At 63.5% G+C, this 115,343-nt stretch carries 100 protein-coding genes (2 of these 100 cut by a window edge); 55 read left to right on the forward strand and 45 right to left on the reverse strand.

All coding sequences use genetic code 11. From position 1 onward, the window contains the following. The 3 genes in view from tssM to P0D71_RS12110 are tightly spaced (at most 4 nt apart) and all read left to right on the forward strand, a layout consistent with a single transcriptional unit that may run on beyond the window. On the forward strand, window positions 1–2,907 hold the 3' portion of the coding sequence (gene tssM, locus P0D71_RS12100) for a type VI secretion system membrane subunit TssM (RefSeq protein WP_408480186.1). The gene continues 975 nt to the left of window position 1, outside the view; only the last 2,907 of its 3,882 coding nucleotides appear in the window; its start codon lies beyond the left edge, outside the window; the stop codon is at window positions 2,905–2,907. Continuing rightward, a complete protein-coding gene (gene tagF / locus P0D71_RS12105; RefSeq protein ID WP_091801911.1) occupies window positions 2,904–3,896 on the forward strand; it encodes a type VI secretion system-associated protein TagF in 993 nt (330 codons plus the stop codon). The genes tssM and tagF overlap by 4 nt, the downstream gene beginning before the upstream one ends. Window positions 3,897–3,900: 4 nt before the next feature. Continuing rightward, entirely contained in the window at window positions 3,901–4,857 is a 957-nt protein-coding gene (locus P0D71_RS12110; protein ID WP_408187379.1) for an OmpA family protein, read from the forward strand. 91 nt (window positions 4,858–4,948) lie between these two features. Here the strand turns inward: P0D71_RS12110 and tssA are convergent, their stop codons facing one another. The 9 genes from tssA to P0D71_RS12155 form a co-directional block, all read right to left on the reverse strand. Next, window positions 4,949–6,055 (reverse strand): type VI secretion system protein TssA, encoded by a 1,107-nt coding sequence (gene tssA, locus P0D71_RS12115; protein WP_408301323.1) that lies wholly within the window; start codon window positions 6,053–6,055, stop codon window positions 4,949–4,951. 64 nt (window positions 6,056–6,119) lie between these two features. Further along, entirely contained in the window at window positions 6,120–8,801 is a 2,682-nt protein-coding gene (tssH, locus tag P0D71_RS12120; protein ID WP_408301325.1) for a type VI secretion system ATPase TssH, read from the reverse strand. Window positions 8,802–8,836: 35 nt separating this feature from the next. Beyond that, window positions 8,837–9,931 carry a type VI secretion system baseplate subunit TssG gene (gene tssG, locus P0D71_RS12125; RefSeq protein ID WP_408301327.1) on the reverse strand — a complete coding sequence of 365 codons (1,095 nt, stop codon included), beginning with the start codon at window positions 9,929–9,931 and terminating at the stop codon, window positions 8,837–8,839. Continuing rightward, window positions 9,895–11,733, reverse strand: coding sequence for a type VI secretion system baseplate subunit TssF (gene tssF, locus P0D71_RS12130; protein WP_408301329.1), 1,839 nt, complete (start codon window positions 11,731–11,733; stop codon window positions 9,895–9,897). The genes tssG and tssF overlap by 37 nt, the downstream gene beginning before the upstream one ends. Window positions 11,734–11,871: 138 nt before the next feature. Beyond that, window positions 11,872–12,351: a type VI secretion system baseplate subunit TssE gene (gene tssE, locus P0D71_RS12135; RefSeq protein WP_091801930.1), complete on the reverse strand. Its 480-nt coding sequence runs from the start codon at window positions 12,349–12,351 to the stop codon at window positions 11,872–11,874. Between the two features lie 85 nt (window positions 12,352–12,436). Then, the gene (locus P0D71_RS12140; RefSeq protein ID WP_091801933.1) at window positions 12,437–12,940 is read right to left on the reverse strand and encodes an Hcp family type VI secretion system effector; all 504 of its coding nucleotides are present in this window, start codon (window positions 12,938–12,940) and stop codon (window positions 12,437–12,439) included. Window positions 12,941–13,011: 71 nt separating this feature from the next. Continuing rightward, window positions 13,012–14,502 carry a type VI secretion system contractile sheath large subunit gene (tssC, locus tag P0D71_RS12145; RefSeq protein ID WP_091801935.1) on the reverse strand — a complete coding sequence of 497 codons (1,491 nt, stop codon included), beginning with the start codon at window positions 14,500–14,502 and terminating at the stop codon, window positions 13,012–13,014. Window positions 14,503–14,517: 15 nt separating this feature from the next. Further along, window positions 14,518–15,066 carry a type VI secretion system contractile sheath small subunit gene (tssB, locus tag P0D71_RS12150; protein WP_408187373.1) on the reverse strand — a complete coding sequence of 183 codons (549 nt, stop codon included), beginning with the start codon at window positions 15,064–15,066 and terminating at the stop codon, window positions 14,518–14,520. 35 nt (window positions 15,067–15,101) lie between these two features. Further along, window positions 15,102–15,782, reverse strand: a complete 681-nt coding sequence (locus tag P0D71_RS12155) for a tetratricopeptide repeat protein (RefSeq protein WP_408187372.1) — start codon at window positions 15,780–15,782, stop codon at window positions 15,102–15,104. A 363-nt stretch (window positions 15,783–16,145) separates the two neighbouring features. Between P0D71_RS12155 and tssJ the strand changes: the two genes are divergently transcribed. The 3 genes from tssJ to icmH all read left to right on the forward strand — a co-directional run bounded on the left by tssJ (window position 16,146) and on the right by icmH (window position 19,003). Continuing rightward, the gene (gene tssJ / locus P0D71_RS12160; RefSeq protein ID WP_408480189.1) at window positions 16,146–16,772 is read left to right on the forward strand and encodes a type VI secretion system lipoprotein TssJ; all 627 of its coding nucleotides are present in this window, start codon (window positions 16,146–16,148) and stop codon (window positions 16,770–16,772) included. Window positions 16,773–16,880: 108 nt separating this feature from the next. Next, complete coding sequence (gene tssK / locus P0D71_RS12165; RefSeq protein WP_091801946.1) at window positions 16,881–18,227, forward strand: type VI secretion system baseplate subunit TssK; 1,347 nt, start codon at window positions 16,881–16,883, stop codon at window positions 18,225–18,227. After that, on the forward strand, window positions 18,224–19,003 hold the full coding sequence (gene icmH, locus P0D71_RS12170) for a type IVB secretion system protein IcmH/DotU (protein WP_408480191.1): 780 nt from the start codon (window positions 18,224–18,226) through the stop codon (window positions 19,001–19,003). Before tssK ends, icmH begins: the two co-directional genes overlap by 4 nt. 68 nt (window positions 19,004–19,071) lie before the next feature. Here icmH and zwf read toward each other — a convergent pair whose 3' ends face one another. The 4 genes from zwf to P0D71_RS12190 form a co-directional block, all read right to left on the reverse strand. Next, window positions 19,072–20,559 carry a glucose-6-phosphate dehydrogenase gene (gene zwf, locus P0D71_RS12175; RefSeq protein ID WP_408301336.1) on the reverse strand — a complete coding sequence of 496 codons (1,488 nt, stop codon included), beginning with the start codon at window positions 20,557–20,559 and terminating at the stop codon, window positions 19,072–19,074. A gap of 319 nt (window positions 20,560–20,878) precedes the next feature. Continuing rightward, window positions 20,879–21,817 carry a bifunctional Delta(1)-pyrroline-2-carboxylate/Delta(1)-piperideine-2-carboxylate reductase gene (gene lhpI, locus P0D71_RS12180; RefSeq protein WP_408480193.1) on the reverse strand — a complete coding sequence of 313 codons (939 nt, stop codon included), beginning with the start codon at window positions 21,815–21,817 and terminating at the stop codon, window positions 20,879–20,881. 337 nt (window positions 21,818–22,154) lie between these two features. Then, window positions 22,155–22,406 carry a hypothetical protein gene (locus P0D71_RS12185; RefSeq protein WP_091801959.1) on the reverse strand — a complete coding sequence of 84 codons (252 nt, stop codon included), beginning with the start codon at window positions 22,404–22,406 and terminating at the stop codon, window positions 22,155–22,157. A gap of 177 nt (window positions 22,407–22,583) precedes the next feature. Continuing rightward, window positions 22,584–23,924, reverse strand: a complete 1,341-nt coding sequence (locus tag P0D71_RS12190; protein ID WP_408480196.1) for an NAD(P)/FAD-dependent oxidoreductase — start codon at window positions 23,922–23,924, stop codon at window positions 22,584–22,586. A gap of 272 nt (window positions 23,925–24,196) precedes the next feature. On the opposite strand from P0D71_RS12190, the gene P0D71_RS12195 reads away from it, so the two are divergent. The 3 genes from P0D71_RS12195 to P0D71_RS12205 all read left to right on the forward strand — a co-directional run bounded on the left by P0D71_RS12195 (window position 24,197) and on the right by P0D71_RS12205 (window position 26,942). Beyond that, window positions 24,197–24,451, forward strand: coding sequence for a helix-turn-helix transcriptional regulator (locus P0D71_RS12195; protein ID WP_091801966.1), 255 nt, complete (start codon window positions 24,197–24,199; stop codon window positions 24,449–24,451). 2 nt (window positions 24,452–24,453) lie between these two features. Further along, window positions 24,454–25,794, forward strand: a complete 1,341-nt coding sequence (locus tag P0D71_RS12200) for a type II toxin-antitoxin system HipA family toxin (RefSeq protein WP_408480198.1) — start codon at window positions 24,454–24,456, stop codon at window positions 25,792–25,794. A 293-nt stretch (window positions 25,795–26,087) separates the two neighbouring features. Beyond that, the gene (locus P0D71_RS12205; RefSeq protein ID WP_091801972.1) at window positions 26,088–26,942 is read left to right on the forward strand and encodes a helix-turn-helix domain-containing protein; all 855 of its coding nucleotides are present in this window, start codon (window positions 26,088–26,090) and stop codon (window positions 26,940–26,942) included. Between the two features lie 36 nt (window positions 26,943–26,978). Here the strand turns inward: P0D71_RS12205 and P0D71_RS12210 are convergent, their stop codons facing one another. Together P0D71_RS12210 and P0D71_RS12215 are read right to left on the reverse strand one after the other, a co-directional pair. Beyond that, window positions 26,979–28,817, reverse strand: coding sequence for an ATP-binding response regulator (locus P0D71_RS12210; protein ID WP_408480200.1), 1,839 nt, complete (start codon window positions 28,815–28,817; stop codon window positions 26,979–26,981). Next, window positions 28,787–29,317, reverse strand: a complete 531-nt coding sequence (locus P0D71_RS12215; RefSeq protein WP_408480202.1) for a putative pterin-binding protein — start codon at window positions 29,315–29,317, stop codon at window positions 28,787–28,789. Before P0D71_RS12215 ends, P0D71_RS12210 begins: the two co-directional genes overlap by 31 nt. Window positions 29,318–29,550: 233 nt before the next feature. Here P0D71_RS12215 and P0D71_RS12220 point away from each other — a divergent pair, with 233 nt between their 5' ends. Then, window positions 29,551–30,498, forward strand: a complete 948-nt coding sequence (locus P0D71_RS12220) for a phosphoribosyltransferase (RefSeq protein ID WP_091801981.1) — start codon at window positions 29,551–29,553, stop codon at window positions 30,496–30,498. A gap of 98 nt (window positions 30,499–30,596) precedes the next feature. On the opposite strand, the gene P0D71_RS12225 is transcribed toward P0D71_RS12220, so the two are convergent. Next, the gene (locus tag P0D71_RS12225) at window positions 30,597–32,318 is read right to left on the reverse strand and encodes an ATP-binding domain-containing protein (protein ID WP_408480204.1); all 1,722 of its coding nucleotides are present in this window, start codon (window positions 32,316–32,318) and stop codon (window positions 30,597–30,599) included. 215 nt (window positions 32,319–32,533) lie between these two features. On the opposite strand from P0D71_RS12225, the gene P0D71_RS12230 reads away from it, so the two are divergent. Both P0D71_RS12230 and P0D71_RS12235 read left to right on the forward strand, forming a co-directional pair. After that, window positions 32,534–33,160 carry a glutathione S-transferase family protein gene (locus P0D71_RS12230; RefSeq protein ID WP_408480206.1) on the forward strand — a complete coding sequence of 209 codons (627 nt, stop codon included), beginning with the start codon at window positions 32,534–32,536 and terminating at the stop codon, window positions 33,158–33,160. Between the two features lie 152 nt (window positions 33,161–33,312). Next, window positions 33,313–33,888 (forward strand): Fur family transcriptional regulator, encoded by a 576-nt coding sequence (locus P0D71_RS12235; protein ID WP_091801986.1) that lies wholly within the window; start codon window positions 33,313–33,315, stop codon window positions 33,886–33,888. A gap of 162 nt (window positions 33,889–34,050) precedes the next feature. Here P0D71_RS12235 and P0D71_RS12240 read toward each other — a convergent pair whose 3' ends face one another. After that, window positions 34,051–34,563 carry a response regulator gene (locus P0D71_RS12240; protein ID WP_408349522.1) on the reverse strand — a complete coding sequence of 171 codons (513 nt, stop codon included), beginning with the start codon at window positions 34,561–34,563 and terminating at the stop codon, window positions 34,051–34,053. A 532-nt stretch (window positions 34,564–35,095) separates the two neighbouring features. Between P0D71_RS12240 and P0D71_RS12245 the strand changes: the two genes are divergently transcribed. Further along, window positions 35,096–35,815, forward strand: coding sequence for a ribonuclease activity regulator RraA (locus P0D71_RS12245; protein ID WP_408480209.1), 720 nt, complete (start codon window positions 35,096–35,098; stop codon window positions 35,813–35,815). A gap of 176 nt (window positions 35,816–35,991) precedes the next feature. On the opposite strand, the gene P0D71_RS12250 is transcribed toward P0D71_RS12245, so the two are convergent. Further along, the gene (locus P0D71_RS12250) at window positions 35,992–36,780 is read right to left on the reverse strand and encodes a TetR/AcrR family transcriptional regulator (protein WP_408480211.1); all 789 of its coding nucleotides are present in this window, start codon (window positions 36,778–36,780) and stop codon (window positions 35,992–35,994) included. 75 nt (window positions 36,781–36,855) lie between these two features. On the opposite strand from P0D71_RS12250, the gene P0D71_RS12255 reads away from it, so the two are divergent. The 3 genes from P0D71_RS12255 (at window position 36,856) to P0D71_RS12265 (ending at window position 41,332) form a co-directional block, all read left to right on the forward strand. Then, window positions 36,856–38,391, forward strand: a complete 1,536-nt coding sequence (locus tag P0D71_RS12255; protein WP_408480213.1) for an MDR family MFS transporter — start codon at window positions 36,856–36,858, stop codon at window positions 38,389–38,391. A 395-nt stretch (window positions 38,392–38,786) separates the two neighbouring features. After that, entirely contained in the window at window positions 38,787–40,055 is a 1,269-nt protein-coding gene (locus P0D71_RS12260; protein WP_408480215.1) for a hypothetical protein, read from the forward strand. 203 nt (window positions 40,056–40,258) lie between these two features. Continuing rightward, a complete protein-coding gene (locus P0D71_RS12265; RefSeq protein WP_408480216.1) occupies window positions 40,259–41,332 on the forward strand; it encodes a TAXI family TRAP transporter solute-binding subunit in 1,074 nt (357 codons plus the stop codon). A 49-nt stretch (window positions 41,333–41,381) separates the two neighbouring features. Here the strand turns inward: P0D71_RS12265 and P0D71_RS12270 are convergent, their stop codons facing one another. Beyond that, window positions 41,382–41,909, reverse strand: coding sequence for a hypothetical protein (locus tag P0D71_RS12270; RefSeq protein WP_091802004.1), 528 nt, complete (start codon window positions 41,907–41,909; stop codon window positions 41,382–41,384). A gap of 250 nt (window positions 41,910–42,159) precedes the next feature. Between P0D71_RS12270 and P0D71_RS12275 the strand changes: the two genes are divergently transcribed. The 10 genes from P0D71_RS12275 (at window position 42,160) to P0D71_RS12320 (ending at window position 52,300) form a co-directional block, all read left to right on the forward strand. After that, the gene (locus P0D71_RS12275; protein WP_408480218.1) at window positions 42,160–43,047 is read left to right on the forward strand and encodes a DMT family transporter; all 888 of its coding nucleotides are present in this window, start codon (window positions 42,160–42,162) and stop codon (window positions 43,045–43,047) included. Between the two features lie 124 nt (window positions 43,048–43,171). After that, window positions 43,172–44,068: a sap1 transcriptional regulator SapR gene (gene sapR, locus P0D71_RS12280; protein ID WP_091802010.1), complete on the forward strand. Its 897-nt coding sequence runs from the start codon at window positions 43,172–43,174 to the stop codon at window positions 44,066–44,068. A gap of 151 nt (window positions 44,069–44,219) precedes the next feature. Beyond that, complete coding sequence (locus P0D71_RS12285) at window positions 44,220–44,501, forward strand: hypothetical protein (RefSeq protein ID WP_408184934.1); 282 nt, start codon at window positions 44,220–44,222, stop codon at window positions 44,499–44,501. A gap of 237 nt (window positions 44,502–44,738) precedes the next feature. Then, a complete protein-coding gene (locus P0D71_RS12290; protein WP_408480220.1) occupies window positions 44,739–45,332 on the forward strand; it encodes a GNAT family N-acetyltransferase in 594 nt (197 codons plus the stop codon). Window positions 45,333–45,532: 200 nt separating this feature from the next. Then, entirely contained in the window at window positions 45,533–46,390 is an 858-nt protein-coding gene (locus P0D71_RS12295; protein WP_408480222.1) for a MerR family transcriptional regulator, read from the forward strand. A gap of 274 nt (window positions 46,391–46,664) precedes the next feature. After that, a complete protein-coding gene (locus P0D71_RS12300; RefSeq protein ID WP_408480223.1) occupies window positions 46,665–47,660 on the forward strand; it encodes a sulfonate ABC transporter substrate-binding protein in 996 nt (331 codons plus the stop codon). A 123-nt stretch (window positions 47,661–47,783) separates the two neighbouring features. Further along, on the forward strand, window positions 47,784–49,382 hold the full coding sequence (locus P0D71_RS12305; protein ID WP_408480224.1) for a flavin-containing monooxygenase: 1,599 nt from the start codon (window positions 47,784–47,786) through the stop codon (window positions 49,380–49,382). A gap of 118 nt (window positions 49,383–49,500) precedes the next feature. Continuing rightward, window positions 49,501–50,409 (forward strand): SDR family NAD(P)-dependent oxidoreductase, encoded by a 909-nt coding sequence (locus P0D71_RS12310; protein ID WP_408480226.1) that lies wholly within the window; start codon window positions 49,501–49,503, stop codon window positions 50,407–50,409. Window positions 50,410–50,477: 68 nt separating this feature from the next. Further along, window positions 50,478–51,359 carry a metal-dependent hydrolase gene (locus P0D71_RS12315; protein ID WP_091802032.1) on the forward strand — a complete coding sequence of 294 codons (882 nt, stop codon included), beginning with the start codon at window positions 50,478–50,480 and terminating at the stop codon, window positions 51,357–51,359. Next, complete coding sequence (locus P0D71_RS12320) at window positions 51,356–52,300, forward strand: alpha/beta fold hydrolase (RefSeq protein ID WP_408480227.1); 945 nt, start codon at window positions 51,356–51,358, stop codon at window positions 52,298–52,300. Before P0D71_RS12315 ends, P0D71_RS12320 begins: the two co-directional genes overlap by 4 nt. Here the strand turns inward: P0D71_RS12320 and P0D71_RS12325 are convergent. Next, entirely contained in the window at window positions 52,275–52,829 is a 555-nt protein-coding gene (locus P0D71_RS12325; protein WP_408480228.1) for a putative glycolipid-binding domain-containing protein, read from the reverse strand. The genes P0D71_RS12320 and P0D71_RS12325 overlap by 26 nt on opposite strands. 241 nt (window positions 52,830–53,070) lie before the next feature. Between P0D71_RS12325 and P0D71_RS12330 the strand changes: the two genes are divergently transcribed. The 3 genes from P0D71_RS12330 to P0D71_RS12340 are packed head-to-tail and all read left to right on the forward strand — an operon-like array spanning window position 53,071 to window position 55,082. After that, window positions 53,071–54,015 (forward strand): urea transporter, encoded by a 945-nt coding sequence (locus P0D71_RS12330; RefSeq protein ID WP_408480230.1) that lies wholly within the window; start codon window positions 53,071–53,073, stop codon window positions 54,013–54,015. A gap of 57 nt (window positions 54,016–54,072) precedes the next feature. Next, window positions 54,073–54,849, forward strand: coding sequence for a class II aldolase/adducin family protein (locus P0D71_RS12335; RefSeq protein ID WP_408480232.1), 777 nt, complete (start codon window positions 54,073–54,075; stop codon window positions 54,847–54,849). Between the two features lie 47 nt (window positions 54,850–54,896). Next, entirely contained in the window at window positions 54,897–55,082 is a 186-nt protein-coding gene (locus P0D71_RS12340; RefSeq protein ID WP_408349472.1) for a 4-oxalocrotonate tautomerase, read from the forward strand. 170 nt (window positions 55,083–55,252) lie between these two features. Here P0D71_RS12340 and P0D71_RS12345 read toward each other — a convergent pair whose 3' ends face one another. The 7 genes from P0D71_RS12345 to garD all read right to left on the reverse strand — a co-directional run bounded on the left by P0D71_RS12345 (window position 55,253) and on the right by garD (window position 63,594). After that, a complete protein-coding gene (locus P0D71_RS12345) occupies window positions 55,253–56,452 on the reverse strand; it encodes a porin (RefSeq protein ID WP_091802050.1) in 1,200 nt (399 codons plus the stop codon). A 100-nt stretch (window positions 56,453–56,552) separates the two neighbouring features. Next, entirely contained in the window at window positions 56,553–57,905 is a 1,353-nt protein-coding gene (locus tag P0D71_RS12350; protein WP_091802054.1) for a TRAP transporter large permease, read from the reverse strand. A 7-nt stretch (window positions 57,906–57,912) separates the two neighbouring features. After that, window positions 57,913–58,392 (reverse strand): TRAP transporter small permease, encoded by a 480-nt coding sequence (locus P0D71_RS12355; RefSeq protein WP_091802057.1) that lies wholly within the window; start codon window positions 58,390–58,392, stop codon window positions 57,913–57,915. 146 nt (window positions 58,393–58,538) lie between these two features. Beyond that, complete coding sequence (locus P0D71_RS12360; protein WP_091802060.1) at window positions 58,539–59,531, reverse strand: TRAP transporter substrate-binding protein; 993 nt, start codon at window positions 59,529–59,531, stop codon at window positions 58,539–58,541. 637 nt (window positions 59,532–60,168) lie between these two features. Next, complete coding sequence (locus P0D71_RS12365) at window positions 60,169–61,095, reverse strand: SMP-30/gluconolactonase/LRE family protein (RefSeq protein WP_408480235.1); 927 nt, start codon at window positions 61,093–61,095, stop codon at window positions 60,169–60,171. Then, window positions 61,092–61,934 carry an NAD-dependent epimerase/dehydratase family protein gene (locus P0D71_RS12370; protein ID WP_408301386.1) on the reverse strand — a complete coding sequence of 281 codons (843 nt, stop codon included), beginning with the start codon at window positions 61,932–61,934 and terminating at the stop codon, window positions 61,092–61,094. The genes P0D71_RS12365 and P0D71_RS12370 overlap by 4 nt, the downstream gene beginning before the upstream one ends. A 70-nt stretch (window positions 61,935–62,004) precedes the next feature. Then, entirely contained in the window at window positions 62,005–63,594 is a 1,590-nt protein-coding gene (garD, locus tag P0D71_RS12375; protein WP_091802068.1) for a galactarate dehydratase, read from the reverse strand. 237 nt (window positions 63,595–63,831) lie between these two features. Between garD and kdgD the strand changes: the two genes are divergently transcribed. From kdgD to P0D71_RS12390, 3 genes are all read left to right on the forward strand, one after another. Next, the gene (gene kdgD, locus P0D71_RS12380) at window positions 63,832–64,749 is read left to right on the forward strand and encodes a 5-dehydro-4-deoxyglucarate dehydratase (RefSeq protein WP_408480237.1); all 918 of its coding nucleotides are present in this window, start codon (window positions 63,832–63,834) and stop codon (window positions 64,747–64,749) included. Between the two features lie 200 nt (window positions 64,750–64,949). Continuing rightward, entirely contained in the window at window positions 64,950–66,302 is a 1,353-nt protein-coding gene (locus tag P0D71_RS12385; protein ID WP_408480239.1) for an MFS transporter, read from the forward strand. A gap of 221 nt (window positions 66,303–66,523) precedes the next feature. Further along, the gene (locus P0D71_RS12390) at window positions 66,524–67,267 is read left to right on the forward strand and encodes a FadR/GntR family transcriptional regulator (protein WP_091802078.1); all 744 of its coding nucleotides are present in this window, start codon (window positions 66,524–66,526) and stop codon (window positions 67,265–67,267) included. Window positions 67,268–67,394: 127 nt separating this feature from the next. Here P0D71_RS12390 and P0D71_RS12395 read toward each other — a convergent pair whose 3' ends face one another. After that, window positions 67,395–68,978 carry an aldehyde dehydrogenase (NADP(+)) gene (locus P0D71_RS12395; protein ID WP_408480241.1) on the reverse strand — a complete coding sequence of 528 codons (1,584 nt, stop codon included), beginning with the start codon at window positions 68,976–68,978 and terminating at the stop codon, window positions 67,395–67,397. 223 nt (window positions 68,979–69,201) lie between these two features. Here P0D71_RS12395 and garL point away from each other — a divergent pair, with 223 nt between their 5' ends. The 3 genes from garL to P0D71_RS12410 all read left to right on the forward strand — a co-directional run bounded on the left by garL (window position 69,202) and on the right by P0D71_RS12410 (window position 73,186). Further along, window positions 69,202–70,002 (forward strand): 2-dehydro-3-deoxyglucarate aldolase, encoded by an 801-nt coding sequence (garL, locus tag P0D71_RS12400; protein ID WP_408349449.1) that lies wholly within the window; start codon window positions 69,202–69,204, stop codon window positions 70,000–70,002. A gap of 31 nt (window positions 70,003–70,033) precedes the next feature. Further along, complete coding sequence (locus P0D71_RS12405; protein WP_091802088.1) at window positions 70,034–70,927, forward strand: 2-hydroxy-3-oxopropionate reductase; 894 nt, start codon at window positions 70,034–70,036, stop codon at window positions 70,925–70,927. Window positions 70,928–71,170: 243 nt separating this feature from the next. Then, the gene (locus P0D71_RS12410) at window positions 71,171–73,186 is read left to right on the forward strand and encodes a glycoside hydrolase family 28 protein (RefSeq protein WP_408480242.1); all 2,016 of its coding nucleotides are present in this window, start codon (window positions 71,171–71,173) and stop codon (window positions 73,184–73,186) included. Window positions 73,187–73,356: 170 nt separating this feature from the next. Here P0D71_RS12410 and P0D71_RS12415 read toward each other — a convergent pair whose 3' ends face one another. After that, window positions 73,357–74,649: an MFS transporter gene (locus P0D71_RS12415; protein ID WP_408349443.1), complete on the reverse strand. Its 1,293-nt coding sequence runs from the start codon at window positions 74,647–74,649 to the stop codon at window positions 73,357–73,359. A gap of 29 nt (window positions 74,650–74,678) precedes the next feature. Then, a complete protein-coding gene (locus P0D71_RS12420) occupies window positions 74,679–75,515 on the reverse strand; it encodes an NAD-dependent epimerase/dehydratase family protein (RefSeq protein WP_408480245.1) in 837 nt (278 codons plus the stop codon). A gap of 636 nt (window positions 75,516–76,151) precedes the next feature. Between P0D71_RS12420 and P0D71_RS12425 the strand changes: the two genes are divergently transcribed. From P0D71_RS12425 to P0D71_RS12440, 4 genes are all read left to right on the forward strand, one after another. Beyond that, window positions 76,152–77,567: a cytochrome ubiquinol oxidase subunit I gene (locus tag P0D71_RS12425; RefSeq protein WP_091802099.1), complete on the forward strand. Its 1,416-nt coding sequence runs from the start codon at window positions 76,152–76,154 to the stop codon at window positions 77,565–77,567. Window positions 77,568–77,607: 40 nt separating this feature from the next. After that, window positions 77,608–78,612, forward strand: coding sequence for a cytochrome d ubiquinol oxidase subunit II (gene cydB, locus P0D71_RS12430; protein WP_091802103.1), 1,005 nt, complete (start codon window positions 77,608–77,610; stop codon window positions 78,610–78,612). Continuing rightward, window positions 78,587–78,784 carry a hypothetical protein gene (locus P0D71_RS12435; protein WP_408480246.1) on the forward strand — a complete coding sequence of 66 codons (198 nt, stop codon included), beginning with the start codon at window positions 78,587–78,589 and terminating at the stop codon, window positions 78,782–78,784. Before cydB ends, P0D71_RS12435 begins: the two co-directional genes overlap by 26 nt. Window positions 78,785–79,114: 330 nt before the next feature. Next, entirely contained in the window at window positions 79,115–79,885 is a 771-nt protein-coding gene (locus P0D71_RS12440) for a response regulator (protein ID WP_408184915.1), read from the forward strand. A gap of 56 nt (window positions 79,886–79,941) precedes the next feature. Here the strand turns inward: P0D71_RS12440 and P0D71_RS12445 are convergent, their stop codons facing one another. Beyond that, window positions 79,942–81,993, reverse strand: a complete 2,052-nt coding sequence (locus tag P0D71_RS12445) for an ATP-binding protein (protein WP_408480248.1) — start codon at window positions 81,991–81,993, stop codon at window positions 79,942–79,944. Window positions 81,994–82,435: 442 nt separating this feature from the next. Between P0D71_RS12445 and P0D71_RS12450 the strand changes: the two genes are divergently transcribed. Together P0D71_RS12450 and P0D71_RS12455 are read left to right on the forward strand one after the other, a co-directional pair. Next, window positions 82,436–83,227 carry a hypothetical protein gene (locus tag P0D71_RS12450; RefSeq protein WP_408301406.1) on the forward strand — a complete coding sequence of 264 codons (792 nt, stop codon included), beginning with the start codon at window positions 82,436–82,438 and terminating at the stop codon, window positions 83,225–83,227. Between the two features lie 203 nt (window positions 83,228–83,430). Further along, window positions 83,431–86,889, forward strand: coding sequence for a GMC family oxidoreductase N-terminal domain-containing protein (locus P0D71_RS12455; protein ID WP_408480298.1), 3,459 nt, complete (start codon window positions 83,431–83,433; stop codon window positions 86,887–86,889). Window positions 86,890–86,962: 73 nt separating this feature from the next. On the opposite strand, the gene P0D71_RS12460 is transcribed toward P0D71_RS12455, so the two are convergent. Then, on the reverse strand, window positions 86,963–88,375 hold the full coding sequence (locus P0D71_RS12460) for an FAD-binding oxidoreductase (protein ID WP_408480250.1): 1,413 nt from the start codon (window positions 88,373–88,375) through the stop codon (window positions 86,963–86,965). Beyond that, complete coding sequence (locus P0D71_RS12465; protein ID WP_408480252.1) at window positions 88,372–89,361, reverse strand: isopenicillin N synthase family dioxygenase; 990 nt, start codon at window positions 89,359–89,361, stop codon at window positions 88,372–88,374. The genes P0D71_RS12460 and P0D71_RS12465 overlap by 4 nt, the downstream gene beginning before the upstream one ends. 287 nt (window positions 89,362–89,648) lie before the next feature. On the opposite strand from P0D71_RS12465, the gene P0D71_RS12470 reads away from it, so the two are divergent. The 5 genes from P0D71_RS12470 to hutC (P0D71_RS12490) all read left to right on the forward strand — a co-directional run bounded on the left by P0D71_RS12470 (window position 89,649) and on the right by hutC (P0D71_RS12490) (window position 93,682). Further along, entirely contained in the window at window positions 89,649–90,476 is an 828-nt protein-coding gene (locus tag P0D71_RS12470; protein ID WP_091802126.1) for a transporter substrate-binding domain-containing protein, read from the forward strand. A gap of 116 nt (window positions 90,477–90,592) precedes the next feature. Next, window positions 90,593–91,243 (forward strand): amino acid ABC transporter permease, encoded by a 651-nt coding sequence (locus tag P0D71_RS12475; RefSeq protein WP_091802129.1) that lies wholly within the window; start codon window positions 90,593–90,595, stop codon window positions 91,241–91,243. Window positions 91,244–91,274: 31 nt separating this feature from the next. Then, window positions 91,275–91,937 carry an amino acid ABC transporter permease gene (locus P0D71_RS12480; protein WP_091802132.1) on the forward strand — a complete coding sequence of 221 codons (663 nt, stop codon included), beginning with the start codon at window positions 91,275–91,277 and terminating at the stop codon, window positions 91,935–91,937. Window positions 91,938–91,956: 19 nt separating this feature from the next. Further along, a complete protein-coding gene (locus P0D71_RS12485; protein ID WP_408184911.1) occupies window positions 91,957–92,826 on the forward strand; it encodes an amino acid ABC transporter ATP-binding protein in 870 nt (289 codons plus the stop codon). A gap of 52 nt (window positions 92,827–92,878) precedes the next feature. Next, the gene (gene hutC / locus P0D71_RS12490) at window positions 92,879–93,682 is read left to right on the forward strand and encodes a histidine utilization transcriptional repressor HutC (RefSeq protein WP_408480254.1); all 804 of its coding nucleotides are present in this window, start codon (window positions 92,879–92,881) and stop codon (window positions 93,680–93,682) included. A 24-nt stretch (window positions 93,683–93,706) separates the two neighbouring features. Here hutC (P0D71_RS12490) and hutC (P0D71_RS12495) read toward each other — a convergent pair whose 3' ends face one another. From hutC (P0D71_RS12495) to P0D71_RS12540, 10 genes are all read right to left on the reverse strand, one after another. Next, entirely contained in the window at window positions 93,707–94,468 is a 762-nt protein-coding gene (hutC, locus tag P0D71_RS12495) for a histidine utilization transcriptional repressor HutC (RefSeq protein WP_408480256.1), read from the reverse strand. Window positions 94,469–94,560: 92 nt separating this feature from the next. Next, window positions 94,561–96,210, reverse strand: a complete 1,650-nt coding sequence (locus P0D71_RS12500) for an HAL/PAL/TAL family ammonia-lyase (RefSeq protein WP_408480258.1) — start codon at window positions 96,208–96,210, stop codon at window positions 94,561–94,563. A gap of 37 nt (window positions 96,211–96,247) precedes the next feature. Further along, window positions 96,248–97,039 carry an ABC transporter ATP-binding protein gene (locus P0D71_RS12505; protein ID WP_408480260.1) on the reverse strand — a complete coding sequence of 264 codons (792 nt, stop codon included), beginning with the start codon at window positions 97,037–97,039 and terminating at the stop codon, window positions 96,248–96,250. A gap of 35 nt (window positions 97,040–97,074) precedes the next feature. Beyond that, a complete protein-coding gene (locus tag P0D71_RS12510) occupies window positions 97,075–97,830 on the reverse strand; it encodes an ABC transporter permease (protein WP_091802150.1) in 756 nt (251 codons plus the stop codon). Between the two features lie 14 nt (window positions 97,831–97,844). After that, the gene (locus P0D71_RS12515) at window positions 97,845–98,567 is read right to left on the reverse strand and encodes an ABC transporter permease (RefSeq protein WP_091802154.1); all 723 of its coding nucleotides are present in this window, start codon (window positions 98,565–98,567) and stop codon (window positions 97,845–97,847) included. A gap of 161 nt (window positions 98,568–98,728) precedes the next feature. Next, complete coding sequence (locus P0D71_RS12520) at window positions 98,729–99,589, reverse strand: transporter substrate-binding domain-containing protein (protein ID WP_091802157.1); 861 nt, start codon at window positions 99,587–99,589, stop codon at window positions 98,729–98,731. Window positions 99,590–99,862: 273 nt separating this feature from the next. Next, complete coding sequence (locus tag P0D71_RS12525) at window positions 99,863–100,543, reverse strand: methyltransferase family protein (RefSeq protein ID WP_408184907.1); 681 nt, start codon at window positions 100,541–100,543, stop codon at window positions 99,863–99,865. 12 nt (window positions 100,544–100,555) lie between these two features. After that, window positions 100,556–101,392, reverse strand: a complete 837-nt coding sequence (locus P0D71_RS12530) for an arylamine N-acetyltransferase family protein (RefSeq protein WP_408301423.1) — start codon at window positions 101,390–101,392, stop codon at window positions 100,556–100,558. A gap of 227 nt (window positions 101,393–101,619) precedes the next feature. Further along, on the reverse strand, window positions 101,620–102,303 hold the full coding sequence (locus tag P0D71_RS12535; protein WP_408301425.1) for a hypothetical protein: 684 nt from the start codon (window positions 102,301–102,303) through the stop codon (window positions 101,620–101,622). A gap of 164 nt (window positions 102,304–102,467) precedes the next feature. Further along, window positions 102,468–102,740, reverse strand: coding sequence for a hypothetical protein (locus P0D71_RS12540; RefSeq protein WP_408301485.1), 273 nt, complete (start codon window positions 102,738–102,740; stop codon window positions 102,468–102,470). Between P0D71_RS12540 and P0D71_RS12545 the strand changes: the two genes are divergently transcribed. The 6 genes from P0D71_RS12545 (at window position 102,640) to P0D71_RS12570 (ending at window position 110,569) form a co-directional block, all read left to right on the forward strand. After that, window positions 102,640–104,163: a carbohydrate porin gene (locus P0D71_RS12545; protein WP_408301427.1), complete on the forward strand. Its 1,524-nt coding sequence runs from the start codon at window positions 102,640–102,642 to the stop codon at window positions 104,161–104,163. The genes P0D71_RS12540 and P0D71_RS12545 overlap by 101 nt on opposite strands. A gap of 100 nt (window positions 104,164–104,263) precedes the next feature. Further along, on the forward strand, window positions 104,264–105,439 hold the full coding sequence (locus P0D71_RS12550; RefSeq protein WP_408349402.1) for an NHL repeat-containing protein: 1,176 nt from the start codon (window positions 104,264–104,266) through the stop codon (window positions 105,437–105,439). A 37-nt stretch (window positions 105,440–105,476) separates the two neighbouring features. Continuing rightward, window positions 105,477–106,784, forward strand: coding sequence for an iron uptake transporter deferrochelatase/peroxidase subunit (gene efeB / locus P0D71_RS12555; protein ID WP_408349399.1), 1,308 nt, complete (start codon window positions 105,477–105,479; stop codon window positions 106,782–106,784). Between the two features lie 61 nt (window positions 106,785–106,845). Continuing rightward, window positions 106,846–107,877, forward strand: coding sequence for an iron ABC transporter substrate-binding protein (locus P0D71_RS12560; RefSeq protein WP_408480263.1), 1,032 nt, complete (start codon window positions 106,846–106,848; stop codon window positions 107,875–107,877). After that, a complete protein-coding gene (locus P0D71_RS12565; RefSeq protein ID WP_408480265.1) occupies window positions 107,878–109,482 on the forward strand; it encodes an ABC transporter permease in 1,605 nt (534 codons plus the stop codon). A 28-nt stretch (window positions 109,483–109,510) separates the two neighbouring features. Beyond that, window positions 109,511–110,569, forward strand: a complete 1,059-nt coding sequence (locus P0D71_RS12570) for an ABC transporter ATP-binding protein (protein ID WP_408480267.1) — start codon at window positions 109,511–109,513, stop codon at window positions 110,567–110,569. A 91-nt stretch (window positions 110,570–110,660) separates the two neighbouring features. Here P0D71_RS12570 and P0D71_RS12575 read toward each other — a convergent pair whose 3' ends face one another. After that, window positions 110,661–111,542 (reverse strand): LysR family transcriptional regulator, encoded by an 882-nt coding sequence (locus P0D71_RS12575; protein ID WP_091802188.1) that lies wholly within the window; start codon window positions 111,540–111,542, stop codon window positions 110,661–110,663. Window positions 111,543–111,644: 102 nt separating this feature from the next. On the opposite strand from P0D71_RS12575, the gene P0D71_RS12580 reads away from it, so the two are divergent. After that, the gene (locus tag P0D71_RS12580) at window positions 111,645–112,568 is read left to right on the forward strand and encodes a DMT family transporter (protein WP_408184899.1); all 924 of its coding nucleotides are present in this window, start codon (window positions 111,645–111,647) and stop codon (window positions 112,566–112,568) included. A 169-nt stretch (window positions 112,569–112,737) separates the two neighbouring features. Here P0D71_RS12580 and P0D71_RS12585 read toward each other — a convergent pair whose 3' ends face one another. Beyond that, the gene (locus tag P0D71_RS12585; RefSeq protein ID WP_408480300.1) at window positions 112,738–114,036 is read right to left on the reverse strand and encodes an MFS transporter; all 1,299 of its coding nucleotides are present in this window, start codon (window positions 114,034–114,036) and stop codon (window positions 112,738–112,740) included. Between the two features lie 181 nt (window positions 114,037–114,217). On the opposite strand from P0D71_RS12585, the gene P0D71_RS12590 reads away from it, so the two are divergent. Together P0D71_RS12590 and mdcA are read left to right on the forward strand one after the other, a co-directional pair. Further along, window positions 114,218–114,991 (forward strand): GntR family transcriptional regulator, encoded by a 774-nt coding sequence (locus tag P0D71_RS12590; RefSeq protein ID WP_091802197.1) that lies wholly within the window; start codon window positions 114,218–114,220, stop codon window positions 114,989–114,991. Window positions 114,992–115,000: 9 nt separating this feature from the next. Beyond that, window positions 115,001–115,343, forward strand: partial view of a malonate decarboxylase subunit alpha gene (gene mdcA / locus P0D71_RS12595; RefSeq protein WP_408480270.1) — the 5' end (the start) only. The gene runs 1,340 nt beyond the window's last position; only the first 343 of its 1,683 coding nucleotides appear in the window; its start codon is at window positions 115,001–115,003; the stop codon falls past the right edge of the window.

Raw genomic sequence — 115,343 nt, forward strand, 5'->3', positions numbered from 1 at the left:
CGCGGCAATAAGCTCTCGCCGGGTCAGCTGAGCTTTCCGCTCGAATTTTCCACCATCAAACCTGCGTTGCGCGCGTTTCTCGCCACGCTGTTCGAGACCAACCCGTTCCAGTACAAGCCCATTTTCCGCGGCTTCTACTTCACCAGTGCATTGCAGGAAGGCGAGACCAATAGCGCCGCGGCCACACGCATCGCGAACCGTTTCGGCCTGAGCGCCGATAGCCTGCCCAAGCCGCATAGCGCGTTTTCGAAGAACGGCTTCTTTCTGCGCGACCTGTTCTCCAAGGTGATCTTCGCCGACCGGCAAACGGTCAGGCAATTCGCCAGCCCCGCGAAAACGCGCATGCGTTATGCGACCTTCTTCGGCTTCGTCGCGGTGCTCGCACTGGCGCTCGGCGGCTGGACCTGGTCGACGGTCAACAACCAGCAACTCACGGCGAACGTGCAGGCCGACCTCGACAACGTAGTGCGCCTGCAGCAGAACCGCAATGATCTGCAATCGCGGCTGCAGGCCATGGACGTGCTCGAGGACCGCATCGACCAGCTCGAGCAGTTCCGCCGCGACAAGCCGCTTGCGGTATCGCTCGGCCTCTATCAGGGCGACCGGCTCGAACAGCGTCTGCTCACCGAGTACTACAACGGCGTGCGCCAGATCCTGCTCGATCCGGTCTCGCAGAATCTCGCTTCTTTCCTGAAGGACGTCAACGCACACCCCGACCAACTCGCGCCGTTGAACCGCGCACCGGACGCCGCCGCGATTCCGGTCTCCACGCATTCGGCCATGAGCGCGAACAGCCAGGGTGGACTTTATAGCGACGCCTCGCCGACCAACGTCGAAGATGCGTACAACGCGCTCAAGACCTACCTGATGCTGAGCGACAAGCGTCATGTGGAAACGGCTCACCTCACCGACCAGGTTGCCCGCTTCTGGCGCGGCTGGCTCGAAACGAATCGCGGCAACATGCCGCGTGACGAGATGATCCGCAGCGCCGAACGCATGATCACCTTCTACCTTTCGCGCGTGTCCGACGACGACTGGCCGATGATCGACCAGAACCTCGGTCTCGTCGACCAGACGCGCGAGAACCTGCGCCGCGTGGTGCGCGGCATGCCGGCCCGTCAACGGGTTTATGAGGAAATCAAGGCACGCGCATCGACCCGTTTCGCGCCGATGACGATCGCGCGCATTGTCGGCGAAAGCAATACGGCGCTGGTGGCGGGCAGTTACGCGATTCCCGGCACCTTCACGCGAGAAGCGTGGTTCCAGTACGTGCAGCCCGCCATTCGCGACGCGGCCACCAAGGAACTGCAGGCCAAGGACTGGGTGCTCAACACGTCAGCCCACGACGACCTGACGCTGGAAGGCAGTCCCGAGCAGATCCAGAAAGCGCTCGTCACGATGTACAAGACCGAGTGCGCCATGCACTGGCAAAAGTTCATGCAAGGCATTGCGGTGCAGAGCTTCGGCAGTTTCGGTCAGGCCGTGGATGCGATGAACCGTCTCGGCGACCCACAGGATTCGCCGATCCGCAAGGTGCTCGAAACCGCGTACGACCAGACTTCGTGGGACAACCCCTCGCTCTTCAACGCGAACCTGAAGCGCGCGCAAACCGGCGTGACGAGCTGGTTCAAGAACTGGTTCTCGCGGGCGCCGACCGGCCAGATCAACGCGAATATCGATATCAACGGCAATCCGGTCGAGATGCCAATGGGTCCGATCGGCCAGGAGTTCTCGGCGCTGGGCCGCATCGTGGTAAGCGGCGACAACGGCTCGATGCTCAAGGGCTATATGGACACGCTGTCGAAGGTCCGCACACGCTTTAACGTGATCAAGAATCAGGGCGATCCGGGACCGGGCGCGCGTCAACTGATGCAGCAGACGCTCGACGGCAGCGGCTCCGAGCTTGCCGATTCGCTGAAATACGTCGACGAACAGATGCTCACCGGTCTCACCGACTCGCAACGCAAAGCGCTGCGCCCGCTGCTCGTGCGTCCGTTGATGGCGGCGTATGCGGTGGTGATCCAGCCGGCGAGCGTCGAAGTCAACAAGGTGTGGAATGCGCAGGTTTATCAGAGCTTCCAGGGTTCGCTAGCCAACAAGTATCCGTTTGCGAGCGACGCGAAGGTCGAAGCCGGCGCGGGCGAAATAGCCCAGGTGTTCGGTCCGGACGGCGCGATTGCCAAGTTCGTCGGCACCACGCTCGGGCCGCTCGCGGTGCGCCGTGGCGACACGCTGACGGCGCGCACGTGGGGCGATATGGGCCTCGCGCTCACGCCCGACTTCACCAACGGCTTCGCGCGCTGGGTGGCACCGCTTGCCGGCGGCGCGGCCGGTGCGTCGGGCCAGAGTTCCTCCGAACCGCAGACCGTGTTCCAGATCCTGCCGCAGCCGAGCAGCGGCACGACGGAATACACGCTTGCAATCGACGGCCAGCAGATGCGCTACCGGAACACGCCGCCGCAGTGGACCAACTTCGTGTGGCCGAATCCTTCGGGTTCGCCGGGCGCGACGCTGAACGCCACGACCTTCGACGGCCGCACGCTGCAACTGGTCAACGAACCGGGCCGCTACGGCCTGGAAAAGCTGATCAATTCGGCGCAACGCAAGCGTCGTCCGGACGGCACGTTCGATCTGTCGTGGACGCAAGGCAGCGTGACGGTGGCGGTCAGCATGCGCATCATCAGCACGTCGCAGGCTTCGAGCGGCACGAGCGATGCGCCGCAACAGCAGAGCCTGCGCGGCTTGCGGCTGCCCTCCTCGGTGGCGGATGTGAGCGCGGCGGCGAATTCGGTCAACGCGACCGCCGCGGGTGCACCGGGCGCCGCGCCCGCGATCGCGCCGGCCTCGCAAGCGGCGCGTCCGGCTACGGCCGCCGCCGCGGTTTCGAATACAGGGGGTGCGCAATGACGCAAACCGTGCAGGCGCAAATCGCCTACTTCGGCAAGATCCCGTCGCGCGGCGACTTTGTGAAGAGCGCCCATAATCCGCAGCTGCTCGCCACGCTCGACCGCTGGATCGCGGAAGCCATGGAACTGCTGAGCGACGATCCACGCTGGAAGATCGTCTACGAAAACGCCAAGCCGATGCACTTCGCGTTCCTCGGTTCCCGCAGCAAACTGGCGATTGCCGGGCATATGATGGCCAGCCACGATCAATCCTCGCGGCGTTTTCCGTTTCTTGCCGCGACCGCGCTCGAAGTCGAAAAGCCGCTGACGTTTCTCGCGCACAGCCCGCTTGCCTTCGCGCGGCTGTGGTCGCGCGTCGCGGCGCAGATGAAGCCGCTGCTTGGCGCGAGCGAACCGCCGGGCGCGCTGCAGGCACTCGGCGACATGCAGGTGCCGATCGAGATCGGCGGCGGCCCCGGCAATCCGCACGACGGCACCTTCAACGATTTCGTCGAGCATCAAACGCTCGCGGGCCTCGAACAGATGCTGCTCGCGAGCGGCCATCCGGTGCGTTTGCGCGGCGCGATGCTCGCGCTCGGCTCGCTGCTGCGTCCGGTGATGCAAAGCGGTTCGTCGCATCTCGAACGCGGGCTGACCTTGCCGCTGCCGAACGATCCGTTCTACCGCAGTCTCGTGGCCGCGTTCTGGCTCGAACTGATCGCGCCGTTCGTCGCGCAGGCGGATTTCGAACTGGCGATTTTCATCGGCACGATTGCCGAGCGCGAGCGGCTCATCATCGGCTTTAATGGCGCGTCGGCCAAAACGCTGCACAGCGTGGTCGATCCGCAGTCGTATGCGGCACATAACATCGATATCGACGACCCCGAGTGGATCGACGAACACGCACAGAACGATCATGGCATCAGCAAGCTCGTCAGTTACCTCGACCAACCGCAACTGTCGCTGCGCGTCAGCATCGACACGTTCCGCGAAGCATTCACGGGAGCGTGACACGATGCTGACCCTCTCCACGCGCACGTCCGTGCTGCTTGCGGGCCTTCTGCTCAGCGCCCTCGCGCATGCCGACAACGACGGCCCCGCTCGCGTCACGCCGGTCGACAACAGCGGTATTTCGATTCACACCACGATTTTGCCGCCGGCTGCGTCGGCGCCGGTGGGTAATGCGGGACCCGCAGTGACCACGGCCGGGCTCGCCAGCGGCACGACCGGCGCGGGCACCGGCGCGATCAGCGCGGCGCCGCCGCCCGCCAACGCGACGCCGGGCCAGGTGGTGGTTGGCGGCAAGGTGCCGGACGAAGCGACCAAGGCGGCCGTGCTCGCCCGCCTGCGCGACACATACGGCGCGGCCAACGTGGTCGACCAGATCGAAGTCGCCGACGTGGCGACGCCGCCGAACTGGTCCGCCAACGTGCAAAAGCTGATCGGTCCGCAATTGAAGCAGATCAGCAAAGGCCAGTTGAAAATCGACGGCACGCAGATCGACGTGAAAGGCGAAGTGCACAACGAATCGCAGCGCCAGCAACTCGCGAGCGACATGGCGAATGCGCTGAACCCGACCTATACGATCAAGAACGGCCTGCGCGTGAGCGCATCCGAGCAAGGCCTGCTCGATCAGACGCTCGCGAACCGCACGATCGAATTCGAAACCGGCAGCGCCACGCTCACGCCCCAAGGCCGCGCGATTCTCGATCAGATGGCCGCCGCCATGGGGAAAATGACGACCAAAACGGTTGCGATCATCGGGCACACCGACAACTCGGGTAATCGCACGTCGAATATCGCGCTGAGCCAGGCGCGCGCGGATGCGGTCAAAGGCTATCTGGTCGCGAAGGGCATCCCGCCGCAACAGATGACGACGACCGGCGTCGGCCCGGATCAGCCGATTGCATCGAATGACACGACTGACGGACGGGCACGGAATCGCCGCATCGAGTTTCGTGCGGGGTCTTGATTGGGTGTTTGCGCGGCGCGCATAAAAGAAAGCCTGGCTTCGATAGGGAACCGAAGCCAGGCTTTTTCATTTGCCGCATCGAGATTCTAATCTAGCTGTTCTCTTCCGGCTTCACACCGAGCAACTCGCGAATATGCGCGAGCGATCCGTCGTCTTTCACCACGCTCGAAAGCCATTGATGCAACGGCATATCCGCCGCCTCCGCTGCCTTGTCGGCGAAATACGCCGCAGGGTTATGCGGCTCCGTAGCGCGAAAGAACCTGGCCACCGCGCGCAGTTGCGCGACGGCCTGCGCACGGCTTTGAATTCCTGCAATCGGGCTGGCCGGCATGGTCGTCAACACAGGTTCCTCACGTTGCGGTGAAGTCTTGAAGGCGGGCTCGGCCCGTTCGTACTCGTTCGGCGCAGGTCCTTTCGCGGGTGGCGCCGCTTCGGCGTTCACGCCCACTTCGCGGGCGAAGCGTTCCACCAACCGGTAGACGCTTTCATACGCGTCTTTTGCCTGACGGAAACTCGGCGCGGAATCGCCGGCATGCCGGTCCAGCTCCTGTTCGAGCGCCAGCATAGCCGCTTCAAACGCTTTCAGATCGACGAGCAGCGCGGCGTAGAACGCCGTTGATGTGGCGCGCTTCGACGCCTCGATCTGCTCGATCGACGGTTTGCCACGCGCAATGTCGTCGGCATGATCCGGATCGCGCTTGACGGCCTGCGCAACATGCGTGGCGACATCCCAATCGATCGTGCTGTACGTATTGCCCTGCGACGACGTAATCGGCATGGCGCGTAGCAGATCGCCGGTGCGGCCGACGAGCCACGCGACGTTGCCAAGGCGATACTCGGTGTCGTCGCCGTCCGGCAGCGGATGGACGTGGTCCCAGTAGCGCTCGCAAAGTCCCGTCAACAACCCGTAGCCTTGCGAGAGACCGTTCATGCCTTCGTCGATTGCGAGCGCCTCGGTCAGCCAGACTGCCAGGCGAAGATCCTTGGTCTGCGTTTGTAGCAGACTACTCGAGCGCTCGATGACAAACGACCAATCCGCCTCTTTGATTTCCGTGACCCACTCGCCCTGATCCAGCGACGGGTCTTCGAAACGGCGTGCGTGCTGAATCGCATCGAAATCCGCTGAGAAAAGCAGATCTTCGCCACAAGGCGAGATTTCGCTGAGCGGAGCCAGCAACGTGTTCAGATTAATCGGCATGAAAGAAAGCAATAAGTATCCGGTACGGCATTAAACAGATTGACGCGCGATTCGGCGCGCCCGCTCATACCACCGTGTAGTCGAATTCGCCCGCTTCGCTCGCCCGCACGGCGATGCGTTCGAGCGAAGCGCCGTTGGCCACGCGTTCCAACACGCGCTGCGCAACTTCGGGCAGCAACGTACCGTTCAGAATGTGGTCGACATTGCGTGCGCCTGAATCCACCTCGGTGCACCGCGCGAGCACCGCATCGACCAGCGACTCGTCCCACTCGAACACGGCCTTGTGATTCGATTCAATGCGGCGGCGAATCCGTTCGAGCTTCAGGTCGATGATTTCGGCGAGCACGTCATCGGTAATCGGATAGTACGGCACCACCTTCATGCGGCCGAGAAACGCCGGCTTGAACGCCTTGTACAGTTGCGGGCGCAACGTCTCGGCGAGTTCGCCGGCGTCGGGCAGTTCTTCCTCGCTCTTGTTCAGGCAGGCCTGCATCACGGCCTGCGAACCGACATTCGAAGTCAGAATGATCAGCGTGTTGCGGAAATCGATTTCGCGGCCTTCGGCGTCGTCCATGGTGCCCTTGTCGAACACCTGGAAGAACATTTCGAGCACGTCCGGATGCGCCTTTTCGACTTCGTCGAGCAGTACCACGGAGTACGGATTGCGGCGCACCGCCTCGGTCAATACACCGCCCTCGCCGTAACCGACATAGCCCGGCGGCGAGCCTTTCAGGCCGGACACGCTATGCGCTTCCTGATACTCGCTCATGTTGATCGTGATCATCTTGCGTTCGCCGCCGTACAGCACGTCCGCCAGCGCGAGTGCGGTTTCGGTCTTGCCGACGCCCGACGGCCCGACGAACATGAATACGCCGCGCGGCTTGTTCGGATCTTCGAGATTCGCACTCGCGGTACGCACGCGCTGCGCGATCGCTTCGAGCGCATGATCCTGGCCGATCACGCGCGCGGCCAGCAACGGTTGCAGGTTCAGCACGGTCTGGATTTCATCCTTGACCATGCGGCCGAGCGGAATACCCGTCCATGACGCGACGATCTCGGCGACCACATGAGCGTCGACCTGCAACGGCACCATTGGCTGGCCGCCTTGCAAGGAGTGCAATTCGGCCACACGCGTGGCGAGCGTTTCGCGCGCCTGCTGCACCTTGCCGGCTTGTTCGGGGTCCGCGCTGGCGACGCGCGCCGCGTCGAGGTCCGCGCGCAGCCCGACGATTTCCGTTACCAGAGCGCGCTCCCTGTCGTAGCGCGCTTCGTCTTCGGCGAGGTCCTTGAGGTCTTCCTCACGGAGGGCGCGCAATTCAGCGAGACGCTCGTGGTGCAATGCGCCGCTCGCTACTTCGCGTTCCAGTGCGGCGATTTCAGCGTCGATACGTTCGAGGCGCTTCTTCGTGTCGTCGATTGCAGCCGGCGTGGAGCTGTGCGCGAGCGCCACTTTTGCGCAAGCCGTGTCGAGCACACTGATCGCCTTGTCCGGCAGTTGCCGGCCGCTAATGTAGCGATGCGACAAACGCACCGCTTCGGTGATCGCATCGTCGAGCACGCGCACGTTGAAGTGTTTTTCCATCAACCCCGCCATGCCGCGCAACATGGCCGCGGCGAGCGCCTCGCCCGGCTCCTCGATCTTCACGACCTGGAAGCGCCGCGCGAGCGCCGCGTCTTTCTCGAAGTATTTCTTGTACTCGCTCCACGTGGTGGCCGCAATGGTGCGCAATTCACCTCGCGCCAACGCCGGCTTCAGCAGATTAGCGGCGTCGTTCTGCCCGGCCTGACCACCCGCGCCAATGATGGTGTGCGCTTCGTCGATAAACAGAATGATCGGATGCGGGCTCTTCTTCACCTCGTCGATCACGTTCTTCAGGCGGTTCTCGAACTCGCCCTTCACGCTCGCCCCGGCTTGCAGCAGTCCCATGTCGAGCACATGCAGCGCCACGCCTTTTAGCGGCGCGGGCACGTCGTCGGCGGCAATGCGCAGTGCCAGCCCCTCGACCACCGCCGTTTTGCCGACACCTGCTTCGCCCGTCATGATCGGGTTGTTCTGGCGGCGGCGCATCAATATGTCGATAGTCTGGCGAATTTCGCCTTCACGGCCGATTACCGGATCGATCTTGCCTTCGCGCGCTCGCTGCGTGAGGTTGCTGGTGTACGTATCGAGCGCGGGTGTTTTCGATGGCGCGCCCGGTGCGGCATCGCTGGCCGCGGTCGCGGCTGCGGCTGCGTCCCCTTCCGCGCCTTGCGTGCCGTTGCTGCGCTCCACTTCGCGCGAGCCGGCGGTCAGCTCATCGAATTTGTGCTTCAGATCGGTCACGCGTACGTCGCGCAGCAGCGGCGACATGCGCTCGGCGAATTGAGCGAGATCCGGCGCGCTCAGCAGCGCCAGCAGCAGATGCCCGGAACGGATGCGTCCGATCTGCGAATCGAGCGATGCAATCAGCCAAGCCTGTTCGAGCCATTCGATCAGATGCCTGGAAAACACCGGCGTGCGCGTGTTGCCGGTTTTCAACCGCTGCAATTCGCGATCCAGATCCGCACGCAACGCGTGCGCGTCGATTTTGCTTGCGCGCAGAACCAGCGCGACGTCGCTGGCCGGTTCGTCCAGCAGTGCCAGCAACAGATGCTCGAGGTCGACCTCGTAGTGACCACGCGCGAGACAATTGTTCGCCGCCAGCAACGCCGCCTGCCGGCAGGTCGGATTCAGTTTGGCGATCAGGGTGTTGAGGGACGTGCTCATGTCGTGCGATCCGGGTCCAGGTTCTGTCGTTATAGTCAGTGAATCACGTGCAATTCGTAACGGGCATCCGCGCGATCACGGTCGGCCTCTTTCGTGCACAGGAACGCGTCCCAGCCGAGGCGCGCGCCCTTGCTCAACACGCTCGGGCCGACGGCCGCACGGCGCAATACCAAAGACACCTCGTATTCGAGCGTGACGCCGGCCAGCAACGTCAGCATGCGTTCGAGCGCCACCGCGCGATCGGCGCCAGGTAGAAACGCTTCGTAGTCGGCTTTGCCGAGCGGTCCGATCACGAGCCGCGCACGCATGTCGCGCTGCCAGACGCGCTCGCCCGCCAGCGCGGTCGCGCCGAGCGTCGCGTTCACGCTGCCGAGCAGCGTCAACTGATCGTGCGGCACGTCGTACCATTTGCCGACGAACTGCTCGACGCGCACCTGCACTTTGAAGTACTCCGACAGCGTGCGTTGCAAATAAGCCGCCGACACCGGACGATGCCGCGCGGCCAACGCGTAACCGGCAATGGCTTCGTCGAACAGTGCGCCCTCGCCACTTTGCAGACTGTTGCGCGTGTCGTCGTCGGCGACGCCGGCCAGCGCGAGCAGCAACGGCAAATAACGTTCGTCGCGGTCCAGCTCGTAATGAAACGGCAGACGGTATTTTTTCCACGCCGCGTAGAACAGCGCCGTCGCGCGATTCGAAAACACGTCGAAGAACTCACGCGCGGCACGATCGCGCTTGATCTGCTCGCGCGCCACGATCTGCTCGGTGTAATGCAGCGGCAACGCGCCCTGCCCGCCGAGCAGACCGAAAAACGCCGGCGTGATATCCACTTTGTCGAGCGAGCCGTCTTCGAGCGCGGCGGTACGTTGCGTTTTCTGTTTCAGCGCCGCGCCCGCAGCGTCGTAAGACTGCGCGCCGTGAATCTCGCTCGGCGGAAACGACATCGACAGCGAATTGCGGAAAGCGATTCGCTGCGCGACGATTTCTCCGGGGCGTCCGGCATGGGAAGGCGATTGCTGTGCGAACCACTTCTCGAGAATTCGCACCGCCTGAAAGAATTCGAAGCGATGCGGCTCGTCGAGAAGCTGCTCGACTACGCTAGGATCGATTCGCCGCTGCGCGGTTTGCATCGCAGAATCTCCTCGCCGGTGCGCTTCGACACGACGACCAGTTGCACAAAGCTGTTCAGATGCACGTACAGCCCAAAAAACGTGTCGATCACCCGCACGAACGACGCGAGACTCGTGCCGACGAAATGTTCTTCGTCGATAGTCAAACGAATCTCAATGCCGCGCACGAAAGTGGCAAACGGTTTGCCAGGTAGCCATTGCACGGCTGCGCGCTGTTCAATGCCCACCAGCCCGTCGATATGCCGCGCCGAGACCGCCGTGCGCCGCAAATCGTAGAGCACGAGCATTTCCTTGAGCGCCGACAGACCGCTGTTTGCCAGCGAGACGTGATTCAACGCCAGATGCGAGATCAGCCGCCAATGCGCGGCGCGCCCGCGCTCGAAACGCACGCTCGGCGTGGGGCGCCGCAACATCGAGATGCTGCCGGTCAGCGAGCCGCCCTCGAGAAACAGATCGCCGCCCTCGAGCCCTACGGCGAGACCGGCGGGCAGATCGCGATTGGTACAGGTCAGATCGAGACTCAACGTATCGGTTTGCGGCGCGGCCGGTTCGAAGTCGATATCGACGATCGAGATTTCAGTTTCATAGCCGGGGCTTTTCTGCGCGACCCAATCGTTGCGTCTGGCGAACCAGTAGTGCCCTGCACGCGCTGCTTCGCCGTGATGCAACGAATAGAACGGCCGGAATTCGATCACCGATTCTTCATGTGCCTGCTGCCTGACGAGTTTCACCGAATTGATCGAATAGACCTCGTAGGCAAATGCACGGCGCGCTTCGGCTATTACCGGATACGAAATCGCCTGATGGCTGACGCGAATCGGCTCGCCGTGCTGCTCGAACAGATTCACCACGGGCGTGCAGAAAAGGCGGAAATGATGTGCGCCCAATGAATCCAGCAGACGCGCCACGTGTGAGTCGCTGCGCACTTCCTTGAGCACCACGTGCAGCGTGACACGCTGGCAGCGGCCGCTCGCGCGCGTCATGGCCGCGAGATCGAAGTCGGCGAAATTGAATTTCTCGGGGAACGCGAAGTACTCGGTCAGCAACCGGTACGCCGGGTGCGATTTGGCCGGATAGTCGATCAGTGCGTCTTCTTCGCCGAAACCCGCCTGCACGACCGGAGATTCGCGCACCTGTTTCCACACGCCGCGCCGGTCCGCCTCCACATACGTGGCCATGGCGTTGACGAACAGACAGTCCGCCAGCGCCGCGATAAAGGACTGTTCGCCGTGCAGGTGCGTGCGCAGCGTGCCGAGTTTAAGCGCGGACAGATCGAGTTGCGCCGCCGTCGATTCAAAGGTGATCGACACGATCGCCGTGGCATTGCCTGGTAGCACGGTTGCACTCGGCGCCATCGCCACCGAGGTGTATTTCGCCTCCGAAATACGGATTGGCGCCAGCGTCACGTCGTAGGCGGTACGGAACCGGCATTGCACGCCGCGAATGGGCCGTGACTTGAGTTCAGTGCCGCGCTCCACCCGTACGGGTTCCGTCAAATGACTCAGCGCGGCGGACGTGCCCAACTGTGCGATCGAGCACGACGGAAATGGCCGCAGGTAGTGCGGATACAGCACTTCCAGCAGCGCTTCGGTGAATTCGGGGTAATCGTCGTCGAGTTTCTTGTTGATGCGCGCGCCGAGCAGCGCGAACGATTCGATCATCCGCTCGACGTGTGGGTCCTCACAATGCTCGCCGGACATGGCCAAACGCGCCGCGATCTTCGGGTAGCGTTCGGCGAAGTCGCGCGAATAGCGCCGCAGAAATGACAATTCGCGCTCGTAATACGGCAGCAGTTCTTCCATCGATCTATCCCCGGACCTGAAACCTATCCGCCCAATCTATCGCCGCCGTTGCGCGTAACGGCGGCGGTAAAGCGGTACTAAGAAAGCCATTGCTCGACAACCCCGCCACCTGAAATGCGACGGTTGAAAATCTTGCTGCTACAGCTTCGCGCGTGCGCGCGTCACTGAGTATTGCAGCGTGGACGGTTGCAGCATCGCGTCGAAACTCACCGGTTCTTCCGCCGGATGCACGACCAGCAGCGCCTGGATGGCGAAGTTCAACGCGTTGGTCGATTGTTCGTTCAATTCGAGCGTGACCGCCACATCCTGCAAGCGAGGCTCGTGCCGTGCAATGGCCTGTTGAATCGATTTGCAGATGAACGTGCGGTCGTAATGGCTCGCGAGGCTCAGGCCCGCGAAATCGTTCAGACCGTACGTGAGCACCGAGCGCTGGCATTCCGGTAGCGCCGCCAGCTCAGGCTCGGTCAGGGCGATGCGCGTATTCAGGATCGCCTCGACGTCGCGCGCGACGGTGCTCTTCAATTCGTCCAACGACAATTGCCGCATCGCCGGAGAAGCCGGCAGATGCGGTTCGTCGTCGAACAGCTTGTCGAGAAAGCTGGGTTCGAAACGTTTCATCAGCGTCCGAAGAAGCGGGTCGATGCGAGGCGCGCACGGCGCACGGCGGCCCTCGCGAGCCGCGCGTGCCGGATGCGCACCTGCATCAGACCGCGTACGTCTTGTCGTTCTTCGTCAGGCTCCACGCGCCTTGCGCGTTGCCGCCCTGGTTGCCGCCGATCTTCTGCTGCGTGTACTTCCATTGCACGGCAGCGTATTTCAGCGAGAACTGCTCGGACGGCAGGCCTTCGCCCACCACGCTCGGCGTCACACTCGAGATGATCACGTACTTGAGCTTCACTTCCAGGTACTTGATGCGATTGCCTTCGCCGTCCGAACGCATGAAGTCGATCGTGACTTCGTCGAACGTCGTGCCGCCCGACGCATGTTGATAAATCAGCGGGCTGACCACGTCGATGTCTTTCGTGAACAGCATGTCGGCATGTTCGCAGCGCTCGGAGGTGTGACCACCTGCCGTTGAAGCCGTTGCCGAACGCGGTTGCGTGATCGAATGGCTCCACGAATCAATTTCGATCCAGCCAGCATGATCCTTATCGGCAGATTCGCCTTTGATCGCCGGATTGCCGAATTTTAAATAGATATCCTTCATAACTCATCGACTCCCCAAAGAGGTGGTTTTAGCAGCTAATCCGGGCGGCCGGCCCGGGTTCTCTGATTTGCTTATGAATTGGCCGGTTTCGGCAGGTCGGCGACGAGCCGCAAAGAAATCGACAGCTCGTCCAACTGGAAATGCGGACGCAGGAATGCAACCGAACGGTACGCACCCGGCTTGCCCGGAATCTCCGAGACCTGTATCGATGCCTCGCGCAACGGGAACTGCGCCTTCTGCTCCTGCGTCGCGTTGTCGTCGAGCAGCACGTACTGCGAGATCCAACGGTTCAGGAATACTTCGACGTTTTGCGCCGATGCAAAGCTGCCGATCTTGTCGCGCATCATCGCCTTCAGGTAGTGCGCGACACGCGACACCGAGAAGATGTACTGCAATTGCGCGGACAGGACTGCGTTCGCATTGGCGCTGTCGGTACTGTATTTCTTGGGCTTCTGCACCGATTGCGCGGCAAAGAACGCCGCATAGTCCGAGTTCTTGCAGTGCACGAGCGGAATGAAACCGAGGTCGCTCAACTCCTTCTCGCGGCGATCGGTAATCGCGATTTCGGTCGGGCATTTCAGCGCGACTTCGCCGTCGTCGGTCTTGAAGGTGTGGGTGGGCAGATCTTCCACCAGACCGCCACCTTCCACGCCGCGAATCGCCGCGCACCAGCCGAAGTCGTCGAAGGCCGCCGTGAGGCGTGCGGCGAATGCCCACGCCGCGTTACACCACAGGTATTTGCTGTGATCCGTGCCGTCCACGTCTTCGACGAAGTTGAAACCCTCCGCCGTGGCGCCGTCTTTCGGATTGAACGGCAAGCGGCCCAGAAAACGCGGCAGCGTGAGACCGACATAGCGCGAATCTTCGGCGTCGCGGAACGACTTCCACTTCGCATATTCGACCGTGTCGAACACCTTGCCGAGATCGCGCGGCCTGCCGAGGTCGGCAAAGGTTTCGAGGCCCAGCAATTCGGGCGACGCAGAAGCGATGAACGGCGCATGCGCGGCTGCCGCGACGTGCGACATCTGCTCGATGAAATACACGTCTTCCGGCTGGCGCGTCACTTCGAAGTCGCCGATGATCGTGCCGAACGGCGAGCCGCCGAAGGTGCCGAACTCTTCCTCATAGATCTTCTTGAACAGCGCGCTCTGATCGAATTCGATCGCCGTCTTGAAGTCGCGCACCAGGTCGCGCTTGGGCGCATGCAGCGCCTTGATCTTGACCGTTGCGCCGGTATTGCTTTCCTTGCACAGGTAATCCAGACCGCGCCACGTGCTTTCCATGCGCTGGAATTGCGGCGCGTGCATCACCGCGCTCAACTGCGCGGAGATCAGGCGGTCGAGTTCGGCGACGCGTGCGTCGATCGTGGCCGACAGGTTGTCGGATACCACCACCGTACCGTCGAGCACCTGATGCACGAGCTCGCCAATCAGGTCTTTCGCGCGCGCGTGTTCGGAATCGGACTTCGCCACGCGGCTCTTCTCGACGATTTCGTCGAGCAGCGTGGATTCCGTACCGCCTTGCGCGGTGGCGAGTTGGGCTGCTGCCGTTTGTTGATTCATCTCACACCCCGTGCTTTATTCGCCCTGCTTGTCGTGGTCCGGCGCGCCGCCGTGCTGGTCCGCCGCGTTGCCCTGATCTTTCGCCAGGGTTTGCAACTGCTGCGTGTTGTTGAGCACTTCGCTCAGCAGGTCTTCGAGCTTGTCGTTGCCGGCCAGCTTGTTGCGCAGATCGGCGAGCTTCGAGCGCGCTTCGAGCAGGCGCCGCAGCGGTTCGATTTGCGCGACCACTTCGTCCGGATTGAAATCGGCCATCGACTTGAAGCGCAGATCGACCGCGAATTTGCCGCCGGCTTCGCTCAGGCGGTTTTCCACCTGGAACGCGGCGCGCGGTTCGATCGCTTTCATCACGTCGTCGAAGTTATCGCGATCGATGTTGACGAACTTGCGATCGCGCAGCTTTGGCTGCTCGACTTCGGACTGCCCCGCCAGATCGGCGACCACGCCGACGACGAACGGCAGCTCCTTCACCTCGATCGCATCGCCGCGCTCGACCTCATAGGTCAATTGGACGCGGGGCGGCCGCACTTTTTGCAAGCGTTTTTGAATGCTTTCTTTCTTCGCCATCGTCGGCTCCCGGGTGCTGATGGATCAGGCTTGGATCAGCGCAGCGCGCTGAACGGATCGGACGCGCCGCCGCTTTGCGCGGCTTTGGCGGGTGCGGCAGGCGCCGCCGGCGCCGCGGGAGCAGCCGGCGTGGCGGCAGCCGGCGCGGCACTCGTGCTGGCGTCCGGCGTATCCACGGCTTTGCTCTTCGCGGTGTGACGAATGACGCGCTTCTTCTTCACCACGGGCTTGTCGCTCGGATCAGGCGGGAACAGCGTGGCTTCGCCGAGCGTGTCGCGCAATTGCTTGGCGAGCGCTTGCGCGTCCGACTTCGCATCGCCCGCGAGCGATGCGTCCTGACGCAATTCGCCGAGCGATTGCGTGGCGACGCGCAGGCCGGCCACGGCCAGCACGCTCTTGGCCTGACGATCGGTCTGGTCGCGCTGCAGCGCTTCCTGCGCGGCCACGATTGCCTGACCGTAATGGCCTTGCGTGAACTGGATCTGCGCAATACGCGACCACGGTTCTTCACGCGTCGGGTCGGATTTGGAAAGCTGCTGATAAAGCGCGATTGCACGATCCTGATCGCCGCCCTTTGCGACGGTATCGGCATCCGCGAGTTGCTTATTAAAAGCCTCCGGTGTGGTCGCGAGATTGTTGCCCTGTGTCGCGCAACCGGCCATCACGCCGCATGCCAACACAACCCCAGATAGTTTTACTAACAGACGCTCATTCATCGTTTTTCACCGACGTGCGAATTTTTTATTTCAAATGGAAAACCGGAGTTTTGCTTTGCTTCAAGTGCGCGGGTATAGTACAGGCCAATTTTCGATAATTCAACTTTCGTGTGAAGAAGGATTGCACAAAAAAAATGCATGAGGGTCATTTAAACGAAACATGCAGAAATTGTTTCCTGCTTCAATAGCAAGAAACAGAAAGCGGAAAAATTTGCCACTCTTCGCCCGCTATAGGCTGCCACGCATCGCTTCATGCACTTTGCATAAAGCGGCATTACGTGGCAAACCGTTTCTGCAAAATGACCGGCTTGATTTCGTTATTGATTGTTCTGATAGGGGACGGCGGCGAGCCGGTCGATGTATATGAATTCGCGTCTTATTCGCTATGCATCGCAAATGATTGCCAATGCCGCCGCGTGCGCGCTGCTGGGCGGCTGCGCGGCCGGTGTCACGGTGCTCGGAGCGGCTGCCAACGCGGCTTTGCAGGCAAGCGGCCTCGGCAAACCGGACCTGCCGGACGCCCAGAAGCCGCCACGCAATGTCGGCCTCACCTTATATGCGGCGCCGAATCTGAATGCGGCGAACGACAAACGTCCATTAGCGCTGGTAGTGCGGCTATATGTCCTGAAAGACCCGACCTCATTCCAGCAGGCGCCATTCGACGCCTTTACCGATCCAGCGAGGGAAAAAACTACCTTGGGCGGCGATTTGCTGGGTGTGCGCGAACTCACGCTAATCCCGGGCCAGCGCTACGTTGTTACCGAAAAAGTCTCGCGTGAAGCGCAGGCATTCGGTATCGTCGCGTTATTCCGCGATCCGGCCATGCAACGCTGGAAATTCGCCTTCGACCCGGCGAAGTCGGAGAAATCCGGCATAATGATCGGCCTGCATAACTGTGCAATGACGGTGACCAACGGCACTGTGATCCCCCCAGAACAGGGATTGCCCGCACAACCTCTGAATATGCTCTCTTCGGTGAGTTGCGGATAAAGATGCCGATAAAATACGATTTAACATTTTTCACAGATTTAACAATGCGGCGCTCGAATCGGTTATCTCCGGGTGCGCCACACGCTGAACGCATATAACAGGTTTGAGATGAGTTATTCCGCAAAAGTGCTCTGGGGGGAAGGCCTGTTTCTGAGGCCGCAGCATTTTCAGCGTCAGGACGCCTATCATGAGGCACGCCTGTTCGAATCGATCCAGGCGATCCAGCCGTACAACTGGGGCGTGCGTTCGGCGCGCTTCGACCGCGACGCGCTCGGCAGCAACGTGCTGCGCGTGAGCGAACTTTCGCTGGTATTTCCCGACGGCGCGCTCTACTCCGCGCCGCAAGCCGACGACCTGCCGCCGCCCATCGCGCTGGATACGCTGCCCGACGGCATCAACGAGTTCACGTTTTATCTCGCGCTGCATCCGTTGCGCGAAACCGGCGCGAACTATTCGCAAGACAGCAACGCGGGTTTCGTCTCGCGTTACGTCAGTGAGCAGACGCCGGTGGCCGATCATTTCACCGACGCCGCCGAAGCCGACATCACGTTTCTGAAAACCAGCGTCAAACTCATCGCGCACAGCGAGCCGCGCGACCAGTTGCTGTCGGTGCCGCTCGTACGCGTGCGTCGCACGGCCACGTCGGGTTTCGAAATCGACGACACCTTCGTGCCGCCCTGCCTCGCCATCGACGCTTCGCCGGTCCTGCATCAGCGGCTGCGCCAACTGATCGACGCACTGCAGGCCAAGGTCAATGCGTTGTACGGCTTTCACCGCGAGCCGACCAAGAACATCATCGAGTTCCGCTCCGGCGACATTGCGTCGTTCTGGCTGCTGCATACAGCAAGCGCGGCGTTCGCTTCGCTCGCGCATCTGTACCAGCATTCGGCGCTGCATCCTGAACGTCTGTTCCAGGAACTGCTGCGCCTCGCCGGCCAGTTGATGACGTTTTCGAAGGGCTATGCGCTGTCCGACTTGCCGGCTTACCGGCATGACGATCCGGGCCCCGGTTTCGCGCGTCTCGACACGATCCTGCGCGATCTGCTCGAGACCGTGATCTCCACGCGCTACTTCGCGATTTCGCTCGAAGAAGTGCGCCCGTCGTTCCATGCGGGCCGGCTCGACTCCGGCAAGATCGACGACAAAACCCTGTTCTACATCGCGGTGTCGGCGGACATGCCCACCGCCGAGCTCGTGGAAGCCGTGCCCGCGCGCTTCAAGGTCGGCGCGCCGGACGACGTCGACAAGCTCGTGCTCTCGGCCATGCCGGGCGTGCGCCTCGTCTACACGCCGCAGGTGCCGCCCGCCATTCCGGTCCGCCCGGGCGCCTGCTACTTCTCGTTCGAATCGCGTGGCGCGCTGTACGACCGCATGTTGCAGGCCCAATCGGCCATGATCTACGCGCCGTCGGGCATCAACGATCTTCAACTCGAACTGATCGCCGTCACATCATGAGCTACGCGCCCTCCCTCTTTGGCGGCAGCACGCCTGCCGCGACGCCCGCCCCGATCACCGAGCCGAGCTATCAGGTCCGCTCGCTGCTCGATCTGCTATACGACGGCTTCTTCATGCTGTTTCTGTTGAAGAACGGCCGCGAGCCCGGCGACGCGCAAGAATTCAGCCAGCGCATCCAGCAGTTTCTCGGCGACTTCGAACGCGGCGCGAAGAAGCTCAATGCGTCGGCGGAAGATGTCTACGCGTCGAAGTTTGCGTTCTGCGCGGCCATCGACGAATCGGTGTTGTCGTCCACGTTCAGAATCCGCACGGAGTGGGAGCGCCGGCCGCTGCAACTCGTGCTGTTCGGCGAGCAGCTGGCGGGCGAGAAATTTTTCCAGTATCTCGAGGAATGCCGCGCGCAAGGCACGGCACGTCTGCAATCGCTCGAGGTGTTTCACATGTGCCTGCTGCTCGGATTCCAGGGCAAATATCTGCTCGAGGGACCGGAGAAGCTCGCCTATCTGACCGCGCGCATCGGCGATGAAATCGCGCATATGAAAGGCAAACGCGCGCCGTTCGCGCCGCATTGGCCGCTGCCCGATCAGGTCGCGCACCGGCTGAAACGCGAGGTGCCGTTGTGGTCGATCGGCGCGGTGTTCGCGCTGGTTGGACTGCTGGCCTACCTCGGCCTGAACACCTATCTGCGCGACCAGACCTTGCGCTCGCTCGCGCCGTATTCGCAGGTGGTCAAGCTGGGGCCGCAATCGGCCACCTTGACGATTTCGTTGCCTTAGGCCTGCGTTTATCGCGGACATAAAAAAGCCCGCTTTCGCGGGCTTTTTCACTGCGCTGAAGAAACCGTTTATTGCGACTCTTCCGCCCACACGGCATTTTCGCGCGCCATCAGCGCAGTCGATGCCGAAGGCCCGAACGTGCCCGCCGTATAGCTACGCGGCTTCTCGCCCGACTTGCTCCAGCCCGCCAGAATCGGCTCGGCCCACGCCCACGCCGCTTCCAGTTCGTCGCGACGCATGAAGTGCGTGAGACGGCCGCGAATCACGTCGATCAGCAAGCGCTCATACGCTTCCGCGCGACGCTCGGTGAAGGCCTGCTGCAAGTCCAGATTCAGATTGACCGGCACCATATGCATGCCGCTGCCCGGCTCTTTCGCGAGCACCTGCAGCTGGATCGACTCCTCGGGCTGCAACTGGATCACGAGCCGGTTGCCGTAGTTGTGCCCGCTATTCCCATTCGGGATGATCGAGAACGGCAACTCGGAAAACTCGATGACGATCTCCGACACCTTCTTCTGCATCCGCTTGCCGGTACGCAGGAAAAACGGCACATGCGCCCAGCGCCAGTTGTTGATGTGCGCGCGCAAGGCGACGAAGGTTTCGGCACGGCTGCCTGCCGGCACGTTGTCTTCCTCGAGATAACCCTTCACCGCCTCGCCGTCCACGGCGCCGGCGGTGTACTGGCCACGCACCGTATCGCGCGCGATGTCTTCCGGCGTCATGGGCCGCAGCGAGCGCAATACCTTGAGCTTTTCGTCGCGGACCGCGTCCGGGTCGAGCGACACGGGCGGTTCCATCGCGACAATGCACAGCAATTGCAGCAAGTGGTTCTGCACCATGTCGCGCAGCGCGCCGGTTTTATCGTAGAAGCCCGCGCGGCTGCCCACGCCGACCGTCTCCGCCACCGTGATCTGCACGCTCTTGATGTACGGTGCCTGCCACAGCGGGCCAAAAATCGGATTGCCGAAGCGCAGCACCATCAGGTTCTGCACGGTTTCCTTGCCGAGGTAGTGGTCGATCCGGTAGATCTGCGCTTCGCTGAAATGCTTGCCGACCGCTATGTTGATCTCCTGCGCGGAGGCCAGATCGTGGCCCAGCGGCTTTTCGAGCACCACGCGCGAGTTGCCGTCGACGAGTCCCGCGGCCGCGAGGTTGTCGCAAATGTTCGTGAACAGATCCGGCGACGTCGCCAGATAGAACACGCGGCGCACGCCTTCGCGCGACGCTTCCTTCAGGCGCTGATAGTCCTCGACCGAGTCCACGTCCATGCGCACGTATTCGAACAGCGCCAGGAATTTGTCCCAGGCGGCGGCTTCGAACGCTTTCTTTTCGATGAAGGGCTTCGCCTTCAACTCCATGAATTCGTTGATGTACTCCTCACGCGACCACGGCTTGCGGCCGATCGTGAGAATGCGGGTGTCCGGCGGCAGATTGCAGTGCAGATGCGCCATGTAGAGCGCGGGCAGCAGCTTGCGAAACGACAGGTCGCCGGTGCCGCCGAAGATGATCATGTCGAGCGGCAGGTCGGGAGTGGCAGAAGCGTGGTGGGTCGTCATAGCGCGGTCGCAGCGTCGTGATGGATGAGGCGTCGGTCAACGGGCAGAAAAAAGCAGCAGCACAAGCAGCAGCGAAGCGCCGTGCCGGCAGGCCGGCACTTTTTTCTGGCAAACGCTTATGGTGCAACGTTTTGCGATTGTTTGCACGGCAACATGTGCCTCAGGTTGGCGCAATATGCCAACCTGAGACGGTAAGAGCCTGTTTGCAAGGCTCTTTCGGCGTTCACCGGCAAGCCGGTCGCGTTGCTATATCTCCGCTGCTCCTCACCCCCTCGCGCCATTGCACCAGCTTCTCACGCACGCTTTGTGCGGCGAGCCTTCAACTGCCTGACAGCGCCTCGCGCGCCACGCGGCACGCCGCCAGATCCCACGCCGCACAGCCGACGCTTTTGAAAACGATCGGTTTTTTTTGCGGCCGCAGCGCCGGGTTGCCGAGCACCGAGGCGATCCCGCCGACCTGAGCCCAATCCACGCCCGCCTGAATGAAGTCACCGGCCTCGTGGCGCGCTCCGGCCTCGTCGTCGACGAAAAGCGCGCTCCCGGCAATGGTGTGCGCGCCGATCTCGACCATGGCGGGCGTGAATGCGCCGACGCCGATCACGAGGCGCTCCGCGCGCGCGGGTTCGTCGTAGACGGGCTGTCTGCTCGTGGTCAGCGCGATCACGACGTCCACCGACTCGGGGATGGTCGCGCCGCCGTCTTGCGTGAGCGGCCGAAGCTCGCGCACCTTCTCGTGATGCTGCGCGCAAAATGCTTCGGCACGCGCGGGCGCACTGCCCTTCACCCATACGCGCGCTTCTGGAAACAGCTCGCCGATCGCCTCCAGATGGTTGAGCGCCTGCGTGCCGGTGCCGATCAGCAGGAATTCGCGCGGCGTGCCGGCGGCGAAGGTTTCGACGCCCAGCATCGAGATTGCCGCCGTGCGGCGGCCCGTGACGATCGGCCCGTCGAGGATGAAAAGCGTCTCGCCGGTGTCGGCGTCGAACGTCATCACTTTGCCGTGGATCGTGGGCAGGCCGCGCGGGCCGTTGCTCGGGCACACGTTGACCAGTTTGTGGATCGCGAGATCGGGCGCGGTGGCGGGCATCGACAGCATGATGCCGCCTTCGTTGAGCGGCACGACGAGCCGTTCGGGACTCGCGATGCGCTGCTGTGCATACTCGACGCTCGCGCGCTTGAGTGCGTCGACGAGCGCGGCATACGGAATCAGCCGCGCGGTCGCGGCGGCGTCGAAAATCTGCGTGGTCGGGCGAGTCATGGGCAGGTGGTTCCAGTCCTTGGCACAGGGTTGAGTTGGGATCGACTAGCTAGCGGCGCTCCCTTCGTCCGCCTGGCGCGACGGATGGATCGGCGTCGCCAGGCCGCGCGCCGCGATCGGTTGGCTCCGGTTCGGGCATCAGGCATGCGGTGGCTTCGTGAGTCGGGGACAAACGATTCTACGACGCCTCGCGCGTCGTAGGGCCGGATCGCGGCAGTGGGAGGGTCAGGTGTGAGGTGATGGGTGGATCAAGCGCCGCTCGAAGAAGGCGTAAGCGCAATCGAGGGCAAATCCCCTGGCGGGTTCCAGCGGTGCCACGGGCGGCTCACGCCCCGCCTCATTGCGAAGTATTTTTATCGTTGCCCTTCTTGCCACCCTTGAACATGGCGCGGCACGCCGGACTCAGTTCATCCACGTGCTGCTTCATGCACGCGGTGATTTTGTCTTCGTTGGGAATGTCGGCGGCGCAGAAATGCATTGCATCGCCACGACAGGCCTTGGTCTGCTCATCGCGGCTGGCAGCGTTCACCGGGTGAGCCGAGCTTAGGACGACAAGGCTGGCAGCAAGCAGGACAGAGACTCGATTCATGACAGGTCCGTTATCGCAGAAAGAGATGCAGGCTTTCCAGCAGAAAACGGGCCCGATCATTGCGCGCGCCGATCGGGCCGACCCGTGCGGGGTTGTCCCATTGCGTGTAGTACGCATGCCGGCGTGTCGCAACGTGAGTAGTTCGTCGGTCGTGAAGTGGATTGAGAGCGGTGTTTTTTACAGCATGCTGCGAGGCCGCTGCATCGTACCGTCGAAGAAACGCTGCAAACGGAAGGCCGACAGATCGAGCGAGGCCTTGCCGCCGTCGTTCAATTCCGCGAGCAGTTTGCCGACAATCGGTCCCATGGCGAATCCATGACCGCAAAAGCCGGTGGCGATCGTCAAACCGCTAACCTGCGGCGGCGCGTCGATCACGGGGATGCCGTCGGGCAGCACATCGATCAGACCGGCCCATGATTCGACCACCTGCGCGTCCTTCAGCGCAGGGAACAACGCGCGCAGTTTTTTCAACGCACGCGGCGCGTGGCTCACATTCGGCTGCGGATGCGGATCGCGCGGATGCAGCACACGGTCGTGTTCCGGCACGCCGCCCGGCAGACGCTCGCGCAGATCGCGCAGACACGCGCCGTTCAGATGGAAGCTGAACTTCTCGCGTTGCGCCCACAGCTCGGGCAAGAACCACTTGAGCGCGCGGAAATGGCCGAGCGTCATGTCGACGTCGACCTGCATGTCGTCGGCGAGATTGATTGCGCCGTTCTCGCGTTGCCGCACGCCGAGACCGTGCCCCCAGAAGGTCGACGCGGTGATGCGCGGCAACGGGTTGGTGCGCATGCAGGTGCCGCGCACGGCCTGTTGCGGCAGTTCGAGCCCGAGCGTTTTGAGCAGACGCCAACTGCTGGCGCCGGCCGCGCAGATGAAGCGCGAAGTGCGCAGCGTGCCGCGCTCGGTGACCACGCCGGCAATCGCACCGCCCGCGCGCTCGACGCCGATCACGCCGCAGCCTTCGAAAAACAGCGCGCCCGCCTCGGCCGCCCGCGCCGCGAAGGCGGCCGTGGCGCGGCGCGGTTCCGCCTGCCCATCGCTCGGGGTGTAGAGGCCGCCGAGCGCCGGGCCGTGCATGCCGGTCACGACCGTGTCGATCTGCTTGCGATCGAGCGTGCGCGTATCGAGCCCGTACTGACGCGCGACCTCCATCCATTGCTGGAAGGAGCTCCAGTCTTCCTCGCCGGTCGCCACGTACAGACAGCCGCCCTGACGCCATTCGAGATCGAAATTCAGCTCGCTTTCAAGTGTTTTCCACAGCGGGATGCTGGCCATCATGAGCGGCACTTCGGCGGCTTCACGGCCCTGCTGGCGCACGAATCCCCACGCCCGTGACGACTGCTGCCCGGCAATCCGCGATTTGTCGAGCACCACGACCGAGAGGCCGCGGCGCGCCAGATAGTAGGCGGCCGCGCAGCCCATGATGCCGGCGCCGGCGATCACCACGTCGGCATGTTTCGGAAACGGCTGGTCGGCGGGCGTGAAGTTCGCGTGCAGGGGGTAAGTCGTGGTCATCGGACGGGCAGGTTTTAAGTGTGGGCGTAATCTTCGCAGGCGAGGCGCTTGTTCGCAATGCCGCGATGCCTGAGGCTTGCGGCTCGACGCGGAAACGAGACGAAACGGCGCGAAACGACATGAAACGGCGCGACATGCGCAGTTTATTCGCCACACAGATATTCGCATTTTATGCGTCATACGCATATTCGCAAAATATGCGTCACACAAATATTTGACAGATATTCGTGTGACGCATAAAATGCGTTTATTCGTGTCGCGGATAATTTGCCATGCTCCACCTCATCGCCACGCCGGATCAAATGGCCCAGTTGCTTGCCGCCAGCCGGCGGCAAGCCGGACTCACGCAGGCCGAGGTGGCCGCGCGGATCGGCGTCAGCCAGAGCCGCATTTCGGCACTCGAAACCGACGCAGCCGCCCTCACTCTCGCCCAGTTGCTGGCCTTGTGCGGCATCTACGGTCTGCAATTGCAATTGCGCGACAAGAGTCAGGCGCTGCCTGGCCCCGCGCCTCTTGTCGAGTGGTGAGCATGGGCCGCCAAACTCACTCACGCGCGCTCTCCGTGTGGGCCAACGGCGAGCGGGTCGGCGTCTGGCGCCTGCCCGCTCGCGGCCCCATGGAGTTTGCCTATGATCCCGCGTGGGTCGCCTCGCCCGCGGGACGGCCCCTGTCCCTGTCGCTGCCATTCACGCCGGGCAATCTGGCGCACAAGGGTTCGCGCGTCCTCAACTATTTCGACAATCTGCTGCCCGACAGCGAGGCGATCCGAAAGCGCATCGCCCAACGCTACCAGACCGAGACGCTCGACGCGTTCGACCTGCTGCAAGCCATCGGCCGCGACTGTGTGGGCGCCGTCCAGTTACTCGCCGAAGACGACGCGCCACAAGGTGTCGAACGAATCGAAGGCACGCCGCTCACGGACGCCGAAATCGAAACCATGCTGGCCCGCACGGTCAGCAACCCCGCGCTCGGCGCGCCCGACGAAACGGACGATTTCCGCATCTCGCTCGCCGGCGCGCAGGAAAAAACCGCGCTGCTGTGGCACGAGGGCAAGTGGCAAAGGCCGCACGGCGCCACGCCCACCACGCACATTTTCAAGCTGCCGCTCGGCCTCGTCGGCAATAAACTCGCCGATCTCAGTACCTCGGTCGAAAACGAGTGGCTCTGTCTGCGGATTCTGCACGCCTTCGGCCTGCCCGTCGCCAACACGGAGATCGTGACGTTCGGCAAGCAACGGGTGTTGAGCGTGGAACGCTTCGACCGCCAGTTGCATTCGAGCGGGCAATGGCTGTTGCGCCTGCCGCAGGAAGACTTCTGCCAGGTGTACGGCGTGCCGTCGCATCGCAAATATGAAAACGAAGGCGGCCCGGGCGTGCTCGACCTTGCGCGGATTCTCCAGCAATCGGTCGAGGCCCGGCAGGACATCGAAACGCTGCTGGCGAGCCAGATCCTGTTCTGGATGCTGGCGGCGCCGGACGGTCACGCGAAGAATTTCAGCATTCGCCTGCTGGCGGGCGGCCACTACCGCCTGACGCCGCTCTACGACGTGATGTCGATCTGGCCGGTGGAAGGCAGCGGCCCGAACCAGTGGTCGTGGTTCAAGGCGAGGCTCGCCATGGGCATGTGGTCGCGCAGCAAACACGACGCGTTTCGCGACGTGCAGCGGCGCCACTTCAACACGATGGCGCTGAAGTGCTCGTACGGCGCGGACGCGGAACCGTTGATCCGGCGGTTGATCGAACAGACCCCCGGCGTGATCGAGCGGGTCTCGGCGGAATTGCCCGAGCGTTTTCCGGCCAGGGTCGCCGAACGGATTTTCAAAGGCCTGACAAACTCGGCGGCGAAGCTCGCCAGCATGCCCGCAGGCTAGGCGTGTCGGGCGGCTTGCCCCGTTCGGCGTATTTCTTCACCGATGCGGCACGGTTTAATCGGTAAAATACAATTCATGCTCAATGCATAAAACGATCGCCGAACCAGCCTGTTTCGACACTCATCCTGATGGGCTCGGCGACGCTCAACAAAACTACAGACTGCGATACTTTTTACGGTACATTTGCTGTCCCCCGCGTAGCCGCGTCAATGCGCATTGAATGTGCATGGCCGTGTTGCGCCTGTCGTATCGCGCTCCCCAGTACCCTTTAAGACGGCGGATTCTCACGCAGTATGGCCAACGAAACAAACTCACCCGACTCCATCGCCGTCGCCGAGCGCGTGCGCGAGTTGATGAGCCGGCACGGAATCGGCAAACGCCAGCAGACCACGGAACTGTGCCGCATCCTCGATCTGAGTTTTTCACAGGGGCACCGCAAGCTGCGCGGCAACAGCCCGTGGACTCTGTCCCAGATCAAGAAGGTCGCCGAGGTGTACGGCGAACCTGCCGCCCAGCTATTCGGCGCGCAATCTCTCGATCCGGGCATGGTCGGCGCGATCGCTCAGGAGGCCGTGTTCAGCGTCGGCGCAATCGAACTGGCCTGCACGGCCTGGATCGGCGCCGCGCTCGAGCCGGGCAGCCGCCCGGAATTCGTCGCGTATTCCAGGCTCGGTCAATGGCGCGTGGCGCGTCACGACGGCACGCTCTACCAAAGCGCGTACGAGGTTCACAAGATCGAGATCTATCCGCGTCGCGCGGAAACCGACAAGCCGACTATCGCCGTGGTCGACGACGATCAGGCAAGCGCCGACAACCTGCGTGACTATCTGGAGCGCAGTGGCTTCACGGCGGTGGCGATCTACGGACTCGCGGCTTTTGCCGAACAACTGCAAACCCAGGTGTTCGACGGTGTCGTGATCGACTGGCTGTTCGGCCCGCAAACCTCGGCGGCCGCGATTCGCGCGGTGCGCGCCTCGGAAAACCCGGACGCGCCGATTTTCGTGCTGACCGGTGAATTGCTGACCGGCAAGGCCAGCGAATCGGAGATCAGCCAGGTGATCCGCAATTACGACGTCGCGTGTTATGAAAAACCCGCGCGCATGGCGATTCTGGTGGCCGATCTGTCGAAGCGGTTGAACCGGCCTTGAGCGGACTTGAGCGGCCCTGAGCGGCCTCAACGCGAGTCACACCGTGCGCCGCGAAGCCAGGGCCCGCTGCAGCGCGCTGCGAAGCTCCTCGTAATGCACCGGCTTCAGTAGCGCTTCGAAGAACGGCCGGGAGCCGGCGTCTGCGTCATTGTCCCCGTCCGGCGCATACGCGCTCACCACGATCACCGGCACGCCGGCGGAGGGCCCGCCGCGCGCGGCAAAATCCGCGAGAAACGTGTAGCCGTCGCGCTCGGGCATATGCAGATCGAGCAGCACCACGTCGCAGCGGCGCGCGTCGAGCCAGGCGAGCGCATCGTCGGCATTGGCGACGGCGTGCGCGTCGAAACCCATGTACGCGACCATTTCGCTGAGCGACTCGCGAATCAGACGGTTGTCGTCGACGATCAGCACGGACGGACGCGCGCCGCCGGGCTCGGCGTTCGCCGTCACGTCCGGCGGCTCGGCGGCGGCGACCGACGTGACGGGAATGGTCACGGTAAAGGTCGTGCCCTCGCCCACCTTGCTCGCCACCTCGACGGTGCCGCCGAACAGTTTGACCAGTCCCTGCACGATCGTGAGCCCCATCCCCGCGCCTTCGAAGCGGCGCGTGCGCGACGCGTCCAGTTGAGTGAACTCCTGGAAGATCAGCGGAATCTGCGCATGCGGCACGCCCGGCCCCGTATCGCTGACGACGAACATCAGCAGCGCCGGCCGCTGCCGCAACTGCACGCGCACGGTGCCGGTCTCGGTATAACGGATCGCGTTGGTGACGAGGTTGTTGACGATCTGGCGAATCCGGTGCGGATCGGAATCGACCAGGCCGCTCATCCCGCTCGCCTCGCTTTCGAGCCGCAGACCGCGTGCGGCGGCCGACATCGCGTGTTCGTCGACGATCGACGCCAGCAACTCGCGCGGCTCGAAATGTTCGTGACGCAACTCCAGTTTACCGGCGCCGAGGCGCGCATAGTCGGTCAGGTCCTTCATCTGCGCTTCCAGATGCCGCGCCGCGGTATCGAGCCGCTGGATCACCTTGCGGTCCGCTTCGGAGTGATAGTTGAAGCCCAGCAACTCGATCGACGACACAATGGCGTGCAACGGCGTGCGCAGTTCGTGACTGATCATGCCGAGAAACGCGTCCTTGGCGTGACTGGCCTCGCGCGCCGCGCGGCTCGCCTGGTGCTCGGCTTCGAGCGCCGCGTGCTGCTGGCGCATCAGACGCGTGCGGCGCCGCCCATTCAACACGAGCAACAGTGTCGCCGCCGCCGAGAGCAACAGCAGCAACAGACCACCGGCGAACAGCATGCGGCGCTTGTCGATGAAATCGCGGTTCATCGCTTCGCGGTCGGCAACATCGGCGAAACGGCGGCTCAGCGCGAGATCGTTGACCTCGTTCCAGTGCTGGCGCAGTTGCGCGACGATCCGGTTGGCCTGGCTGCGATCTTTCGGCAACGCATCGATTTCGGGTTCGATGCCGCCCAGCAACAGATCGAGCGAATGAATCTCGTCCAGTTGCCTTTGCAGCAGCGAGAGCTGCGTGGTCAGCCGGCGCGTCGAGCCCGCCAGCACATGGAGTTTCGATTGCAGCAGTTGATAACGCAGCATCAATCGCTGATAGTCGTCGTCCACGCCCGACTGATAGAGCAGCAGCTGATTCTCGAAGCGCGCGTAGGTAATCTGCAACTGCGCGGCGTCCCAGTAGAAACCGTCGTAGGTGCCCGTCAACTGCTCGGTGGTGCGCGGGTTGAGCAGATTCGCGTACAACAGGTAGCCGATCGCGCCCGCCGGCGCCGCGAGCGCGGTCAGCCAGATCAGCACGTACAGGACACGGCGCCACGGGCGGCGCACTATTTGACGATGAGGGCCTTGATCTGCCATACGAATTTCGAATCGCCCGAGGCGCCCGCGAGTTCATCGGGGAACGCATCGCGCGGGTAGATAAGGAACAGCGGCCCGAAGTTGCTGATCTTAAGACGCTGGCCATTCATGCTGTACGCGACGATCACGCCGTAGCGATCGCAGTCCGACACAGGAACGGTGTAGGTGTAGTCGTCGAGCGTATGGATTTCGACCTGGCTGCCATACGCGCCGACCGTCTTCAGAATATCCGCCAGCAAGGGTCCTGTGAAGGTGGAACGCGGCGTCCAGGTGGTCGCGGTCGTGATCGCGTGGACCGGCAGCGCGAGCAGTTGAGCCTCGGTGAAGCGGTATGTCTGGTGGGACGCATCAGTCGTCTTGCCGATCTTGCCGCGCACGTCGAGCGATAAAGGTGGCGCGTCCGACTGAGCCTGCGCACCCCATGCGGCCAGCGCGAGAACGACGCCCGCGGCCCAGATTGCACGTTTGCTGCCCTTCACCCCTGCGGTCGAGCTGGTCATCTGCTTTTATATTCCGTTATCTAATTTCCTGCGGGCGGCCTGACAGGCCCCGGGTCCGATCTGTTGCCGCGCCCGCCACCCATTGCCTCCGACGCGCGATCTTTGAACCGCATGCATAATATCGCCAAAATTCTCTGTCTCAAAAACGAGGAACCGCGGCGGCGCGAGCGCCGCACGCTGCTTCCGCGCCAGAAACAGTTGCCCCACACGCGCCACGCGCCGCCCTACGAGTCATGAACAAGCCGGTCTTGCCCCTGACGTACGAACAACTCGATCACTGGATCGAGTCGCTGCAACCAGCCCTGCTGGCCGAGCGCTTCACGATGGCGATCGGCATTCTGCGGGGCGGCGCCCCGCTCGCGCTGATGGTGTCGCATGCCGTCGGCACGCCGGTCGCCTTCCTGCGCTACGACCGCCAGACGCGCAAGGTCGCCTGGGATTCGACGCTGCCGATTCCGCCGGCAGGCTCGAACGTGCTGCTGTGCGAGGACATCGCGGGGCGCGGTTTCACGCTGACCGATTGCATCGCGTTTCTTCAGCAGCAAGGCCTCGTGGTCAGAACGCTGACCGGTGCAGCGGACGAGCTGAGCCGCATGCAACCCGACTATACGATCGATGCTCGCGGCTACTTCGCCTTGTTCCCTTGGGAACGCCAGGCCTACACCGGGCGTTATCGCGACGACTGGGCGCGCGTCGAAGCAGGCGAGGCACCCGCGATGGCGGACGATCACGAATACGCCACGTACGCGATCGACCTGGACGGCATTCTGCTGCCCGACGTGCCGCTCGCGCGTTATGACGAAGACCTGGCCGCCGCGCTCGCCGAACGCGATGCACTGCTGCCATTCGACGTGCTGCCCGGCATCGACCTGAAGCAGGTTCTAACGATCATCACCGGACGGCCGGAAGTGGATCGCGCGCGTACCGAAGCGTGGCTTGCACGGCACGGTTTTGGCCACCTGCAACTGCTGATGCGAACGCCCGACACGCACGATGAAAGTCCCGCCGGCAGCGCCGCTCACAAGGCTACGGCCGCATTGCGCGGCGGTGTCACGCATTTTATCGAGAGCGATCCGGTGCAGGCGCTGCTGATCGCGCAACAGGCGCCGCTCTTGCGGGTGATCTGGTGGGACGCGCACACGCAAACCGGCATGCTGGTCGGCGCGCGTGCGTGGGTTTGAGCGCGCGTGAATGGCTCAAGTGGCCTGATAGGTCCAGATGACCTCGATCGCCCAGGTGGTCCCAACGGCCTGACCAACCGGGATGGACCTGCGCGCTGCTAACCTTCGCGCGCCTCTTTCGCTTCCTTCGTCTTTTTGCCGTCGCGCAAATGCAGATGCCGCGCGGCCCGTTGCGACGCGACGACGATCAGCTTCATCGTCGCGCGGGTGGCGCCGACGAACAGCTTGCGCGCGATACGCTCGTCGAAGGTCTCGAAGTCGACCTCGGTGAAAATGACGCACGGCGCCGCCTGCCCCTTGAAGCGGTAGATCGATTCGAACAGCACGTCCCCTTCGCGGTACTCCGGGTTGCCGAACAGATCGTACTTGCCCGTGAAACTACGCAGCCGATGCGGCCCGAGATGATCCAGCGCGGTCATCGCCGAGCCTTCGCGGCCGCGAAACGACAGCACCACGATGTCCTGCTTGCGAAAGCCGAGCGAGAGCGCCTGCGTGATCGCGCGCTTGGTGGCTTCGATGCTGCTTTCGGCCGCATTGGCTTCGTCGTAAATGGAAAGCGAGATATCGGAGCCGTCGAACGGACTGCCCGACGCGAGCGCCGCCGCGACCGGCACCGACGCGCCGACCACGTTGCGCACATAGTCGAGAATGTCACGCGGGCTGCGATAGTTGGTGGTCTCTTTCAGCGTGGTCCAACCGGGCAGCGCGACCGGTTCACGCATGTACAGATTCTGCAGCGGATCTTCGAGCCACCACCACGCGGCGCCTGGGCGCAACAGGCGCTCGAGCGCGGCGACCCACGGCTGCTGGAAGTCCTGGCCTTCGTCGACGATCAGAACATCGAATTGCCAGCGCGGACCGATCGGCGTTTCGGCGAAAACCGTTTCCAGCTGATCGAACGCTGCAAGCGAAGTCCCGTTGGGGGACACGCCGCCCGCCTGGAAATCCGGTTCGCGGCCGGCATCACGCGCGATCCAGTCGCATAGCTGGTGATAGTTCGCCACTTTCGCCTCGGGCGGCGCGACCCGCGCGATGTGATCCGCCAGCGGCCGGTTGAAGCACACATAGAGCGGCTGCTGGCCGCGCGCCACCGCGTCTTTCATGACCTGCACCGCGAGTTGCGTCTTGCCGGAGCCGGCCGTGCCGATTACGCGCAAGCGGAACGGCGAGAATTCGAGCCGCCTCGCCCACGTGGCGAGGCCGCCCGCCAGACGCGTGACGAGCGTGCCCGCCTGCCCGAGCAGCGCGCTCGCGTCGGGCGTGAGCGCCAGTTCGTCGGCGAAAAAATGGTGAATTTTTGGTGCGATCGCGAGGCGCGGCTCATCGGCCGGCAACGCTTCGCGGATAACCGCCGCGAGCCGGTCCTTACGCGTGGCGTCGACGATCCGGGCGGGATTCACGCCGGCAATCGCCGTGTCCTTGACGATGTGATCCGGGCAATACAACAGTTCCTCGATGAAATACGTACCCGCGCCGAAGGCCGCGGTAAAGCGCCGGTGCAAACTTTCGACGGTGTGCGCGAGCGCGATCGCCACATTGCGCTCGGTCTGCAAGTGGACCTTGACGAGCCCTTTCGGCGTTTCGCGCAGGAAGCCGGTTTTCTGTTCGACGATCATCACGCGCCCGGCCGGACTGACGATCACGAAGTCGGCTTCGCCGAACACCGAGAAGTTCTGGTTCAGCCGCGTCCAGTGCACGCCGTGATAGACGGTGTAGCCATCGGGAAGCGCTTCTTCCAGCAACGCCAGTGTTTCGCGCTCGCGGGCCGCCGCGCCGGTGGCGGCGAGGCTCTTCCAGTCGTCGGGAATGATACGGGCCATGCGTGCCTCGTCGAATTCGGGTGGGCTCATTGTACGCAACGCATGCGGATTGCCGAATGCCTGTCGCAGCGTCGCTTTCAGACGTACCGCCCGGTTCGTCCGGCACGGCCGGTTGCCGCCCGGCGGCGCGCACTGGCACGCGCATCGTGTATCGTTACTGGTTGAACGCCGCGCGACGGGCGCGGCTTGCCAACTGTCAAGAAAGGATTTACCGGATGATTACGATCTGGGGACGCGCCAATTCGGTCAACGTCCAGAAAGTTTTGTGGTGCTGCGATGAGTTGGTGCTGCCGTATGACCGAATCGACGCCGGCCTGCAATTCGGCCGCAACGACGAACCCGCCTATCTCGCGATGAACCCGACGGGCAAGATTCCGACGCTGGTCGACGACGACTTCGTGCTGTGGGAATCGAATTCGATTTTGCGGTATCTGGTGCTGCAATACGGCGAAGCCAGCCTGCTGTATCCCTCTGACCCGAAGTCGCGCGTCGGCATTGACCGCTGGCTGGACTGGTCGTTGTCCACGCTGCAACCCGCCGAGCGTCCGGTGTTCTGGGCGCTCGTGCGCACACCCGCCGCCGAGCGCGACAATACCAAACTCGCCAGCGACTTCAACGCCGTCGCCATTCTGTGGCGCATGCTGGACACGCATCTGCAAGGGCGATTCTTTCTCGAAGGCGAGAAGTTCACGCTGGCCGACATCGTGATCGGCGCGTACGCGAAACGCTGGTTCGGTGTGGACGGCGTCGAGCGTCCGCCGCTGCCGAATCTGCAGCGCTGGTATTCGCGTATTGCGACGCGCACGGGGTTCAAGAAGTATGTCGACTTTCCGCTGACTTGAGCCGTCGCGTTTGACGGATCTAGCCGCGTGTGGCCAAGGCTCCGGTCACACGCCCTGCTTCTGACGCTGTTGCGCGTGTCCGGCCCGCCGCGCACTCGCGCTGCGCGCAGCGAGCCGGCACAGCGAGGCACGATGGCCTTTATAATCGACGCATGAAGACTGCCAAGCCCGCCGCGACCATCCACAAAGCCGCCCCGACCAACTCCGCTCACACCCATGAGCCGGGGCACACGCACGGTGACTCGCAGGAAGCCGCCTTGACACTCGCGGAAGAATATTGCCGCGAACGCGGCGAAAAACTCACGCCGATCCGCCGTAAAGTGCTCGAATTGCTGTTGAATTCCGGGCGCGCGACCAAAGCGTATTCGCTGCTCGACGAGATGCGCCAGATCCATCCCGGTTCGGCGCCGCCCACCGTTTATCGGGCGCTGGATTTTCTGCTCTCGGCGGGGCTCGTGCATCGCATCGAATCGATCAATGCGTTCACCGTTTGCCACGACCTGACGCAATGTCAGCATGGCATTCTGGTGGTTTGCCAGCAATGCGGCAACGTCACCGAATTGCATCAGCCCAAGCTGCGCCAGGCGCTGGTCACGCAAATCGAAGACGCGGGCTACCGGCTCGCGAGCGATGAAATCGAATTAAAGGGATTGTGCTCCGCCTGTCAGGCAGCGGAGGCAGCGGCGTCGAACCCGGATCCGGCCGCGCCCGTCGCCGCCGTCAAATAGCGGCAGCGACGCCGGCCGGTTCGCAGACCGCGCAGTGGCGGCATGCCGGTCAGGCGCCGGGCGTCCGAAACTGCAAGCGGCACGCGGCAGGTCCGAGGGAACGCGACTGCCGCATGCCACAGATATTGGCCAACTATCTGCTGCGCGGCCGTCCTGCTGTATTCAGCCTGCAGCGCGAGCGTCGATCGCGTCGTGCAGCAACTTCACGAGGTCTTCAGGCAAAGCGGGTTTGGTCATGAAGTGCTGAAAGCCTTCGCCGATGCTTCGTAACCGGTAAGCGTCGTCGGTATGGCCGGTGAGCGCGACGGCCACCGAAGGCACGTGATCCCCGCGAATCTCGTGGTCGCGCAAGCGCTGGATCAGGTAGAAGCCATCCATGGCGGGCAGTTCGAGGTCGCATACCACGGCGTCGGGCAACAATCGCAGCGCCGCCTCCACGCCCTCTTCCGCATCCGCCACGGCGACGACATGCGCGCCTTCTGCTTCGAGTAACAAGGTCAGCGATTCCCGGCTATCCGGGTCGTCTTCTACGAGCACGATCGTGGCCTGATCGAGTCTCAATGCTGCATTCATTTTCTGTTGTTGCTCTAAAAAACCGGTTAGGCCGTCAGACGTGGCCAACGTGTCACTCTGCTGTTTGCCGCCGATCTGCGCGGCTGCGATAGTGCTGTTCATGGTCCGACTCGATTTCATGCGCCGAGTTGCAAACAAGCCCGCGATTGTAAAACATGGCCTGAGCGCCAACGCGTGCGCCAGTAACGCGCCAAAACTGCACGCCAATGAAAAACCGGCGCTCGGCGCCACAGTCATGGCTGACCGATGCCGACTCCCGATTCGCCACGGCGGCTCGCGCAAACCCCATTCGGCACGGCCCATCCCGCCCAGCGTCTCTTTTCACATTCCTGTTCGTTGCGATGACGGCGGTGCTGCTTGATGCCGCCTGCATTAACATCCACCCCATCGGTAGCACGTAGCGTGCCTCGCCGGCTTTGGTGCGGAGAGGTTGGATTGTGTGGCGGGTGGCGGGTGACGGGTGACGGGTGACGGGTGACGGGTGACGGGTGGCGCGTGGCGGGACACGCGTGGCGCTATCATCGTGTGCGCGGGGCCGTATCGGGACGTTTCAGCGGCCCGTCGCGCCGCAGGCCGTACGGAGCGCATGCCCTCTTGCTATTCACCACTCTCAACCCGGAGGCCGTCCTACACCATGCCCGATCTCGACTCCGCCACGCTCGAAGTACTTCGTCACGTCAGTAGCGCGACACTCACCACCCAGCTGTTCAAACGCGGCTTGCGCAACACGTTCATGCAAGGCGTCGCGCCGCTTGCCGCGCACAGCGGCGCGAATCTGGTCGGGCCGGCGTTTACGTTGCGCAACATTCCATCGCGTGAAGACATCGACGTGCTCGAACTGTTTGCCGATCCCGAGTACGCCCAACGCAAGTGCGTCGAAACGATTCCGGCCGGCCACGTGCTCGTGCAGGATTGCCGCGGCGAGCGCGGCAGTGCGTCGTTCGGTTCGATCCTGACGCAACGTTTGCAGGTTCGCGGCGTGGCGGGCATGGTGTCCGACGGCCCCGTGCGAGACAGCCCGACGATCGCAGCTTTAGGGTTTCCGGTGTTCTGCGCGGGCGCCAGCGCGCCGCCCAACCTGATCCGCCATCATGCGGTAGATATCAATGTGCCGATCGGCTGCGGAGGCGTCGCCGTGTTTCCCGGCGACGTGATCGTAGGCGATGCGGATGGCGTCGTGGTGATTCCGCTGAAAATGGCCGACGAGATCGCCCAAGCCGCCGCCGAACAGGAGCAACTCGAAGCGTTTCTCACCGAGAGGATTCGCGACGGCGCGGCCTTGCCGGGCACCTACCCGCCAAACGATGCGACGAAGGCCGCTTACGAAGCGTGGAAGCAGAAACGGAAAGCGTGAGACCGGAATAGCGTGGAAAGGCGGTGTAGCGTGTGGGCCGGTCATAAGAATTCGCAGCATGTACGCGCGGCACAGTGAGCGGCGAGCGAGAAGCTTAAAGCGAGAAACGGGAAACGAGGAGCGAGGCGCAAGGAGAGGCGCAAGGAGCGGACACGCGCAAGCGGCAGCCCGCCGCGTCAACCTCCCTTCTTAGGACCCATTCCCTGCACCAGCAACGCCACGGCATGCCGGGCAATTTCCTCGCCGCCGATGTTGCGACGCATGGGATCGTTACGCCACAGTTTCGACGCAGCCAGCGGCAAAATCGTCAGCCCTAGCAGCGTGACGAAGACGAGCGCGGGTTCCAGCCCCGCGTTGAGCCGTCCCTCTTTCTGCCAGCGCGCGATGGCCGACAGCGACGCCTTCTGATGCGCGTCGCCAAAGCGTTCATGCATGCGCTGGCGCAGCAAGCCGCCGTCGCTAATGACTTCGCGCACCCACAGTGATGGAAACCACGGGTTGTCGACGGCCACCCGCACCATCCGCTGCGCGAGCTGCGTGATTGCCGCCACTGGATCGTCGGGATTTTCCTGGAACGGCACGCCCAGCCCGGCGCGCAACGGAGCGAAACGCTCGTCGATCAACACGTCGAGCAGCTGATCGCGCGTCTTGAAGTAGTAATGCATCATCGCCGGCGTGAAGCCGGCCTCGCGAGCAATCTCCCCAAGCGTGGTGTCGACAATGCCCTGTCGCGCAAACAACTCGAGCGCCGCGTCGAGCAGACGGTTGCGCTGCTCGACGCCACGCGCCGCGCCGGACGGCCGGCCCGGCCGCCGGGCGGGCACGGTGGCCTCGTGGCTTGCCGGCGCGCCGTCCTCCGCTTCAACGGGCCGCCCGCGCGCCGCCCGCGGCCGGCGAACCTTCACGACAGCCGTGTCACTCGGGGCGTTTTTCACCGCTGGATCGTCGGACGGAATTCTTGCCATTGCACTCGATTTGACTGGTAACGCGATGTCGCATATATTAATCTCTAAATTAATTAATTTCAACGACCCAATGCCATGGATCAATCGACCACGACTCAACCCGCCGCGCTGACGCAGCCTCACGCGCAGGACGGCACGCAGGCTGGCGATCACCCGCCGATCCGCCTGCTGTTTCCGGCGCTGCTACTGGTGATGTTGCTCGCCGCGCTCGATCAGACGATCGTTTCGACCGCACTGCCGACCATCGTCGGCGAACTGGGCGGGCTCAACAACCTGTCATGGGTAGTGACCGCATACCTGCTCAGCTCGACGATCGTCGTGCCGCTGTACGGCAAGTTTGGCGATCTGTTCGGCCGCAAGATCGTGCTCCAGACCGCGATCATCGTCTTCCTGGTGGGCTCCGCGTTGTGCGGCGTCGCTCAGGACATGACACAGCTCATCGTGCTGCGCGCGCTGCAAGGTCTCGGCGGCGGCGGTTTATTGGTGGTCACGATGGCCGCCATAGCGGATGTGATTCCGCCGGCTGAGCGCGGCCGCTATCAAGGCGTGTTCGGCGGCGTGTTCGGTCTCGCGACCGTGGTCGGCCCGCTGCTCGGCGGCTTTCTCGTCGAGCACCTGACGTGGCGCTGGATCTTCTACATCAACCTGCCGCTCGGCATCATCTCGCTCGTCGTGATCGGCGCGGTCTTCAAGCCGCACGTGCGCCACGTGAAGCACACGATCGACTACATGGGCGCCGCATTTCTCGCCGGCGCCCTCACCTGCATCATCCTGTTCACGAGCCAGGGCGGCACGATCCTGCCGTGGTCGTCGCCGCAACTGTGGTTCACGCTGGGCATGGGCCTCGTGGCGATCTGGGGTTTCATTCACGAGGAACGCAGCGCAGTCGAGCCGATCATGCCGCTCGAACTCTTCAAACAGCGCACGTTTCTGCTGAGCAGCCTGATCGGCTTCATCATCGGCTTGTCGCTGTTCGGCTCGGTAACGTTCCTGCCGTTGTATTTGCAGGTGGTCAAAGGCTCGACGCCGTCGCAAGCTGGCATGCAGATGCTGCCGATGATGGGCGGCCTGCTCCTGATGTCGATGGTGACCGGCCGCGTGATCAGCAAGATCGGCAAATACCGCATGTTCCCGATTGCCGGCACGTTCCTCGTGGCGATCGCGATGTTGCTGCTCGCGCGCCTGCAGATCAATACGCCGATTTATGTGATGTATATCGACATGGGCATTCTCGGCTGTGGTCTCGGCATGGTGATGCAGGTGCTGATTCTCGCCGTGCAGAACACCGTCGAGTTCAAGCACATGGGCGTGGCCACTTCGGGCGCAACGTTGTTCCGCTCGATCGGCGGCTCGATCGGCGTGGCCGGTTTCGGCGCCGTGTTCTCGAACGGCCTCGCCGCGCGTCTGGAAAAGCTGATTCCGGCGGACACCGAATTGCCGCATGCGCTCGGGCCCGCCGCGATTCATCAGTTGCCGCAAGCATTGCGCGACGACTATCTGCAGGCGTTCGCCGGCGCGCTGCACACGGTGTACCTCTCGGCTGCGTGCGTGGTGGTATTGGCGTTCGCGCTCGCGTGGCTGCTGAAGGATCATCCGCTGCGTAAGCACTGATTATCGTGCCGCTTGCGTCGAGCGCTTGATGCAAGCGCTTAACGACGGTGAAAACAGCGACAAAGACGAGGTCGAACGCCATGCGCGCCGACCTCGTTCTGTTTTTTGCGCGAATCAAATGGTGTGAAAAAATCTCCGCAGCCGTTCGTCCTGCCGGCATGGAGTGCAATTCGTCGTACCTGTGAATGTTCGCTAGCGCACATAGGATAGGTAGCAACGTCGATTGACGTTCTGATCGAAACGCCACATATTGCGAGCAGCGGCACCGTAAGCTCGGGCTTGCCGCTCAGGACTCTCCGGCGCATGTGGATCGTGATTTCCGCGGACATTGCTCCCGCTTCAACATGATCCGGAACATGCCGTAATGGCATTGTTTTACAAAGGTGGGTCACAGCATGTCCACCCAGACACTGATCGGACACAGTTTTCCGACGCCCTGCAAACGGTGTGGCGGGGCACTATACAGGCAAGTCGACTATTGTCCCTATTGCGGTGCGGTGCATCCGCTCGACGCGGGTCCGCACAAGCGCACCGTGATTCCCGGCAGTCGCGCGAGCGCCACTACGAAAGCTGCGCAAAAGAACAGCCTCGATCCATCAACACCGGACGAAACCGGCTTCGCGACGCGTGCGATGGTCGCCAGCGAACCCGTTACTGGCGAGGCCGCGCTACCCGCCTCGGCGCTCGTGTCGCCGGACGCGCCGGTACCGCATCTTTCCCAAGCGGTCAAAGCGGCAAGCCAAGGGACGATTTCGATTCGCAGAGCGCTCTATGCCATTGGGGCGGTTGTCGTGATTGGCCTGGGGTATGTCGGATATGCGCTATTCAGCGATCGCGATCTGTCGAGCGGAACCGCAGGCCAGTCCGCCGATAACGAAACTAATCAGGATGCCAGAACGACGACTGGCACGATCGCGCCGTACACGCCGGCTCAGTCCGCCAACCAGGCTGCCGCTGCGGGCAAACCCGCCGTGTCGGTCAACCCCGCGAGGCCGGCTCAGGTGATACCGGCGACGCCCGTCACGCCACCTGTTGTTGCGGCGGCGCCCGTCAAACCCGCGCCGCCCCGGTTCAGCGATGCCGCACAGGCCTTGCAATCAGCGCGCCTCGCGTTGCGCGGCAACGATCTCTCTTCAGCACAAGCCGCGCTCGGCGCCGCTCAGGCGCTGCAACCAGGCAATTCCGACGCTCAAGACCTGGCGGGAGAATTGAAGCCCCTGCTCGCACGCCGCGACGCCGCGTTGCAGGCGGCGCAAACTTGCGCCGCGCAGCAGTCGTGGCCGTGCGCCCGTCAGCATGCCAACGAGGCGCTCGTGCTCGACACCGGCAATGAAACGGCGAAGTCCATTCTGGCCCGCGTGATTCGCGAGACCGGTTGGGCACCGCTCACCCCGCACGCCGCAGCGGGCACCGCGCCGCAAGTCAAACCGACTGCACAAGCGCAAGCCGCACCACCGTCTCAACAGGTGGCTCAACTGCAAACCCCGCTTCCCCAAGGTATGCCGGCGAATAATCAGGCCGCAGTGGGCGGTGCCCGCCCCGCGACCACGGCGCCCGACAACAACAGTGTCGAAGCGCGCGAACGCGCGATCAAAGACTCCGGCTGGAACCGCGCGAACGCGAATGCCGCCAAGCCTGGCGCGGGCACCGCACTCAAGCAGTGAACAATATTCTGGATACCAAAACACATAGTCGATGTGAGCGGCATCCGAATGCATAAGGGCGCGCAAAAGCGCCCGTGGTTTGAGAGGTAACAGACGGACGTGGCTTTCTCAGCACATAGAACATGACATGGCAAACCGGCTCACTGGTGCTTCGCGTGCCGACGCGCGAAGCTGTACGAACCTGACCGATAGGTAGATAGACCATGCTAAAGAGACTTCTGGCGGGATGGTTGGGGCTGGCGCTGATGGTCGTATTTTCGCTGGCCTGCGCGGAGCCAGCGCATTACAAGATCGTCACCGGTCCGGAACGGGGCACGTATATCCAGATTGGCCAGGATCTGTCGAAATGGGTTGCGCAGCCGGCGGGCATCGATCTGGAAGTGATGGCGTCGAAAGGCTCGGCTGAAAACGTGCAACGCATGCGCTTCGAGCCGGGGGTCAAGCTCGCGCTGGTGCAATCCGATGTGTACCAGGCGTATATCGACATGGCCAACGCCGGCAACGCCGACGCGGGCACGGCAATCCGGCCGCTGCGGCTCATCATGCCGCTCTATGACGAAGAGATTAACGTCGTGGTGCGCGCGGATTCGCCCTTGAAGACGTTCGCCGACATCAAGGACAAAAGCATCAGTGTCGGACTGATCGGCAGCGGCACCGCGCAATCGGCCACGACGCTCTACCACCTGATGTTCGGTCAGGCGATTCCCGAGCAGAACATCCAGCATCTGAGCAACGAGGACGCGCTCGCCGCGCTGATCGTGAAGAAAGTGGACGTCGCGATTATCGTGGTCGGTCAGCCGGCGAAACTGTTCAACGACATGAATCCCGACCTGCTGCAGCAGATCCGCCTCCTGAAGGCCGACCAGGCCGCACCCGAAACCGCCCGCGCCAAACAGACCTATTTTCCCGCGACGATCCGCGCAACCAGCTATCCGAACTGGCTCAAGGAAGATGTTCCCACGCTGACCGTCAAGGCTTTTCTCGTCACCTACGATTACGGTCTGCGCGATACCGTCGGCAATCTGAATCACTTTGCCGACTCGCTATGCGCCAACTTCGACAATCTCCAGGAGCATGGCCACCCGAAGTGGAAGCAGGTGAAGCTGGAGTTGCCGACGCTCGTGCGTGGATGGAAATACTACTCGCCAGTCGAGAAGCATCTGCGCGCATGTCTCGCGAATAAGAGCGCCGCGATCAATGCCACCGCGGCCCAGGCCGCGCCGAAACCGCGTCCCACGTGTTCGGATCAGGAACGGCTGCTTCTGCTATGCAAGTAAGATTGGCAGCGTGACAAACGCGCCTCTCGCGCGACCGGGAGCGACTGGACTAGCGGGCAGCCTGGCCGGTCGCCTTCGGCGGAATGGGACCGAAGAACATTGCCATGAACCTGTCACGGCCGATCACGCGAACCAGCTCGGCAACGACGCAGTAGATCGCGATCAGCGTCACCAGCAGAATCTGGATGGCCCAGAAATGCGGCCAGTTGAGATCGGCGAGCAACCTGCCGTTGGCGGCGGCGAGGCTCGGCGCCTCCTTCCAGTATTCGTAAAGATGCTCCAGGTAATGCACGATCAAAGCCACCAAGGTATAGATCACCGTTTTCCAGCCGATATTCCAGATCAGCGGTTTCTCGGGAAACCGGTTGATGAACGGCAGCATGTTGGCGATCAGCACCGATTTGCCGAGAATCAGCGCGGCGATGGTCACGGAAACCGATGTCGGCAACGTCACGTCATAGCCTCGGGTAATCAGCGCGCGCATGATCGCGACAATGTGGAGAATCACGAAGAAATAGATGGTCGGCGGAAGCATCTCCATGAACTCGTGCTTGATCGTGGTGGTCAGCTTGCTCATGCTCGTCTCCTGAAGTGATCGGCGCAATCCCGTGAACTCCAAGTTCATGATAGACACGATAAGACCTTTATGACGCAGCCGGAACATTACCGCCGAAGGTAATCCGTATCAGCGGGTGGCAAGTCGCGTAGCCGCTGTACCGCTCCATTCCTCGATACAGTTTGGGCGATTTGTACCGATCCGTACCTTACTGTCCATGGTCGGATAACCGATGCTATGCGTTCTCTCTCCTCACGCATGGACTCTCCGGATGGACAAGACAACCAACGGCTGGCTGAGCGGCTTCATAGGCGTGTTGATTTTCAGCGGCTCGCTGCCGGCCACGCGCATCGCCGTCGAAGGCCTGGACCCGCTGTTCCTGACGGTCGCGCGCGCAACGATCGCCGGCACGCTCGGCCTGTTGCTGTTACTCGTGTTTCGCCAGGCGCGCCCCGCGCGCGGCGACCTGATCCCGCTCGTGGTAGTCGCACTCGGCGTGGTGATCGGCTTTCCGCTCCTGACGGCGTTGGCGCTGCGGCACGTGAGCTCGGCGCATGCCGTGGTGTTCGTCGGCCTCCTGCCGCTCGCCACGGCGATCTTCGGCGTGCTGCGCGGCGGCGAGCGTCCGCAACCGGCATTCTGGCTGTTCTCGGCACTCGGTAGCGGCGCCGTGGTGGCCTTCGCCCTGCGTCACGGGCTCGACGCATCGCCCGTTGGCGACGCGCTGATGCTGGCCGCCATCGTCGCCTGCGGGCTGGGGTATGCCGAAGGGGCGCGTCTGTCGCGCCATCTCGGCGGCTGGCAAGTGATTTCGTGGGCGCTCGTGCTGTCGCTGCCGCTCATGCTTCCGCTCGCCTTGTGGGCTCGCCCCGCATCGTTCGACGGAGTCAGTCACGCGGCGCTCTGGGCCCTCGCCTATGTGTCGCTCTTCAGCATGCTGATCGGCTTCGTGTTCTGGTATCGCGGCCTCGCGCTCGGCGGCATTGCGGGCGTCGGACAACTGCAACTGCTACAGCCGTTCTTCGGCCTGATGCTTGCCGGACTGCTCCTGCACGAACAGGTGCCGCTCGCGATGATTCTCGTCACCGTCGTGGTCGTGGCCTGCGTGGCGGGCGCACGGCGCTTCTCACGGGCGGCGCCGGCGCGGCCGGTTGCCTGATCGGCGCATCGTCCGCGGTACGCATTCGCGTTAGCCGTTTTCCAGACGCGCGCGGCGCGAGCAGCCGGTTGAATATGTCATCATCCCGATGATCGATTAACCACTGCCCCGCCACGCGACTACGATGCCGACCGCATTTGCTCAAACCGTCGAAGCCCGCTTTGCCGAACTCACCCCCACCTCCAAACGCGTCGCCAGCTATATGCTGGCCAACCTCGACCGGCTCGGTCTCGAAACCGCCGACCAGATCGCCCAGCAAGCCGGTACGAGCGGCATTTCGGTCGGCCGGTTCCTGCGCAGCATCGGCTACCAGAATCTCGACGACCTGAAGCGCGAACTGCGCGGGGCTCAGGAGCGCCCCTGGCTGATCACAGACCGCCTCGACGCGTTCCGCCGCACCGCGGGACATCACGACGACACCCCGCTGGAAGCCGCTTCGTCCGTCGCGCCCAACCCCGCGCTCGCCCACTCGCTCGAACTCGAGATCGGTGCGATCCAGCATGTCTATCAGCTCGCCCAATCGCCGGTGTTCGCGCGCGTGGCCGAGCGTATCGCCAACGCCGATGCGGTCTACATTCTCGGCATTCAGTCCACGCGCGGCATCAGCAACGCGTTCTACAGCTACCTGGAATACATCCGCCCGCGCGTGTTCTATTCCGACGGCATGTCGGGTTCGTACGTCGATTCGCTGAACTCGGGGTTCGAAGCGCCGTATCTGATCGTCACCGACACCCGCGCCTATTCGAAGGTCGCGCGCCGCTATTGCGAAGCCGCCACACGTCGCGGCCTGCCGTTCGCGCTCATCACCGACATTTATTGTCCGTGGGCGCGCGAATTCGACGGCGATCTGCTACAGGTCAAAACGGACGTCGGCCAGTTCTGGGATTCGCTCGCGCCGCTTACCTGCCTGTTCAATCTGCTGATCTCGGCGATCGTCGACAGGCTCGGGCCGGACCTCGACGAGCGCGTGGCGCGCAACCGTGAACTGCAAAGCGAATTCGATCAGTTCGACGACCTCTGACGCATTCCGCTCGCTTCGCCTTGCGACCGACCATCGACTCAACGCGCGCGTCACCGCTCGACAATGAGGCAAGCGGGCTGCTGCGCCTGATGTGATCGATCGACTGTCAGGAAAACAGGTATCCTCACCGGCTCGTTCAGAAGGAGGACCCATGAAGCTTTCAATTTGCCTGGCTGCCGCCGCGCTGGCATGCTCTGTTGGCGCATACGCCCAGACTTCGCAAACCTTCCGTTTCGGCGAAGGCCAAAGCGGGCTGCCCTCAGGCAATACGCACCCCGCGCCCGCGCCTCGTGCGCAGGCTCAAGCGCCGGCGGCTGCGGCGCCTGACGAACAGCACGCGTCGCAGCCGAAAGCCAGCCCGAAACATAAGGTGAAGCATTCCCGGCACCATCGCGGGCATGTGACACAGCCCGAGACGTACTCGCATAACTGAGTAGCGCAAGCCTGGCCGTGCGCATGGTGCGGCCGAACTGAGTGGCGCAATCCCGGCCGTGCGCGCGGCGCGGCCGAACTGAGCGGCGCAATCCCGGCCGTGCGCGCGGCGCGGCCGATCAGTCCGTGCACGGATACCGGCTATACGTCCCGGCGATTTTTGACTCGCTTCAAATTCGCGCGCGCGGCGGGCATAGTAAAACGTATCCGCAGACTTATCGCCACGACAGGAACACGTATGAGCACCACCCGCCCCGCGCCCTCTGTTGCGGCCTCAGCGAGCGAAGCCGCCCCGCTGATCCGCGACGCCACTGAAGCCGACCTTCCTGCGATCCAGGCCATCTATGCACACCACGTCCTGACCGGCGTCGCCTCGTTCGAGGAATTCCCGCCTTCCGTCGACGACCTGCGCATGCGGCTCGCATCGGTACGCAGCCATGGGCTGCCGTACATGGTCGCGCAGATCGACGGTGAGGTCGCAGGCTATTGCTACGCGACGCCGTACCGGCCGCGCGCCGCGTATCGCAACACCATCGAAGATTCGATTTACGTGAACGACGCCTATCGCGGCCGGGGGCTGGGGCGCGTATTGCTCCAGGCGCTGATCGAGCGCTGCGAAACCGGACCGTGGCGCCAGATGGTCGCCGTGATCGCGGACGGGGGCAGCGGCGGTTCGCTATCGCTGCATACGCAACTGGGTTTCGAATTGACCGGCACGTTGAAGTCGGTGGGTTTCAAGCACGGTCGCTGGCTCGACACCACGCTGATGCAACGCACGCTTGGCAAAGGCGATTCGACCTCGCCGGACGACGTTGCGCCGGCAGGCGTTTGAAGTGCGACGCCCGTCACGTCTGAAACCTCGGCAATACGTCGCGCAATCCGTCGTTCATGCGCGGACAGAAATGCACTCACGGTGAATCGTGCAAAAGTAGCACCGGCAACATAAGCGCATCCCCGCGAAAGTTCCGATCACCGGCGTGCATGCGGCGGGCGCGCTGGCGGCCGCGCGCGCCAGCGCGTTAAAATCCCGCCATGCCCAACACGCCGCCTCCTGTCCCGCCGCTGTACGCCGATTCCGGCGACCCGGCCAGCGCCTCGCCGCGCAACGAATACACCGTCGACGAACTCGCGCGCGTCACCGACACCACCGTGCGCAACGTGCGCGCCTATCAGGACAGGGGACTGCTTGCACCGCCGGAGAAGCGCGGCCGCGTCGGCGTCTACGACGACACGCACGTGTCGCGTTTGAAGCTGATCAACCATCTGCTCGCACGCGGCTACACGCTAGCCAACATCCAGGACCTGATCATGGCCGTCGACGAGGGCCACGATCTTCGCTCCATCCTCGGTCTGGAAACGGCGATCGGCGGCCGCTGGTCGCGCGAGCGGCCGAAAAAGTACTCGCTGATCGAACTGCTGCAAATGTTCGGCGACAAAGCCTCGCCGAGCGCGCTCGGCAAAGCGGTCGAGCTCGGCCTGCTGGAGCGCAACGGCCTTTCCTTCGTGTCTGGCAGCCCGACAGCGCTGGCCGCCGGCGCCACGATGGCGAAGGAAGGCATTCCGCTTGCCGACCTGCTCGACGCCGTGGGCATCGCAAGGCCGCATTTCAACGCGGTTGCCAAAGCGCTGGTCGATCTGGTGGTTCGCCAACTGGACCGCTACGAGGCCGGCGCGCTGCCGCCGCCCGCCGACATACCCGCTCTGGTCGAGGCCATCTGGCGCGTGCGGCCGCTCGCCATGGTGCTGGTCGAAAGCGAAATGAACCGCGCGCTCGAAGAAGCCTCCGGCGACTACCTGGGCGACCGCGTCGCGGGCATCATGGAAAAGAAACTGGGCCATCCCGCCGAAGGCACAGCCGCCGCAGTGAAGAAAGACAAATCAAAAAAGTAAGCCTGCGCTCAGTCGAGGCCGCGTTAGTGTTTGTACACGCCCACTGACGCGGCGAGCGGGACGCGTGAACGGCGCCATCTTCCGGCGCACGTCATATTCAAATCTGCATTGCTTCGTTTGAACAGCGGGACGTCCATGCGACGATCCCCGAACGTCGCCGCAACACGTTTTCAGCCATCTCCGCAAGCCCTCGCCATGGCTAGCGCAGACGTGCGCAGATCACGCTGAAAACAAACCGCGGCCACACCAATCGAACGCAATGGAGATTCGCAGGATGGCCCGTCACGCCGGTTTTTCGCTTCAATTCGCCGCGGCCCTGATCGCGGCATTCACGACTTTCAGCGCCACCGCGCAGACCAGCGGCAACGCCGGCGAGCCGGCCAGGGTATTGCGCATCGGCTATCAGAAATCGGGCTTGCTCGCGGTGCTCAAGGCCCAGGGCTCCCTCGATGAAAAGCTCAAGCTGCTGGGCTATAGCATCAAATGGTTCGAATTCCCGGCAGGACCGCAATTGCTCGAAGCGTTGAACGCGAACAGCATCGACTTCGGCTACACGGGCGCGCCGCCGCCGGTGTTCGCACAGGCGAGCGGCGTGCGCTTCGTGTACGTGGGTGCGGAGCCGTCGGGACGTCACGCCGAAGCCATTCTGGTCAAGAACGACTCGCCGCTGCATGACGTGGCCGATCTGAAGGGCAAGCGCGTCGCGCTGCAGAAGGGATCGAGTTCGAACTATCTGCTACTTGAGGCGCTTAAGAAAGCGGGGCTGCGCTACGAGGACATTCGTCCGGTGTACCTGCCCCCCGCCGACGCCCGCGCCGCCTTCGAAACCGGCAGCGTGGATGCATGGGTGATCTGGGACCCTTACTACGCGTCCGCACAGCAGGCGTTGAAGGCACGCACGTTGGCCGACTACAGCGAACTGAACGCGCCGTACAACTTCTATGAAGCGACGCGCGACTTCGCGCAACAGCATGCCGATGTGATCGGCGCGATTCTCGGCCAGTTGCGCACCGCCGGGTTGTGGGTCAACGCCCATCCGGTGGAAACCGCCGCGCTGATCGCGCCGAAGGTCGGTCTCGATCAGAAACTGGTCGAGACGTGGGTGCGCCGCTATCCTTATGGCACTACGCCCGTCACGGACGAAATCGTGCGCTCGCAGCAGAGCGTCGCCGACGCGTTCTACGGCGCCAATCTGATCCCGCAGAAAATTACCGTGAAAGACAGCGTCTGGCAGAACCGGGACGTCGCGGCGGCCTTGGCCGCGAAGTGAACATAGCGTGCCTCCAGTCCTAGAGGGGAGCGTCTAACCGCCTTCTTGCGTCATCCGTTACCAGCCTCTATTGTTACATCCACCAATGTAACAGTTAAGAGAGTAAAAAAGGAGACGGAACGGATGAACGCACGCATGCTGCCTCACGACACCGCGGCGCCGGACGCGTCCGCGCCTATCGAGACCGACATCGCCATTATCGGGTCCGGGTTTGCCGGCCTCGGCATGGCGATCCGCCTGCGCCAGGCCGGTATCAGCGATTTCATCGTCGCCGAGAAAGCCGACTCGGTCGGTGGCACCTGGCGCGACAACCACTACCCCGGTTGCGCCTGCGACGTCCAATCCCACGTCTATTCGTTCTCCTTCGCCCCGAATCCGCGCTGGACCCGTATGTTCGCGCGCCAACCGGAAATCCGCGCTTATCTGGAGGAATGCACGCAGCGCTTCGGCGTGCAGCGGCATCTGCGCTTTGGCCACGAACTCGCAACGGCGACCTACGACGAGACGCGCCACCGCTGGCAATTGACCTTCGCGAACGGCCAGCAATGGTCGGCGCGCGTGCTGATCTCGGGCATGGGCGGCCTCTCGCGCGCGGCCATGCCGAACATTCCCGGCATCGAGAACTTCAAGGGCAAAGCGTTTCATTCACAGCACTGGGACCACGGCTATTCGCTCGAAGGCAAGCGCGTCGCCGTGATCGGCACCGGCGCAAGCGCGATCCAGTTCGTCCCGCAGATCGCGCCGCGCGTCGCGCATCTCGATCTGTTCCAGCGCACGCCGCCGTGGATCATGCCGAAGGCCGACCGCCGCGTGAAACCGCTGGAACAATGGCTATTCAAGCACCTGCCGTTCACGCAGAAGATCATGCGCTCGGCGCTCTACTGCATGCTCGAATCGCGTGCGTTTGGCTTTGCGGTTCATCCTTCGCTGATGAAGACGGCGCAAAAAGTCGCCGAGCGGCATCTGCGCCGCCAGGTGCGCGATCCGCAATTGCGCGCGACGCTCACGCCCAACTACACGATGGGCTGCAAGCGCATCCTGATCTCAAACGACTACTTCCCCGCCCTGTCGCGCCAGAATGTTTCGGTGACGACCACCGGCATCGCCCGTATCGAGGAGGACGCCGTCGTCACTACGGACGGTAAGCGTCACCGCGCCGACTGCCTGATCTTCGGCACCGGTTTTCAAGTGGCCGATCCGTTTCCGCGCGGCGTGGTGCGCGGGCGCGGCGGGGTCGATATCGTCGACACATGGCGCGACGGCGCGCATGCATATCTCGGTACGACATTGCCTGGTTATCCGAACTTCTTCATGATCGTCGGACCGAATACCGGTCTCGGTCATAACTCGATGGTGTTCATGATCGAGTCGCAGGTCGAATACATTCTGCGCGCACTGAAGACGATGGCCGCGGAACGCGCCGACGCCATCGAAGTGCGTCCGCAGGTAGAGCGTGCCTACAACGAACAGATCCAGCAGAAACTCGGCCGCGCAATCTGGTCCACGGGCGGCTGCAAGAGCTGGTATCTCGATCCGAAAACCGGCAAGAACACCACGCTGTGGCCGGGATTCGCATACAAATTCCGCCAGGCCACCAGCACGTTCAGCATGAACGACTACCTTGCGTATTCGCCCGCGCCGCAACCGGCAAGCGAGCCGATGGTGTCGCCGCCGCCCGCCCATGCTCACGGCGGCGCGACGGCGTCGGTGGAGGCGACCTGAGAGGACATAACGATAACGACAGGCGCTGTTCAGAGAGGACAACAACAATTTCGCATAGGGCCGGAGTGAAAGGTTGAAGCACTAGCTCTGGTTGAACGCTGTGCATGGAGATAAGCCAATGAAAAACTTTACCGACAGAGTGGCCGCGATCACCGGCGCAGGCTCGGGCATGGGCCGCTCGCTCGCGATCCAGCTCGCGCGCGAAGGCTGCCACCTCGCGCTAGCCGACCGCAATGCTGCAAGCCTCGCCGAAACTGCGCAGCTTGCGCAGGCCGCGGCGCCACACATCGTCGGCGCGCCGCTGCGCATCACCACCCGGGTGCTCGATGTCGCGGACCGCGCCGCGATGTTCGCCTGGGCCGCCGAAACCGCCGCGCAGCATCGGCGCGTCAACCTCGTGTTCAACAACGCAGGCGTCGCGCTGTCGAGCACCATCGAAGGCATGGACTACGCCGATCTGGAGTGGATCGTCGGCATCAACTTCTGGGGCGTGGTGCACGGCACGAAGGCGTTTCTGCCATACATCAAGGCGTCCGGTGCGGGGCATATCGTCAATACGTCTAGTGTGTTCGGACTGTTCTCCCAGCCGGGCATGAGCGGCTACAACGCGACCAAATTCGCGGTGCGCGGCTTTACGGAAGCACTGCGCCAGGAACTCGACCTGATGAAGTGCGGCGTGTCGGCCACCTGCGTGCATCCGGGCGGCATCCGCACGGCCATCGCGCAATCGAGCCGTATCTCGTCGAACATGGTCGGCTTCATGCTGGAAACCGAACAGCAGGGCAAGGACGACTTCGAGAAGTTCTTCATCACCACCGCCGACGAAGCCGCGCGCGTGATTCTCGACGGCGTGCGCAAGAACAAACGGCGCGTGCTGATCGGACGCGATGCGCGGGCCGCCGACTGGCTGGCGCGCACGTTGCCGGCCGCCTATCAGGCACTGGTGGTGATGCAAACGCGGCGGATGAAACGCATCGCGGAGAAACGCGCGCGGCGCGCCGCGCAGGTGGACGGCAAGCGCGCATAAAGCTGCGCCATGCACGTCACTCGCTCAGAACATTCAGCAACACATAGAGACTCACAAGGAGAAAGGCCATGATGCCGGTTCGCCGCGACCTCCGTTTCAACTTGCCGCAGGAACGTGCCTGCGATTGGCACGTGCAGGGCTCGCATGTGACACACTTCTTCAATGCGCTTTCGCTGCTGTTTCCGGCCGGCGAGCGTTTCTTCATGGACAGCGTGCGCAACTACCGCGACCAGATCGACGACCCGGTGCTGAAGAAGCAGGTGCTCGGCTTCATCGGCCAGGAGGCCATGCACACGCGCGAGCATGTGGAGTACAACGATCTGTTGCAGGAAGCCGGCTTGCCCGCGCATAAGCTCGACAAACGACTATGGGCGATTCTCAACTTCGGCCGCAAGGTTCTGCCGCATTCGTACCAGCTCGCGGTCACCGTCTGCCTCGAGCATTACACGGCGATGCTGGCGGGCCTGCTGCTGCAGGACGCGACGCGCATCGGCGGGTCGGTGGAGGGCTATACGCAGATGTGGACCTGGCATGCACTCGAAGAAACCGAGCATAAATCCGTTTCGTACGACGTGTGGAACACCGTGCTCAAGCCCGGACTCGGCCGTTATCTCCTGCGCACCGGCACCATGCTCGCCACCACCGTGACGTTCTGGCTGATCGTATTCGACTACCATGTGCGGCTCATCATCGCCGACCGCAAACGCGGTGGCCATCTGCGCGGCATGTGGCGCGTCGTGAAATATCTGTACGGCCCGCGCCACGGTGTGTTTCCTCGCATCGCCGGTGAGTGGTTGAGCTTTTTCCGGCCCGGATTTCATCCGTGGGATCACGACAACCGCGCGCAACTGGCGCGTATCGACGGACTGGTTGCCGCAGTCGATGCCACCAATGCGGCCACGCCGAGCGCCCGCAAGGCCACGCGGCGCGGCGTGCAGGCGGCCGCGTGATACGCGACACGCTCTCGGTCGAGGCCGGCGGCGTGCGGCTCGCGGTTTATGTGAGCGGACCGCGCGAGGCGCCGCCCGTCGTGCTGGTACACGGCTACCCTGATTCGGCGGCGGTGTGGGAACCGGTGCGCGCGCAACTGGATGCGCGCTATCGCGTGATCGCCTACGACGTGCGCGGCGCGGGAGCTTCCGAGGCACCGGCCACGCGTCACGCTTACCGGCTCGAACGCCTCGCCGCCGATCTTGCCGCCGTCGCCGACGCCACGTGCGGCACGCGGCCGTTTCACCTCGTCGGGCACGACTGGGGCTCGATTCAATGCTGGGAAGCCGTGACCGATCCCGCGTTCAAAGGCCGCATTGCTTCGTACACGTCGATCTCGGGGCCGTGTCTCGATCATGCTTCCTTCGACTTGCGCGGCGGGGGTGACACTCAACCCGCGCAGCAGACAAAGAAGCGCCCGTTCGGCAGCAGTGTCCGGCAGACGCTCAAGTCCTGGTATATTTTCTTTTTCCATTTGCCGTGGCTGCCCGAGCTGGTATGGCGCGCGGGCGGCGCACGTCTGTGGCCGCTATGGCTGCGGGTGACGGAACGCGTGCGCCCGGCGCCCGATCCCGCGCAGATGCGCAACGCGATCAACGGCTTGAATCTCTACCGCGCCAATTTCATCGACAAGCTGCTGCACCCGCGCGCGCGTCACGCGCACGCGCCGGTGCAATTCCTCGTGCCGTTGCGTGACCGTTATGTCGGGCCGGCGCTATCGCTCGGACTCGAGGGCTGGCTCGGCGCATATGAACGCATCGAGATCGATGCCGGCCACTGGGTCGTGCTGCGCGAACCCGAACGGATCGCGGCAGGCATCGAGCGTTTCGTGGAACGGCACCGCACGGACCATGGCGGCTCGGCCGCATCGACGCTCAACGCTCGCGCGGCAGGCGTGTGAACAGCGTCGGATAGTCGATCACGAGGCCGTCTTCGTCCACCTTCATGTCGGCCGTAAAGTCGCGGAAGATGCCCTCGTAGCGATACTCGCCGTGCAACGCGATGCACGTATAGGCTTGCTCCACGCGCGTGACCTGCAAATCCGGCGTCGAGATATACGCTACCGAAATGGGCCGGCGCTCGCCCTCGGCCAGTTGCAAACGGCGAATCGGCAGCGTGTTGGTAAACGGCGTGGCGGCGATATCGATGTCGATGCAACCTTCGATCGCACTCAGTTCAAGCCCGTGGCCATCGCGCCAGTGGCCCTCGCCATCGCCATGTAATTCCAGTTCGCCGCCGCCGACGATCTTCAGCCACGCAAAGCGCGTGCGCCATTGCGCGTCGCAACGCACCTTGTAGTGCAGCCCATACGGATTCCCATAGCGCTGCCCGACCAGCACGCTTTCTACCGCGAAGCCATCCTCATGCGCGTCGAACGCCAGATGTTCGATGCCGTCGCCCTCTTCCGATGCCCACCGTACCTCACGCATCTGACTGTCTCCTCGTGAAACGGCGCGGCCTGCACGCCGGGCTACTATCGTAGCGCGAAAGCTTTCGGCTCACCGACACGCCGTGGCGTGGCCGGCCTGTGTCGCAAATAGCCACTATCAAGCATGGCGATGCACGGCGCGGCGTAGCTGGCCTATCCTCGCCATTCCCAGCTCTCCTGCCTGCGCGCTTGCCGTGCGCGCCCGGATTTGCGCCTCATCGACATCACGCCGCCTTCACATCATGCACGCCCCCGCGACCGAAGCTCAATCCGCCGCCTTGCGCACGCTGTTGCGCAGTGTCGGCCAGATCGTGCTGCAACCGAACGCCTTCACCGGCGCGTGCCTGCTCGGCGCGTGGCTGCTCGACGACCCGCGCCTCGCTTGCGCCGCGCTCATGGGTGCGGTTGCGGCCAATGTGAGCGCGGTCCTGGCCGGATATCGCGAGGACGAGACGCGTGCCGGCTTGCACGGCTTCAACGGCGCGCTGGCGGGTCTCGCCGCCTTCAGCTTCATCGCCGACAATGCCACCGCCGCCGCGGTGGCGATTCTCGCCGCCACCGCCACTGCATGGCTTCTGGAGCCATGGTCGCGCATGCTGCGCGCGCGCGGGCTCGGCTTTTTTTCAAGCCCGTGTCTGATCATCAGCTGGCTTTGGCTGCCGTTTGTCGCGGCGAACGCGCAACCGGCAAGCGTGGCCGCGATGTCTGCATCGCGCGCGCTGCAGTGGAGCGGCGGCCTGCTCGCCGGTTTCGCGCAAACCGCCTTCGCATCGGACGCACTGCCTGGCTTGCTGGTGTTGATCGGGATCGCGGCTTCGTCACGCAAGCATGCGTTGCGGGCGTTGATCGGCGCGGGGTTCGCGAGCGTCGCGCATCTAATGCTTGGCGCGACGGCAAGCTCGTTCGATGCAGGCCTGTTAGGATTCAACGGCGCGCTGACCGCGCTCGCGCTTGCCGACTGCGGTGTCGTTACGATGCTCGGCGGTGTGGCCCTGTCGGTCGTGCTGCAAGCGGCGGCCGCCCACATCGGCTGGCCGGTTATGACAGCGCCTTTCGTCCTCGCGACGTGGAGCGTGCAATGGCTCAGGCAGCGCTCGGCGCATGGCGTCGCGGCCGCTGAACCGGCGCAGCGGATCGACGCCGTGCGCAGCGCGGCGACTCCGGATCCGGCCAGAAGCGTAAGTTAGGCCGTCGGGGACCGTCATGCACGCACCGCGGTGCTGCAAAAATTTCAGGAGACAGTCATGTCGTTCACTCACACCCCTGCCGGCCGCGTCGCCGAAGCGGGGCCACGGTCCGATGCGGAGCGGCAAACCCGCGTCGACCTCGCCGCCGCCTATCGGCTCGCGGCGCTCAACGGCTGGGACGATCTGATCTACACGCATATCTCGGCGAGCGTTCCGGGCGAGCCCGGCCACTTCCTGATCAATCCATTCGGCCTCGCCTTCGATGAAGTCCGCGCGTCGAACCTCGTGAAGATCGATATAGACGGCAACATCGTCGGCGCGAGCGAACATGCGGTGAACGCGACCGGCTTCGCGCTGCACGCGGCGGTTCACGCGGCACGCGCCGATGCGTTCTGCGTGATGCATTTGCACAATACGGCGGGCGTGGCGGTTTCCGCTCAGCCGGCCGGCCTGCTGCCCGCTTCGCAACATGCGCTGCGCTTTTACGGCCACCTCGCGTATCACGCTTACGAAGGCCTTGCGTTCACACCGGCGGAGGGCGAGCGTCTCGTCGCGCATCTCGCCGGCAAACCCGCCATGCTATTGCGCAATCACGGCACGCTGACCGTTGGGCGCACCGTCGCGGAAGCCTATGTGCTGATGGCAACACTGCTCAAGGCATGCGAGATCCAGTTGCAAGCGCAAGCATGCGGCGCGGAACTCGTCGTGCCGAGCGATGCAGTCGCCGCACGCACCGCGGAACAACTTTACGACGGCGGCGCCATTGAAGGCGCACTCGAATGGCCTGCCCTGCTGCGCAAACTCGACAGGCTCGATCCCGGCTATCGCGCTTGAATTCGCCTCACGCTCACCTCAAACCCATCCCTATACGGAGTCATGCCATGCCCACGTTTCATATCGAACTCTTCGAAGGCCGCTCGGTGGAACAGAAACGCCAGTTCGTCGAAGCCATTACCCAAGCGACCTGTGAATCGCTTGGCGTCGAGGCCAACTCGGTGGAGATCATTCTCACCGACGTGAAGCGCGAAAACTGGGCAACGGGTGGACGTTTGTGGTCTGACGCGTGAAGGCGAAGCGCGCCGTACGCACCGGCCGATACGACGCGCGCAATGCCAGGCGGCCGGCGTCGTCGAAGAGGCTGCGCGCATTGCGCGCGCAGCCTGTGATGCTCGGCGACGCGCGTTAAAAAACGCGCCGCCGTGGCGGCGTAGCAACACACCGCCACTGGGTTACGCCATCAGAACTTGTGGATGATGCCCACGCCCGCGGCAAACTGGCTACGCGACGAGGACGGCGCGCTATTCTGACCGTCGCCGATATCAGCCGTTGCATTGATGATGCTCACGCCGTTCGTGCCCAGCGTCTGGCCGCCTGCGCGTTGATACGCCTCGAGCGCGTACAGACCGGTGCGCTTGGAGAGGCTGTAGTACTGCGACAGGTTGAACTGCTGGTAGCTAGCCGAGCTCGTGATGCCGTTCGCTTTGGTAGCGCGCGTATAGCTGTAGCCCGCAGCCAGGTCCAGTGCCGTCAAAGGCTTGAAGTGCAGCACGGCGCCGCCTGTGTTGAAGATCGCCGTGGTGTGGAAAGGCGAGTTGATACCCGGAATGTACTGCACGTTCGAGTACGAGAACGACACATCCCACTGCGGGGTGAAGGTATAGCCACCCGTCACCGCCACGCGCTGCTGAGCCTGGGCGCGCTGATAGCCGTTGTTGATGCCCGACACGCCAGCCTGCGCGCCGTTGTTGGACGTCGTGGAGTCAGCGCCCCATGCGCCGCCGCCAGGCGTCGAGTTGTTGATGCGCTGGAAGCCGGCCGCAATGCCGAACGGACCATTCAGGTACTGCAACGCCGCGCTCCACGTCGAACCGGCGTTGAAGCTGCCCGGCACGCCGCCCAGCGAATACGAGCCGCTAGCCGTCAGGCCGTACAGGTTCGGCGACGTGTACACCAGCGAGTTATTCGCGCGGTACAGCGTATCCAGAGAGTCGATGTCGCCCGGGTGCGCGCCGTATGCGCCCGTCAGCCACGTGGTCGGGCTATACGGCGAGAGCATCGTGTAGTACGACGTATATTGGCGGCCGGCCGTGAACGTACCGTAGCTGGCGTTGGCCACGCCGACATAAGCCTGACGGTTGAACCCGAGGCCGGAGACGGACTGTGCGCCGGTTGCGCTGTTAAAGCCCTCTTCCAACTGGAAGATCGCCTTGGTGCCGCCACCCAGATCCTCCGAGCCCTTCAGGCCGAAGCGGCTGCCAGCCCAGACCCCGTTGACCATTTTCACAACCGAACGGCCGCCGGAGGTCGAGCCGAGCGTCGTCTGACTGCTCTGATAACCGATCCCCGCGTCTACGATCCCGTACAACGTCACGCTGCTCTGAGCGTGTGCGCCGAGGGCGACCAACCCAAGGGCCGAGGTTGCTAGTGCCTTTTTCATTTCTGCTCCTCTTTAAAAGATTATTCTTTGTTTGCCGCACTGTACGAGCGCCGCCGGGCGCCCCCAAAGGACATATTCTTCGGGACGCTAATTAAGGATTTCAAAATACCGGGTGACCATTGATCAGGCTAGGCAACCACGTGGAAAACATCGGTACATAAGTGACGATGTTGATCGCGCTGAAGATAGCCAGGTAATACGGCCACGCCACCTTGGTAGTTTCACCAATCGACACATTGCCAATCGCGCAGCCAATAAACTGCACCGAGCCGATCGGCGGGTGCACCAGACCCAATGCGCAGTTCAGCAGGATCATGATCCCGAACTGCACCGGGCCGACGCCGGCGTGCATCGCCATCGGCAGGAACAGCGGCGTGGTGATCAGGATGTGCGCCGCCATATCGACGAACGTGCCGAGGAAAATCTGGATCAGGTTGATGTACAGCAGCATCAGCCACGGCAGGCTGGTCGCGCCGTCGAGCATGTGTTCGATCGCGTCCGGAATCTCCAGATACGCCATCTGGTAGCGCAGCATGTTCGACACGCCGATCAGCAGCAGCACCACGCCGGTCGTCTTGGCAGCCTTGGAGAGCGCGTGAAACAGCTTCTTCATCGTCATCGAGCGATACACGACGATCGTCAGCACCAGCGAATAAAACACGGCGATTGCAGCGGCTTCTGTCGCTGTAGCAATGCCCTTTGCCACGCAGACCAGAATGATCGCAATCACCATCAAGCCGGGCAATGCGCCAAGGAATGTGCGGGCCACGGCGAACCAGCCGGGGAATCGCTGCAGTTCCGTCGAGCCGTCGGGACGGCGCGGATAACCGTATTTCACCGCTTGCCAGTACGCGGCGACCAGCACGAAACCCATCACCCACAGCACCGGCAGCAGACCGGAAAACAACAGATCGCCGATCGAGACGCCGCTCATCGGGTGTCCATTCAACGTGCCGGTGATACCCTGCGCCGCGAATGCGTAGATGATCATGTTGGTCGACGTCGGCATCAACGCGCCCGCCAGCGACGAGTGCGTCGTCACGTTGACCGCATAGGCCGCGCTGTAGCCTTCACGCTTCATCAACGGAATGACCACGCCGCCCATCGCCGACGTGTCCGCCGAGGGCGAACCGGAGACCCCGCCGAACAACGTGCAGGCGACCACGTTGGCCATGCCGAGACCGCCGCGGAAATGCCCGACCGTGGCTTGCGCGAAACGCAGGATGCGGTCCGCAATGCCGCCGTGCAGCATCAGCTCACCGGACAGAATGAAGAACGGGACCGCGAGAAACGAAAAGCCGTTGATCCCCGAGATCATCGACTGCATGGCGGTGGCCGCCGGCAAACCCTCGTACAGATAGGTCAGGACGCACGAAAGCCCTAGCCCGAATGAAACAGGAACGCCGAGAAGAAGAAAGACAAGGAAACTGACGGAGAGGATGGCGAGTTCCATGATTGCTCTATTTTTGTTTCTGTGCAAAAAGCGCGAGCAGGTTCTCTAGCGAGAACATTGCAATGCAGACGCTGGCAAAAACCGGGATGCAATAACGCAAAGATTCAGGCAAGCCAATAATGGGAATCCGGTCTTCCATGGTGGCCTCCACCATCTGCAGACAGCCGAAGAAAACCGCTACCGCGAACGTGATCAGGCAAATGTGCTGAAAGGCCGTCGCGACGAGTTGACCCTTCGGCGGCAATTTCTTGACGAGCGAGTCGAGCCCGATATGGCCGCCTTCGCGCACTTTGAGCGCGGCGCCGAACATGGCGATCACGATCACCAGCAGAAGCGCGATGGGCTCGACGAAATCCGGTGCATCGCTGAATACGTAGCGCATCACGACGCTGTAGATCACCAGCAGGCTCAGCACGGCGAGACTCACCGACGCTACGACAACCAGCACGCGGAACAGAAAATCATTTGGGCGCTTTATGAAACTCATTGACCCCATCCTTGCATACGACCGACCTGTCTTTATTAGTCAGCAATCCTGTTCGACTCTTCAGTTCAGGAAGCGCGCAGCGGCAGCGCTCACGACTCTTCTCGCGAGCCCTTCGCGCCGCTGCGTTGCTTCCTTTCAGGCGAACCTTATTTGACTGCCTGGATTTCGTCGACGATCTGCTTCATTTGCGGGGTCTTTTCGTACTTTGCCCAGACCGGTTGCATGACCTTGACGAACGCGGCACGATCGATCTGCGACGCGCCGACGATGGTCGCGCCGCCCTTCGTGACGGTCTTGCTCGCGTCGGCTTCGCGCGCGGTCCACAGCTTCTGGTAGTACGGCACCGAGTCGGCGGCAGCCTTCTTGATGATTTCCTGTTCCTGCGGCGACAGCGTGTCCCACACCTTCTTCGAGAACACCAGCACTTCCGGCGTCATCGAATGCTGGGTTTCGGAGTAGACCGGCGCGACTTCGAAGTGCTTGGTTTCTTCGTACGACGGCAGGTTGTTTTCAGCGGCATCCACCAGACCCGTCTTCAGGCCCGTGTAGACCTCGGCGAACGGCATCGGCGTGGGCGTGCCGCCCATTGCGCGGATTTCGTCGACCATCAGGTCGGACGGCTGCACGCGAACCTTCAGGCCCTTCATGTCAGCGGGCGTGTGAATCGGCCTCTTGGTGTAGATCGAACGCGCGCCGCTCTCGTAGAACGTCAGCGCGATCATGCCCTTCGCCTTGAAAGCGTCGAGAATCTTCTGGCCTTCCGGGCCGTACATCACTTTGCGGAAATGGTCGATGTCGCGAAACAGGAAAGGCAGCGACGGGATCATCGATTCAGGAACGATTTCGTTGAAAGCCGCGCCGTTGGCACGCGCCATGTCCAATGCGCCGATGCGCACCTGATCGATCGTGTCGTTCTCGGAACCCAGCGCGCTATTGCCGAAGACCTTCACCGTGTCCTTGCCGTCGGTTGCCTTCTTGATCTGCTCTCCCATGTATTTCACGGCCATGTTGGTCGGATAGGTGTCGCCATGCACGTCCGACACGCGGAACACACGCGCTTGTGCCGACACGGTGCTGAAGGCCAGCGCCGAAGCCGCGACGATCATCGAAACACGGGAAAAGGCAAACTTCTTGTTCATCGTGAAATTCCTTGAAAAATTGACCATCCAATCGATTGCGGGGGGGGCGCCTGCGGAGGACCGCTTACGGGTGACCGCCTTCGGATGCGACATGGTTTTGCTGCGTCTCCCGGCTCGGCACCCGCCACCGCTGGTGGTCACGCGCGCTTTGCCGTGCTGGTCTGTGCAACTTCCCCGGCTCAGATACTCAGCACTCCTGTCAGACAACTCCACTCCTTTACTTTTGCTTCAACTGCTCGGCTTGCGCCTCGCGCGCGAGTCATCGCGCACGAGACGTTGCCCGCCTCATACCGAATAACCTGAAATTCACAGAAAGGAATTTGTTTGGGCTTATATGTTGTACGACGACATATGAAGTCTATAAAAGGCGGTTTGAGTTGTACAGACGGTATTTACCCGCACCGCAGAGACGACTGCAGGGATAACCGATCAATCGCATGTGAAGGCTAAGCGCCAGCTGGCGCGGCCTTGCCGAGGCAGAGGCCGGCGTCGCCCAAAGCTATTTTTTACAGCCGCACCGCGGGCAGACCGTCGCCTTTCCACCACAATGTTGTACGACGAGTGATGAATCGAAATAGCCAAAACAAAGGCGCCGGACATGTCGTCATGTCCGGCGCCTTGCTCCAATACGCTCCGCTTACAGCTGACCCGCGAACTCCGGTTCCGGTAACCCGGTTACGCCAGGCCGCACGGCGAACAGATGGCCGTCGTGCTCGCTCGCGTTCGCGGGACGGATCGACGTCACGAACAGCGTATCCAGATCGCGCCCACCGAAGGCGCACATCGCCGGTTTGGTGGCCGGCACGGCAATCTGCCGGTCGAGCTCCCCTTGCGGCGTAAAGCGCAGCAACAGGCCGGCGTCGTTCGCGCAAATCCAGTAGCAGCCGTCGGCATCTACCGCTGCGCCGTCAGGACGGCCCGCATGATGATTCAGATCGGCGAACACGCGACGGTTGCGCGGCTCGCCGGTTTCGATGTCAAAGTCGAATGCCCAGATCTGCCGGCGCAAAGGATGCGAGTCCGACAGGTACATGGTCGTACCTTCCGGCGACCACGCGAGGCCGTTCTGCGTGATGAGCGCGTCGACGACCGGCGCGGACAGCACACCGCGCTCGTCGAATCGATAGAGCGCGCCGGCCGGCTTGGCCGCTGCCATGTCCTGCACCATCGTGCCGGACCAGAAGCGTCCCTGGCGGTCGCAACGGCCGTCGTTGAAACGCATGTCGTCGCATGGGAAGTCCGGCGCGGCGAGCTTGCGCCCTGTCACCTGCACGGGTTCGCCGTCAGCCGAACCCTCAGTGAGCGCGACGGCGAAAAGCCCGGTCTCGCAACCGGCCAGCACCGTACCGCGCTGATCGAACGCAACGCACGCCACTTTCTCCGGCAACCGCCATTCGGAGCGTTCGCCCGAATCGACGTGTAGCCGCACGATCTTTTGCGCCGGAATGTCCACCCAGTAGAGCGCCTGTTCCGCCACGCGCCACACCGGGCTTTCGCCGACGGAGGCCGGTGCCTGTCCCGCTGCCTCCACCCGCTCCACTCGCGGGTTCGCTGCGGCGCTCACCGCTTCGGCTCCATCGGGCCGGCCAGCACGAATGGGCCGCCTTGAAAACGCTGCGTCGGATCGTCGAGGTTGGTCGTGGGTGCGGCGACCGGAAAGAGATGCTCGAATTCGATCGAACTGTCCTGCGGACGAAAGCCGAGGAACGCCGCTTTGGTGTTATCCACCCACTTGGTCCGGTTGTCCGAGACGCCATAGACGATCGCGTGGCCCACGCGGTTGGTAAACAACGAGCAGCGCACCAGCTCGATGAAGTCGCGATAGCTCAGATACGTGACGAGCATGCGCGGATTCTTCGGCTGCTCGAACGACGAGCCGATCCGCAGGCACACCGTCTCCAGACCGAAACGATCGAAGTAGTAACGCGACAACGATTCGCCGAAGCACTTCGTCACGCCGTACAGACTATCGGGACGCAACGGCGCGTCGACATCGACCACCTCCGTCACCGGATGAAAGCCCACCGCGTGATTCGAGCTCGCATACACGATGCGCTTCACGCCCTGCTTCTGCGCAGCCGAATAGAGGTTGTACAGGCCGCGAATATTCGCTTCGAGCAGATCTTCAAACGGCGCCTCGACGGAAATGCCGCCGAGGTGAATCACCGCGTCCACGCCTTCGAGCAGCGCGTGAACGGCGGCTTCGTCCGCGAGATCGACGCTCGCGGCTTCTTCGTGGGCCGCCACGTCGCCGAGCGGCGCGATATCCGAGACGCGCACGATATCGGCCCACGCGGCGAGCGCGCCACGCAATTGCTTGCCCAGGTTGCCCGCCGCGCCAGTCAGCAGCAGACGGCGGAAGGGTTTCTGTGCGGCGCCGCGATCGAGGTTCGAGTCAGTCATGTTTCTATTGTGGTGTGAGTGCGATCAGGTCTGCATGATGCATGCAGACCTGGTGTGTCGAGCGAGCCGATCAGGTCACCGGCGCCGGATTGAACAGCACCAGCGCATTGTGGAGCTTGAGTTTTTCCGCGCACGTTTGCTTGCGTCCGCTGGCGATGTCGAGCATCAGGCGGAACAATTCCCAGCCCACCTCTTCGATGCTCGCCGCGCCGGTCGCGATGGTGCCGGCGTTGACGTCCATCAGGTCATGCCAGCGGCGCGCGAGGTCCGAGCGCGTTGCGACCTTGATGACCGGCACCTCGGCGAGGCTATAGGGCGTGCCGCGTCCGGTGGTGAATACGTGCAGGTTGATACCGGCCGCCACCTGCAACGTCCCGCAGATGAAATCGCTCGCCGGCGTAGCCGCATAGATCAGGCCTTTCTGCTTGACCTTTTCGCCCGGCGACAACACGCCGGAAATGGCCGAATTGCCGGACTTGATGATCGAGCCCATCGCCTTTTCGACGATGTTCGACAAACCGCCCTTCTTGTTGCCCGGTGTGGTGTTGGCGCTGCGGTCCGCGCCGCCGCGCTTCAGATAATCGTCGTACCACTGCATCTCGCGGATGATCGCCGCGGCGACCTCCGCGTTCGCCGCGCGCGCCGTCAACTGATCGACGCCATCGCGCACTTCGGTGACTTCGGAGAACATGACCGTCGCGCCGGCACGCACCAGCAGGTCGGTCGCGAAGCCCACCGCGGGATTCGCGGTCAGTCCGGAAAACGCGTCGCTGCCGCCGCATTGCACGCCGACCACCAGATCGGACGCCGGGCAAGTTTCGCGACGGCGATTGTTGAGCCGCTTCAGATGACCCTCGGCCATTCTCATGATCGACTCGATCATCGACTGGAAGCCGACGTGCGCGTCGTCCTGAAGCACCACGACGTCGCCGTTCAGATCAGCCTCGATATCGCCGATGTCCGCGACTTCCGCCACGTTCGCGGCCGCCGCGATCGGAATCGTGCCGGGCGGCATCAGGCGTTCGGGCTGCAGCTTCTCGCAGCCGAGGCTGACCATCATCACCTCGCCGCCGAAATTCGGATTCAGGCTGATATTGCGCACGGTGCGGATCGGCACCATCGCGTCGGGCGCGTCGATGGCGACACCGCAGCCATAGGTGTGGCCGAGGCTCACCACGTCGTCGACATTCGGGTACTTGGGCAGCAACTCGGCCTTGATGCGGGTGACCGCATGCTCGACCACGTCGGCCACGCATTGGACCGTGGTCGTAATGGCGAGAATGTTGCGCGAGCCGACCGAGCCGTCCGCGTTGCGATAGCCCTCGAAGGTGTAGCCCTCGAGCGGCGGCATTTCCGGCGCCTTGATCGTGGCGATCGGCAGATCCTCGAGTCCCGGCGGGCTCGGCATGCGGATCACATGTTCGTTGATCCAGCTGCCTTTCGGCAACGCCTTGAGCGCATAGCCGATCACCACGTTATAGCGGATGACTTCGTCGCCCTCGGCCAGATCGGCCAGCGCGACCTTGTGCCCTTGCGGCACGCGCTCGCGCAGTGCCAGACCATCGGGAAATACCGCGCCCTCACCCAGACCGCCGTCGTTGACGACGATCGCGACATTGTCATTGGGGTGAACGCGAATGTAGAGCGGAGATTGTTCCATTGCATCGATCCTTATGGCGCTGCACGCCTGTCGCGCCGACTATTCATACGTCATCCTACAACATGAAAGATTGCGCAGACGTTCCGTATTTACCCTAGGACAAGCATTATGCTGCGAAATGACCGTTGAGTTACCGAAATTCTTGTTGTACGATGACGTATAAGAAATCTCCATTTCTACTGATCGAACCCTCCGCGGAACCATCCGCGAACTATTCCGACGCTCTGGATACTCATCATGACGACACCGCAGGAACTCAAGCAGATCGTTTCCGAAGGCCTCCTGTCCTTCCCCGTTACCGACTTCGACGAACACGGTGATTTCCGCGCCGACACGTATGCCGAGCGCCTCGAATGGCTCGCTCCTTACGGCGCGTCGGCACTGTTCGTGGCCGGCGGCACGGGCGAATTCTTCTCGCTCACGCACAACGACTATTCGAACGTGGTGCGCACCGCTACCGAAGTCTGCAAAGGCAAGGTGCCGATTCTTGCCGGCGCGGGCGGCCCGACGCGTGTTGCAATCGCCTACGCCCAGGAAGCCGAGCGTCATGGCGCGAACGGCATTCTGCTGATGCCGCATTACCTGACGGAAGCCTGCCAGGAAGGCATCGCCGCGCATGCGGAAGAAGTCTGCAAGTCCGTGCCGAACATGGGCGTGATCATCTATAACCGCGCGAACTCCAAGCTTAACGCCGATATGCTCGAAGGGCTGGCCGAGCGCTGCCCGAACCTGATCGGCTTCAAGGACGGCGTGGGCGAGATCGAGAACATGGTGTCGATCCGCCGCCGCCTTGGCGACCGCTTCTCGTATCTCGGCGGCCTGCCGACCGCGGAAGTCTATGCCGCCGCGTACAAGGCGCTTGGCGTGCCGGTGTATTCGTCGGCGGTGTTCAACTTCATTCCGAAGACCGCGATGGACTTCTACCGCGCGATCGCTGCAGACGATCACGCGACCGTCGGCAAACTGATCGACGAGTTCTTCTTGCCGTACCTGGCCATTCGCAACCGCCGCGCAGGCTACGCGGTCAGCATCGTCAAGGCGGGCGCGAAGCTGGTCGGCCACAGCGCCGGTCCGGTCCGCGCACCGCTGACCGATCTGACGGAAGAAGAAATGGCCAAGCTGGACGCGCTCATCAAGACGCTCGGCCCGCAGTAATCCGGCCGGCGTATCAGGCGCATACAACACCCGGCGGCCGTGCGAACGATCGCCGCGCACACGGCACCGCAAAGAGCGCCCGGGACGGCAACGTCGCCGGGCGTTTTTGTATCGCACGCCAGTATCGACGAGGCCCGCGGCTCGTTGCGCCGCGACGCCCGGGAGCCTGCTCCCAAGCATAAGAACTTCAGGAGATGTCCATGGAAATGAGCCGCACGGCGAGTGCCACCCACGTCGCGAAGCGCACTCGAGTTCGCTACGCGATCCTGCTGCTGATCTTTCTGATCACGACCTTCAACTACGCGGACCGCGCCACGCTCTCGGTCACCGGCTCGGCCATGCGCACCGAGTTCGGCTTCGACGCGATCCGCATGGGCTACATCTTCTCCGCGTTCAGTTGGGCTTACGTGCTGTCGCAACTGCCGGCCGGTTGGCTGCTGGATCGCTTCGGCGCGCGGCGCGTCTACGCCGCGAGCATTTTCTTCTGGTCGCTCTTCACACTGCTGCAAAGCTCCATCGGTTTGCTGGGCAGCGCAGCGGCGGCCGTCACCGCGCTGTTCGTGCTGCGCTTCGCGATGGGCGCGGCCGAATCGCCGGCTTTTCCGGCCAATGCCAAGGTGGTGGCGAGCTGGTTCCCGACCAACGAACGCGGCACGGCGTCGGCCATTTTCAATTCGGCGCAATACTTCGCGGCGGTCGTGTTCACGCCGCTGATGGCGTGGCTCACCCACGCGTTCGGCTGGCACATGGTGTATGTCGTGATGGGCGTGACGGGCCTTCTGCTCGCGCTCGCCTGGCTGAAGATGATGAAGAACCCCGCCGACCACCCGCGTGTGTCGCGCGCCGAACTGGAGTACATCGAACAGGGTGGCGGCGTGATCAACGGGCAGAAGAAAGCCCGCGCCGCCGACAGCATCGAAAATACCGGGGGCTGGCATCTGGTTCGCCAACTGCTGGGCAATCGCATGCTGCTCGGCGTCTATCTCGCGCAGTACTGCATCAACGTGCTGACCTACTTCTTCCTCACCTGGTTTCCGATCTACCTCGTGCAGGCGCGCGGCATGACGATCCTGCAAGCGGGCCTCGTGGCTTCGCTGCCCGCGATCTGCGGATTCTCCGGCGGCGTGCTCGGCGGCATCCTGTCCGACGGGCTGATCCGGCGCGGCCATTCGCTCACGATCGCGCGCAAGGTGCCGATCGTCGGCGGCATGCTGCTGTCGGTGTGCATCATCGGCTGCAACTATGTGACGACCGATTGGGTCGTCGTCGCCCTCATGTCGCTTGCGTTCTTCGGCAAAGGCATTGGCGCGCTCGGCTGGGCCGTGGTCGCCGACACGTCGCCGAAGGAAGCGCTCGGCCTGTCCGGCGCGATCTTCAATATGTTCGGCAACGTGGCCGGCATCGTCACGCCGATCGTGATCGGCTATCTCGTGGCGAAGACCGGGTCGTTCAACGGCGCGCTGGTGTTCGTCGGCATCAACGCCCTGCTCACGGTGTTCAGCTATCTCGTGATCGTGAAAGACATCAAACGGGTCGAGTTGCGCCCGCGCTAAAGATGCGGCGCTTATCGGTGCGGTTAGCGGTGCGGTTATCGTACTTCCCTGCGGCGGCGAAACAGACGCCGCCGCAGCGCGAGACGCCCCGGACAGCACGCCGATGCCACGCCGAGCGCCGCCACGCAAAATGATTCGGCCTCTATATAATCAGTCGTCAGACGACGGTATAATGAAACGCATGAAGTGTTCGCAACTATCTGATTCAAGGGGCGTTTTCGATGGCTACACCACTGGCATCCGCAGCACCGCCACGACGCGCTCGTAATCTTGCCGAGTTCGTCGTCAGCTACGTCACCGAGCAGATTGCCTCCAACGCCCTGAAACCCGGTGACAAGCTGCCGACCGAGTCACAGCTCATGGTCACGCTGAGCGTGAGCCGCACCGTCATTCGTGAAGCGATTTCGCGCTTGCAGGCAGGCAAGATCATCGAGACGCGGCATGGCATCGGCAGTTTCGTGCTGGAGCCGCAGCGCGAAAAACTGGGTATCGACATGGTGCCCGCCACCACCTTGCGCGACGTGTTGTCGATCCTGGAACTGCGCATCAGCCTCGAAACGGAATGCGCGGGGCTCGCCGCCCAGCGCGCCAAGCCGGATGACCTCGCGCGCATGCGCACCGCGCTCGACGCGATCGAAGCCACGCGCCACAACGGGCTGGATAGCGTCGACGCCGATCTGCAGTTTCATATCTCGGTGGCGCGCGCGACCGGCAACCGTTATTTCGTCGACATCCTCACGCAAATGGGCAGCGCGCTGATTCCGCGTAACCGGCTCGATTCGGCGGGCATTGCGCGCGCGGAACCGGACGCGTATCTGTCGCTCGTGAACCTGGAACACGAAAGCATTCTCGAAGCGATCACGCGGCATGACGCGGAAGGTGCACGCGCGGCCATGCGCATGCATCTGTCCAACAGCCGCGAGCGCTTGCGGCGTGCGAACGAAGCCGCCGAGGCGAATAGCTGATCCGCTTCGTCGCCGCGAAGTCATGGCGCAGACAGTCGCCGTGAACGCAAAGAGAAATGGCCGGGGATCGAACTGACCCCGGCCATTTTTCATTTCACGCGATCACTGATCGCGGCTCACCCGGCATTCAGCTGCGCGCGATCTCGCCATCGCGGCGGCGCCACAGGTTCAGCGGGTTGCTGTCGGTCAGCGCCTCGGGCAACAGATCGGACGGGAAATCCTGGTAGCACACCGGGCGCAGGAAGCGCTCGATCGAGGTCGTGCCGACCGAAGTCGCACGGCTATCGGACGTGGCCGGGAACGGGCCGCCGTGCACCATCGCGTGCGACACCTCGACGCCCGTCGGGAACCCGTTGACCAGAATCCGGCCGGCCTTGCGCTCGAGAATCGGCACCAGCTTCCTTGCCGCCGGAACGTCGGCGCTATCCATCTGCACCGTGGCGGTCAACTGACCGGCAAAATGCTCGGCGACCGCCAGCAACTCCTGCTCGTCCTTGCAACGCACGATGGTCGAGGCCGGGCCGAACACTTCATCTTCCAGCGCCGGCGTGGCGAGGAACGTCTGTGCATCGGTTACGAACAACGCCGCGCGAGCCTGCGTCGGGCCGCTTGCTTCCACGCCGTGCGCCACGGCTTCCACGCCTTTGATCGCAGCCAGCTTGCCTTCGCCCTCTTCATAAGCAGCGTGGATGCCGGACGTCAGCATGGTTTGCGCGGGCTTGCCGCTCAGTGCGTCGGACGCGGTTGCGACAAAGCCCTTGAGCGCGTCGCTGTCCACGGCAATTGCGAGACCCGGATTGGTACAGAACTGACCGGCGCCGAGCACCAGCGAATCGACGAAGCCGCGCGCAATGCTCTCGCCGCGCTGAGCCAGCGCGTTCGGCAGAAGGAACACCGGATTGATGCTGCTCATTTCCGCATAGACGGGAATCGGTTCGGCACGCGCCGCCGCCACGCGCATCAGCGAGGTGCCGCCCGCGCGCGAACCGGTGAAACCGACCGCCTTGATCGCCGGATGCGCGACCAACGCTTCGCCAACGGAATTCCCCGCGCCGACGATCAGCGAGAACACGCCTTCGGGCAAATCCATCTCTTGCGCGACACGCTGGATCACACGGCCGACCATCTCCGAGGTGCCAAGGTGAGCGCGGTGCGCCTTCACCACTACCGGACAACCGGCCGCGAGCGCCGCCGCCGTGTCGCCGCCGGCCACCGAAAACGCGAGCGGGAAATTGCTGGCGCCGAACACCGCGACCGGGCCGAGCGGAATCTTTTGCATACGCAGGTCGGAACGCGGCAACGGCTTGCGCTCCGGCAGCGGCGAATCGAGCGTGGCGGCGAGCCACTGACCGGCGCGCACGACTTGCGCGAACAGTTTGAGCTGCCCCGTGGTGCGGCCGCGTTCGCCTTCGAGACGCGCCTTGGGCAAGCCAGACTCCTGTTGCGCCCGCTCGATCAGCGCATCGCCCAATGCCGTGATGCCGTCGGCGATGCGTTCGAGAAATTCGGCGCGCACCGTGAGCGGCAACTGGCGGTACGGATCGAAGGCCTGCCGCGCGAGTTCACAGGCCTCGCCGACGTGGGCAACCGAGCCGCTGCCGAAAACCGGCTCCGCGATGTCCGATCCCGTGGCAGGATTGAACGCATGCAATGGTTTTTCCTCGCCGCGCACCGTTTTGCGGCCGATCAGCATTTCGCCGGTAATAGACATTTCGCTTTCCTTGGATAAAGACCTAAGATATAGGTCATCCTACAACACTGCGAGGTACTCGCGCAACCGGAAACGCTTGCCCCGCAAGGAATTCGGGTTTACGTGGCCGTTACAACCGGCAAGGTCGGTGCTAATCTGAGGCCTAGACATACGACGACCTATAACTATCGTTTTGCCGTCGTCGCAGCTTGCCCGATCCATCGTCGTTCGAGGAAATCAGCCCATGCCTGCCGTCACGCCCTACCAGCCCTTACCCAATAGTTTTCGCCGAGCGGTGCGCGGCGGCGAAACCCTGATCGGCTGCTGGGCGTCGCTCGCCAGTCCGATCGTGACCGAACTGCTCGGCGTGATCGGCTTCGACTGGATGCTGCTGGACGCGGAGCACGCGCCGAACGACGTGTTGACGCTGATCCCCCAACTGATGGCGCTCAAGGACAGCGCGAGCGCGCCGGTCGTCCGGCCGCCGGCCAACGACAGCGTGTTCATCAAGCGTCTGCTCGATAGCGGCTTCTCGAATTTCCTGGTGCCGTTCGTCGACAGCGCCGAAGACGCGGCTCGCGCCGTCGCCGCCACACGCTACCCGCCGCAGGGCATTCGCGGCGTCTCGGTGAGCCAGCGCGGCAATCGCTACGCGACCGTGCCCGATTACTTCGACATTGCCAACGACAACGTCTGCGTCATCGTGCAGATCGAAAGCCGCAAGGCGGTCGAAGCGATCGACGACATTCTCGCCGTGGACGGCGTGGACGCCGTGTTCGTCGGACCATCCGACCTCGCGGCCGCCTATGGCCATATCGGCAACCCGAGTCACCCCGACGTGCAGCAGGCCATCGCGCACGTGTTCGAACGCGCGCACGCCGCGGGCAAGCCGAGCGGCATCCTCGCCCCGGTCCAGGCCGACGCGGAGCGCTACATCGCGATGGGCTGCCGCGTCGTCGCGGTGTGCGCGGACATGGGGCTGCTGAAAGGCGCCGCGCAGACGGTTCAAAAACACTTCATGCAGAAACAGGCGGGCCAGCAGTAAGCCGGCCGCCGCGACATCTCCGGAGCATTCCATGCAAAAAGCAGGCTTTATCGGACTCGGCATCATGGGCAAGCCCATGGCCGCCAACCTTCTCAAGAACGGCGTCGCGCTGGCCGCGTTCACGCGCAGCGGCGTGCCCGACGATCTCATCCAGGCGGGCGCCGTCGCGTGCGACAGTCCGGCCGCCGTCGCCGCGCATGCCGACGTGATTTTCATCATGGTGCCGGATACGCCCGATGTGGAACGCGTGCTGTTCGGCGATCAGGGTCTCGCCGGCGCGCTGCGCGCGGGGCAAACCGTCGTCGACATGAGCTCCATTTCGCCGATGGCCACGCGCGAGTTCGCGGCGCGCGTGCGCGAGCACGGGGCGGACTATATGGATGCGCCGGTGTCCGGCGGCGAAGTCGGCGCCAAGGCCGGTTCGCTGACCATCATGGTGGGCGGCGAATCGGCGACCTTCGAGAGCGTCAAGCCGCTTTTCGACATGATGGGCAAGAACGTTACGCTGATCGGCGGCGTCGGCGCGGGTCAGGTGTGCAAGGTGGCCAACCAGGTGATCGTTGCCGCGACGATCGAGGCAGTCGGCGAAGCGCTGCTGCTCGCGTCCAAAGCCGGCGTCGATCCGGCGCGCGTGCGTGAAGCGCTGATGGGCGGTTTCGCGTCCTCGCGCATTCTCGAAGTGCACGGCGAGCGCATGACCAAGCGCACCTTCGACCCGGGCTTTCGCATCGAACTGCACCAGAAGGATCTGAACCTCGCGCTCTCGACCGCGCAATCGCTCGGCGTGTCGCTACCGAATACCGCTACCTGCCAGGCGCTGTTCAATGCCTGCGTCGCGCATGGCGGCAAGGCATGGGATCACTCGGCGATGGTGCGCGCGCTCGAAATCCTCGCCAATCACGAGATCGGGCAAAAACCGGCCTAAACCGCACGTCTGTCTTTCAGGCGCCGCTGCGCTTGCCTTATGCAAATAGGCAAGCCGCAGCGGCGCATGCGCGCGTTCGCTTTCTTTTTCGCTACGCGTCAGCAAAGCTACGCCATTTCCCACCAGGAAAATTTTCTTACGAATATTAAGGATACCTTACGTTAACACAACGCCTTCGACAAGTCGTATCCACCCGAATAGCAACGACTTTTAACAACGCCCGCAAAGGGCAAGGAGACAACCGTGGCAATCATCGATAAAAACAGCGGCAAGCGTGCGATATCAGGAACGCCCGGCCGGACCGAACCGAATTCGCCCGCTCGCCGTGCCTTTATCGTGCTGGCGGGAACGTCAGCGGGCGCGACCCTGCTCGGCGGCCTATCCGCCTGCGGCGGCTCGGTCAACGGCGGCACGACCACGCCGCCTGTCGTACAGGATCCGATCTGGGGCACCTCGGGCGCCGCGACACAGATCATCGCGTCCTTGCAGGGCATTACCCAGTCGATGTTCCCGGCACGCGACTTCGTCGTCACGCAATACGGTGCCGCGCCGTGCGCCGTCGTCGCCGTGACCAATCCGTACACCGGCTCGGCATCCGTCGCGAGTCCGGGTTCGAATCTCACCAACGCCGCTGGTTCATTCGACTCCCGCCCTGCCTTTCTGGCCGCCATCCAGGCCTGCAACGCCGCCGGCGGCGGACGCGTGGTCGTGCCGGCCGGTACGTGGTATTGCGCCGGACCGATCGTCCTGCTCAGCAACGTGAACTTCCACCTCAGCGCGAATTGCACGATCTACTTCAGCCCGAACCCGGCGGACTACGCGAAGGACGGCCCGGTCGCCTGCGGCGCCAACGGCAACCTGTTCTATAGCCGCTGGCAGGCGAACGACTGCCTGAACTACGGCTCCCCCGTCTACGCGCGCAACCAGACCAACATTGCACTGACCGGCGAAGACGCGAGCTCGGTGCTCAACGGACAGGCCATGACGCCGTTCGCCGGCAGCGGCAACACCGCGACGTGCTGGTGGACCTTCAAGGGATCGAATGGTGCGTACGGGTGCGTGAATTCGTCGACACCGTCGCAGGCCTATCTCAATCCGAAGAACGTCGACCTGAAAACTGCCGCACCCGGCATTTCCGACGCGCTCTACGCGCAACTGACCAGCCCCACGACACCCTGGCAGGAGGACCAGAACTATCTGCCAGCCCTCTCGGAGGCAGGCGTGCCGATCGCGCAGCGCGTGTTCGGCGTCGGCCACTATCTGCGTCCGTGCATGGTCGAGTTCCTCGGCTGCACGAATGTGTTGATGGAGAACTACACCACCAACAACACACCGTTCTGGCAGCATCATCCGACCGATTGCAAGAACGTCGTGATTCGCGGCGTGACGACCAACAGCATTGGCCCGAATAACGACGGCTTCGACCCGGACGCGTGCAACAACGTGCTCTGCGACAGCGTGACGTTCAACACCGGCGACGACTGCATCGCGATCAAGTCGGGTAAGGATCTCGATACACAATACGGTCCCGCGCAGAATCACGTGATCCAGAACTGCACGATGAATAGCGGCCACGGCGGCATCACGCTCGGCAGTGAAATGGGCGGCGGCGTGCAGAACATCTATGCGCGCAATCTGAAGATGCTGAACCAGAACTGGGCGACCAACCCGCTGAACATCGCGATTCGTATCAAGACGAACATGAATCGCGGCGGCTTCGTGAAGAACTTCTACGTCGATACGGTCACGCTGCCCAACGGCGTCAGCCTCAAGGGCGGCGGCTACGGCAGCGCGTTGCTGAGCGGCAGCCCGATCAATGCCACGGTGCCGCTCGGCGTCGTGACGGCGACTGCCGCCAATCCGTCGGCGGCACAGGGCGGGCTGATCACGTTCGACTGCGACTATCAACCGGCCAACGACGCGATTCGCATCCGTCCGGCAGTCGTGCAGAACGTGAACATTTCGAACGTGACGGCGAGCAACGTGACGGTGGGCGGCGTGACCGGCTCGTGCTTCCAGGCGATCGTCGCTCAAGGGCCTGTCGCGTTCGACTACAACGGCGCGGCGCCGACCCCGACCATTCCGCCGATCACCGGCGTGACGATCTCGAACTGCAATCTGGGCACGGCGGTCTCGGCCGGACCCGCTAGCGCGACGACGCCCGGGCCGATCTACGCGTACAACGTCAACGGCATTACGTTGAACAACGTGGTGATCGGCGCGACGACATACAACGCGACGGTCGTCGATAAACGTTGAGCGGTAGAGGGTTGAACGGCTGGGCGAAGCGCGAGCGTCGTCCAGCCGTGAACGTTGAAGAAACGCAGTGAGCACAAGCAAAAATGGCGGCGCCAGAAAGCGCCGCCATTTTTCTATTGACCGGCGCGCTCGATCAGCGCCGGGTGTTAGTCATCCCAACATGGCCAGCATCACTTCGCGACCGCGCTCACCGGCGTCCAACGCGGCTCGGGCGTCTTGTCGGCACTCTTCGCCAGCAGGCACACCACAGCGGCCGCGATGATGTCGAACACCGCCAGCACGACGAACAGCGGGCTGTAGCCGACCTGCGTCACCAGCACGCCGAACAGCGCCGTGAACGCCGCAGCACCCAGATAGCCCGCCATGCCGCCCATGCCGGTCGCGGTGGCGACTTCATTCTTGCCGAACATATCGGACGTGATCGCGTAAAGCGCGCCCGACAAGGTCTGATGCGCAAACCCGCCGACGCACAGCAGCGCCACCGCCACATAAGGACTCGCCACCAGACCGACGCAGGCCGGCCCGATCATGCACAGCGCGCCGACCACGAACACCATCTTGCGCGACGTGAACAGCGACACCTTCGCGTACTTGTGAAACAGCGGACTGAGATAGCCGCCCAGCACGCAGCCGATATCCGCGGCCAGAAACGGCATCCACGCATACAGCGCGACTTCCTTCAGGTTCATGTGACGTTCGGTCATCATGTACAGCGGAATCCACGCGTTGAAGGTCTGCCACGCCGGTTCGGAAAGAATGCGCGGAATGCCGATCGCCCAGAAGTCGCGGCTGCCGAGCATGGCGAACCAGCTGCGCCTGGCGGCGCCGGCGTCGCTGTGCTTCGCTTCCTGGCCGCTGAGAATGTAGTCGCGCTCGGCGTCGCCCAACAGCTTCTGCTTACGCGGATGCTTGTAGAGCGCCATCCACAGCACGCTCCAGACAATGCCGGCCACGCCGACGATCACGAACGCGAGCTGCCACTCTCCGCGCAACAATGCCCAGACCACCAGCGGCGGCGCCAGCAGCGCGCCGATCGACGAGCCGATGTTGAACCAGCCGATCGCCACCGAACGCTCCTTGGCGGGGAACCACTCGCTCGTCGCCTTGACGCCGGCCGGAATGCCGGCCGCTTCCGCAACGCCGAGCAGGCCGCGGAAGAACGCGAGGCTGCGCCAGCCCGTCGACCACGCCGCCGCGGCGCACGCCAGCGACCAGGCCAGCGCGAACACCGCAAAGCCGATCTTGGTGCCCACGGTATCGAGCACAAAGCCGGCGACCGGCTGCATGAAGGCATAACAAAGTTGCCACGCCACGACCACGTGCGAATACTGCTCGGTGGTGATGTGGAGGTCCTTCATCAACGTCGGCGCCGCCACTGAGAGCGTATTGCGCGCGAGGTAATTGATGATGAGCCCGGCCGCGACCAGGCTGACCATCCACCAGCGGATACCCTTGATTTTCATTGCTGCGTCTCCTCGTAATCCTCGTCGGCTCAAACGGGCCGCGTTGCGGGATGGGCCGAGCCGTCCGGGCCCGCATCATCGCGCGAATAGTCGATACCCACAAAGCTGCCGCCCTGGAAACGCTGGCCCAGCGCGTCGAGCGGATTCGGCCGTGCAAGAATTTCTTCGGCGTAGGTTTCGGCGTTTTGCGTCGGCTGATAGCCCAGACGTGCGGCGCCGCTGTTGTCCCACCAGCTTCGCGTGTTGGCCGACACACCCCAGATGGTCAGGAAACCCACGTCCTCGGCCTCGACACAGCGGTCGAGGAAATGCAGCAGATCGCGATGCCCGAACCAGGTGCTCAGATGCCGGGGCTCGGTGGGCCGCTCGAGGCAGCTGCCGATGCGCACGCACACACTCTCGATACCGTGCTTGTCCCAGTACATTCTGGCCAGCGCTTCGCCCCACACCTTGCTCAGACCGTAGAAACCGTCCGGGCGCAGTTCGCAGTCGAGGCTGAGATGTTCGGTGACGGGATACATGCCGATGGCGTGATTCGAACTCGCGAACACGATACGCCGCACACCCTGGCGGCGCGCACCTTCATAGACTTCGACCAGCCCGCGCAGATTGTTCTCGATGATCTCCGGCAGCGGCCGCTCCACGCTCGTACCCGCGAAATGGATCAGGACATCGACACCCGCCAGCAGCCGGTCCACGACTGCCGGGTCGCGCAGGTCGCCGTGCATCACGTCCTCGCCTTCCACGAGCGGCACGAGGGCTTTCGAGCCCGCGGCCGAGCGCAACGGCGTGCCGCGCGCGATCAACGCGGCGCGTACCACCGAGCCTAGCTGGCCACCGGCTCCACTGAGAGCAATCTTCTTCATAGGGTTCCTTTACTGCGCCTTGCGCGATCGAACTCGGGGTACCGCAATCGCCTGGTCATCGGATGAACCGCTTGCCGATTTAGCGATAGTTGTACGATAACGTACTATCCGCGATGGCGAACCGGATTTCAATTAGGCACTTACCCTTATTCGATTTGATCTTCCAGTAAATTTCCTTGGGTAAACAAACATCTAGCTTCGACATATTTATGTGACATCGTATAACTTGAAGTGCGTTTTCAGCGGCAAATTCTTCAGCGTGGCGCGCGGCGGCCGGCCGACTGTCTCGGCGATTCGAAACGCGAGCGCGGACACTTGAGCAAGTATGGCGGCCTGCGGTTCCCTATGCGCAACCCTCTTCCTGCGACGCTGCTGCAGCGCGGTCGATTGCCGCAGTTGCGCAGCGTCGCGCGCCGGTCATGGCACGAGGGCATTCAGGAAAACTTGATATCCATCAACGGTTTGCCGTCTCAAAAAAGAAAATCGTCATAAAACAACGTGGTTTTTTGACGCACACCGCACCGCAGCAAAGTTTTCGTCGATCCCCTACGCTTGCGTCATCTGCCCAGCGCAGTGCGCACCGACACCGGTCGACGCGCGTAGTCCGCCCCCGCGGTCATCACGCACTTCACGCTCATGAACTCCGCTTTATCGGCATTTGATCTCGCCCGCATCCAGTTTGCGTTCACTGTCTCCTTCCACATCGTTTTTCCGGCGCTCAGCATCGGTCTCGCCAGTTTCATTGCCGTCCTCGAGTGGCGCTGGCTGAAAACCGGCAAGGCGTACTACAAAGATCTTTGCCTGTTCTGGTCGAAGATCTTCGCGGTCGCCTTCGGCATGGGCGTCGTCTCCGGCGTCGTGATGAGCTATCAGTTCGGCACCAACTGGTCGGGCTTCTCCAGTTTCGCCGGCCCCGTCACCGGACCGCTTCTCATGTACGAGGTCATGACGGCGTTCTTCCTCGAAGCGGGCTTCCTCGGCATCATGCTGTTCGGCTGGCAGCGCGTGAGCCCGCGCGCCCACTTCGGCGCCACGCTGATGGTGGCGATCGGCACGCTGATCTCGACCTTCTGGATTCTCGCCTCCAATAGCTGGATGCAAACGCCGCAAGGCTTCGAAGTCGTGAACGGCCGCGTCGTGCCGCTCGACTGGTTCAAGATCGTGTTCAATCCGTCGTTCCCGTACCGGCTCGCGCATATGGCGCTCGCGGCGTTCATCGTCGCGGCGCTGGTAGTGGCGGCGGTGGGCGCGTGGCATCTGCTGCGCGGACGGCGCGATCCCGCCGTCAAGAAGATGTTCTCGATGGCGCTGTGGCTGCTGCTGATCCTCACGCCGATCCAGGCTTTCGTCGGCGATCAGCATGGTTTGAACACGCGCGAATATCAGCCGGCCAAGATCGCGGCGATCGAAGGCCTGTGGGACACCGAAAAAGGCGGCACCGCGCTGAACCTGTTCGGCATTCCCGACATGCAGGCGGAAACCACGCGCTACGCCGTGTCGATTCCGCACCTGGGCAGCCTGATCCTTACGCATAGCTGGGACGGCGAGATTCGCGGCCTCAAGGAATTCCCGCCGCAAGACCGGCCGAACTCGACGGTGGTGTTCTGGAGCTTCCGCATCATGGCGGGCCTCGGCGTGCTGATGATCCTGATGTCGGTCGCCGCGTGGGTGCTGCGCCGCCGTGAGCGCCTGTTCGAATCGAAGTGGTTCCAGCGCGTGGCCGTGGCGATGGGGCCGACCGGCTTCATCACGCTGCTGGCCGGCTGGGTCACGACCGAAGCGGGACGTCAGCCGTGGGTGGTGTACGGGGTGATGCGCACCTCGCAGGCTGTGTCGCCGCTGACCACGCAGCAGGTCGGCATCTCGCTGATGGCCTTCGTGGTGGTCTACTTCCTCGTGTTCGGCACCGGCATCTACTACATGCTCAAGCTCATGCGCACGGGGCCCGCTCTACCGGGTCATACGCCGCACGGTGCGCCGGAGCAACGCTCACCGAACCAGACCGCGCGCCGCCCGCTCTCCGCCGCCGATCACATGATCGACGCCGCCTGACCCGCCCTGCTTCAGCAACGACTTGCGATAGAGAAAGAACATGGACGTAACCGTAGTGTGGGCCGCGATCATCGCGCTGGGCCTTTTCATGTATGTGGTGCTGGACGGCTTCGATCTGGGCATCGGCATCGTCTTCCCGTTCTTCCCCGACGAGAAGGAACGCGACCTGATGATGAACACGGTCGCGCCGGTGTGGGACGGCAACGAAACCTGGCTGGTGCTCGGCGGCGCCGGTCTGTTCGCGGTGTTTCCGGCGGTCTACTCGACCGTGCTGTCCGCGCTGTATCTGCCGCTGATCTTCATGCTCATCTGCCTGATCTTTCGCGGCGTGTCGTTCGAGATTCGCGCCAAGGCCAATCGTACGAAGCATCTGTGGGACCTGGCGTTCATCGGCGGCTCGGCGGGTGCGACGTTCTTTCAGGGCATCGCGCTGGGCGCGTTCCTGCAAGGCATTCCCGTGATCGACGGCGCCTATGCGGGCGACGCCTTCGGCTGGCTCACGCCGTTCAGTCTGCTGACGGGCCTCGGACTCGTCGTCACCTATGCGCTGCTCGGCTGCTGCTGGCTGGTGGCGAAGACCGAAGGCGATCTGCAACGCCGCCTGCATCGCGTGGTCTGGCCGCTGACGATCGTGCTGCTCGGCTTCATCGCGATGGTGAGCGTGTGGACGCCGCTGCAGGATCCGAACATCGCGCAACGCTGGTTCCATGACGGCCTCTTCTACCGTTTGCTGCCGGTGCCGTTCCTCGTGGCGGTATGCGCGTTCTTCATGCATCGCGCGGTGCGTGAGCGGCATCACAACACGCCGTTCGGACTCGCGCTGCTGCTGGTGCTGCTGGGTTATGCGGGGCTGCTGGTGAGCCTGTGGCCGTACGCGATTCCGTCGAGCATGACGCTCTGGGAAGCCGCCGCGCCGCGTTCGAGCCAGATGTTCACGCTGGTCGGCGCAGCGGTCATTCTGCCGATCATCATCGCTTATACGACGATGGGTTATTGGGTATTTCGTGGCAAGGTGCGTCATGGCGACCAACATCATTATCACTAAGCAGACAAACGCCGGGGCAAGTCATCCCGCATCGCCCGCGCCGGCGCCGGCGCGCAAGCTGCCCGGCTGGCTCTGGTTCATCGCGCTGTGGTGTTTCGGCGTAGGCTCGGCCATGTCGCTCGGTTTCGCATTCAAGATTCTGATGAATGCGACGTTATTTGCAGTCAAATAGAGACTGCTTTGACGTGATTCGATCCGGTGCGCATAACCTTCGGAATCCTGCATGGGCAGCTTCAAAAAAGGGCCATTCGGCTCGTCTACCATGCAAGCCGGAACCTATGCGCGGGAGACCTGCCTTAAACATCATGCAGTGCATCGGACCCCATGGCGATTTGACAAATAAACGGTTACACGAGCGGCACGCCGGAAGGCGCGCCGCGCCACCGGTCAGGCATATGATCGCGGGGTGGGCGGCAATGATGCGATTCACGAGGCTAGAAGTAAAACGAGACCCTATAACCGCGGCGGCCCACATCGGGCAGGCCCGACTCGCGGAGCCATCATGAAGTTTCTTGTAGCCGACGACCATGAACTGATCCGCGAGGGCGTCAAGGGTATGCTGCGCGGCCTCGATCCCGACGCCCAGTTCGACGAAGCCGATAACTGGGAGACGCTCGCGACCCTCGCGCGTCCCGACGCCGATCACGATCTTGCCATCGTCGATCTGCACATGCCGGGCATGAGCGGTGCATCGTCGCTCGAAGTGCTGCTGAAAGCGAACCCCGCGCTCCCGCTCGTCGTCCTCTCCGCCGAAGAATCACCGGATGAAATGCGCGCGGTGCTGGCCGCCGGCGCGCTCGGCTTCGTGCCGAAGCGCCAGCCCGCCAGCGTCATGCTCAAGGCAATCGAACTGGTGCTCTCGGGCGGCGCCTACGTACCCATGGAAGCGCTGAGCTTGCTGGGCTGCCGGGAAGCGCAGGCGGCGCCCGCGCACGCCGAAGCTGCCGCGGATCCGTCGCTGCCAGGCGCGGCGCCGTCTGGCGCACGCGCGCCCGGCCAGAGCAGCGCCGCACTCACGGAGCCGCTCGCGCAGATTCAGGCGTTGCAGCCGCACCAGCAGCATCTATTGGAAAATCTGTCGCCGCGCCAGCAGGACATCATGCGGCTCGTTCATCGCGGCTGGACCAACAAGATGATCGCGCGCGAGCTGGGCGTCGCGGAGGGGACGGTGAAGGTGCATCTGTCGGTGATTTTCCGGGCCCTCGGTGTGCATAACCGATCGACGGCGATCGCCGTCATCAACGGCTGGCTGGAAGCCGGGAAAACCCTGTAGAACGAGATGCGGGGCAGACGGCGTTCTCGTCGTCTGTTCTCGCCGTTTGTTCGCTTCTATTTCTGCGGTTCGCTTTGCGACGGGGTGCTTTGATACCGGGTGTTCTGGGGCTGGCTTTGCGAGCCTATTCTCGGTTCGCCTTGCGGCAGATTCTCGCCGGCCCGCATCACACCGTTCGCCGGTCGGCCGGCCGCTTCTTTGCCGAGCTCTTTGCCCGCTTCTTTGCCCGCTTCTTTGCCCGCTTCTTTGCCCGCTTCTTTTCCCGCCTCTTTACCCGGCTCCTTTCCCGCTTCTTTGCCCGGCCGATCCCCGCGCGATTCCAGCGCGGCCGACGCCCGCCCCTTATCCAGCTCCGCTTGCTGCCACAGCATCTCCAGCGTGCGCCGCAGGCGCGCCGGCGTGACCGGCTTATGAAGCACCGGAATCCCCTGCAACGCGAGCGCCGCCAGTTCCGCCGACGCCATGTCGCCCGTGATGAGCAGCGTCACCACGTTGTCGTGCCCCGCGCGCGCGAGCGCGTTGCGCACCGCAGTCAGCGCCTGTGCGCCGGTACGGTGATTCGCCAGCTGGTAATCGCACAGCACGGCATCGGGCACGAAGCCGCCTTCGAGCGCCGCGAGCGCGTCGGCCTCGTCGCGCGCGCCGAGCACGCTGCAACCCCAGCGGCCCAGCAGACTGACGAGGCCTTCGAGAATCGACGGATCGTCGTCGATGCACAGCACGCGCCGCCCTTGCGCCGACGGACCGCCGGCCACCGCTTCGTTCAGGCTAGCGACAATGCCGCCGGCATCGCCCGCCTGCACCGGGAAGCGAAACACCGAACCGCGGCCCGGGGCCGAACGCAGTTGCAGCTTGCCGCCGAGCATCTCGACCAGCCGCTTCACCGTCGGCAAGCCGAGACCGTGGCCCTGTCGCGCGTCGCGTTGCGGATTGGCGACCTGATAGAACTCCTCGAAGATGCGTTCGTGCTCCTCGACTGGAATGCCGATGCCCGAGTCGCGCACTTCGACATAGCCGCCCGCCGGCCGCCCCGCGCGGCGAACGCCCAGCCAGATCGCGCCTTCTTCGGTATAACGGACCGCGTTCGAAAGCAGATTGCTCAGTACGCGTTCGAGCAGCACGGGGTCGTCGTGCACGACCATCGTGGTCGGCGCGATGCGCAGCGCCAGCCCTTTGGCGGCGGCCTGCGGACGATACTGGCTGCCGACCCGTTCGAACAGCTCGGAGAGCCGGAAATGCAGCCGGATCACCTGCGTCACGCCGCTTTCGAGCCGCGCCAGATCGAGCACCTGGTTGAACAGCTGGTTCAGCGCCTCGACGTTGTAGACGATGTGCTCGGCGGTCTTCGCGTGCTGCGCGGGGGTTGCCGCCGCGTCGTTCAGCGATGCCGCGAGCAGGCCGATGGCATGCAGCGGCTGACGCAAGTCGTGACTGGCAGCCGCAAAAAAGCGTGTTTTGGCCAGGCTCGCTTCTTCGGCCACGCGTTTTTGCGCGGCCAGCGACTCCGCCAGATATTGCTGGTCGACGCGCGCCTGCACGACCTGCTGGAACAGCTTGCGATAACTCAGCGCATAGACGTTGATCGCGCAAAAGAAAAACGCGAGGACGATCGCGAGAATCGTGCGGTCGAACGTGTGCGTACCGAAATGCATGACGATCGACGGAAACAGCAGAAAAGGAATCGCGGTCGAGAAATTCAGCAGGTCGAAGCCATTCGACATGAACACGCCCGCGGCGAGCGTCACGAGCATGACGGTGTGCAGCAGCGGCAAGTCGGTTTGCGGGCTCTGGAACGCGAACCACACCGCGATGCCCGGCGCGCTGTACAGCAACACGCCGCGGAGCGCATGCAGATAGATCCAGCCGCGCGGCGAGACGAGCGACGGATAGCGGCGGTTGCAAATCCATAGCGCGAGGCTGCCGCAATTGGCTGCCGCATAGAAACCGAAACACGCGATAAACAGCGGCGGCGACGGTATCTTCGGCCAGTAGATCGCCACCAGCACCGCGATCGAAAACCAGTGCGAAAAGAAGGCGATCGGATCTTGCGCGTATAACACGCGCACCAGATCTTCGTCGATGGCACGCTGGATCGGGTCAGCCCGCATTCCGCGGTCTCCTTGTGTCGATCGTATCGATCTTATCGATCGGAGCCAGCGCTTTAGCGCCTACTCTGGTCCATGCACGGTACCGGGCACGGCACGTTCGGTGAGGTCGCCTGAAAGCGCGGCGACGCGGGTGGCGCGGACCTGGCTGCGACCGCATCGGTTACGGCGTGGCTTTGCGTGCGCGATGCAACTGCGCTGCGGCAGTGCGATGCGATCTTCCCGTGCAAGCGGCTTCTCTTCAGACGAATAAGATGCGCTTTGCCGGATGGTTTACCCGGCAGTTTACCCATCAGCTACCACTTAATCCATATAGGCGAAGCCGCCGTTGGAAACCATACTGAATTCACATTCTCCAGCGCGGCTTCAAAGCTTCATCATCCACACCCCGCCTGCAGTTCAGGCTCACCGCGCTCCTTGGCCTTACCCCTTCTGGAGGTTTTTCATGGGCGCAGTTCCGAGCCACGAGTTCGTCCGCAATCTCGACGATGCCATCCTGCCGGATTTGTGGCGCCGGCGTACCCGGTTGTCCGGCGACGAAATGGTGTCGATGGTCGAACTGGTCAAGCGGGCGTTGCGAACCTATCACCCGCTCGAATTGCAGGCGCTCGGCGAGGACAAGGAAGAACTGGTCGCCCAGTTCATCTACGCGAAAGTCCTGCGCCTCGCGCCAGGCCATACGGAAACCCGCGCCTGCGCCGACAGCGCGCCGTCCAACGGCTACGCCCTGTGCGCGTATTTCCGCCGCTACCTGATCGACTGCCTGCGCAGCGCCGGCCACCAGCGCAACGTATCGATGGAAAACGAAGGCATGGCGCAGGAAATCGATCTTCATGCGCAAGCGCTGGAAGACCCGGTGGAAAGCGTGCTGCTGCAATACGGCCTCGACGAGCAGCGCGTGCGGCTCTCGGCGCGTGCCTTTATCGAGAGCCTCGACGAGCCGGAGCGAATCGTGCTGGCCGGCAGCCTCGGCTGGTGCTCGGAAGGAAAAGGCGGGTTGTCGGCAGTCGCTGCGCAGCATCGGGTGCCCTCGTATCACTATCGCGCCGTCAAACTCGGCGTCACCATGAAGAAGACGGCGGGCGCCGAGGATTTTTCCAACACCAAGATCGGCCGCTGGCTCACGGACGAACTCGGCATTGACATCGACATCGATAATCGCCCGGCCATTCTGCTTGCGCTGAACCTGCTCGCCGCCGAATCGAGCGACAGCGAAATGAATGAAGCAGCCGCCTAACAGCGAACGCTCAGGCGAGTCCCGGCCACTCGCACCGGCTCGCGATGCCGCGGACGTGGCACACCGGAGCCGTGCGCCCCACACGATGCGCCTTTTTTTGTGAGCGCGCACCGCCTAGGATAAAAAAGCCGTCGCCGCACGCCGTCTTGCTTCCGAAGTCCTGGTTGTCTTTCCCCGCACTCATTCCAGACGAGGTGGTCGTGATGAACCGCTTATCGAGCGCCGTGACCGCTATTCAATCGCACTACGACGTGGTCGTGGTGGGTTCCGGCTACGGCGGCGCGATCGCCGCATGCCGCATGGCGCGCGCCGGACGCCGCGTGTGCGTGCTCGAACGCGGGCGCGAATTCATGGCGGGCGAATTCCCTCGCACGCCGTTTCAGGGCGCCGCGCAAGTGCAATACAACACGGCGGTAGCCCATATCGGCTCCCCGCTGGCACTGCTCGAAGTGCACGTGAACGAAGACGTGAACGCGGTAGTCGGCTGCGGTCTGGGCGGCACCTCGCTGATCAACGCGAATGTCGCACTCGAAGCCGACCCGCGCCTGTGGGACGACGAACGCTGGCCGGCCGCGCTGCGCGCCGACAAGGCGGCCCGCGACAAGGGCTACGCGCTCGCCCGCGCGATGCTGCAACCGTCGCCCGTGCCGAAGGATTACCCGACGCTGCCGAAACTGCAGGCGCTCGAAACGTCGGCGCAGGCGCTCGGCATGGAAGACCGCTTTACGCGCCCGGATATCACCGTCACCTTCGAGGACCGCGTGAATGCCGCGGGCGTCGAGCAGAAGGCGTGCGTCGGCTGCGGCGATTGCAATTCGGGTTGCAACTACGACGCGAAGAATTCCACCCACATGAACTATCTGCCCGACGCCGTGGCGCACGGCGCGCAGATTTTCACCGGAGCCGCCGTCCACTCCGTTCGGCGCGACGCGGCCACGCAAAAATGGATCGTCGGCTATCAACTGGTGAGCCTCGGCCGCGAAAGCTATGGCGCCCCGGACCTGTTCGTGAGCGCCGATATCGTCATCGTGTCGGCCGGCACGATCGGTTCGACCGCGTTGCTGCTGCGCTCGCGCAATCAGGGGTTGAGCGTCTCCGGCATGCTCGGCAAACACTTCACCGGCAATGGCGACGTGCTCGCCTTTGCGTACAACACCGACCCCGTGATCAACGGCGTGGGCTGGGGCGCGCACGAGAAGGGCGAAATCCCGCCGGTCGGGCCGACCATTACCGGCCTCATCGATCATCGCAATACGGGCAACGTCAAGGACGGCTACGTGATCGAGGAAGGCTCGCTGGCCGGACCGGTGGGCGCGGCGCTCGTCGGCCTGCTCGGCGCCGCCGCGCCGCTGGAGGGTGTGGATGTCGCGCCGCGCTCGCTCGCGGACCAACTCGCCTACGACGCCCGCGTGTCCGAAAGCTTTCTGCGCGGCCCCTATCACGGCGCGCTCAATCACACGCAAAGCTACCTCGTCATGGCGCATGACGACGAAAACGGCCAGATCGACGTGGACGACAAAGGCCAGCCGCGCATCGTGTGGGAGAACGCCGGCAAGCAGCCGATCTTCCAGGTGGTCGAGGCAGCGCTCAAGCAGGCGACCGTGCCGCTCGGCGGCAAATACCTGCGCAATCCGATTTCCACTGAAATTGTCGGCAACCGCACCGTTACCGTGCATCCGCTCGGCGGCTGCGGCATGGGCGAGGATGCGGAGCGCGGCGTGGTCGACCATATGGGCCGCGTGTTCAGCGGAGCGACGGGCAACGCGGTGCACGACGGTCTCTACGTAATGGACGGCGCCGTCATGCCGATGTCGCTCGGCGTCAATCCGCTCCTCACCATTTCCGCGCTGGCCGAACGCAATTGCGAACTGCTGCTGGCTACGCATCCGGTGACGGCCGCCTCGTCTGCCGGTGCAGCGGCGACGCCGAGCTTACCGCCTGCACCGACACCCGAACTCGCGTCCTCGTCGTTGACGCCCTCCTCGCCGCAGAAGATCGGCCTGCAATTCACCGAAACGATGATCGGCACCTACACGCCGGTCGTGGCGGGCGAAGCCGCCACGAGTCCGATGGAGTTCACGCTGACCGTCGAATCGGAAGATCTCGCCGATATGCTCAGCAATCCGCAGCATCTGGCGCGAACCGCGGGTACGCTGACCTGCCCTGCGCTCTCCGCGCAGCCGATGACGATCTCCAACGGCACCTTCAATCTGTTCGTGGTCGACGCGTCCGACGTGGACGAGCGCAACATGAATTACCGCATGACGCTCAATTCCACCGAAGGCAAGACGTATTATCTGAGCGGACAAAAGATCATCACCCGTACCTCGCCGATCAATTTGTGGGAGCAGACCAACACGCTATACGCGGAGATTCGCGAATCGGCGCAAGCGGACGCGCCGCTGATCGGCAAGGCAACACTGATCATCACGCCCGAAAATTTCCTCAAGCAGCAACGCACGCTGGAAGTCACCCATGCGCCCGACCTGAAGACGCGCCTCGAATGGACCCTGAAATTCGGCAAGTTTTTCGCGGGTGTGCTGTTCACCGAATATGGCGGCGTGGCCGCGCCCTTGCAGTACTTCAACCCGAATGCAGAACCGCGCCTGAAACGTGCGTTGCGCGCGCCGGTGCCGCAGGTCTTCTTCTTCGACACGCCCGATGGAACGAAGCTGAGACTCACGCGTTACCTCGACCCCGCGAACAAAGCGGCGCGCCCGGTGCTGCTGATTCACGGTTCGGGTGTATCGAGCCGCATCTATTCCACCGACCTGATCGCGACCAACATGGTCGAGTATCTTTGCGCATCAGGCTACGACGTGTGGCTCGTCGATCTGCGCGTCAGCATCGAAATGCCGAGCGTGCTCGTGCCGACCAACGTCGACAAGGTGGCGCGCGAAGACATTCCGGCCGCGGTTGCCAAAATCCGCGAGTTGACCGGCGCCCCGGAGATTCAGGCACTAGGGCACTGCCTGGGTGGATTGGCGTTGAGCATGTCGCTGCTGTATGGACTCGAAGGGGTGCGTTCGGCGGTCATCTCGCAGGTGTCGACTCACCCGGTGCCGGGCACGCTACAGAAGCTCAAGGCCGGCCTGCATATCCCCGACATCATGAAACACCTCGGCGTGCTCGACCTGACCGCCTATACGGAACACAAGTCGTGGCCCCACAATCTGCTCGATGAGGCGCTCAAGTTCTACCCGCTCGATCACGACGAGGGTTGCGGCAATCCGATCTGCCACCGCGCGACGTTCCTGTACGGCCTGCTCTACGAACATGCACAACTGAACGAGACGCTGCATGCGAATCTGCAGGAATTGCTTGGCGTGCATGACGTCGAGGTATTCAAGCACCTGGCCACCATGGTGCGGGCCGGCAAAGTGGTCGATGCCGCCGGCAAGGATGTCTATCTGACAGGCGCGGACGGCATGAAAGGGCTGGAAGGCATGCGCCGGCCGATCGGCTTCATTCACGGCGATAGAAACGAAACCTATCTGCCGAAAAGCACGCTGCTCACCTACGAGATGCTGACCGGGCACTTCCCCGAGCAGCCTTACGAGCGGCACATCATTCCGGGCTATGGCCACATCGACTGTATCTTCGGCAAGAACGCCGCCGTGGATGTCTATCCGGTGATCGCGAAGTACCTGGGCGCGCATTGACTCAGGGCGAGCACGCCTACGCTCACGCGTCTCACGCGCCGTCACGCTTCTCGCGCGTGACGGCGCAGCCCGCTCAGAACAGCTTGCCCGGATTCAGAATACCGTGCGGGTCAAGCGCATGCTTGATCGCGGCCATCGCGGCCAACTCGGCCGGCGAGCGCGAGATCGGCAGGAACTCGCGCTTGAGCAGACCAATGCCGTGTTCGGCCGACACCGAACCATGCAGCGGCCCGAGCATGTCGTAGACGAACGCGTACACCGCGTGATGATCGACGCCGGGGATCGAATGGCCGTCCACCGTGACATGCAGATTCGAATCGCCGATATGCCCGAAGAAATACGAGGCATTGCCCGGCCAGCGCTGATCGAGCGCCGCGCGGCAGCGGTCGACGAAAACGCCGATCTCCCCGATCGGCAAGCTCACGTCGAAGTTGATCGCGTCGAGCCGCACCGGAAACTCCGCGGTGCATTCGCGAATCGCCCAAAGCGCGCGCACGTCGGCCACCGACTGCGCGATCACAGCGTCGCGGATCGCGCCCGCTTCGAGGGCTTCTGTCAGCGCGGCGGAAAACCGTTCGCCGCCATCGCCCGCATCGAAGCTCGCGTGTTCGATCAATGCATAGAGCGGGTGCGCTTCGGCGAACGGCGAACGCGTGCCGGTCAGCTTCACGCCGAAGTCGTAGAAGTCCGGCCACATGATTTCAAACGCGCCGATGTCGTTGCCAAATCGCGTGGACAAGCGGCGCAGCAGATTCACGGCGGCATCGTAGCCATCGAGTGCGACCAGCGCGGTGTGGCGCGCGGCGCGTGGCGGATGAAGCCGCAGCACCGCACGCGTGATCACGCCGAGCGTACCCTCCGAGCCGATGAACCAGTGCTTGAGGTCATAGCCGGTGTTGTTCTTCACCATCTTGCCAAGTGACGTCAGCACGTCGCCATTGGCCAGCACGACTTCGAGGCCGAGCACCTGGTCGCGCGCGGTGCCCGACTGGATCACCCGGTTGCCGCCCGCGTTGGTCGCGAGATTGCCGCCGATCTGGCAGGACCCGCGCGCGCCGAGATCGAGCGCGAGTTCGAAGCCGGCTTGCGCGGCGGCTTCCTGCGCGGCTTGCAAGGTCGTGCCGGCGCGCACGGTCAGCGTGGCCGACGCGGCATCCACTTCCTCGACGCCGGCCATCCGTTCGAGCGACAACGCAATATCCGTGGCACGCGCAATCGCGCCGCCCGCAAGGCCGGTCATGCCACCTTGCGGCACCACCGGCTGGTGAGCCGCGTGACAGATCGACAGCGCACGCGCAACCTGCTCGGTGGTGCGCGGCAGGAGCAACGCCGCGGGCCGCGTCGGATCGTGGCGTGTCCAGTCGGTCATCGCGCGTTCGCCGATCTGCTCGCCCACGCGCACGCTGTCTTCACCGAGCGCGGCGCGCAGCGCGGCGAATGTCGCGGAAAGCGGCGCTGTGTGACCCGCCGTGCTGTTGTCTGTCATGCAGTGGTTCCTTGCGCGCCTTCAGCGGCGCGTTTCTTCCGATAGCCCATCGAGTCGTTGATACGCCCGAGAATATAGTCGCCCGCGGCGACCGGCTGATACTTGAGGTCCGCTTCGTTCGTACCGAGATCGCGCGGATCGACCATCGCGCCGTAAGTCGGATCATAAAACGTCGCGATCGAATAGCGCTCGCGACCCGACGCATTGATCACGCGATGCAGCGTGGAACGGAAGCGGTCGTTGGTCCAGCGCGCGAGTAGATCGCCTACGTTGACCACGAAGCTGCCTTCGACCGGCGGCGCGTCCACCCACGTATTGTTGGCGATTTCGCGCACCTGCAGGCCGCCCACCTGATCCTGCCACAACAAGGTGATGCAGCCGTAGTCGGTATGCGGCGCGACGCCGAACTGATCGTCGTCCGATTGGGGCGGCTGCGGCGGATAGTAGACCATCTGCGTGCGCTGCATCCGCTTGGTATATCGCGGCGCGAAAAAATGTTCGTCGACGCCGAGGCTCACCGCCACCGCGCGCAGCAGATCCGCGCCGCACGCCGCGACCGCTTCGTAGTAGCCATATAGCGCGGGACGCAACTCCGGCATGAAGTCCGGCCAGTTATTCGGCCCACGCAGCGCCTGACCTGCCAGCACGTCCGGGTCGTCTTCCGGCAATTCGAGGCCAATGCTGAAGAACTCCTTGTAGTCGGGACGCTTGGCCTCGTACATGGTCGCGTCGCCGAGCGCATTGAAGCCGCGATGCCGTTCATTAACCGCCGCGCGCCGCTTGGTCTCCACCGGAAACGCGAAGAAGCGGCGCGCCGCCTGCGCAGCGGCATCGATCGAGTCTTGCGGCACGCCATGATTGACGATGTAGAAGAAGCCGATCGTCGTGCACGCTTCACGGATTTCCTGTGCGACGCGCTGCAAAGCCTGCGGGTCGCCCGCGCGAACGCCGGCGAGATCGATGATCGGAATGCGGGTCACGGGCATCGCGCTGCTCCTGATGGGCGGATCGAATCGACTGATGAAAAAACCACATGAAAGCGCATGAATCGTCTACGGGAAGACCTCGTTCCGCCTCACGCATTGCAGTTGTATATACCGCCAAAAGCACACCCGCAAGCTGCTTCGCACCGCTTCATATAAGGGCTTTTCTCTACTCGAGTGTTTATTTTTTTCGCGGGAAAACCGCGGTATATACTGCCTCGCATGACTCGCGCCGAACCCGTTTCGTGCACCACCTTCGCGCGACACCGCTTTGCCAACCGGAGAATCCCATGAGCATCCTTGCAGGCTGGAAGTGTCGTTTGGTCATGCTGGCGTTATGCGCGGCAAGCGTCACCGCCCACGCGGAAGATCAACTCGCCAAAGTGAAGAAAGCCGGCGAACTGGTGGTCGGCACCGAGATGCAGTTCGCGCCCTTCGACTTCCTCGAAAACGGTCAGCAAGCGGGCTTCAACAAGGATCTGTTCGCCGAGGTCGGCAAGGAAATGGGCGTGAAGGTGCGCTTTATCGACTTGCCCTGGCCGAGCGTGCTGCCGGGTCTTGAAGCGGGCAAGTTCGACATGGTGGGCGGCCCGCTGACCGTCACCAAGGCGCGCATGGAGCGCTACACCTACACGCTGCCGATCGCGGACGCAACGGATGCGCTGCTCAAACGCGCGAACGATTCGTCGCTCAAGCAATCGTCGGATATCGCGGGCAAGACGGTGGGCGCCGGCAAGGGCTCGGCGCAGCTCGACCAGTTGAAGGCCTACGTCGCCACGCTGCCGAAACCGCCTGAAATCCGCGAATACGTCGACAACAATCAGGCTTACGCCGATCTCGCCGCGGGCCGGATCGTGGCGGTCGCGAACTCCATGACCAACATTGCGTATGTGGCGAAGCAGCGCCCGGAAACGTTCGCCGTGGTGCAGCCCCCGTTCGGCGCCAAGGTGTATTTCGCGTACTGCCTGCGTAAAGACGCGGACAGCAAGCCGCTCGCCGATGCGTTCAACGCCGCGCTCGTGAAAATGCACAACGACGGACGCCTCGCCACCTTGCAGAAGAAATGGTTCGGTGTCGCCATGGATGCGCCGACAACCATGCCCGCGCCGAACTATTGATCGCCTCACGCTTTGCCTGGCTCACGTGCCGATTTCGATGCACGTGTCGTGATGCAAGCGATGCGGACCGCGCCCCGGGCCGCATCGCGTTTCCCGTTCTAGCGAGTGCGACGCTTATGTTCAGCACGACCGTCTTCCTCCAGGGCTTGCCGCTGCTGCTGCATGCGGCGCTCGCCACCATCGGCATTTCGCTGACGGGTCTGCTGATCGGCTTCTTCGTGGCGATCGGTGTGTGCGCGGCGCGCCTCTCGCCGAATCGCGCGGCGCGCATGTTCGGCGGCGCCTATGTGTTCTTCTTTCGCGGCGTGCCGATGCTGGTGCAACTGCTGCTGGTGTACTACCTGCTGCCGTTCGCGGGCATCAACGTGTCGCCCGTCGTCGCGGCGATCAGCGCTGTGTCGCTGTGCTCCGCGTCCTATATCGCCGAGATTCTGCGCGGCGGTTTTCTCAGCATTCCGCCGGGCCATCTCGAAGCCGCCCGCATGCTCGGCCTCTCGCCATTCGACATGCTGCGACGCATTCTCGTGCCGCAAGCGTTCCGCTTGACGCTGCCGTCGCTCGTCAATGAAATGGTGCTGCTCATCAAGGCTTCCTCGCTGATCTCGGTGGTGGGCGTGGCCGAACTGACGCGCACCGCGCAGAACATCGCCGCCAGCACGTATCGGCCGCTGGAAGCCTATCTTGCCGCAGGGCTGATCTACTTCGTGATCTGCGGCGCGCTCGCGCTCGTCGCACACGCCGCCGAATACCGCTTGCAGCACGCCTGAGCGGCCCAGCGTTCGACCTCGAATCCACGCCATGCAAAAGCTCGATCCCACCGTCATCACGCACAACCTGCAGCCGATCGCCGCGGGCCTCGCCACGACGCTCGGCACCTGGGCTGCGGGCGTCGCGATCGGCATCGTGATCGGCTTTCTGATCGCCGTGCTGCAACTCTTCTGCGGGCGCTGGGTGCGCGGCGTATTGCGCGTCTATATCGAACTGTTTCGCGGCACGCCGTTTCTCGTGCAGCTCTTTTTGCTGTATTACGGCGGCCCGTCCTTCGGCCTCACGTTGGAACCGATGACCGCGGGTGTGCTCGGTTTGGGCCTATACGGCAGCGCCTATTTCGCCGAAGCCTTCCGCTCCGGTTTCCAGTCGGTGCCGCCAGGCCATCTCGAAGCGGCGTCGTGCCTGGGCCTCACACGCTGGCAGGCGGTCATGCGCGTTCAGGTGCCGCAAATGCTCGTGCTGATCGTGCCTGCATTGACTAATCTGATCATCGTGCTGAGCAAGGAAACGGCCGTGCTGTCCATCGTCACCGTGCCTGAACTCACGTTCGTGCTGACCGGTATCGGCTCGGCGACCTTTGCCTTCGTCGAAACGCTGCTCGTGCTGTGCGTGTGCTATCTCGCGCTGGTCGAACTGACTTCGCGCGCGGGCATGTGGGCTGAAACCCGCATCGCACGCTTCATGGCATGAACGGAAACGGAACCCTCCTATGAACGCCATCGCCGACATGCCCTCCTCCGCGCCTACTGCCAACATCGAAGCATCGCCCGGTGCGCCGTTGATCGAAGTGCGCGACCTGCGCAAACGCTTCGGTGAAGTCGAAGTGTTGCGCGGTGTCGATCTCGAGATCGCGCGCTCGGAAGTGGTGTGCATCATCGGCCCGTCCGGTTCGGGCAAGAGCACGCTGTTGCGCTGCCTCGCCGCACTCGAAACCTACGATCAGGGCGACGTGCGCATCGAAGGCGAGCTGCTCGGTTACAGCGAGCGCAACGGCAAACGCGTGCGTGCGTCGCAAAGCGAGATCAATCGCGTGCGGCGCAACGTCGGCATGGTGTTTCAGCAGTTCAATCTGTGGCCGCACATGACGGCGCTCGGCAATGTGATGGAATCCCTGCTGCGCGTTCGCCATCTGTCGCGCGACGAAGCGCGCCGCCGCGCCAACGCCATGCTCGAAACAGTCGGCCTCGCGCACAAGGGCGACGCGTATCCGGCCAAACTCTCGGGCGGCCAGCAGCAGCGCGTGGCGATTGCGCGAGCGCTCGCCATGGAGCCGCACATCATGCTATTTGACGAGCCGACCTCGGCGCTCGATCCGGAACTGGTCGGCGAAGTGCTGCAAGTGATGAAACAGCTCGCGCGCGACGGCATGACGATGGCCGTGGTCACGCACGAAATGGGTTTCGCCGCGCAGGTCGCGGACAAAGTCATGTTCATCGATCAAGGCCGTATCGCCGTGCAAGGCAAACCGCGCGATGTCTTTCACGATGCCGGACAGCCGCGCTTGCGGCAGTTCCTGCAAAACTACTTCGACCGCAACGCTTTCTGGGCGCGCGGCGCCGACGAGGCGCAGCCGCTATGAGCGCCCACCGCTTTCCGCCTGCCTCACGCGGACACTGACGCCAAGGCCGCCGATGTCCTCCACCGTTCGCAGCCGCGCTCACGACAAGCCGCTTTCCGCCGCGGCCCTGAAAGCCGCGCGCGCCGCGGCCGAGGCACCCGCCGCGCGCTACGAACAGGTCAAGAGCCATATCCGCCACATCATCGAATCGGGCGAACGCCAGGCGGGCGACCGTTTGCCGTCCGAACTCGATCTGGTCGCGACACTCGGCGTGTCGCGCATGACGGTCAATCGTGCGCTGCGCGAGCTCGCCGAAGAGGGACTGGTGACGCGCGTTTCCGGTGTCGGCACCTTCGTCGCGCAAAGCAAGCCGCAATCCACGCTGCTGATGATCGCCCATATCGGCGACGAGATCCGCTCACGCGGCCACGAATATCGCTACGACACGGTGCTGCTGCAACGCGAAACGGCTTCAGTGATGGTGTCGAACGCGCTGGGGCTGGCGCCGGGTGCGTCGGTGTTTCATGTGATCTGCGTGCATCGGGAGAACGGCTTGCCGGTGCAACTGGAGGATCGCTATGTGAACCCGGCTATCGCGCCGGACTTTCTACAGCAGGATTTTTCGGCGATCAGGCCGTCGGAATATCTGTTCGAGATCGTGCCCGCGCACGACGTCGAACACATAGTCGACGCGGGGCTGCCCACGCGCGCCGAAGCCGACCTGCTCGAAATCCGCGCCGAGGAACCGTGTCTCACGCTGATGCGCCGCACGTGGACGAGCGGCGTAGCGGTCACGTTCGCGCGTTTCGTGCACCCCGGCTCGCGCTACCGGCTGGGCTGCCGTTTCTCGCCGGATCTGTCGCAACGCCAGGGTTGAAACCGCGCTCTGAGTCGAGCCGCGCTAGACGTTGCCCGCCAGATGAAAACGCGACGCCGGGTGCCACAACCGCACCGACGTCGCCACATCGTCACCTACCCATGTGCGACGCCAGAGTTGCAGGCACGGCTCGCCGATATCCATCATCAGATGCCGCCGCACATGGGCGTCGGGCTTCTGCGCGTAAATGCGGAACTCCGCGCGCTGGATCGGCGCGAGCCGCACCATGTAGTGATTCGGCGTCTCGATCGTAAAGTCCTGCTGCAGGTAGTCGGGAAACACCTTCGGGTTGACGTAGCGGTCCTCGTACTGGATCGGCTCGCCCTCCTCGCTATGCACGATGCACGAGTGAAACGCCGGCCCGCTGGCGAGACCGAGCGCTTCGAGCGCGTGCGGGTCGTCGCTCGGTTCCAGCGTCAGCACGCGCGCCGAATGGCGGTGGCCGCGCGCGGCGATTTCGTCGGCGATATTGCGGATTTCCAGCACGGTCGATTCGTAGCGCTGCGGCGCGACGAAGGTGCCCGAGCCTTGCACGCGCGTGAGCACGCGTTCGGTCGTCAATTCGCGCAGCGCGCGCGACACCGTCATGCGCGCGACGCCGAATTCCTTGACCAGTTCCGTTTCAGAAGGAATCAGTCCGCCGGGCTTCCAGTCCCCTTCGCTGATGCGGCGGATGACGTAGCGTTTGATCTGCTCGTAAGCGGGCATCGCTTTCGCGGGGGTCTCCCGTTTGCTATCGGGGCAGCCCTGCGTCTCTGCGCTTCGCGCGTTTGTAGTTGTGTTCACTCCGACCTCGTGGGTGGTACGCGGGTTCTACCTGGTTGGTACACCTCGACCGGCGCGCCGGCGGGTAAGCCCGCGCACCGGCACTGTTTCCATCATGCCATGTGCGCGGCGGCGTGCCCGTCGTTGACGGCGATACTCGCGGCGGCGCGAACGTGGCCCGCGCCCGCCTGATTCGTGACCGTTGCGGGCCTCGCCAGCTCGGTGCCGTCGACGGACGTATCCGGCCGAGGGCCAATGTTACCAGGGTTCGGCAACGGCGGCGGCGCCTCATCGGCGATCATGCGAAAGGCGATGCTCATGTCGTCCGCGAGCGGACGGTCGTCGCGGTACGCCGGCACGACACAGCGTACGCGCTGCCAGAGCGCTTCAGTATGCGGCGCGCGCGGCGCGTCGATACTTTGCAGGTCGTAGGCCTGCGCGGCCGCCAGCAATTCGATCGCGAGGATGCGCCCGGCGTTGTCGATGATTTCCAGCGCCTTCAGCGCGGCCGGCGTGGCGTGGCACAGGTGGTCTTCCTGCAAGCCCGACGTGATGCCGCCGTCGAGACTTGCGGGCAGCGCGAGACGCCGGTTCTGCGCGACCAGCGAGGCCGCGGTGTACTGCGCGATCATGAAGCCGGAACAGGTGCCGCCCGGCTCGGCGAGAAACGCCGGCAGGCCGCTGACCAGCGGATTGACGAGGCGGTCGAGGCGCCGCTCGGCCATCGCGGCGACTTGTGCGATCGCGGTGGCGAGACTGTCCATCGCCAGCGCGATCGAAGCGCCCACCGCGTGCGCCTGCGAATACACGCGCGGGTCTTCCGGCGTGCCGGCGACGATCGGGTTGTCGGTAATCGATGCGAGTTCACGATTGACCACGTCGGCGGTCGCGGTGAGCACGTCGCGCGCGGCGCCATGCACGTGCGGAATGGTCCGCATGCTCAGCGGGTCCTGCGTGCGGTGGCCGACCACCGCCGCGAGAATGCCGCTGTCGGCCAGTGCGGTGCGCATCCGCTCGCCGACCAGGTTCAAGCCCGGCGAAATACGCAATGCCAGCGAATCTTCATCGAAAGCCGCGAGCTGGCCGCGCAAATTCTCGAAGCTCATCGCGGCGACCATGTCGGTCCAGTCGAGCAGGCGTTCGGCCCGCGCGAGCGCCAATGCCGCAAGGCCCGTGACGCACGGCGTGCCGTTGATCAGGCTCAAGCCTTCTTTCGCTTCGAGCACCAGCGGTTCGAGCCCGAGCCGTTGCAGCGCGTCGCGTCCTTTGAGCCGCTCGCCGCGAAAACGCGCGTAACCCTCGCCGATGCAAACAAGTGCGATATGCGCCATGTGGCTCAGATAACCGACCGAGCCGAACGCGGGCACTTCCGGCAAGCAATCCGCGTCGAGCAGCGCCACCAGCTGGTCGGCGACTTCGAGCCGAATCCCCGAATGGCCGTGCGCGAAGTTGTTGACGGCCGCGGCCATGATCGCGCGCGTTTCGGCGACACCGAGCGGCGCGCCGACGCCGACCGCGTGGCTCATCAGAATGTTGCGCGACAACGTGCGTTGTTCGGACGGCGAGACGATCACGTCGCACAACGCGCCTACGCCGGTATTCACGCCATACGCGCGAATCCCGCGCTCGACGATCTGTTCGACGAGCACGCGCGCCGCCGCGATGCGCGCGCGGGCGTCGGCGGAAAGCTCGAGCGGCTCGCCGGCGGCAACCGCTGCCACCTGAGCCCAGTCGAGAGGACGATTGGAACGGATTACGGCCATGTCAGCGCTCTACTTGGAAATTACCTGGTGATACTGATCAGTTCGTGGTGCGGTCCTGATGGCTCGAAACGAATTGCCTGAAGCGATCCGACTTGCATTCGACGAACACTTCGTCGGGCGTGCCGTCGGCTTCAACTTGCCCCTGATGCAGGAACAGCACGCGATTGGACACATGGCGCGCGAAACCCATCTCGTGCGTGACGACCAGCATGGTGCGGCCCTCTTCAGCGAGCGAGCGCATCACGCGCAGCACCTCGCCCACCAGTTCGGGATCGAGCGCCGAGGTCGGCTCGTCGAACAGCATGACTTTCGGATGCATCGCCAACGCGCGCGCAATCGCCACGCGCTGCTGCTGCCCGCCTGAAAGATGCGCGGGATAGTGGCCGCGCTTTTCCGCAAGGCCGACTTTCGCCAGCAGGGCCTCCGCCTCTTCCACCGACTCGGCACGGCTGCGCTTTTGCACGCGCATCGGCCCTTCGATCAGATTTTCCAGCACCGTCATATGCGACCAGAGATTGAAATTCTGGAACACCATGCCCAGCTGTGAGCGCACCCGGTCCACCTGGCGGCGGTCGCTCGGCTGCAGCTTGCCGTCGCTGCGGCGCTTCATTTTCAATTCTTCGCCGGCGAGGGCGACCGAGCCGTCATCGGGTGTTTCGAGCAGATTCAGGCAGCGCAGAAAGGTGCTTTTGCCCGAGCCGCTCGCGCCGAGAATCGAGATCACATCGCCCTGGTGGGCGTCGAGTGAAATGCCCTTGAGCACATGGTGATCGCCGAACGATTTATGAATGTTCTTGACCGACAGTGCAACGGGTGCCGTAGCGTTCATGGGATTCTCCAGATTCATCCAGGATGGGCGGCCGTTCAAGGCGCGGCGCGACGCGCTTCGGTGGTGCTGGAAACTTTGCGGCTCACGGCGGCCTGCGGGCGCGCAGCTCGCAGGTGGCGCGACAGACGCGTTTCGAGCAGGCCGAGCAGCCGCACGATGACAAAATTCAGGAACAGGTAGATCAGCGCGGCGCAGATGAAGACTTCCGTCGTGCGATAGGTTTGCTGAATGATCTGCTGCGCGACGCCGGTCACTTCCCACACGGTGACGAGACTCGCGAGCGCGGTCGACTTGACGAGCAACACGGCTTCGGTCGAATACGCCGGCAGGCACTGGCGCAAGGCGATCGGGCCGATCACGCGGCGCAGCAGCGCGAAGCCCGACAGGCCGATCGAATAACCGGCCTCGATCTGACCGACCGGCACGGCCATCAAGCCGCCGCGAATGATCTCGGCGGTATAGCCGGCCGTGCATAACGCGAGCGACAACACCGCGCACATGTAGGGCTCGCGCAGTACCGGCCACAGGAAGCTCTCGCGTATCACGCCGAACTGGCCCATGCCGTAGTACACGAGGAACATCTGGATCAGGAGCGGCGAGCCGCGGAACACGAGGATATAAGCGCGCGCGAAGCGATTCGGCAGCCAGTGCGGCGACACGCGCATTGTGACGATCACGAGCGAGAGCAGGCCGCCGAGAATCAGCGAACAGAAGAACAGGCCAAGCGTGGTCGGCACAGCCGCGAGCAGTTGCTTGAGCGTGTCGAACAGAAAGTCGAAGTCGAAATGCATGATGGCCGCCCTCGTCAGTTACGCGCGAAGTTGCGCTTGAAGGACCGGCCCACGCGCGCTTCGGCGCGGTTGAAGACGCGGTTCGAGATGCTGGTCATGAGCAGGTAGAGCGCGCCGCCCACCACGAAGAACGTGAAGTATTGGTGCGTGGACCCCGCCGCCACCTGGCTCGTGCGCAGCAATTCGGCGAGCCCCGTCACCGAGATCAGCGCCGAGTCCTTCAGGCTGAGCTGCCACACGTTGCCGATGCCGGGCAGCGCGAAACGCAACACTTGCGGAATCAGGATGCGGCGCGCCATGGTCAGCGTCGGCATGCCGATCGAGCGCGCGGCTTCGAGTTCGCCACGCGACACCGCCAGCACCGCCGAGCGGTACACCTCGGCCTGATAGGCACCTGAAATCATGCCCACGGCAAGCGCGCCGATCACGAACGGCGGCACGCCGACAAAACCGTCCGCGCCGAACCACTGGCCGATGGTCGTGACAAGCGTCGAGCCGCCGAAATAGAACAGATAGATGACGAGCAGTTCAGGCACGCCGCGAAACACGGTGGTGTAGATATCGCCGATTACGCGCAACGTGCGCAAACGCGACAGCTTGGCCGCCGCCACCAGCGCGCCGAACACGGCGCCGACCGCGAGCGCCGCGAGCGTGAGCGCGACCGTCATCAATGCCGCGAGCAGTAGTACGCCGCCCCAGCCTTCCGGCCCGAAGCCGAGCATCTGTATCAGAGCCATTCCCTACCTCTCATCTTCATCCACTGCGGCGGATCCGAACCAGCCGGCTCGCGCAGTGAGGCCGTCGCGCGCGCCGCATCTTCCGAACGCGCTCAGGAAAACGCCGGGCCGCCCACAGCTGTTGCCTCGCGCGAAGCAACAGGCTCGGGGCGCCCGCCAAATCAAGGCGTGACGTCGGTCTTGAACCACTTGTTGGAGAGCTTCTTGACGGTGCCGTCGGCAAGCGCGGCGCTGATCGCGGTGTCGAACTTCGCTTTCAGATCGGCGTCCTGTTTGCGGAACGCCAGGCCTTCACCCGGGCCCCAGATCGGGCCGCCGATCTTCGGGCCGGCCATCGCGATCGACGCGGTTTCTTTCTTGTCGATATTGGCAGCGTAGTAAGTCACGTCGTCGAACGAGGCGTCGATGCGGCCGTTGGCCAGATCCAGATCGCGCTCGGGCGAAGTCTTGTAGACGCGGATCGTGGCGATGTCCTTGAAGCCGTCGTTGATGAACTTGGTGTAGACCGTGCCCGACTGGATGCCGATGGTCTTACCCTTCAGCTGCTTGCGCAACGCGTCGACAGTCGGCTGGTCGGCCTTCGGATCGCCCGACAGCTTCACGACGCCGGCACCCGGCGCGGCCTTGGGCAAAATCTTCGCGTCGGCCACGGCGAACGTGGCGGGCGTGGCGGCGTACGGCTTCGAAAAGGCGATAATCTTTTCGCGCTCCGGCGTAATCGAAATCGCATCCATCAGGACATCGAACTTGCCAGCCTGCAGGCCGGGAATCATGCCGTCCCAGTCTTGCGCCACGAGGTTGCATTGCAGCTTGATGCGCTCGCACAGGTTGGCGACCAGTTCAGGCTCGAAGCCGCCCAGTTTGCCGCCTGGCAAGGTCAGGTTCCACGGGGCGTAGCCGCCTTCGAGCGCGATCGTCACTGTCTTCCAGTCTTTGGCCTGCACCGGTGCCGCGAAAATTGCCACGGCGCCGATAACGGCGCCGATCAATGCTTTTGCTGCCGTCGTGCGCTTCACTTTCACGTCGAAACTCCTTTGATTGAGGAAACCGTCGAACCGAGTGTTTAACCGCTGCTTAATTTGTATAGACAAGTCTGCATGAGTCAAAAAGCCGCTGCAAGACAATTTGCGGGAAATTGGCCGGATCATCGGGTAAGCCCCTAGACGATGCCGTGCGACGGGACTTTTCGGGGAGTCTTTACGTGCGTGAGGGGGATGGCGCGTGTCGTCGCATGCAAGCGCACCTTTTGTTTTGTCTAGACAGGTTGATGCGCAGCGATGGTGTCGCGGTGCGCCTCACCAGATAAACGGCACGAACCGATAACGCACGCGCGCCATGTAGTCGGTGTAACCGTCGAGTTGCGCGGCCAGCACGCGCTCTTCGCGCACCGCGCGCCAGCCGATGCCGATCACCATGACCGGCACGAGGGCGAGTCCCCACAACGACCCGAGCAGCAAAGGCGTGCCGACGAACATCAGCAACGCGGCGGCGTACATGGGGTGACGCACATGCGCGTAGAGGCCGGTGTCGATCACCTTATGCCCCCGGCTTGCCTGGATCTTCACGACCGGCGCGGCATAACTATTGGCCTGGAACACGAAGCGGCACATGAATAGGCAAAGGAACACGCACAGCGAGCCGAGGCTGACCAGCGCGACCGGCAGCGGCGCGGTCCAACGAAAGCGTATCGCGTCGAACGCCATCAGAACCAGCCAGCCGCACCACACCACCGCGACGGCCACCATGAATATGCGGTCCCAGCGGCTTTGCTGCTCCTGCACGAAAGGCGACAGACGCTCGGCGAGCAGACCGGGATCATGACGCGCGAGCCACAAGCCGATCCATAGACTCAGCACGCCCAACTCGATCACGTACCACCACGCGGCCGGCCACGCAAAGGTGCCCGCCGCGCCGAACAGCAGCGCGCCCATGCCGAGCAGCCACACCACCGTTTGAAAAATGAGGCGCGCGACCATGGCCGTTCGTCGCTACGCGGTTTTCGCCGGCGTGCGCACGCGCTCGAATATCTCGGCGATGTCGATCTCACCGGTATCCAGGCCGAACTGATCGCGCAGACACGCGGCGAGTTCGGCGGCGCTCCCGAGCTGCCGCTCGCTGATGAGCCGGCCGTCCGCGGCGCGCTCGCTTAATTGATCGTTGAGCAGCGCGAGCCGCGCTTCGGGCAGCACACGGCACACGATCAGCGTGCTCGCAAAAATCGCTTCCGGCGATGTCGACGTATACCAGTTCGAGGTTTCGTAATCGATCCACTCGACCGGATGCAGATCGAAGCGATAGACGCGCGCCCAACTTTCGTCGCGTGCCTGCACTTCGAGATAGAGCGCCTCGCGCGATGCGTCGGCAAGACGGAACGTACCGAGTTCGGTGGACTGCGCGAGGCCCGCGGCGAGCCGCAGCGGCGCGGTCAGCGTCACGCTGCCGAAGCCGACGTCCGCGATCCAGGCTTCGCCGCTTATGTCGACGCGCAACACCATATGCGTGCGCGGCGGAACGGCGTCCGACTCGCGACCCCACAGCACGCGCCCGAGCAACGGCGTGACCGTGAAGCCCAACTGAAGCAGCACGTCGGCGAACAGCGCGTTCTGTTCGAAACAGTAGCCGCCGCGGCGTTCGGTGATGAGTTTGCGCTCGACCGCCTCAAGATCCAGTTTCACCGGGCGCCGCGTGAGCGGGTTCAGATTCTCGAACGGGATCGCGCGCGGATGCAGCCGGTGAAGCGCCTGCAAGACTTCCAGCGTGGCCGCGCGCGGACCGTCGTAGCCTATGCGGGCGAAGTAGTTTTCCAGATTCACTGTGTGCGGCATCGGCAGGGTTCCGGTATGGTTTTGGGCGCCGGACGCTTATGCAACAGCGTGCGGCTGTGTGCGGTGATTTGCGGCCGGGCGGTTTCGGAAATCGATCATAGCCGCTTTCAGGGCCCGCTCGCTGCCGTGCTGCTTACCTGTTTTCGTAGGCAGCGGCCCGCGCCGCCCGTGCGAGGGCGGCGCGCTTTGCCGAGGCCGTATGTTGCCTGCCGCCTGCCTACTTCCCCTTACTGCCCGCCCTTCAACGCCGAGGTGGCAATAGACGGCACGCTGATGCCGTGGCTCGACGCGAACTGCACGGCCGAACTCAGCGTGGACATCAACGATTGCAACTGGCCCGGCGCCGATTGCGCGATGTACGAGGCGCTTTGCGCCGTCTGCGGATTCATGCCGGACTGCAGCAGTGACGACGGACTCATCTGGCCGATACTGCCGAGCCCCGACTGCAAGCTGGAATATTGGCTCACGCCTTTACCCAGCGACGACAACCCGTCCGTGAAGGCCTCCTTGTTGATGGGCGTAGCCGACGCACTGCCGCTCGCCCGGCTCGCAAAGGCTTGCGTCAGCGTTTGCGACAGCGACTGCTGCGTGCTGCCCACCTGAGTCAGTTGACTCACCGAGGGCGTGCCGCCGCTCAGCAATCCCGCCGCCTGCTGCGCCTGCCCCGCCGCGCTGCTCATGCCCATCGCGGAGGCAAGACTCGACTGGCCGCTGAGCACCTGCTGGTTCGCCCCCACATAGGTCTGCAACAACTGCGAGACACCGCCCGACGAAGCCGTCGCCCCGGCGCCCGCCGAACTGTCGCCGCCGCCTATGCCGAACTGTTTGAGATTCAATTGCGCATTCGACGCGCCACTCACCAGCAAACCGCTGCTCGCCAGCAGCGAAATCAACATCTTGCGTTTGTTCATATCCCTCTCCTGAATGGGCGTTTCGGGTATTCGTGCGAGTTCGACACGACACCCCGGAACGCGTTCGATATGTCCAGATCCATACGGTTTCATTACGCTTTCATTGACGGCGAATTACATGCAAATGCCGTTCAATAGCAGCCCGTAAAGAACAAAGTTATAAGTCAGTAATATTGATGCGAATCGTTCTCATTTGTGTTGACGCACCCATTTCGCATGCGTACGATCTCGCCATCTGCTGCAACGGGTGTCGCGAACCATGCGGCAAAATCGCGGGCACGCGCCAACGCGCCGCGATGGTTCAAATCAGTCGATACAACACCAATAAGGATTTCGATGAAGTTCGCCCAATTCAACGGACCTGGCGCGAAGGCGCGTCCGTTTCGCGATTCCGAGCCGCGCGCCAAGGCGGCGTGCCGTTCACGGTTGCCTTCCATGCGGCGCGCCGCGCTTTGCACGGCATTCGCCTGGGCGTCGCTGACTGCCGGCGCCGCGATGGCCGAAGCCAATCCCGACGCCACGCCGGAAGCGCCCGAGGCCGACCTGAAGATTCAGGCGACGCAGACGAACCAGTGGACCGGCTTCTGGAATCGACAGCAGATGCTCGGCGACATTGGCGGCTTGCGCCCGTGGCTCGGCAAATACGGTGTGACCTTCACGCTTACCGAAACCAGCGAAGTGCTCGCCAACCTGCGCGGCGGTCTCGCGCGTGGCGCCGACTACGACGGCCTGACGACCGGCACCGTGCAACTGGACACGCAAAAAGCCTTCGGCTTGCCGGGCGGCCTCTTCAACGTCAGCGCGTTGCAGATTCACGGCGCCAATCTCAGCGCCAACAAGCTCGGCACACTGAATACGGCGAGCGGCATCGAAGCGGATGACGCCACCCGCCTGTGGGAACTGTGGTACCAGCAGTCGTTCCTGAACAAGCGCCTCGACGTGAAGATCGGTCAGCAAAGTATCGACCAGGAATTCATCACGAGCCAGTACTCGGCGCTGTTCGTCAACACGATGTTCGGCTGGCCCGCCCTGCCCTCGTACGACATGCCGTCCGGCGGCCCGGCGTATCCGTTGTCCGATCTGGGCGTGCGCGTGCGCGGCCAGATCACGCCTTCATTGACCGCGTTAGCCGGCGTGTTCGACGGCGATCCGCTCGGCAACAACCCGGACAACAAGAGCGGCACCAACTTCAATCTGCACAACGGCACGCTGTTCATCGGCGAATTGCAGTACGCGATCAACCAGCCGGCCGACGGCGAAATGGTCGGCGCGGGCGGCGGCGGTTTGCCGGGCACCTACAAGCTCGGTGTCTGGTACAACAACGGCAGCTTCGCGGATCAGCGCTACGACAACACCGGCTTGTCGCTTGCGAATCCGGCGACGAGCGGCGTCGCGCAGAATCACCACGGCGACTACAGCTTCTACGCCGTGGCCGATCAGATGATCTGGCGTCCGGACCCGGACGAAGCGCGCAGCATCGGCGTATTTGCCCGCGTGATGGGCGCGCCCGGCGACCGCAACCTGGTGAGCCTCGCCGCCAACCTCGGCATAGTCATGAAAGCGCCGTTCGCCGGCCGCGACAACGATAGCGTCGGCCTCGCGCTCACGTACATCAAGGTCGGCAATCACGTGAACGGGCTCGATACGGATGCGCGGGCATTCAGCAATAGCCCGTACGGCATACGCACCAGTGAAACCACGCTCGAGGCGACCTATCAGTATCAGGTCAATCCGTGGTGGCAACTGCAAGCCGATGCGCAATACACGTTCAACGCCGGCGCCGGCCAGAATCCGAACGATCCGACCCAGCCGCTGCGCAACACGTTCGTTATCGGCGTGCGAACCAACATCAATTTCTGATGACGTTCGCGCCCAACTCACACGCTACCGACACATCGAATTCCATGCTTTCGATCATGACCGCAATCACCGCTTTGTGCGCAGGCACGGAGGCTCAATCGTGAACAACCCCACGCGCAAGTTTTCGCCGCGCGCCGCGCGGGCCTTCGCATGGCCGCTCGCACGGCCTTTGATCGCCGCCGCTGTCAGCGTGGCCGCATTCGCGACGGCCGGCAGCGCGCAGGCCGAGCCGCAAGGCTTCCTCGAAACCGTCAAGCATCACACCACGCTGATCAATACCGTGCCGGGCAACGGCGACCAGAATCCGTACGCGGTGGTGGTCGCGCCGGTCACGGCGGGCACCGTCAAACAAGGTGACGTGCTGGTCGGCAACTTCAACAACTCGACCAATCTGCAGGGCACCGGCAGCACGATCATCAACTATCACCCGGACACCAAAGAGATGACGGTGTTCGCCACGGTGCCGCGCGATCTGAAGGAATGCCCGGGCGGTATCGGCCTGTCGACCGCGATGACGATGCTCAAGTCCGGCTACGTGATCGTCGGCAGCACGCCGAGCAACGACGGCACCACGGGCACCAAGGGCGCCGGCTGCCTGATCGTGCTCGATCCGCAAGGCAAGGTCGCCTCGACCATCACGAGCCCGAACATCAATGACCCGTGGGGCAACATGGCGGTCGTCGACAACGGCACCAGCGCGACGCTGTTCGTCAGCAACGCAGGCTTCGGCGTGGGCGGCGCGGACGGCAATCCGCCGGTATTCAAGCAGGCCACCGTGCTGCGCCTGGATCTCGACGTGCCGGCCGGCAAACCGCCCGTCGTCAAGAAAGAAACGGTGGTGGGCAGCAACTTCGGCGCGCAGGCGGATAAGGGCGTGTTCCTCGTCGGCCCGACCGGCCTCGCGCTTTCGGCCGATCAGAAACTGCTCTACGTGTCCGACGCGATCGGCAACCGCATCACCGAAATCGACGAACCGATGACGCGCGACACGAGCGCGGGCGTCGGCCGTCAACTGACCGCCGACGGCCTGCTGCACCGCCCGCTCGCCATGGTCACCGCGCCTAACGGCCACCTGCTCGTGACCAATGCGCTGAACGGCCAGATCGTCGAAATCGATCCGGCGAGCGGCAAGCAGATTTACGCGCGCTGGATCGACACCGACAAGGCGCAATCGCCGCCGGGCAACGGCGACCTGTTCGGCCTCGCAATGACGCCTGAAGGCGACGGCTTCTACTACGTGCAGGACGACGTGAACACGCTCGTGCTCGCGAAGTGATTTCAATGTTCCAACGCCAAATGAAGGTGAAGTAACCATGGCAAACGATCACCCCCCGCGGCCTTCACGGCGCGGGTTTCTCAAGGCGGGCGGCGCCGCGGTCGCCGCCGGCGCGAGCCTCGGCGCGGGTCTGGCCGCGCCGCAGAGCGCGCTCGCCAGAACGCAGGCGCATGCCCCCGTCGATCCGCAACTGGCCGTCGAGCCGTTCTACGGCGCGCATCAGGGCGGCATCGTCACACCGCAGCAAAGCCACACCTACGTCGCCGCGCTCGATCTGACCACCGAGAAACGTGACGACGTGATCGCGCTGCTGCGCGCGTGGACCGACGCGGCCGCGCGTCTCACGCAAGGCGGCACGGCCGCGCCGCTGGCGACCGGCGACGCCGGCGACAACCAGGCCGCGCCCGATTCCGGCGATGTGCTCGGCCTCGGCCCCTGCGGCCTGACGATCACCTTCGGCTTCGGCCCCGGTCTGTTCACGCATGAAGGCAAGGATCGCTACGGCCTCGCCGCGCGCCGCCCCGCCGCGCTCGTCGATCTGCCGCGCTTTAACGGCGACCAGTTGATCAAGGAGAAAACCGGCGGCGATCTGTTCATTCAGGCCTGCGCGAACGATCAGCAGGTCGCGTTTCACGCGGTCCGGCAGTTGGCGCGTCTCGCTTACGGCACGGCGGCGATGCGCTGGGGCCAGTCCGGTTTCCTGTCGGGTCCGCGCGGTCAGACGCCGCGCAATCTGATGGGCTTCAAGGACGGCACCAACAATCCGTCCACCGCGAAGCCGCAGTTGATGAACGAATTCGTGTGGGCCGGCGCCAGCGCCGACGCGCCGTGGATGGAAGGCGGCACCTACACCGTCGTGCGACGCATCCGCATCACGCTGGAGCACTGGGACAACACCGAACTGGACTTCCAGGAACAGGTATTCGGGCGCCACAAGTACAGCGGCGCGCCGATCGGCAAGAAGAACGAATTCGACGCCGTGGACCTGAAGGAAGAGGACAAGGACGGCAATCCGGTGATTCCGGAGAACTCGCACGTGCGTCTGTCGAATCAGGCGAGCAACAACGGCGCGCAGATTCTGCGGCGTTCGTACTCGTATAACGACGGCACGAACTTCTACATCGAGCGCTGGCCGCCATGGCGCCAGGAAACCGAATACGACGCGGGGCTCATTTTCATCGCGCATCAGGGCGACCCGCGCACCGGCTTCATTCCGATCAACGACAAGCTCGCGAAGTTCGACATGATGAACCAGTTCACGACGCACGTAGGCAGCGCGATTTTCGCCGTGCCGCCGGGCGCGAAGCCGGGTTCGTATATCGGCGCGGGATTGTTCGAGGCGTAATGCGAGCCGCGCAGTCGGCAAAACACAAATCAACTATCACATCAAAACGGATTTCTGGATCATGGCTTACAACTGGTTTGGCACTCGTCTGCGTGTTCTGAGCGGCGCGGCCGCGCTTACGCTGGCCGCTTTCGCGACGGTGCCGTCGGCGGCGCACGCCGCGTCGATCACGCTGTATAACGCGCAGCACGAGCAGGTCGTCAATCTGCTCGCCAAGGACTTCGAAAAACAGTCGGGCATTTCGGTGAAGATCCGCAACGGCGAAGGCCCGGCCATGGCCGCGCAGATCGTCGCCGAAGGCGCCGCCACGCCCGCCGACGTGTACTTCACGGAAAACTCGCCGGAGCTGATGCTGCTCGAAGAGAAAGGCCTGCTGAACAAGGTGGACGCCTCGACGCTCGCCACGGTGCCGGCGCGCTTCAGTTCGCCGAGCGGCGCATGGGTCGCGGTGACCGCGCGTGAAAACGTGCTCGCCTACAACACTACCAAGGTGCAGGCATCGCAACTGCCGCAATCGCTGTTCGATCTCGCCAAGCCGGAATGGAAAGGCAAGATTGGCATTGCCCCGAGCGACGGTGACTTCCTGCCGCTCGTCTCCGCGGTGCTCGCGTTGAAGGGCGAGGCGCAAACGGTGCAGTGGCTCAAGGGCCTGAAAGCCAACGCGCAGATTTTCGACGACGACGAAGGCGTGGTCGCCGCCGTGAACCGCGGCGGTGTCGCGACCGGACTGATCAACAACTACTACTGGGCGCGCCTGCATGCCGAACTCGGCGACGGCAAAACCCGCAGCGCGATCTATCACTTCGGCAACGGCGACGCCGGCGCGGCCGTGAACGTGTCGGGCGCCGCGGTGCTGAAGTCCGCACACAACACGGACGGCGCCCAGAAGTTTCTCGCGTACCTGGTCAGCGACCGCGCGCAGCAGTTGATGGCGAATAGCCACGTCATGTTCGAATATCCGCTGCACGCAGGTGTCGCGCCTGACCCTATTCTCAAGCCTTTCGCTGAACTGAGCCCGCCGCCGCTGACCATCCAGCAACTCGGCGACGACAGCCAGGCCGGCAAGCTGCTGCGTCAGGCAGGCCTCCTGTAAATGAGCGAAGCATTGTCAGCCGGCCCGCCGGTTGTCCCCACTGCGCCGGCGCGCGCCCGTCCGCGCGCGCCGCGTGGCCTGTTCGCGGCGGCGGCACTGAGCGCTTTGCTGGTGTTGCTGCCGATCGCGTTGACGTTCTGGCGCGCCGCGAGCTTCGGCGCGGCCGAGGCGATCGATCTGATCTTCCGTCCGCTGGTCGGCGAACTGCTGATCAACACGCTGATGATCACAGTCTCGACCACGCTGGTCTCCGCGGTGGTCGGCACGGCTGCCGCGTGGTTAGTCGAACGCACGCACTTGCCGGGACGCCGCGCGTGGGCCGTGTTGAGCGCCGCGCCGCTCGCCATGCCGGCCTTCATCTCGAGTTATGCGTGGGTGTCGCTGAGCCTGGATTTGCAGGACTTCGCGGGCGCGCTGCTCGTGCTCACCTGCGCGTATTTTCCGCTCGTCTATCTGCCGGTCGCCGCAGCGTTGCGCAGCATGGATCCCGCGCTCGAAGAAAGCGCGCGCGCACTCGGCTGCAACCGTTGGACCACCTTCATTCGCGTGGTGCTGCCGCAACTTCGTCCCGCGTTGCTCGGCGGCATGCTGCTGGTCGCGCTCGGCGTGCTGTCCGAGTTCGGTGCGTTCACGCTGTTGCGTTTTCACACGTTCACCACGCAGATCTACGCGGAATTCCGCACCAGTTTCGATGGCGGCGGCGCGTCGCTGCTCGCGTGCCTGCTGATCGTGATCTGCCTGATCGTGCTGGCATTCGAGTTCCGCGTGCGCGGCGCGGCGCGCTATGAACGCGTGGATCGCGGCACCCGCCGCGCGGTGTTGCGCTACGACCTCGGCGTGTGGCGCTGGATCGTCGTCGGCGGCTTTGCGCTGCTGTCGCTCACCACGCTCGGCGTGCCGCTCGGCATGATCGGCTACTGGCTCACACAACCGGGCGCGGCTGCCGTCACGCCGGCCGACGTGTCGCCCGAACTGCTGTTCAATGCGACGCTCTCGTCGCTCGGTTTCGGTCTGGCCGCCGCGTTGCTGACCACGCTGCTGGTCGTGCCGCTCGCGTTCCTGCTGGTGCGCTATCCGACCCGTTTCGCGACGCTGTTCGAACGCACGGTGTTTCTCGCGCAAGGCGTGCCGGGTCTCGTAATCGCACTGGCGATCGTGTCGCTCGCGGTGCACGTGCTGCAACCGCTCTATCAGAGCGCGACGCTGCTGGTGATCGCCTACGCGATGCTGTTCATGCCGGTGGCGCTGGTCAGCGTGCGCGCCGCCTTCATGCAGGCACAGCCGCGCCTCGAGGAGACCGCACGCGCACTCGGCCTGAACTGGTCGCAAACGCTGTTTCGCGTAGTGCTGCCGCTGGCGGCGCCTGGACTCGGCGCGGCCGCGGCGATGGTGTTCATCTCGGTCGTCACCGAACTGAACGCGACGCTGCTGCTCTCCCCGCTCGACACGCAAACGCTCGCCACCCAGGTCTGGGCCGACACCTCGACCATGGCGTTCGCCGCCGCCGCGCCGTACGCGGCGCTGCTCACCGGCATTTCGCTATTCGCCTCGGGCCTGCTGTTCACGCTGCTCGGCAAGTCGGCGCTACTCGGCGAACGCGGCTGACGCGCCGCGCTTTTACCATCGGATTGTCATGAGCGAACTTCGTATCCGCGGGCTGCAAAAATCTTTCGACGGCCAACCGGTGCTGCACGGCATCGATCTTTCCGTCGAGCGCGGCACGCTGCTCGCGCTGCTGGGTCCGTCGGGCAGCGGCAAGACCACGCTGCTGCGCCTCTTGTGCGGTTTCGAACGCGCGGATGGCGGCAGTGTCGAAATCGACGGCCGCCGCGTGGCCGGCGACGGTCTGCATGTGCCGTCGGAACAGCGCCATATCGGCTACGTGCCGCAGGAAGGCGCGCTGTTTCCGCATCTGTCCGTGGCGGAGAACATCGTGTTCGGCTTGCCGCGCGCGCAACGCCGCGCGCGGCATCGCGTGGCCGAGTTGCTGGAGCTGGTCGGCTTGCCGGCGAACTTCGGCGAACGCGCGCCGCAGCAGCTATCGGGCGGCCAGCAGCAACGCGTCGCGCTGGCGCGCGCGCTCGCGCCGTCGCCCACGCTGGTGATGCTCGACGAACCCTTCTCCTCGCTCGACGCCGCGTTGCGGCTCGAAACCCGGCAAGCCGTGGCAAGCGCGCTGGCCGCGACCGGCGCGACGGCCGTGCTGGTCACGCACGATCAACCCGAGGCGTTGTCGCTCGGGCATGAGGTGGCCGTGTTGTGGAACGGCCGGCTGATCCAGACGGCGACGCCGGAAACGCTCTACCGTCGGCCCGTGACGCGCGAACTGGCGTCGTTCGTCGGCGAGGCGGTGTTGTTGCCGGGCGTGGTCAGTCAGAACCGGGTGAGTTGCGAGCTGGGCGAATTGCCGCTGTCCGGGCCGATAGGCGAAGGCGCTGTCGATGTGATGGTGCGGCCCGAGCAGATCCGGCTGCTGCGCGCCGAAGACACGCTGCACAACGGCGCGCCAGTGCATGACGCGGTCGTCACGGAAGTGATCTTCCAGGGACAGGACGCAGGCGTCGCGCTGCAGCTGCGTTCCGGCACGCGAACCCTGATCCGCGCGCGCGTGCCGGGTTATCTTTGCCCGCGGCCAGGCGAACAGGTCCGGCTCGCGGTAGATGGCGAGGTGACGGCTTACGCGCGTGCCTAGTCGCCGCGTTTGAACATCAGAAGGTACGAAGGCGGACTTAGCGGACTTAGCCGCCTTCGGCAACTCGACTCGCCGTCACCTCGTCTCGCCGTTAAGCGGCCGCCCCACGCGACTGAGGCCGCACCGACAAATCCTGCACCATCTGCGCGGCCAGGTAATCACACGTCGGCCGGTCCGACTTGGCGCTGCGCGCCACCACGATTTCCAGCGGCGCGATGGTCGGCAAGCCCTGCGCTTCACCGAGAATCGCAAAGCGCGGCGGCACGCTGCAACGCGTGAGCGCAATCACCGACAACCCCGCATCCACGGTCGCCACCAGTCCCATCAGGCTCGCGCTGCTGAACGCCGCGCGATAGCGGATACGCGCGCCGTCCAGCGCGGCCAGCGTATGCTGGCGCGCCACGCAGCCCGGCTCGTAAAGTCCCACCGGTAGCGGCGACGCCGCCAGCACCGGTGTATCCACCGACGCCCCCACCCACACCATCGGCTCGCTGCGCACGAATTCGCCGCGCAACTTGCGGTCGCGCGTGACGAAGGCGAGGTCGATCTTGTTGTCGGCCAGCATCGGCGCGAGCGAGGTGCTCTGCGCGCAGACGATTTCGATCTCCACATGCGGATACAGATTCGAAAAACGCCGCAATACGGGCGACAGCAACGAGGACACGTAATCGTCCGGCGCACCGAGCACCACGCGCCCGGTGACCTCGGGCCGCACGATCGCCGACCACGCCTCCTCATGCAGCGCCAGCACGCGCCGCGCGTATTCGAGCAGCGTATTGCCCGGCCGCGTGAGCGACAGATTGCGCGTATTGCGGGCGAACAGCGTCGTGCCGAGCATGGTTTCGAGCCGCTTGATCTGCATGCTGACGGCCGCCTGCGAACGATGCACGGTCGCCGACGCCTTCGTGAAGCTGCCCGTTTCCACCACCGCGACGAAAGTGCGCAACAGATCGACGTCGAATTCCGGGTGCATGATTTATCAATTCAGCTTATGGAATTGCTCAATTTAATTCGTTTGTCGGTACCGTGCAAGCCGCGCAATACTCGCGACATACCATCACGGAGACCGCTGCGCATGTCCCTCACCCAACGTCAACAAGGCGCCATCACGCTGGCCAGCGGCGGGCTGTTGATGGGCACCATCGGGATCTTCGTCGAGGAAGCGCGGCTCGGCGCGCTGACGCTGGTGTTCTTTCGCTGCCTGTTCGGCTTTCTCGCGCTCGCCGCGTATTGCGCCTGGAAAGGCTTCTTCACGCACGCGCATTTCACGCGACGCACCGTCGCGCTCGCGCTGATCTCGGGCGTGCTGATGGTCACGCAGTGGGTCGGGTTCTTCGATGCGATTCATCGCACCAGCATCGCGGTCGCTACCGTGGTGTTTCACGTGCAGCCGTTCTGGGTCGTGCTGATGGGCGCGGCGTTGTTCAACGAGCGGCTCGGCGTGGACCGGCTCGGATGGATTGCGACTGCCTTCGTGGGACTCGTGCTCGCGTCGGGCGTCGCGGCCACCGAGCATCTGCAAGGCCACACGAGCTATCTGATCGGCATTGGTGAAGCGCTCGCGGGTTCGGTGCTGTATGCGAGCGTTACGGTGATCGCCAAGGGACTCGGCGATTTACGGCCGCATCTGCTGACGCTCGCGCAGTGTGCCGTGGGCGTCGTGTGCCTGCCGTTCATTGCGCCGCTCACCGCTGAGCATATCGGCCCGATGCAGTGGTTTTGGCTGGTTGGCATGGGCGTGCTGCATACGGGACTGTCGTATGTGCTGATTTACGGCGCGTTGCCCAAGCTGAGCACGCCGATCATTGCCGTGTTGCTGTTCGTGTACCCGTTGACGGCGATCCTGGTGGATGCCGTTGTGTACGGGCGGGCCTTATCGATGCCGCAGCTTGCCGGCATGGCGTTGATCGTGGTCGCGAGTCTGGGGGTCAATCTCGGGTGGCCGCTGCTTTCGTTGCTACGGCCGGGTGGACGGGCGCGACGGCATTCGTGCGATTAATCGCCAGTAATTTGGCAGAATTTCTCGACCAACTTCATCTGGATACCGAATTAGTTTCACGAAATGAGATGCATGCCGACAATCAATTGATTGAACCGCGCGTGGCGGAGGCTGACTGCACGCAATCATGCGCGAAGCCAGCCTCACCCTGCTCAGCCAAGCCGCCAACTCACTGCGGCAACACCTCGCCCTTCGTCTCCGGCGCAAACGGAATCACGAACAGGCCGACGATAAATGCCAGCGCCGTCAGCGCCACCGGCACGCCGAGCGTATGCATATGCAGCACTGCCGCGCCGAGCAGAAAATTGACGCCCGCGCCGACGAACCGCCCGAACGACGTGCAGAACGCAAACGCCGTCGCTCGCACCCGTGTTTCGAACTGCTCCGGCAGCCACAAGCTGAACAGCGCGAAATTGCCACCGAAGAATCCCAGCACGAACAGCCACGCAATGAACGGCGCGAGACCGTTAGGCAAATAAAATGCCCAGCCGAAACTGCCGACGATCGCGATCGCCATGCCGAGGAAGTAGATCGCCAGCGTCTTCTTGCGGCCGATGCGCTCGGCTAGCGGCGGCAACGCGAGACAGCCGAGGATCGTCGCGATGGACAACAAGCCCGTGGCCAGCGAGGCCGTTCTGATCGCGTCGTTCTTGGCCATGCCGGCCTTGGTCGCCAGTTGAATCACGGCGGACGGCTCGTACACCGCGCCGGCCCACAACCCGATGATGGCGATCGTCAGCAGAATGCAGGCCACCCAGGTGCGGCGCCGATACGCCGGTCCCATGATCTCGCGCAGCGGTTTGGTGCGCACCGTGCGCGCCTCGGCCTTCTGCCACTTCTCCGACTCTTTCACGCGCAGCAGGATCAGAATCGCGACCACCACGGGCACCGCGCCGGTCAGGAACATCGCGCGCCAGCCGTAATGCACGCCGACCGTGTAATTCAGCGCCGCAGCGAGGAAGAAGCCGGCGTAGTAACCCGTCTGCAGATAACCGGCGCCCATCTTGCGGCGATCCTCCGGCCACGCCTCCGCCACATACGTCCCGGCCAGCGCCCACTCGCCGCCAATACCGACACCGGCAATGAAACGATAGATGCCGAGTTCCCACACGTTGTGCGAGGTCGCCGCGAGGCCCGTGAAAATCGCGAACGTGAAGATCGTGCCGGCCAATACCTTGGTGCGGCCGTAGCGGTCGGCGAGCGGCCCCCAGATGAACGACAGGCCCCAGCCGACCAGAAACAGCGCGAACAGGATCGAACCGGCGAGGCCGACGTTCGCCGGCGTCGCCGCATAACCCGAGCGCGGCAGCAGTTCGGTCAACGCCGGGGTCAGCACGAGCGCATAGATGAACGAGTCCATCCCGTCGAGCGTCCAGCCTGCCCACGCTCCCCAGAAGCCTGCGATCTGCGAACGGTTGAGCGGCGTGCGACGCCGCGTGACCGACGTGCGGTCGGTTAGTGAACTCATCATGCTCCTCCGGCCCAACGGTTAATGTGCGTAACGGCAACGACGCGAGATGACGCGTTTGTGATGACCTGACGGCGTCCATGCACGACCGGTCAGAAGCATTGGCGAGCAGAACGGCAAAAATCTTTTGCGGGTTTGCCCGTCTGTAATTTGCGTCTTTTTATATATAATATTTAATATTATGAGCGATGCAATAGATGGTTTTCCCCTGGACGCCCCGGCGCAAAGCCCGCTTTTACCCGCGGCCGCGCCGCGTGAGAGCACGTCCCACCTGATCGCGGAGGCGCTGCGCGCGGCGATCGTCAACGGCACGCTGGCGCCTGGCGCGCCGCTGCGCCAAGACGCGATCGCGCGGCATTTCTCAGTCAGCGCAATTCCCGTGCGCGAGGCCTTGCGGCAGTTGGAGAGCGAGGGTTGGGCCAAAGCCGCTGTACACAAAGGCGCGACCGTCGCCCCTTTGTCGGCGGAAGAAGCGCGCGAGATCTACGAGATCCGCTCGGCGCTGGAAAGCCTTGCGATCGGTCTTGCGATTCCCCATCACACCGCCGCCACGCTACGCGAAAGCGCCGGTCTGTGCCGCGCCGCCGAACGCGAAGCCGACCCTTCGCTGTATGTCGAGCGCAATGTGGCGTTTCACATGAGCCTGTACGCGCCCGCGGCGCGTCCACAGCTTGCCGACATGATCGGTACGCTGCACCGGCGCGGCGAAAGATATCTACGCCTGAAGTTCGGCTTGCCGTCGTACAAGGGCGAGTCCGACAATGAACACGCCGCCCTGCTCGACGCCGTGCAACGCCGCGACGTGCCCACCGCGCAGGCGTTGGTTGTCGCGCATCTGCTGGGCACGGGCGACCTGCTTTATCGTTTTTTGACCGAGCGCGCGCAGGCTGAAGCCGCGCTAGCGAATCAACCCAAGCCGCGCGGCAGACGCCCGCGCGCCGCCACCGGGAGCTGAGAGAAGCCGATGAACCGACCCGCCCAAGCCGCTGCGTCCGCAGTGTCGCCCCCTACCGCCGCCCGTTCGTGGACCACGCGCCGCGACGAAAAGAACCGCCGCCTCGCCGCCATTGCACCCTGGCTGGAAGACGGCGTGCTGCCGTCGAACCGTATCGTCGATGCCCTCGAAACGCTGATTCAGCCAGGCGACCGCGTCGCCCTAGAAGGCGACAACCAGAAACAGGCCGATTTCCTGTCGCGCTCGTTCGCCAAGGTCGATCCGCAAAAGATCCACGACGTGCATCTGCTGATTTCGAGCATTGGCCGTCCTGAGCATCTGACGCTGTTCGAGCGCGGCATCGCGCATAAAG

The sequence above is a fragment of the Paraburkholderia sp. RL17-383-BIF-A genome, from assembly GCF_046028015.1.
In the GTDB taxonomy this organism is placed as follows: Bacteria; Pseudomonadota; Gammaproteobacteria; order Burkholderiales; family Burkholderiaceae; genus Paraburkholderia.

Coding starts and splice junctions, on each gene's coding strand:
- P0D71_RS12240 (WP_408349522.1), bottom strand. CDS start 34,563: ATGAACAGCACTATCGCAGCCGCGCAGATCGGCGGCAAACAGCAGAGT.
- P0D71_RS12140 (WP_091801933.1), bottom strand. CDS start 12,940: ATGAAGGATATCTATTTAAAATTCGGCAATCCGGCGATCAAAGGCGAA.
- P0D71_RS12255 (WP_408480213.1), top strand. CDS start 36,856: ATGGATCAATCGACCACGACTCAACCCGCCGCGCTGACGCAGCCTCAC.
- P0D71_RS12470 (WP_091802126.1), top strand. CDS start 89,649: ATGAGCATCCTTGCAGGCTGGAAGTGTCGTTTGGTCATGCTGGCGTTA.
- P0D71_RS12465 (WP_408480252.1), bottom strand. CDS start 89,361: ATGCCCGTGACCCGCATTCCGATCATCGATCTCGCCGGCGTTCGCGCG.
- P0D71_RS12415 (WP_408349443.1), bottom strand. CDS start 74,649: ATGAAAATCAAGGGTATCCGCTGGTGGATGGTCAGCCTGGTCGCGGCC.
- P0D71_RS12270 (WP_091802004.1), bottom strand. CDS start 41,909: ATGAGCAAGCTGACCACCACGATCAAGCACGAGTTCATGGAGATGCTT.
- P0D71_RS12360 (WP_091802060.1), bottom strand. CDS start 59,531: ATGAACAAGAAGTTTGCCTTTTCCCGTGTTTCGATGATCGTCGCGGCT.
- lhpI (WP_408480193.1), bottom strand. CDS start 21,817: ATGACTCGCCCGACCACGCAGATTTTCGACGCCGCCGCGACCGCGCGG.
- zwf (WP_408301336.1), bottom strand. CDS start 20,559: ATGACGACCCACCACGCTTCTGCCACTCCCGACCTGCCGCTCGACATG.
- P0D71_RS12560 (WP_408480263.1), top strand. CDS start 106,846: ATGGCTTACAACTGGTTTGGCACTCGTCTGCGTGTTCTGAGCGGCGCG.
- P0D71_RS12235 (WP_091801986.1), top strand. CDS start 33,313: ATGAAGACTGCCAAGCCCGCCGCGACCATCCACAAAGCCGCCCCGACC.
- P0D71_RS12185 (WP_091801959.1), bottom strand. CDS start 22,406: ATGAATCGAGTCTCTGTCCTGCTTGCTGCCAGCCTTGTCGTCCTAAGC.
- P0D71_RS12260 (WP_408480215.1), top strand. CDS start 38,787: ATGTCCACCCAGACACTGATCGGACACAGTTTTCCGACGCCCTGCAAA.
- P0D71_RS12425 (WP_091802099.1), top strand. CDS start 76,152: ATGAACTCCGCTTTATCGGCATTTGATCTCGCCCGCATCCAGTTTGCG.
- tssC (WP_091801935.1), bottom strand. CDS start 14,502: ATGAATCAACAAACGGCAGCAGCCCAACTCGCCACCGCGCAAGGCGGT.
- P0D71_RS12590 (WP_091802197.1), top strand. CDS start 114,218: ATGAGCGATGCAATAGATGGTTTTCCCCTGGACGCCCCGGCGCAAAGC.
- garL (WP_408349449.1), top strand. CDS start 69,202: ATGCCTGCCGTCACGCCCTACCAGCCCTTACCCAATAGTTTTCGCCGA.
- P0D71_RS12330 (WP_408480230.1), top strand. CDS start 53,071: ATGCACGCCCCCGCGACCGAAGCTCAATCCGCCGCCTTGCGCACGCTG.
- sapR (WP_091802010.1), top strand. CDS start 43,172: ATGCCGACCGCATTTGCTCAAACCGTCGAAGCCCGCTTTGCCGAACTC.
- P0D71_RS12405 (WP_091802088.1), top strand. CDS start 70,034: ATGCAAAAAGCAGGCTTTATCGGACTCGGCATCATGGGCAAGCCCATG.
- P0D71_RS12480 (WP_091802132.1), top strand. CDS start 91,275: ATGCAAAAGCTCGATCCCACCGTCATCACGCACAACCTGCAGCCGATC.
- P0D71_RS12385 (WP_408480239.1), top strand. CDS start 64,950: ATGGAAATGAGCCGCACGGCGAGTGCCACCCACGTCGCGAAGCGCACT.
- P0D71_RS12215 (WP_408480202.1), bottom strand. CDS start 29,317: ATGACCAGCTCGACCGCAGGGGTGAAGGGCAGCAAACGTGCAATCTGG.
- cydB (WP_091802103.1), top strand. CDS start 77,608: ATGGACGTAACCGTAGTGTGGGCCGCGATCATCGCGCTGGGCCTTTTC.
- P0D71_RS12200 (WP_408480198.1), top strand. CDS start 24,454: ATGGGCCGCCAAACTCACTCACGCGCGCTCTCCGTGTGGGCCAACGGC.
- P0D71_RS12585 (WP_408480300.1), bottom strand. CDS start 114,036: ATGAGTTCACTAACCGACCGCACGTCGGTCACGCGGCGTCGCACGCCG.
- P0D71_RS12335 (WP_408480232.1), top strand. CDS start 54,073: ATGTCGTTCACTCACACCCCTGCCGGCCGCGTCGCCGAAGCGGGGCCA.
- hutC (WP_408480254.1), top strand. CDS start 92,879: ATGTCCTCCACCGTTCGCAGCCGCGCTCACGACAAGCCGCTTTCCGCC.
- P0D71_RS12110 (WP_408187379.1), top strand. CDS start 3,901: ATGCTGACCCTCTCCACGCGCACGTCCGTGCTGCTTGCGGGCCTTCTG.
- tssJ (WP_408480189.1), top strand. CDS start 16,146: ATGAATTCGCGTCTTATTCGCTATGCATCGCAAATGATTGCCAATGCC.
- tssH (WP_408301325.1), bottom strand. CDS start 8,801: ATGAGCACGTCCCTCAACACCCTGATCGCCAAACTGAATCCGACCTGC.
- P0D71_RS12350 (WP_091802054.1), bottom strand. CDS start 57,905: ATGGAACTCGCCATCCTCTCCGTCAGTTTCCTTGTCTTTCTTCTTCTC.
- P0D71_RS12225 (WP_408480204.1), bottom strand. CDS start 32,318: ATGGCCCGTATCATTCCCGACGACTGGAAGAGCCTCGCCGCCACCGGC.
- P0D71_RS12440 (WP_408184915.1), top strand. CDS start 79,115: ATGAAGTTTCTTGTAGCCGACGACCATGAACTGATCCGCGAGGGCGTC.
- P0D71_RS12575 (WP_091802188.1), bottom strand. CDS start 111,542: ATGCACCCGGAATTCGACGTCGATCTGTTGCGCACTTTCGTCGCGGTG.
- P0D71_RS12245 (WP_408480209.1), top strand. CDS start 35,096: ATGCCCGATCTCGACTCCGCCACGCTCGAAGTACTTCGTCACGTCAGT.
- P0D71_RS12290 (WP_408480220.1), top strand. CDS start 44,739: ATGAGCACCACCCGCCCCGCGCCCTCTGTTGCGGCCTCAGCGAGCGAA.
- P0D71_RS12460 (WP_408480250.1), bottom strand. CDS start 88,375: ATGACAGACAACAGCACGGCGGGTCACACAGCGCCGCTTTCCGCGACA.
- tssA (WP_408301323.1), bottom strand. CDS start 6,055: ATGCCGATTAATCTGAACACGTTGCTGGCTCCGCTCAGCGAAATCTCG.
- P0D71_RS12455 (WP_408480298.1), top strand. CDS start 83,431: ATGAACCGCTTATCGAGCGCCGTGACCGCTATTCAATCGCACTACGAC.
- P0D71_RS12315 (WP_091802032.1), top strand. CDS start 50,478: ATGATGCCGGTTCGCCGCGACCTCCGTTTCAACTTGCCGCAGGAACGT.
- P0D71_RS12265 (WP_408480216.1), top strand. CDS start 40,259: ATGCTAAAGAGACTTCTGGCGGGATGGTTGGGGCTGGCGCTGATGGTC.
- P0D71_RS12355 (WP_091802057.1), bottom strand. CDS start 58,392: ATGAGTTTCATAAAGCGCCCAAATGATTTTCTGTTCCGCGTGCTGGTT.
- tssE (WP_091801930.1), bottom strand. CDS start 12,351: ATGAAACGTTTCGAACCCAGCTTTCTCGACAAGCTGTTCGACGACGAA.
- P0D71_RS12390 (WP_091802078.1), top strand. CDS start 66,524: ATGGCTACACCACTGGCATCCGCAGCACCGCCACGACGCGCTCGTAAT.
- icmH (WP_408480191.1), top strand. CDS start 18,224: ATGAGCTACGCGCCCTCCCTCTTTGGCGGCAGCACGCCTGCCGCGACG.
- P0D71_RS12435 (WP_408480246.1), top strand. CDS start 78,587: ATGGCGACCAACATCATTATCACTAAGCAGACAAACGCCGGGGCAAGT.
- P0D71_RS12545 (WP_408301427.1), top strand. CDS start 102,640: ATGAAGTTCGCCCAATTCAACGGACCTGGCGCGAAGGCGCGTCCGTTT.
- P0D71_RS12295 (WP_408480222.1), top strand. CDS start 45,533: ATGCCCAACACGCCGCCTCCTGTCCCGCCGCTGTACGCCGATTCCGGC.
- P0D71_RS12325 (WP_408480228.1), bottom strand. CDS start 52,829: ATGCGTGAGGTACGGTGGGCATCGGAAGAGGGCGACGGCATCGAACAT.
- P0D71_RS12305 (WP_408480224.1), top strand. CDS start 47,784: ATGAACGCACGCATGCTGCCTCACGACACCGCGGCGCCGGACGCGTCC.
- P0D71_RS12570 (WP_408480267.1), top strand. CDS start 109,511: ATGAGCGAACTTCGTATCCGCGGGCTGCAAAAATCTTTCGACGGCCAA.
- P0D71_RS12340 (WP_408349472.1), top strand. CDS start 54,897: ATGCCCACGTTTCATATCGAACTCTTCGAAGGCCGCTCGGTGGAACAG.
- P0D71_RS12565 (WP_408480265.1), top strand. CDS start 107,878: ATGAGCGAAGCATTGTCAGCCGGCCCGCCGGTTGTCCCCACTGCGCCG.
- garD (WP_091802068.1), bottom strand. CDS start 63,594: ATGGAACAATCTCCGCTCTACATTCGCGTTCACCCCAATGACAATGTC.
- P0D71_RS12395 (WP_408480241.1), bottom strand. CDS start 68,978: ATGTCTATTACCGGCGAAATGCTGATCGGCCGCAAAACGGTGCGCGGC.
- P0D71_RS12370 (WP_408301386.1), bottom strand. CDS start 61,934: ATGACTGACTCGAACCTCGATCGCGGCGCCGCACAGAAACCCTTCCGC.
- P0D71_RS12515 (WP_091802154.1), bottom strand. CDS start 98,567: ATGGCTCTGATACAGATGCTCGGCTTCGGGCCGGAAGGCTGGGGCGGC.
- P0D71_RS12510 (WP_091802150.1), bottom strand. CDS start 97,830: ATGCATTTCGACTTCGACTTTCTGTTCGACACGCTCAAGCAACTGCTC.
- P0D71_RS12345 (WP_091802050.1), bottom strand. CDS start 56,452: ATGAAAAAGGCACTAGCAACCTCGGCCCTTGGGTTGGTCGCCCTCGGC.
- P0D71_RS12450 (WP_408301406.1), top strand. CDS start 82,436: ATGGGCGCAGTTCCGAGCCACGAGTTCGTCCGCAATCTCGACGATGCC.
- tssK (WP_091801946.1), top strand. CDS start 16,881: ATGAGTTATTCCGCAAAAGTGCTCTGGGGGGAAGGCCTGTTTCTGAGG.
- P0D71_RS12500 (WP_408480258.1), bottom strand. CDS start 96,210: ATGGCCGTAATCCGTTCCAATCGTCCTCTCGACTGGGCTCAGGTGGCA.
- P0D71_RS12250 (WP_408480211.1), bottom strand. CDS start 36,780: ATGGCAAGAATTCCGTCCGACGATCCAGCGGTGAAAAACGCCCCGAGT.
- tagF (WP_091801911.1), top strand. CDS start 2,904: ATGACGCAAACCGTGCAGGCGCAAATCGCCTACTTCGGCAAGATCCCG.
- P0D71_RS12155 (WP_408187372.1), bottom strand. CDS start 15,782: ATGAATGAGCGTCTGTTAGTAAAACTATCTGGGGTTGTGTTGGCATGC.
- kdgD (WP_408480237.1), top strand. CDS start 63,832: ATGACGACACCGCAGGAACTCAAGCAGATCGTTTCCGAAGGCCTCCTG.
- P0D71_RS12285 (WP_408184934.1), top strand. CDS start 44,220: ATGAAGCTTTCAATTTGCCTGGCTGCCGCCGCGCTGGCATGCTCTGTT.
- P0D71_RS12190 (WP_408480196.1), bottom strand. CDS start 23,924: ATGACCACGACTTACCCCCTGCACGCGAACTTCACGCCCGCCGACCAG.
- P0D71_RS12205 (WP_091801972.1), top strand. CDS start 26,088: ATGGCCAACGAAACAAACTCACCCGACTCCATCGCCGTCGCCGAGCGC.
- P0D71_RS12505 (WP_408480260.1), bottom strand. CDS start 97,039: ATGAACGCTACGGCACCCGTTGCACTGTCGGTCAAGAACATTCATAAA.
- tssG (WP_408301327.1), bottom strand. CDS start 9,931: ATGCAAACCGCGCAGCGGCGAATCGATCCTAGCGTAGTCGAGCAGCTT.
- P0D71_RS12445 (WP_408480248.1), bottom strand. CDS start 81,993: ATGCGGGCTGACCCGATCCAGCGTGCCATCGACGAAGATCTGGTGCGC.
- P0D71_RS12540 (WP_408301485.1), bottom strand. CDS start 102,740: ATGGAAGGCAACCGTGAACGGCACGCCGCCTTGGCGCGCGGCTCGGAA.
- P0D71_RS12300 (WP_408480223.1), top strand. CDS start 46,665: ATGGCCCGTCACGCCGGTTTTTCGCTTCAATTCGCCGCGGCCCTGATC.
- P0D71_RS12525 (WP_408184907.1), bottom strand. CDS start 100,543: ATGGTCGCGCGCCTCATTTTTCAAACGGTGGTGTGGCTGCTCGGCATG.
- P0D71_RS12485 (WP_408184911.1), top strand. CDS start 91,957: ATGAACGCCATCGCCGACATGCCCTCCTCCGCGCCTACTGCCAACATC.
- P0D71_RS12475 (WP_091802129.1), top strand. CDS start 90,593: ATGTTCAGCACGACCGTCTTCCTCCAGGGCTTGCCGCTGCTGCTGCAT.
- P0D71_RS12230 (WP_408480206.1), top strand. CDS start 32,534: ATGATTACGATCTGGGGACGCGCCAATTCGGTCAACGTCCAGAAAGTT.
- tssB (WP_408187373.1), bottom strand. CDS start 15,066: ATGGCGAAGAAAGAAAGCATTCAAAAACGCTTGCAAAAAGTGCGGCCG.
- tssF (WP_408301329.1), bottom strand. CDS start 11,733: ATGGAAGAACTGCTGCCGTATTACGAGCGCGAATTGTCATTTCTGCGG.
- P0D71_RS12535 (WP_408301425.1), bottom strand. CDS start 102,303: ATGAACAAACGCAAGATGTTGATTTCGCTGCTGGCGAGCAGCGGTTTG.
- P0D71_RS12580 (WP_408184899.1), top strand. CDS start 111,645: ATGTCCCTCACCCAACGTCAACAAGGCGCCATCACGCTGGCCAGCGGC.
- P0D71_RS12275 (WP_408480218.1), top strand. CDS start 42,160: ATGGACAAGACAACCAACGGCTGGCTGAGCGGCTTCATAGGCGTGTTG.
- P0D71_RS12530 (WP_408301423.1), bottom strand. CDS start 101,392: ATGCCGCACACAGTGAATCTGGAAAACTACTTCGCCCGCATAGGCTAC.
- efeB (WP_408349399.1), top strand. CDS start 105,477: ATGGCAAACGATCACCCCCCGCGGCCTTCACGGCGCGGGTTTCTCAAG.
- P0D71_RS12310 (WP_408480226.1), top strand. CDS start 49,501: ATGAAAAACTTTACCGACAGAGTGGCCGCGATCACCGGCGCAGGCTCG.
- P0D71_RS12210 (WP_408480200.1), bottom strand. CDS start 28,817: ATGGCAGATCAAGGCCCTCATCGTCAAATAGTGCGCCGCCCGTGGCGC.
- P0D71_RS12220 (WP_091801981.1), top strand. CDS start 29,551: ATGAACAAGCCGGTCTTGCCCCTGACGTACGAACAACTCGATCACTGG.
- P0D71_RS12420 (WP_408480245.1), bottom strand. CDS start 75,515: ATGAAGAAGATTGCTCTCAGTGGAGCCGGTGGCCAGCTAGGCTCGGTG.
- P0D71_RS12195 (WP_091801966.1), top strand. CDS start 24,197: ATGCTCCACCTCATCGCCACGCCGGATCAAATGGCCCAGTTGCTTGCC.